The 111573-nt window shown below is 70.4% G+C and carries 112 protein-coding genes, 1 tRNA gene and 4 pseudogenes (1 of these 117 running past the window's edge); 69 read left to right on the top strand and 48 right to left on the bottom strand.

The window, feature by feature from the left end; genetic code table 11:
• Nucleotides 1-302 carry the 3' portion of a DUF599 domain-containing protein gene (locus MET2598_RS0118920; RefSeq protein ID WP_026190815.1) on the top strand. 379 nt of this gene lie to the left of the window's left edge, so the window shows 302 of its 681 coding nt (coding positions 380-681); its start codon lies off the left edge, out of view; it ends in the stop codon at nt 300-302.
• Between the two features lie 54 nt (nt 303-356).
• Here the strand turns inward: MET2598_RS0118920 and MET2598_RS0118915 are convergent, their stop codons facing one another.
• A complete protein-coding gene (locus tag MET2598_RS0118915; protein WP_018261950.1) occupies nt 357-1787 on the bottom strand; it encodes a glutamate synthase subunit beta in 1431 nt (476 codons plus the stop codon).
• A 309-nt stretch (nt 1788-2096) separates the two neighbouring features.
• Nucleotides 2097-6791 (bottom strand): glutamate synthase large subunit, encoded by a 4695-nt coding sequence (gltB, locus tag MET2598_RS0118910; RefSeq protein WP_018261949.1) that lies wholly within the window; start codon nt 6789-6791, stop codon nt 2097-2099.
• Between the two features lie 619 nt (nt 6792-7410).
• Between gltB and MET2598_RS0118905 the strand changes: the two genes are divergently transcribed.
• The 3 genes from MET2598_RS0118905 (at nt 7411) to MET2598_RS0118895 (ending at nt 11604) form a co-directional block, all read left to right on the top strand.
• Nucleotides 7411-8472: a threonine aldolase family protein gene (locus MET2598_RS0118905; protein WP_018261948.1), complete on the top strand. Its 1062-nt coding sequence runs from the start codon at nt 7411-7413 to the stop codon at nt 8470-8472.
• 150 nt (nt 8473-8622) lie between these two features.
• Nucleotides 8623-10770 carry a TonB-dependent receptor domain-containing protein gene (locus tag MET2598_RS0118900; protein ID WP_051086517.1) on the top strand — a complete coding sequence of 716 codons (2148 nt, stop codon included), beginning with the start codon at nt 8623-8625 and terminating at the stop codon, nt 10768-10770.
• Nucleotides 10771-10839: 69 nt separating this feature from the next.
• The gene (locus tag MET2598_RS0118895) at nt 10840-11604 is read left to right on the top strand and encodes a slipin family protein (protein ID WP_012331710.1); all 765 of its coding nucleotides are present in this window, start codon (nt 10840-10842) and stop codon (nt 11602-11604) included.
• Nucleotides 11605-11672: 68 nt separating this feature from the next.
• Here MET2598_RS0118895 and MET2598_RS0118890 read toward each other — a convergent pair whose 3' ends face one another.
• The 7 genes and pseudogenes from MET2598_RS0118890 to MET2598_RS36905 all read right to left on the bottom strand — a co-directional run bounded on the left by MET2598_RS0118890 (nt 11673) and on the right by MET2598_RS36905 (nt 18775).
• Complete coding sequence (locus MET2598_RS0118890) at nt 11673-12287, bottom strand: TetR/AcrR family transcriptional regulator (protein WP_012331711.1); 615 nt, start codon at nt 12285-12287, stop codon at nt 11673-11675.
• A 183-nt stretch (nt 12288-12470) separates the two neighbouring features.
• Nucleotides 12471-12698 (bottom strand): hypothetical protein, encoded by a 228-nt coding sequence (locus MET2598_RS0118885; protein WP_012331712.1) that lies wholly within the window; start codon nt 12696-12698, stop codon nt 12471-12473.
• 4 nt (nt 12699-12702) lie between these two features.
• The gene (locus MET2598_RS42220; RefSeq protein WP_012331713.1) at nt 12703-12861 is read right to left on the bottom strand and encodes a hypothetical protein; all 159 of its coding nucleotides are present in this window, start codon (nt 12859-12861) and stop codon (nt 12703-12705) included.
• An 81-nt stretch (nt 12862-12942) separates the two neighbouring features.
• Nucleotides 12943-14403 carry a methyl-accepting chemotaxis protein gene (locus MET2598_RS0118875; protein WP_026190814.1) on the bottom strand — a complete coding sequence of 487 codons (1461 nt, stop codon included), beginning with the start codon at nt 14401-14403 and terminating at the stop codon, nt 12943-12945.
• A gap of 512 nt (nt 14404-14915) precedes the next feature.
• On the bottom strand, nt 14916-16163 hold the full coding sequence (locus tag MET2598_RS0118870; RefSeq protein ID WP_012331715.1) for a DUF305 domain-containing protein: 1248 nt from the start codon (nt 16161-16163) through the stop codon (nt 14916-14918).
• Nucleotides 16164-16176: 13 nt separating this feature from the next.
• Nucleotides 16177-17064: a manganese catalase family protein gene (locus MET2598_RS0118865; RefSeq protein WP_018261945.1), complete on the bottom strand. Its 888-nt coding sequence runs from the start codon at nt 17062-17064 to the stop codon at nt 16177-16179.
• 377 nt (nt 17065-17441) lie between these two features.
• Nucleotides 17442-18775, bottom strand: a pseudogene (locus tag MET2598_RS36905) (NAD(P)/FAD-dependent oxidoreductase).
• A 266-nt stretch (nt 18776-19041) separates the two neighbouring features.
• Here MET2598_RS36905 and MET2598_RS0118855 point away from each other — a divergent pair.
• Nucleotides 19042-19404 (top strand): hypothetical protein, encoded by a 363-nt coding sequence (locus MET2598_RS0118855; RefSeq protein WP_012331717.1) that lies wholly within the window; start codon nt 19042-19044, stop codon nt 19402-19404.
• Nucleotides 19405-19551: 147 nt separating this feature from the next.
• On the opposite strand, the gene MET2598_RS0118850 is transcribed toward MET2598_RS0118855, so the two are convergent.
• On the bottom strand, nt 19552-19989 hold the full coding sequence (locus tag MET2598_RS0118850; protein WP_012331718.1) for an Lrp/AsnC family transcriptional regulator: 438 nt from the start codon (nt 19987-19989) through the stop codon (nt 19552-19554).
• A 122-nt stretch (nt 19990-20111) separates the two neighbouring features.
• Between MET2598_RS0118850 and rocF the strand changes: the two genes are divergently transcribed.
• The 4 genes from rocF to MET2598_RS0118830 all read left to right on the top strand — a co-directional run bounded on the left by rocF (nt 20112) and on the right by MET2598_RS0118830 (nt 25165).
• Nucleotides 20112-21041: an arginase gene (rocF, locus tag MET2598_RS0118845; RefSeq protein ID WP_012331719.1), complete on the top strand. Its 930-nt coding sequence runs from the start codon at nt 20112-20114 to the stop codon at nt 21039-21041.
• Nucleotide 21042: 1 nt separating this feature from the next.
• Nucleotides 21043-22089 carry an ornithine cyclodeaminase gene (locus MET2598_RS0118840; protein WP_012331720.1) on the top strand — a complete coding sequence of 349 codons (1047 nt, stop codon included), beginning with the start codon at nt 21043-21045 and terminating at the stop codon, nt 22087-22089.
• 475 nt (nt 22090-22564) lie between these two features.
• Nucleotides 22565-24274 carry a putative bifunctional diguanylate cyclase/phosphodiesterase gene (locus MET2598_RS0118835; RefSeq protein ID WP_018261941.1) on the top strand — a complete coding sequence of 570 codons (1710 nt, stop codon included), beginning with the start codon at nt 22565-22567 and terminating at the stop codon, nt 24272-24274.
• A gap of 18 nt (nt 24275-24292) precedes the next feature.
• The gene (locus tag MET2598_RS0118830; RefSeq protein ID WP_018261940.1) at nt 24293-25165 is read left to right on the top strand and encodes a BLUF domain-containing protein; all 873 of its coding nucleotides are present in this window, start codon (nt 24293-24295) and stop codon (nt 25163-25165) included.
• Between the two features lie 463 nt (nt 25166-25628).
• Here MET2598_RS0118830 and MET2598_RS0118825 read toward each other — a convergent pair whose 3' ends face one another.
• A complete protein-coding gene (locus tag MET2598_RS0118825; RefSeq protein WP_012331723.1) occupies nt 25629-26369 on the bottom strand; it encodes a sigma-70 family RNA polymerase sigma factor in 741 nt (246 codons plus the stop codon).
• 218 nt (nt 26370-26587) lie between these two features.
• On the opposite strand from MET2598_RS0118825, the gene MET2598_RS0118820 reads away from it, so the two are divergent.
• Nucleotides 26588-30085 carry a PAS domain-containing protein gene (locus MET2598_RS0118820; protein WP_018261939.1) on the top strand — a complete coding sequence of 1166 codons (3498 nt, stop codon included), beginning with the start codon at nt 26588-26590 and terminating at the stop codon, nt 30083-30085.
• On the opposite strand, the gene MET2598_RS0118815 is transcribed toward MET2598_RS0118820, so the two are convergent.
• On the bottom strand, nt 30018-30725 hold the full coding sequence (locus tag MET2598_RS0118815; protein ID WP_018261938.1) for a glutathione S-transferase family protein: 708 nt from the start codon (nt 30723-30725) through the stop codon (nt 30018-30020). The genes MET2598_RS0118820 and MET2598_RS0118815 overlap by 68 nt on opposite strands.
• Nucleotides 30726-30883: 158 nt before the next feature.
• Between MET2598_RS0118815 and MET2598_RS0118810 the strand changes: the two genes are divergently transcribed.
• Entirely contained in the window at nt 30884-31210 is a 327-nt protein-coding gene (locus MET2598_RS0118810; protein ID WP_157182211.1) for a hypothetical protein, read from the top strand.
• Here the strand turns inward: MET2598_RS0118810 and MET2598_RS0118805 are convergent.
• Together MET2598_RS0118805 and MET2598_RS0118800 are read right to left on the bottom strand one after the other, a co-directional pair.
• Nucleotides 31162-31875, bottom strand: coding sequence for a Crp/Fnr family transcriptional regulator (locus MET2598_RS0118805; RefSeq protein WP_012331727.1), 714 nt, complete (start codon nt 31873-31875; stop codon nt 31162-31164). The genes MET2598_RS0118810 and MET2598_RS0118805 overlap by 49 nt on opposite strands.
• A 58-nt stretch (nt 31876-31933) precedes the next feature.
• A complete protein-coding gene (locus MET2598_RS0118800; protein ID WP_018261936.1) occupies nt 31934-32659 on the bottom strand; it encodes a Crp/Fnr family transcriptional regulator in 726 nt (241 codons plus the stop codon).
• A 437-nt stretch (nt 32660-33096) separates the two neighbouring features.
• Between MET2598_RS0118800 and MET2598_RS0118795 the strand changes: the two genes are divergently transcribed.
• Entirely contained in the window at nt 33097-33867 is a 771-nt protein-coding gene (locus tag MET2598_RS0118795; RefSeq protein WP_018261935.1) for a Crp/Fnr family transcriptional regulator, read from the top strand.
• Nucleotides 33868-33930: 63 nt separating this feature from the next.
• Nucleotides 33931-34281 (top strand): hypothetical protein, encoded by a 351-nt coding sequence (locus MET2598_RS0118790; protein ID WP_012331730.1) that lies wholly within the window; start codon nt 33931-33933, stop codon nt 34279-34281.
• Nucleotides 34282-34342: 61 nt separating this feature from the next.
• Here the strand turns inward: MET2598_RS0118790 and MET2598_RS0118785 are convergent, their stop codons facing one another.
• Complete coding sequence (locus tag MET2598_RS0118785; protein ID WP_012331731.1) at nt 34343-35014, bottom strand: RraA family protein; 672 nt, start codon at nt 35012-35014, stop codon at nt 34343-34345.
• A gap of 233 nt (nt 35015-35247) precedes the next feature.
• On the opposite strand from MET2598_RS0118785, the gene MET2598_RS0118780 reads away from it, so the two are divergent.
• Complete coding sequence (locus MET2598_RS0118780; RefSeq protein ID WP_018261934.1) at nt 35248-36522, top strand: allantoate amidohydrolase; 1275 nt, start codon at nt 35248-35250, stop codon at nt 36520-36522.
• 50 nt (nt 36523-36572) lie between these two features.
• On the opposite strand, the gene MET2598_RS0118775 is transcribed toward MET2598_RS0118780, so the two are convergent.
• The 3 genes from MET2598_RS0118775 to oxlT all read right to left on the bottom strand — a co-directional run bounded on the left by MET2598_RS0118775 (nt 36573) and on the right by oxlT (nt 39813).
• Complete coding sequence (locus MET2598_RS0118775; protein ID WP_012331733.1) at nt 36573-37265, bottom strand: GntR family transcriptional regulator; 693 nt, start codon at nt 37263-37265, stop codon at nt 36573-36575.
• A 279-nt stretch (nt 37266-37544) separates the two neighbouring features.
• On the bottom strand, nt 37545-37703 hold the full coding sequence (locus MET2598_RS42215; protein WP_018261932.1) for a hypothetical protein: 159 nt from the start codon (nt 37701-37703) through the stop codon (nt 37545-37547).
• 835 nt (nt 37704-38538) lie between these two features.
• Nucleotides 38539-39813, bottom strand: coding sequence for an oxalate/formate MFS antiporter (oxlT, locus tag MET2598_RS0118765; RefSeq protein ID WP_012331735.1), 1275 nt, complete (start codon nt 39811-39813; stop codon nt 38539-38541).
• Nucleotides 39814-40307: 494 nt separating this feature from the next.
• Here oxlT and MET2598_RS0118760 point away from each other — a divergent pair, with 494 nt between their 5' ends.
• Nucleotides 40308-40859: a L,D-transpeptidase gene (locus tag MET2598_RS0118760; RefSeq protein WP_012331736.1), complete on the top strand. Its 552-nt coding sequence runs from the start codon at nt 40308-40310 to the stop codon at nt 40857-40859.
• Nucleotides 40860-40983: 124 nt separating this feature from the next.
• Here MET2598_RS0118760 and MET2598_RS0118755 read toward each other — a convergent pair whose 3' ends face one another.
• Nucleotides 40984-41946 (bottom strand): alpha/beta fold hydrolase, encoded by a 963-nt coding sequence (locus MET2598_RS0118755; RefSeq protein WP_018261931.1) that lies wholly within the window; start codon nt 41944-41946, stop codon nt 40984-40986.
• A gap of 384 nt (nt 41947-42330) precedes the next feature.
• Here MET2598_RS0118755 and MET2598_RS36900 point away from each other — a divergent pair, with 384 nt between their 5' ends.
• The 3 genes and pseudogenes from MET2598_RS36900 (at nt 42331) to MET2598_RS0118745 (ending at nt 46085) form a co-directional block, all read left to right on the top strand.
• On the top strand, nt 42331-45048 hold the full coding sequence (locus MET2598_RS36900) for a bifunctional diguanylate cyclase/phosphodiesterase (RefSeq protein ID WP_018261930.1): 2718 nt from the start codon (nt 42331-42333) through the stop codon (nt 45046-45048).
• Nucleotides 45049-45230: 182 nt separating this feature from the next.
• Nucleotides 45231-45425 (top strand): annotated as a pseudogene (locus MET2598_RS42210) (hypothetical protein); the annotation flags it as partial.
• Between the two features lie 96 nt (nt 45426-45521).
• Nucleotides 45522-46085, top strand: coding sequence for a cysteine hydrolase family protein (locus MET2598_RS0118745; RefSeq protein ID WP_018261928.1), 564 nt, complete (start codon nt 45522-45524; stop codon nt 46083-46085).
• A 411-nt stretch (nt 46086-46496) separates the two neighbouring features.
• On the opposite strand, the gene MET2598_RS0118735 is transcribed toward MET2598_RS0118745, so the two are convergent.
• From MET2598_RS0118735 to MET2598_RS0118720, 4 genes are all read right to left on the bottom strand, one after another.
• On the bottom strand, nt 46497-47075 hold the full coding sequence (locus tag MET2598_RS0118735) for a hypothetical protein (RefSeq protein ID WP_018261926.1): 579 nt from the start codon (nt 47073-47075) through the stop codon (nt 46497-46499).
• On the bottom strand, nt 47065-47967 hold the full coding sequence (locus tag MET2598_RS0118730; RefSeq protein ID WP_018261925.1) for a ParA family protein: 903 nt from the start codon (nt 47965-47967) through the stop codon (nt 47065-47067). Before MET2598_RS0118730 ends, MET2598_RS0118735 begins: the two co-directional genes overlap by 11 nt.
• A gap of 151 nt (nt 47968-48118) precedes the next feature.
• On the bottom strand, nt 48119-48790 hold the full coding sequence (locus tag MET2598_RS0118725) for a hypothetical protein (protein WP_026190813.1): 672 nt from the start codon (nt 48788-48790) through the stop codon (nt 48119-48121).
• A gap of 168 nt (nt 48791-48958) precedes the next feature.
• Nucleotides 48959-49591, bottom strand: a complete 633-nt coding sequence (locus tag MET2598_RS0118720; protein WP_012331744.1) for a 2OG-Fe(II) oxygenase family protein — start codon at nt 49589-49591, stop codon at nt 48959-48961.
• Nucleotides 49592-49828: 237 nt separating this feature from the next.
• Here MET2598_RS0118720 and MET2598_RS0118715 point away from each other — a divergent pair, with 237 nt between their 5' ends.
• Nucleotides 49829-51619 carry an ABC transporter ATP-binding protein/permease gene (locus tag MET2598_RS0118715; protein WP_018261924.1) on the top strand — a complete coding sequence of 597 codons (1791 nt, stop codon included), beginning with the start codon at nt 49829-49831 and terminating at the stop codon, nt 51617-51619.
• An 89-nt stretch (nt 51620-51708) separates the two neighbouring features.
• Here the strand turns inward: MET2598_RS0118715 and MET2598_RS0118710 are convergent, their stop codons facing one another.
• The 4 genes from MET2598_RS0118710 to MET2598_RS0118695 form a co-directional block, all read right to left on the bottom strand.
• Entirely contained in the window at nt 51709-52425 is a 717-nt protein-coding gene (locus MET2598_RS0118710; RefSeq protein WP_012331746.1) for an LrgB family protein, read from the bottom strand.
• A complete protein-coding gene (locus MET2598_RS0118705; RefSeq protein ID WP_012331747.1) occupies nt 52422-52793 on the bottom strand; it encodes a CidA/LrgA family protein in 372 nt (123 codons plus the stop codon). The genes MET2598_RS0118710 and MET2598_RS0118705 overlap by 4 nt, the downstream gene beginning before the upstream one ends.
• A complete protein-coding gene (locus tag MET2598_RS0118700) occupies nt 52790-53539 on the bottom strand; it encodes a glutamine amidotransferase (RefSeq protein ID WP_012331748.1) in 750 nt (249 codons plus the stop codon). Before MET2598_RS0118700 ends, MET2598_RS0118705 begins: the two co-directional genes overlap by 4 nt.
• Nucleotides 53536-54036, bottom strand: coding sequence for a tellurite resistance TerB family protein (locus MET2598_RS0118695; RefSeq protein WP_036270901.1), 501 nt, complete (start codon nt 54034-54036; stop codon nt 53536-53538). Before MET2598_RS0118695 ends, MET2598_RS0118700 begins: the two co-directional genes overlap by 4 nt.
• A gap of 175 nt (nt 54037-54211) precedes the next feature.
• Between MET2598_RS0118695 and MET2598_RS0118690 the strand changes: the two genes are divergently transcribed.
• A tRNA-Thr gene (locus MET2598_RS0118690) sits at nt 54212-54287 on the top strand.
• Nucleotides 54288-54376: 89 nt separating this feature from the next.
• Here the strand turns inward: MET2598_RS0118690 and MET2598_RS0118685 are convergent.
• The 8 genes from MET2598_RS0118685 to MET2598_RS39465 form a co-directional block, all read right to left on the bottom strand.
• Nucleotides 54377-55642: an integrase gene (locus MET2598_RS0118685; protein ID WP_018261922.1), complete on the bottom strand. Its 1266-nt coding sequence runs from the start codon at nt 55640-55642 to the stop codon at nt 54377-54379.
• Nucleotides 55635-55994, bottom strand: a complete 360-nt coding sequence (locus tag MET2598_RS0118680) for a hypothetical protein (protein WP_018261921.1) — start codon at nt 55992-55994, stop codon at nt 55635-55637. Before MET2598_RS0118680 ends, MET2598_RS0118685 begins: the two co-directional genes overlap by 8 nt.
• 12 nt (nt 55995-56006) lie before the next feature.
• Nucleotides 56007-56405 (bottom strand): transcriptional regulator, encoded by a 399-nt coding sequence (locus MET2598_RS0118675; protein ID WP_157182209.1) that lies wholly within the window; start codon nt 56403-56405, stop codon nt 56007-56009.
• Nucleotides 56406-56441: 36 nt separating this feature from the next.
• Nucleotides 56442-56990 carry a GcrA family cell cycle regulator gene (locus MET2598_RS39470; RefSeq protein WP_084673875.1) on the bottom strand — a complete coding sequence of 183 codons (549 nt, stop codon included), beginning with the start codon at nt 56988-56990 and terminating at the stop codon, nt 56442-56444.
• A gap of 1 nt (nt 56991) precedes the next feature.
• Entirely contained in the window at nt 56992-57180 is a 189-nt protein-coding gene (locus MET2598_RS0118665; protein WP_018261918.1) for a hypothetical protein, read from the bottom strand.
• Entirely contained in the window at nt 57180-57368 is a 189-nt protein-coding gene (locus MET2598_RS0118660) for a hypothetical protein (RefSeq protein ID WP_018261917.1), read from the bottom strand. The genes MET2598_RS0118665 and MET2598_RS0118660 overlap by 1 nt, the downstream gene beginning before the upstream one ends.
• A gap of 57 nt (nt 57369-57425) precedes the next feature.
• Nucleotides 57426-57590, bottom strand: a complete 165-nt coding sequence (locus MET2598_RS41330; RefSeq protein ID WP_157182208.1) for a hypothetical protein — start codon at nt 57588-57590, stop codon at nt 57426-57428.
• A 186-nt stretch (nt 57591-57776) separates the two neighbouring features.
• Complete coding sequence (locus MET2598_RS39465; protein ID WP_084673874.1) at nt 57777-58193, bottom strand: helix-turn-helix domain-containing protein; 417 nt, start codon at nt 58191-58193, stop codon at nt 57777-57779.
• A 68-nt stretch (nt 58194-58261) separates the two neighbouring features.
• On the opposite strand from MET2598_RS39465, the gene MET2598_RS0118655 reads away from it, so the two are divergent.
• The gene (locus tag MET2598_RS0118655) at nt 58262-58519 is read left to right on the top strand and encodes a helix-turn-helix transcriptional regulator (protein ID WP_018261916.1); all 258 of its coding nucleotides are present in this window, start codon (nt 58262-58264) and stop codon (nt 58517-58519) included.
• Nucleotides 58520-58923: 404 nt separating this feature from the next.
• Here the strand turns inward: MET2598_RS0118655 and MET2598_RS0118650 are convergent, their stop codons facing one another.
• On the bottom strand, nt 58924-59262 hold the full coding sequence (locus MET2598_RS0118650; RefSeq protein ID WP_018261915.1) for a hypothetical protein: 339 nt from the start codon (nt 59260-59262) through the stop codon (nt 58924-58926).
• 104 nt (nt 59263-59366) lie between these two features.
• On the opposite strand from MET2598_RS0118650, the gene MET2598_RS41325 reads away from it, so the two are divergent.
• The 13 genes and pseudogenes from MET2598_RS41325 (at nt 59367) to MET2598_RS38175 (ending at nt 71379) form a co-directional block, all read left to right on the top strand.
• Complete coding sequence (locus MET2598_RS41325; protein WP_157182206.1) at nt 59367-59738, top strand: hypothetical protein; 372 nt, start codon at nt 59367-59369, stop codon at nt 59736-59738.
• Nucleotides 59738-60331, top strand: coding sequence for a hypothetical protein (locus tag MET2598_RS38180; RefSeq protein ID WP_018261913.1), 594 nt, complete (start codon nt 59738-59740; stop codon nt 60329-60331). The genes MET2598_RS41325 and MET2598_RS38180 overlap by 1 nt, the downstream gene beginning before the upstream one ends.
• Before the next feature lie 81 nt (nt 60332-60412).
• Complete coding sequence (locus MET2598_RS0118635; RefSeq protein ID WP_018261912.1) at nt 60413-61201, top strand: ATP-binding protein; 789 nt, start codon at nt 60413-60415, stop codon at nt 61199-61201.
• Between the two features lie 31 nt (nt 61202-61232).
• On the top strand, nt 61233-61772 hold the full coding sequence (locus MET2598_RS0118630) for a DUF669 domain-containing protein (protein WP_018261911.1): 540 nt from the start codon (nt 61233-61235) through the stop codon (nt 61770-61772).
• A gap of 82 nt (nt 61773-61854) precedes the next feature.
• Complete coding sequence (locus MET2598_RS0118625; protein ID WP_018261910.1) at nt 61855-62070, top strand: hypothetical protein; 216 nt, start codon at nt 61855-61857, stop codon at nt 62068-62070.
• Entirely contained in the window at nt 62063-63037 is a 975-nt protein-coding gene (locus tag MET2598_RS0118620) for a PD-(D/E)XK nuclease family protein (RefSeq protein ID WP_018261909.1), read from the top strand. Before MET2598_RS0118625 ends, MET2598_RS0118620 begins: the two co-directional genes overlap by 8 nt.
• Complete coding sequence (locus tag MET2598_RS0118615; protein WP_018261908.1) at nt 63025-64440, top strand: helicase-related protein; 1416 nt, start codon at nt 63025-63027, stop codon at nt 64438-64440. Before MET2598_RS0118620 ends, MET2598_RS0118615 begins: the two co-directional genes overlap by 13 nt.
• On the top strand, nt 64425-65360 hold the full coding sequence (locus tag MET2598_RS0118610; RefSeq protein ID WP_330218351.1) for a DNA-methyltransferase: 936 nt from the start codon (nt 64425-64427) through the stop codon (nt 65358-65360). The genes MET2598_RS0118615 and MET2598_RS0118610 overlap by 16 nt, the downstream gene beginning before the upstream one ends.
• A gap of 5 nt (nt 65361-65365) precedes the next feature.
• Complete coding sequence (locus MET2598_RS0118605) at nt 65366-65635, top strand: hypothetical protein (protein ID WP_018261906.1); 270 nt, start codon at nt 65366-65368, stop codon at nt 65633-65635.
• Nucleotides 65636-65669: 34 nt separating this feature from the next.
• A pseudogene (locus MET2598_RS43795) lies at nt 65670-66605 on the top strand (Hint domain-containing homing endonuclease); the annotation flags it as partial.
• An 84-nt stretch (nt 66606-66689) separates the two neighbouring features.
• Nucleotides 66690-68645 carry a DEAD/DEAH box helicase family protein gene (locus MET2598_RS42890; protein WP_018261905.1) on the top strand — a complete coding sequence of 652 codons (1956 nt, stop codon included), beginning with the start codon at nt 66690-66692 and terminating at the stop codon, nt 68643-68645.
• Nucleotides 68645-69019: a DUF6511 domain-containing protein gene (locus MET2598_RS42205; protein ID WP_018261904.1), complete on the top strand. Its 375-nt coding sequence runs from the start codon at nt 68645-68647 to the stop codon at nt 69017-69019. The genes MET2598_RS42890 and MET2598_RS42205 overlap by 1 nt, the downstream gene beginning before the upstream one ends.
• A gap of 8 nt (nt 69020-69027) precedes the next feature.
• Nucleotides 69028-71379 (top strand): bifunctional DNA primase/polymerase, encoded by a 2352-nt coding sequence (locus MET2598_RS38175; RefSeq protein WP_198293024.1) that lies wholly within the window; start codon nt 69028-69030, stop codon nt 71377-71379.
• Between the two features lie 5 nt (nt 71380-71384).
• Here the strand turns inward: MET2598_RS38175 and MET2598_RS39455 are convergent, their stop codons facing one another.
• Complete coding sequence (locus tag MET2598_RS39455; RefSeq protein ID WP_157182204.1) at nt 71385-72209, bottom strand: DUF4145 domain-containing protein; 825 nt, start codon at nt 72207-72209, stop codon at nt 71385-71387.
• Nucleotides 72210-72595: 386 nt separating this feature from the next.
• On the opposite strand from MET2598_RS39455, the gene nusG reads away from it, so the two are divergent.
• Nucleotides 72596-73279, top strand: coding sequence for a transcription termination/antitermination protein NusG (gene nusG / locus MET2598_RS36870; protein WP_018261902.1), 684 nt, complete (start codon nt 72596-72598; stop codon nt 73277-73279).
• A gap of 158 nt (nt 73280-73437) precedes the next feature.
• Here the strand turns inward: nusG and MET2598_RS0118575 are convergent, their stop codons facing one another.
• Nucleotides 73438-73617, bottom strand: a complete 180-nt coding sequence (locus MET2598_RS0118575; protein WP_018261901.1) for a hypothetical protein — start codon at nt 73615-73617, stop codon at nt 73438-73440.
• A gap of 113 nt (nt 73618-73730) precedes the next feature.
• Here MET2598_RS0118575 and MET2598_RS43430 point away from each other — a divergent pair, with 113 nt between their 5' ends.
• The 14 genes from MET2598_RS43430 to MET2598_RS0118505 all read left to right on the top strand — a co-directional run bounded on the left by MET2598_RS43430 (nt 73731) and on the right by MET2598_RS0118505 (nt 84536).
• Nucleotides 73731-73859: a hypothetical protein gene (locus MET2598_RS43430; protein ID WP_018261900.1), complete on the top strand. Its 129-nt coding sequence runs from the start codon at nt 73731-73733 to the stop codon at nt 73857-73859.
• Between the two features lie 203 nt (nt 73860-74062).
• Complete coding sequence (locus tag MET2598_RS0118565) at nt 74063-74686, top strand: hypothetical protein (RefSeq protein ID WP_051086516.1); 624 nt, start codon at nt 74063-74065, stop codon at nt 74684-74686.
• Nucleotides 74634-76712: a phage terminase large subunit family protein gene (locus MET2598_RS0118560; protein WP_026190809.1), complete on the top strand. Its 2079-nt coding sequence runs from the start codon at nt 74634-74636 to the stop codon at nt 76710-76712. The genes MET2598_RS0118565 and MET2598_RS0118560 overlap by 53 nt, the downstream gene beginning before the upstream one ends.
• Nucleotides 76713-76714: 2 nt before the next feature.
• Nucleotides 76715-76969 carry a phage head-tail joining protein gene (locus MET2598_RS0118555; protein ID WP_018261897.1) on the top strand — a complete coding sequence of 85 codons (255 nt, stop codon included), beginning with the start codon at nt 76715-76717 and terminating at the stop codon, nt 76967-76969.
• A gap of 2 nt (nt 76970-76971) precedes the next feature.
• Nucleotides 76972-78588, top strand: a complete 1617-nt coding sequence (locus MET2598_RS0118550) for a phage portal protein (RefSeq protein WP_236728755.1) — start codon at nt 76972-76974, stop codon at nt 78586-78588.
• A complete protein-coding gene (locus MET2598_RS0118545; protein WP_018261895.1) occupies nt 78585-79487 on the top strand; it encodes a S49 family peptidase in 903 nt (300 codons plus the stop codon). The genes MET2598_RS0118550 and MET2598_RS0118545 overlap by 4 nt, the downstream gene beginning before the upstream one ends.
• 123 nt (nt 79488-79610) lie before the next feature.
• Complete coding sequence (locus tag MET2598_RS0118540; RefSeq protein ID WP_018261894.1) at nt 79611-80141, top strand: hypothetical protein; 531 nt, start codon at nt 79611-79613, stop codon at nt 80139-80141.
• Nucleotide 80142: 1 nt separating this feature from the next.
• Nucleotides 80143-80523, top strand: a complete 381-nt coding sequence (locus MET2598_RS0118535) for a head decoration protein (RefSeq protein ID WP_018261893.1) — start codon at nt 80143-80145, stop codon at nt 80521-80523.
• 6 nt (nt 80524-80529) lie between these two features.
• Entirely contained in the window at nt 80530-81585 is a 1056-nt protein-coding gene (locus MET2598_RS0118530; protein ID WP_018261892.1) for a major capsid protein, read from the top strand.
• 88 nt (nt 81586-81673) lie between these two features.
• A complete protein-coding gene (locus MET2598_RS0118525; RefSeq protein ID WP_018261891.1) occupies nt 81674-81967 on the top strand; it encodes a hypothetical protein in 294 nt (97 codons plus the stop codon).
• Entirely contained in the window at nt 81964-82320 is a 357-nt protein-coding gene (locus MET2598_RS0118520; protein ID WP_018261890.1) for a head-tail joining protein, read from the top strand. The genes MET2598_RS0118525 and MET2598_RS0118520 overlap by 4 nt, the downstream gene beginning before the upstream one ends.
• The gene (locus tag MET2598_RS0118515) at nt 82317-82982 is read left to right on the top strand and encodes a DUF6441 family protein (protein WP_018261889.1); all 666 of its coding nucleotides are present in this window, start codon (nt 82317-82319) and stop codon (nt 82980-82982) included. The genes MET2598_RS0118520 and MET2598_RS0118515 overlap by 4 nt, the downstream gene beginning before the upstream one ends.
• A 157-nt stretch (nt 82983-83139) precedes the next feature.
• A complete protein-coding gene (locus tag MET2598_RS0118510; RefSeq protein WP_026190806.1) occupies nt 83140-83574 on the top strand; it encodes a hypothetical protein in 435 nt (144 codons plus the stop codon).
• Between the two features lie 20 nt (nt 83575-83594).
• Nucleotides 83595-84536 carry a phage tail tube protein gene (locus tag MET2598_RS0118505; protein WP_026190805.1) on the top strand — a complete coding sequence of 314 codons (942 nt, stop codon included), beginning with the start codon at nt 83595-83597 and terminating at the stop codon, nt 84534-84536.
• 68 nt (nt 84537-84604) lie between these two features.
• Here MET2598_RS0118505 and MET2598_RS41320 read toward each other — a convergent pair whose 3' ends face one another.
• Nucleotides 84605-85006 (bottom strand): hypothetical protein, encoded by a 402-nt coding sequence (locus MET2598_RS41320; protein ID WP_157182203.1) that lies wholly within the window; start codon nt 85004-85006, stop codon nt 84605-84607.
• Between MET2598_RS41320 and MET2598_RS0118500 the strand changes: the two genes are divergently transcribed.
• The 18 genes from MET2598_RS0118500 (at nt 84999) to MET2598_RS0118415 (ending at nt 103526) form a co-directional block, all read left to right on the top strand.
• Nucleotides 84999-85415: a hypothetical protein gene (locus tag MET2598_RS0118500; protein ID WP_018261886.1), complete on the top strand. Its 417-nt coding sequence runs from the start codon at nt 84999-85001 to the stop codon at nt 85413-85415. The genes MET2598_RS41320 and MET2598_RS0118500 overlap by 8 nt on opposite strands.
• Nucleotides 85416-85480: 65 nt before the next feature.
• A complete protein-coding gene (locus tag MET2598_RS0118495; protein WP_026190804.1) occupies nt 85481-85663 on the top strand; it encodes a DUF7697 family protein in 183 nt (60 codons plus the stop codon).
• Nucleotides 85653-89612, top strand: coding sequence for a phage tail length tape measure family protein (locus MET2598_RS0118490; protein WP_018261884.1), 3960 nt, complete (start codon nt 85653-85655; stop codon nt 89610-89612). Before MET2598_RS0118495 ends, MET2598_RS0118490 begins: the two co-directional genes overlap by 11 nt.
• Nucleotides 89612-89992, top strand: coding sequence for a hypothetical protein (locus tag MET2598_RS0118485; RefSeq protein ID WP_018261883.1), 381 nt, complete (start codon nt 89612-89614; stop codon nt 89990-89992). The genes MET2598_RS0118490 and MET2598_RS0118485 overlap by 1 nt, the downstream gene beginning before the upstream one ends.
• 3 nt (nt 89993-89995) lie before the next feature.
• Nucleotides 89996-90538 carry a DUF1833 family protein gene (locus MET2598_RS0118480; RefSeq protein ID WP_018261882.1) on the top strand — a complete coding sequence of 181 codons (543 nt, stop codon included), beginning with the start codon at nt 89996-89998 and terminating at the stop codon, nt 90536-90538.
• Nucleotides 90539-90548: 10 nt separating this feature from the next.
• The gene (locus MET2598_RS0118475; RefSeq protein WP_018261881.1) at nt 90549-90848 is read left to right on the top strand and encodes a hypothetical protein; all 300 of its coding nucleotides are present in this window, start codon (nt 90549-90551) and stop codon (nt 90846-90848) included.
• Nucleotides 90815-91246, top strand: coding sequence for an NlpC/P60 family protein (locus MET2598_RS0118470; RefSeq protein ID WP_018261880.1), 432 nt, complete (start codon nt 90815-90817; stop codon nt 91244-91246). The genes MET2598_RS0118475 and MET2598_RS0118470 overlap by 34 nt, the downstream gene beginning before the upstream one ends.
• 353 nt (nt 91247-91599) lie before the next feature.
• Entirely contained in the window at nt 91600-95394 is a 3795-nt protein-coding gene (locus MET2598_RS0118465) for a host specificity factor TipJ family phage tail protein (RefSeq protein ID WP_236728754.1), read from the top strand.
• Nucleotides 95391-95621, top strand: a complete 231-nt coding sequence (locus MET2598_RS0118460) for a hypothetical protein (RefSeq protein ID WP_018261878.1) — start codon at nt 95391-95393, stop codon at nt 95619-95621. The genes MET2598_RS0118465 and MET2598_RS0118460 overlap by 4 nt, the downstream gene beginning before the upstream one ends.
• The gene (locus MET2598_RS0118455) at nt 95614-95811 is read left to right on the top strand and encodes a hypothetical protein (RefSeq protein WP_018261877.1); all 198 of its coding nucleotides are present in this window, start codon (nt 95614-95616) and stop codon (nt 95809-95811) included. The genes MET2598_RS0118460 and MET2598_RS0118455 overlap by 8 nt, the downstream gene beginning before the upstream one ends.
• A gap of 73 nt (nt 95812-95884) precedes the next feature.
• The gene (locus MET2598_RS0118450; protein WP_018261876.1) at nt 95885-98314 is read left to right on the top strand and encodes a sialate O-acetylesterase; all 2430 of its coding nucleotides are present in this window, start codon (nt 95885-95887) and stop codon (nt 98312-98314) included.
• Between the two features lie 12 nt (nt 98315-98326).
• The gene (locus tag MET2598_RS0118445; protein ID WP_018261875.1) at nt 98327-99613 is read left to right on the top strand and encodes a phage head spike fiber domain-containing protein; all 1287 of its coding nucleotides are present in this window, start codon (nt 98327-98329) and stop codon (nt 99611-99613) included.
• 10 nt (nt 99614-99623) lie between these two features.
• Complete coding sequence (locus MET2598_RS36865; protein WP_018261874.1) at nt 99624-100538, top strand: hypothetical protein; 915 nt, start codon at nt 99624-99626, stop codon at nt 100536-100538.
• A 24-nt stretch (nt 100539-100562) separates the two neighbouring features.
• Complete coding sequence (locus MET2598_RS0118435; protein WP_018261873.1) at nt 100563-101495, top strand: hypothetical protein; 933 nt, start codon at nt 100563-100565, stop codon at nt 101493-101495.
• Nucleotides 101496-101569: 74 nt separating this feature from the next.
• A complete protein-coding gene (locus MET2598_RS38170; protein WP_018261872.1) occupies nt 101570-102295 on the top strand; it encodes a hypothetical protein in 726 nt (241 codons plus the stop codon).
• A 39-nt stretch (nt 102296-102334) separates the two neighbouring features.
• The gene (locus MET2598_RS0118425; RefSeq protein ID WP_018261871.1) at nt 102335-102748 is read left to right on the top strand and encodes a hypothetical protein; all 414 of its coding nucleotides are present in this window, start codon (nt 102335-102337) and stop codon (nt 102746-102748) included.
• A 20-nt stretch (nt 102749-102768) separates the two neighbouring features.
• Nucleotides 102769-102981, top strand: coding sequence for a hypothetical protein (locus tag MET2598_RS0118420; protein WP_018261870.1), 213 nt, complete (start codon nt 102769-102771; stop codon nt 102979-102981).
• Entirely contained in the window at nt 102981-103526 is a 546-nt protein-coding gene (locus MET2598_RS0118415; protein ID WP_018261869.1) for a hypothetical protein, read from the top strand. Before MET2598_RS0118420 ends, MET2598_RS0118415 begins: the two co-directional genes overlap by 1 nt.
• Before the next feature lie 635 nt (nt 103527-104161).
• Here the strand turns inward: MET2598_RS0118415 and MET2598_RS41315 are convergent.
• The 7 genes from MET2598_RS41315 to MET2598_RS41305 form a co-directional block, all read right to left on the bottom strand.
• Entirely contained in the window at nt 104162-104863 is a 702-nt protein-coding gene (locus MET2598_RS41315) for a hypothetical protein (RefSeq protein WP_157182202.1), read from the bottom strand.
• 70 nt (nt 104864-104933) lie between these two features.
• On the bottom strand, nt 104934-105380 hold the full coding sequence (locus tag MET2598_RS36855; protein WP_236728753.1) for a hypothetical protein: 447 nt from the start codon (nt 105378-105380) through the stop codon (nt 104934-104936).
• Complete coding sequence (locus MET2598_RS41310) at nt 105380-105985, bottom strand: hypothetical protein (RefSeq protein ID WP_157182201.1); 606 nt, start codon at nt 105983-105985, stop codon at nt 105380-105382. The genes MET2598_RS36855 and MET2598_RS41310 overlap by 1 nt, the downstream gene beginning before the upstream one ends.
• A 105-nt stretch (nt 105986-106090) precedes the next feature.
• On the bottom strand, nt 106091-106321 hold the full coding sequence (locus MET2598_RS0118405; protein ID WP_018261868.1) for a hypothetical protein: 231 nt from the start codon (nt 106319-106321) through the stop codon (nt 106091-106093).
• Nucleotides 106318-106554, bottom strand: a complete 237-nt coding sequence (locus tag MET2598_RS0118400; RefSeq protein WP_018261867.1) for a hypothetical protein — start codon at nt 106552-106554, stop codon at nt 106318-106320. Before MET2598_RS0118400 ends, MET2598_RS0118405 begins: the two co-directional genes overlap by 4 nt.
• 82 nt (nt 106555-106636) lie before the next feature.
• Complete coding sequence (locus MET2598_RS0118395) at nt 106637-106894, bottom strand: hypothetical protein (RefSeq protein WP_018261866.1); 258 nt, start codon at nt 106892-106894, stop codon at nt 106637-106639.
• 52 nt (nt 106895-106946) lie between these two features.
• Nucleotides 106947-107792 carry a hypothetical protein gene (locus MET2598_RS41305; RefSeq protein WP_157182200.1) on the bottom strand — a complete coding sequence of 282 codons (846 nt, stop codon included), beginning with the start codon at nt 107790-107792 and terminating at the stop codon, nt 106947-106949.
• Between the two features lie 20 nt (nt 107793-107812).
• Between MET2598_RS41305 and MET2598_RS41300 the strand changes: the two genes are divergently transcribed.
• Entirely contained in the window at nt 107813-108031 is a 219-nt protein-coding gene (locus MET2598_RS41300; protein ID WP_157182199.1) for a hypothetical protein, read from the top strand.
• 350 nt (nt 108032-108381) lie between these two features.
• A protein-coding gene (locus tag MET2598_RS0118380) for an IS3 family transposase (protein WP_236728644.1) occupies nt 108382-109514 on the top strand; the annotation gives its coding sequence in 2 pieces (ribosomal slippage) (nt 108382-108646 and nt 108646-109514; 1134 coding nt in all).
• A gap of 585 nt (nt 109515-110099) precedes the next feature.
• Here MET2598_RS0118380 and MET2598_RS43790 read toward each other — a convergent pair.
• Nucleotides 110100-110528, bottom strand: a pseudogene (locus tag MET2598_RS43790) (integrase core domain-containing protein); the annotation flags it as partial.
• 66 nt (nt 110529-110594) lie between these two features.
• Nucleotides 110595-111573: IS256-like element ISMtsp13 family transposase (locus tag MET2598_RS36845; protein WP_036270435.1), on the bottom strand; the 979-nt coding region annotated here is incomplete at its 5' end.

Genomic DNA, 111573 nt, shown 5'->3' with positions numbered 1-111573 from the left:
CGTTCTTCAAGTTCGCCTGGGCCTACCGGCTGTTCAACTACGGGGCCATACTGATCGGCGCGGTGCCGCCGCGGGGCGGCGACCCGGACGCGATCCGCCGGGCCGTCCGACGGGTGGCGCGCATGAACGTGGTCGCGGGCAAGCACTTCAACCGGGGCATGTACGCGTTCTTCTTCGCGCTGGCCTATCTCGGCTGGTTCGTCGGCCCCTCCGTGCTGCTCATGACGACCGCGGGCGTGCTCATCGTGATGTGGCGGCGCCAGTTCAGCTCGAGCGCCCGCGATTCCCTGTCGGACGTCTGATCCGGGATCCGGTTGATCGAAGCGGATCCCGGATCGCGAGCCCGCGCCGGCGCCTCACAGCGGCAGCGTCGTCGCCCCCACCAGGGCCTCGTCGATCGCCCGCGCGGCCTGCCGGCCCTCGCGGATCGCCCAGACCACCAGCGACTGGCCGCGGCGCATGTCGCCCGCCGCCCAGACCTTCTCGTTCGAGGTCCGGTAGCTGGTCTCGTCCGCCTGCACGTTGCCGCGGCGGTCGCGCGCGACGCCGGATTCCTCCAGCAGGCCCCGCGCCACCGGACCGGCGAAGCCGATCGCCAGGAAGACGAGGTCGGCCGGGAGCAGGAACTCGGTGCCGGCGATGGGCTGGCGCTTCTCGTCGACCCGGGCGCAGACCACGCCCTTGACCCTTCCCTTCTTGCCCTCGATGCGCAGGGTCGCGGCCTGGAACTCGCGCTCGGCGCCCTCGGCCTGGCTCGACGAGACCCGCAGCTTCGTCGCCCAGTAGGGCCACACGGCGAGCTTGTCCTCCTTCTCGGGCGGGCGGGGACGGATGTCGAGCTGGGTCACCGACAGGGCGCCCTGGCGGAAGGCGGTGCCGACGCAGTCGGAGGCGGTGTCGCCGCCGCCGATCACCACCACGTTCTTGCCCGCCGCCAGGATCGGCGCCTCGGCGGCCAGCGCCTCGTCCTCGGATCCGACCCGGCGGTTCGACTGCACGAGGTAGGGCATCGCGTAGTGCACGCCCTCCAGGTCCTGACCCGGGAGCTGCGGGTTGCGCGGTTCCTCGGCCCCGCCGGCGAACAGCACCGCGTCGAACTCGTTGTGCAGGCTCGCGAAGGAGCGCGTCACGCCGACATTCACGCCGTAGTGGAACTGCACGCCCTCGGCCTCCATCTGCCGCACCCGGCGGTCGATGTGGCGCTTCTCCATCTTGAAGTCGGGGATGCCGTAGCGCAGCAGGCCGCCGGCCTTCGCCTCGCGCTCGAAGACGTGGACCTCGTGACCGACCCGGGCGAGCTGCTGGGCCGCCGCGAGGCCCGCCGGGCCCGAGCCGATGATCGCCACCCGCTTGCCCGTCCGCAGCTGCGGCGGCTCGGGCACGACCCAGCCCATGCTCCAGGCCTTGTCGGCGATCGCCTGCTCGATCGTCTTGATGGTGACCGGCTGGTCCTCAAGGTTGAGGGTGCAGGCCTCCTCGCACGGCGCCGGGCAGATGCGCCCGGTAAATTCCGGGAAGTTGTTCGTCGAGTGGAGGTTGCGCGACGCCTCCTCCCAGTCGGCGTTGTAGACGAGGTCGTTCCAGTCCGGGATCTGGTTGTGGACCGGGCAGCCCGTCGGACCGTGGCAGAACGGGATGCCGCAATCCATGCAGCGGGCCGCCTGCTTCTTCAGGTCGTGCTCGTCGAGCGGCAGGGTGAATTCGAGGAAGTGGCGCACGCGGTCGCCGGCGAGCTGGTACTTCTGCTCCTGGCGGTCGTATTCGAGGAAGCCTGTGACCTTGCCCATCGGTAAACTCGGAGGAAAGAAGGGGAGAGGGCCGCGCGGCTCAGGCGAGCGCGGCGGCCGGTGAGAATGCACTTGGCGGGCCGGGGGCCCGGACGCGACGCCCGAGCCACCCGGCCGCGCCCGGGCCGGGGCGGGGCCCGCCCGCGCGTCGCGCGGCCGGGATCTGGCCGCGGATCGGGTCGCCGAAGAGCTGCACCGAGCGCTGCACCGGATTCTTCCTCGGGAACCGGCCGGGGCCGGCAAGGGGTGGGTGCCGGCCGCGCGGCCCCGCCCGGGAGAGGGAGGCGCCGCGCGGCCGGCGGGGCCGGCCTACTCGGCGGCGATCGGCATCCGGGCCCGCTCCATCTCGCGCAGGGCGCGCCGGTACTCGACCGGCATCACCTTCACGAACTTGGTCCGGTAAGTGTCCCAGTTGTCGATGATCGCCTTGGCCCGCACCGAGCCCGTGTACTTCAGGTGGTTGTTGATCAGCCCGACGAGGCGCTCCTCGTCGTGGCCCGACATGTTGGCCAGGATGTCGATGCGCCCCTTGGTCTCCAGGTCGCCGTCCTGGTGGAAGCGGCGCATGAACTCGTCCTCCTCCTCGACCGGTTCGAGGTCGACCATCGACAGGTTGCAGCGCTTGGCGAACGTCCCGTCCTCGTCGAGGACGTAGGCGATGCCGCCCGACATCCCGGCCGCGAAGTTGCGCCCGGTCTCGCCGATCGACACGACCACGCCGCCGGTCATGTACTCGCAGCCGTGGTCGCCCATGCCCTCGACCACCGCAATGGCGCCCGAGTTGCGCACCGCGAAGCGCTCGCCGGCCGCGCCCCGGATGTAGGCCTCGCCCGCGATCGCCCCGTACAGCACGGTGTTGCCCACCATGATGGTGCGCTCGGCCGGCGCCTTGAGGCCGTCGGAGGGCCGCAGGATCAGCTTGCCGCCCGACAGGCCCTTGCCGACGTAGTCGTTTCCGTGGCCGGTCAGGATCAGCGTCACGCCGGCCGCGAGCCACGCGCCGAAGCTCTGGCCGGCGGTGCCGGTGAGCCTCACGGTGATCGTGTCGTCGGGCAGCCCCTCGTGGCCGTGCGCCTTGGCGACGAGGCCGGAGAGCATGGCGCCCGCCGCGCGGTCGGAGTTGCGGATGACGTCCTCGACCACGCTCGGCTCGCCCGTCTCGATGGCGGTCGCGAGCGCCGCGATCAGCCGGCGGTCGAGCACGTGGTCGATCGGGTGCTTCTGCGCCTCGACGTGGCGGATCGCCACGTGGTCCGGCACCTCCGGCTTGTGGAACAGCCGGGCGAAGTCGAGGCCCTTCGCCTTCCAGTGCGAGATCGCCGCGAGCTTGTCGAGGTAGTCGGAGCGCCCGATCAGCTCGTCGAGCTTGGTCACGCCCAGCGCCGCCATCAGCTCGCGCACCTCCTCGGCCACGAAGAAGAAGTAGTTGATGACGTGCTCGGGCGTGCCCTTGAAGCGCTTGCGCAGCACCGGGTCCTGGGTCGCGACGCCGACCGGGCAGGTGTTGAGGTGGCACTTGCGCATCATGATGCAGCCCGCCGCGATGAGCGGCGCGGTCGAGAAGCCGAACTGGTCGGCCCCGAGCAGCGCCGCGATCAGCACGTCGCGCCCGGTGCGGATGCCGCCATCCGCCTGCAGGGCGACGCGGCCGCGCAGATGGTTCAGCACCAGGGTCTGCTGGGTCTCGGCGAGCCCGATCTCCCAGGGGCCGCCCGCGTGCTTGATCGAGGTGAGCGGGGCCGCGCCGGTGCCGCCGTCGAAGCCCGAGATGGTGATGTGGTCGGCGCGCGCCTTGGCGACGCCGGCCGCCACCGTGCCGACCCCGACCTCGGAGACCAGCTTCACCGAGACCTCGGCGTCCGGGTTGACGTTCTTGAGGTCGAAGATGAGCTGGGCGAGGTCCTCGATCGAGTAGATGTCGTGGTGCGGCGGCGGCGAGATCAGGCCGACGCCCGGGGTCGAGTGGCGGACCTTGGCGATCTTGGCGTCGACCTTGTGGCCGGGCAGCTGGCCGCCCTCGCCGGGCTTGGCGCCCTGCGCCACCTTGATCTGCATCATGTCGGAATTGACGAGGTACTCGGTCGTCACGCCGAAGCGGCCGGAGGCCACCTGCTTGATCGCCGAGCGCCGCGAGCGGCCGTCCGGCAGCGGCCGGTAGCGCTCGCGCTCCTCGCCGCCCTCGCCCGAATTCGAGCGCCCGCCGAAGGAGTTGAGGGCGATGGCGAGGGTCTCGTGCGCCTCCTTGGAGATGGAGCCGTAGGACATCGCCCCGGTGGCGAAGCGCTTGACGATCTCGGCGGCCGGCTCGACCGCCTCGATGGCGACGGGCCTGCGCCCGATCTCGGTCGCGCTCTTGATCCGGAACAGGCCGCGCAGGGTCTTGAGGTGGTTCTCCTGCTCGTTCACCAGCCGGGCGAATTCCCGGTAGCGCTCGGGCAGGCGCAGGCGCACGGCGTGCTGGAGCGTCGCCACCGTGTCGGGCGTCCAGGTATGGGCCTCGCCGCGCAGCCGGTAGGCGTATTCCCCGCCGACGTCGAGGGCGTTGCGGTAGACCGGCGCGTCCCCGAACGCGTCCTGGTGACGACGCACCGTCTCCTCGGCCACCTCGGCCATGCCGATGCCCTCGATCGTCGTCGCGGTGCCGAAGAAGTCCCGCTCCACGAACGAGGAATTCAGGCCGACCGCGTCGAAGATCTGCGCGCCGCAATAGGACTGGTAGGTGGAGATGCCCATCTTGGACATCACCTTGAGCAGCCCCTTATCGATCGACTTGATGTAGCGGTAGACGATCTCGTCCTCGGAGAGCTCGGGCGGCAGCTCGTCCTTCATGGCGAGCAGGGTCTCGAAGGCGAGGTAGGGGTTGATCGCCTCGGCGCCGTAGCCGGCAAGGCACGCGAAGTGGTGCACCTCGCGCGGCTCGCCGGACTCGACCACGAGCCCGACCGAGGTGCGCAGGCCCTTGCGGATCAGGTAATTGTGCACCGCCGCGGTGGCCAGCAGCGCGGGGATCGGGACCCGGTCCGGCCCGGTCGCCCGATCGGAGAGCACGATGATGTTGTAGCCGCCGCGCACCGCCGCCTCGGCCCGGTCGCAGAGCCGGTCGACGGCCCCGTCCATCCCCGCCGCGCCGAGCTCGGCCGGGTAGGTGATGTCGAGGGTCTTGGTGTCGAACCGGTCCTCGAAATGGCCGATGCAGCGGATCTTCTCCAGGTCCGCATTGGTCAGGATCGGCTGGCGCACCTCCAGCCGCTTCTTGCGGGAGGTGCCCTCCAGGTCGAGGATGTTCGGCCGCGGCCCGATGAACGAGACGAGGCTCATCACGGCCTCCTCGCGGATCGGGTCGATCGGCGGGTTCGTCACCTGCGCGAAGTTCTGCTTGAAGTAGGTGTAGAGGAGCTTGGGCCTGTCGGAGAGCGCCGAGAGCGGCGTGTCCGTGCCCATCGAGCCCACCGCCTCCTGGCCGGTCACGGCCATGGGTTGCATGAGCAGCCTCAGGTCCTCCTGCGTGTAGCCGAAGGCCTGCTGCCGATCGAGCAGGGAGACGTCGGTGCGCGACTCGCGCGGCTGGACCGGGCGCAGGTCCTCCAGCACGATCTGGGTGCGCTTCAGCCAGTCCGGATAGGGATTGGCGGCGGCGAGTTCGCGCTTGATCTCCTCGTCGGAGACGATCCGGCCCTTGTCGAGGTCGATGAGCAGCATGCGGCCGGGCTGCAGGCGCCAGGATTCGACGATCTCCTCGTCGGGAATCGGCAGCACGCCCATCTCGGAGGCGAGCACGACGAGCCCGTCCTCGGTCACCACGTAGCGGGCGGGCCTGAGGCCGTTGCGGTCCAGGGTGGCGCCGATCTGGCGGCCGTCCGTGAAGCAGACCGCGGCCGGCCCGTCCCACGGCTCCATCAGCGCCGCGTGGTACTCGTAGAAGGCGCGCCGCTCCTCGCTCATCAGCGGGTTGCCGGCCCAGGCCTCCGGGATGAGCATCATCATGGCGTGGGCCAGCGAGTAGCCGCCCTGCACCAGGAATTCGAGCGCGTTGTCGAAGCAGGCGGTGTCGGACTGGCCCTCGTACGAGATCGGCCACAGCTTCGAGATGTCGTTCCCGAACAGCTCGGAATCCACGCTCGCCTGGCGCGCCGCCATCCAGTTGACGTTGCCGCGCAGCGTGTTGATCTCGCCGTTATGCGCCACCATCCGGTAGGGGTGCGACAGGCGCCAGGTCGGGAAGGTGTTGGTGGCGAAGCGCTGATGCACCAGGGCCAGGGCCGAGCTGAAGCGCTCGTCCTTCAGGTCGAGGTAGTACTGGCCGAGCTGGTGCACCAGCACCATGCCCTTGTACACGATGGTGCGCGAGGACAGCGAGACCGGGTAGAATTCCTTGAGCTTCGGGTCCTTGAGCGTGTAGACCGCGTTCGAGATGACCTTGCGGCAGAGGTAGAGCCGGCGCTCGAAGGCGTCCTGGTCGGGGCTGGAGGCCGGCCGGCCGATGAAGACCTGCCGGTGGCGCGGTTCGCTGAGCTTGACGCTCTCGCCGAGGTCGCTCGGATCGACCGGCACGTCGCGCCAGCCGAGGAGCGTCAGCCCCTCGTCGGCGATCGCCTTCTCGACGATGCCGACGACGGTGCGGAATCCCTCCTCGTCGCGCGGCATGAAGAGCTGCCCGACGCCGTAATGCCCGGCCTCCGGCAGGGCGAGGCCGAGGCGCTGGCCTTCCGCCGCGAAGAAGTCGTGCGGGAGTTGCACCAGGATGCCGCAGCCGTCGCCCATCTTCGGGTCGGCGCCGACCGCGCCCCGGTGGTCGAGGTTCTCCAGGATCTGCAGGCCGCGCTGCACGATGCTGTGGCTGCGGCGATTGTGCATGTCGGCGATGAAGCCGACGCCGCAGGCATCCTTCTCGCGCTTGGGATCGTAGAGCCCCTGCTCCGCCGGCAGGGCCGGATCGCGCACGACGAGGGCCGGTGCCGCCGGCCCGCGGGTGGGGTGCTGGGAGGGGTCCAGGCCGCTCATCATCTCGTCTCCCGTCCGCGCCCGCCTTCGCGGCGCGCCTGTCTGCCACGCCGCCGGCGGTGAGGCCGGCGCACCATTCCGGAGGCCCCTCCCGGGCGCAGGCGCCGGCGGGCGGGTTCACGCTCGGCGGGGCCTAGCATGGGCCGCCGCATCGTTCTCTTGGAGGTTCGGTCGCGTCTCGCGTCAGGGGAGCGCCCGCACCTCGCGGACGCCTCGCGGCCTCGTCAGCCGGCGCGCGTCCGCACCGCCCGCGGGGCGGTGTCTTTCGGATCTCGTTTGGTCACCGTGCAAGCCATGGACCAGCGAGCCACCAGCCAGCGCCCTTCAGGAACCCGGGCCGCGCGGCCCGCACGAAATGGGACAGCGGTACTGTCCTATTTCCGGAAGTTGCCAGATTTCCCCCGCGCCAGCAAGGGCCGTGCCCACGCCGCCGCGTCATTTTCTTGCGTTCTGCGGCCGCGCGCCGCAACGGACGTTCAATTCGCGCCCGGGCGGCGCAGTTTTTCCGCCGGGCGGCCCGGTGACGCCGGGACCGCGCATGCCCGTCATGATGGTGCCCCGGTCGCGGAGGCGGGGCCGGCGCGGCATTGTGGCGCCGGCTGATTCGGCGGGAGCGGACCTGATGAACTTCGCGAGCGACAACGTGACCGGCGCGAGCGCCCCGATCCTCGACGCGCTGGTGCGCGCGAATGCAGGGCCCATGCCGGCCTACGGCGCCGACCCGCTCACCGCCGGGCTGCGCGACCGGTTCCGCGCCCTGTTCGACCACCCGGACCTGGTGATCTTCCCGGTCGCGACCGGCACGGCCGCGAACGCGATCGCCCTCGCCGCGATGGTGCCGCCCTACGGCCTCTGCCTCTGCCACGAGGAGGCGCACGTGATGGGCGACGAGTGCGGCGCGCCGGAATTCTTCACCCACGGGGCCAAGCTCGCCGGCCTGCCCGGGACGGGCTCGAAGATCGACCCGGCCGCCCTCGAGGCCACGCTCGCGGCGATGCCGCGCCACGTCAAGCAGATGCCGGCCCGCGCCCTGACCCTGTCGCAGGCGACAGAGAGCGGGCTCGTCTACGGCCCCGACGAGGTGGCGCGCCTGTCCGGCCTCGCCCACCGGCACGGGCTGGCCGTGCACATGGACGGCGCGCGCTTCGCCAACGCGGTCGCGGCGCTCGGCTGCTCGCCCGCGGAGGTGACGTGGCGGGCGGGCGTCGACATCCTGTCCTTCGGGGCGAGCAAGAACGGGGCGCTCGCCGCCGAGGCGATCGTGGTCTTCCGTCCCGACCTCGCCGAGACCATCGAGTACCGGCGCAAGCGGGCGGGCCACCTCCTGTCGAAGGGGCGCCTGCTCGCCGCGCAGCTCCACGCCTACCTGGAGGGGGACCATTGGCTCGCCAACGCGGCGAATGCCAACCGGATGGCGGCCCGGCTCGGGCGGGGCCTCGCGGCCATCCCGGGCGTGCGCCTCGCCTGGCCGGTGGCGGCGAACGAGGTGTTCCCGATCCTGCCGGCGCATCTGGAGCGGGGGCTGAAGGAGGGCGGCGCGGTGTTCTACGGCTGGCACTCGACCAGCCTGCCGCCGGGCGAGGCCGTGCGCGAGGACGAGCGCTTCGCCCGCCTCATCACCGCCTTCTCGACGACCGAGGCCGAGGTCGACGCCTTCCTGGCCCTCGCGCGCGCGCGCGCCTGAGGCGGGGCGGGACCGCGGGCCGGAGCCGCCCCCGCCCGGGCGGGGTGTCGCCACCCGCCCAGGCGGGGTGTGTTGTAATATCGTTACGCTTCGGCGCGCCGTGTGAGCGCGGCCGCCCAGGACCTTGCGCAGGGTCAGCCCGCTCGGCCAATGAAACAGGATAACGTTTCATGGAGGCTGGCGGTGGCACACGGACGGGCAGGGCTCGCGATCCTCGGGATCCTCGCGGCGGGAGCGGCGCGGGCCGAGGAGATCCGCCTCGACGAGATCACCGTCACTTCGCCGAGCCCGATCGTGGGCCCCGCCGCGGCGCGGCCCGGCGGGGGAGGGGGGCCGGGCGTGCTCCCGGTCGTCACCGACACCTTCTCGCCCGTCACCGTGATCACCCGCGGCGCGCTCGCGAGCCGCCAGCCGCTCACCCTCGGGGACGCGCTCCTCGACCGCCCGGGCCTCTCCGCCACCACCTATGCCCCGGGCGCCGCGAGCCGGCCGATCATCCGCGGCCTCGACACGGCGCGGGTGCGCATCCAGGAGAACGGGCTCGGCGTGCAGGACGTCTCGGATCTCGGCGAGGACCACGCGGTGCCGGTCAACCCGCTCGTGGCCGAGCGCATCGAGGTGATCCGCGGCCCCGCCACCCTGCGCTACGGCAGCCAGGCGATCGGCGGCGTGGTGAGCGCCGAGACGGGCCGCATCCCCCGCCTCGCGCCGCCGAACGGCATCGCCGGCGAGGTGCTCGGCGGGTTCTCCTCGGTGGATCTCGGCCGCAACGGGGCCGCGCGCGTCGAGGCGGGCGGCGAGACCGTGGTCGTCCACGCGGACGGCTTCCGCAGCGCGCAGGACAGCTACCGCACGCCGCTCGGCCTCCAGCGCAACTCCGCCGCCGAGTCCCAGGGCGGTGCGGTGGGCATGTCCTACCTCCTCGACCGCGGCTTCGTCGGCCTCGCCTTCAGCCACTTCGACGCGCTCTACCAGATCCCGGGCGGCGACGCCGCGCGCGGCCGCACCCGCCTCGACCCGACCCAGGACAAGCTCCAGAGCCAGGGCGAGGTGCGGCCCGTCGACGGGCCGATCGAGGCGATCCGCTTCTGGCTCGGCGGCTCGATCTACCGGCACCACGAGATCGGGATCGGGGAGGACGGGATCGACGGCATCCAGTCGACCTTCAGGAACCGCGAGGCGGAGGCGCGCCTGGAGATCCAGCACGTCCCGGCGATCATGCCCTTCGGCACCCTGACGGGCGCGCTCGGCGTCCAGGCCGAGCGGCGGGTGCTCGGCACGTCGGGCGAGGCCGGCACGCTGCTCGCCCCCACCGATTCGCGCAGCAACGCCCTCTACCTGTTCGAGGAGCTGGCGCTCGGCCAGGGCACGCGCCTCCAGGCGGCCGGGCGGATCGAGGGCGCGCGCGCGACCGGCACCGCCACGCTCTTTCCCGGCGACTACCTCCCGGTCGAGGGCGAGGATCCGCTCTCCTACGGCCGCCGCCGCCGCTTCGCGCCCAAGAGCGCGAGCTTCGGCCTCCTCCAGGACCTGCCCTACGGCCTCGTGGCGAGCCTGACCGGCTCCTACGTCGAGCGGGCGCCCTCCGCCTTCGAGCTCTACTCGCGGGGGCCGCACGACGCGACCGGGACGTTCGAGATCGGCGACCCGAGCCTGCGGCTGGAGCGCGCCCGCACCGTCGAGGCGAGCCTGCGCCGCGGCATCGGCCCGCTGCGCTTCGAGGCCACCGGCTACGCGACGCGCTACACCGGCTTCGTCTACAAGCGCCTGACCGGCGCCCGCTGCGACGACGATTTCGCCAGCTGCGGGACCGGGACCGAACTCGACCAGATCGTCTACACGCAGCAGAACGCGGCCTTCCACGGCGCCGAGATCGCCGGCCAGCTCGATCTCCTGCCGGTCGGCAACGGGTTTTTCGGGCTCGACGCGCAGTACGACACCGTGCGGGCGACCTTCGACGACGGCACCAACGTGCCGCGCATCCCGCCCCACCGGGTCGGGGGCGGGCTGTTCCTGCGGACGGAGGGCTGGTTCGCGCGGGTGAACCTGCTCCACGCCTTCGCCCACACCGAGACCGCGCCCTACGAGACGCGGACCCCCGGCTACGACGACCTGCGCGCGGAGCTGAGCTACGCCAAGGCCCTCGATCCGGCGGTGGACGGGCTCTCCGAGATCCGGGTCGGGCTCGTCGGCACCAACCTCCTCGACGCGGTCATCCGCAACTCCGCCTCGTTCAAGAAGGACGAGGTCGTGCTGCCGGGCCGCGGCGTCCGCCTGTTCGTGACGGCCCGGTTCTGACGGCCCGGTTCCGAGGGCGCGCGGGCGCCGCGCGCCGTATAGGGAGGGGAACCGGCACGGAGCCCGTCGATGCCCATCGTCCTCCTGATCCTCGCCCTCCTCGCCCTCGCCGCCCTCCTGGCGAGCCTGCGCATCGCCAACCAGTACGAGCGCGCGGTCGTGTTCCGGCTCGGGCGCTTCCACGGCACCAGGGGCCCGGGCCTCTACTGGCTGATCCCCCTCGTCGAGTGGCAGAGCACCGTCGACCTGCGCGTCGTCACGGCCCCGGTCGAGCAGCAGGAGACGATCACCAAGGACAACGTGCCGATCAAGGTGAACGCCGTGATCTGGTACCGGGTGGTCGATCCCGGACGGGCGCGGCTCGAGGTGCGGGACGTCGGCACGGCGGTGATCCAGGTCGCGCTGACCACGCTGCGCATCGTGCTCGGCCAGCACACCCTGGACGACGTGCTCAAGGAGCAGGAGGGCATCTCGCGGGTGATGCAGCAGAAGATCGACGCCGTGACCGAGCCCTGGGGCGTCAAGGTCGAGCGGGTCGAGATGAAGAACGTCGAGATCCCCGAATCGATGCAGCGGGCGATGGCGCAGGAGGCCGAGGCCCTGCGCGAGAAGCGCGCCCGCCTGATCAAGGCCCAGGCCGAACTCGAGGCCGCCGAGCAACTGCGCGCCGCCTCCGAGACGATCATGCAGAACCCGGCCGGCCTCGAATTGCGGCGGATGCAGATGATCACCGAGGTCGGCGCCGAGCAGAACACGACGACGATCATCATGATGCCGTCCGAGTTCGTGAACGTCGCCGGGAAGATCGCCGAGACCCTGGCCCGCAAGGGCTGATACGCCATGGGCTTGCGTCGACCCTTCGAGCGGGTCGACGGCCCGACGCGTCGGCATCCCGGCCCGCCTCAGGTCGCCCGGATCGCCTGCATCTGGCTGACGAAGAGGCGCTGCACCGCCGCCTCGGTCAGCCCGGTCGCCCGCACGAGTTCGGGGCCCAGCAGGGTCGCGCCGAGGGCGCCCGCGAGCAGCATGAAGGTGATCGGCCCGGTGCCGCGGGCGTGCGGGTCGGTCCCCGCGGGCTCGACCGCCCGCAGGAGCCGCACCGCGCGCTCGACGGCGGAGAAGAACGGTTCGAGGGTCGCGATGTCGCCCGAGGCGGCGAGCCAGGCCACGAGGCGCCCGTAGCCGCCGCGGTTCAGCGCCTCGAAGATCTCCGCCACCACCACGTCGGGGCCGATCGCGCCCGCCCGCATCGCCTGGACGCTGGCCTCGGCCTCGCGCGCCATCGCCTCGGCCATGTCGGCCACCAGGGCGGCGTGCAGGGCCGCGCTGGTGCCGAAATGGTGCGTGATGTTGCCGTGAGTCATGCCCACGGCGGCGGCCACCCCCTGCAGGGTGAGGGCCTGCGGACCCTTGTCGAGGAGCAGCCCCCGCGCGGCCTCGAGGACGACGCGGCGCGCCTCCTCGGGCGGGCGGCGGCGGCGCTTGGGACGGGTCTCGCCCGTGTGGGTGATGGCCATGCCTTCCGTGATGCGACGCGAACGGGGACGATCCGTCGGGCAGAAAGGCACAGGCCGAGAGCCGGCACAATTGCCGGGGAGGGGCAGTCGCCGATTTTGCGGGCAAGGGCCGCCTCGGCAGCCGGGGCCGCCTCGGCAGCCGGGGCCGCCATCGCCGCCGGGCCGCGCGGCGCCCCGGGAGCTTCAGCGCGGGACCTTGGGCGCGGTCGGCTCCGGCCGGCCCGTCCGGTCCACGGTCGGCCGGCCGGGCGCCCGCTCCGGACCCGGTCCCTCGTGGGAGCGGTCGGTCTGGCTCACCGGGCTCTGGCCGGCCGGCAGGGCCTGACGGTCGTCGCGGCCGGGCGGGGCGGCGTCCCCGGCGAGGGCCGGCGCCGCGATCAGGCCGGCGAGGGCGAGCAGGGCGAGGCGCACGCGCTCACCCCTCGGCCTTGTCGCCCTGGCCCTGCTTGGCGCCGCCGCGCGGGTCGGTCGCGTCCTCGCCCCCCTCCGCGGTGCGGCCCTGGGGCGTCAGGCGCGGCCCGTCGATGGACGGGAGATCGTCGCGCTCGCGCGGGGCGTCGGGTTGGTCGGCCATGGCCTGTCTCCGGGATGCGGGTCCGGGCCAACGTGCGGGGGAGCGGGCGGTTCGCGCCGCCGTCGCGATCCCGGCGGGCGCTCAGCTCGCCGCCAGGAACTTCTCCATGCTGGCGTTGAGCCCCTCCGAGTGCCCGGTGAGGCTCGCGGCGATGCGGCGGACCTTCTCGGCGAGTTCGCCCGTCGCCGCCGCCGCCGAGGAGACGGCCGCGATGTTGCTCGACACCTCCTGGGTCGAGGCCGCCTGCTGCTCGACGGCGCTCGCCATGGCGAGCGTCAGCTTCGAGAGTTCGGCCACCGCGAGGTTGATCGTCTCCATGGCCGCCACGGCCTCGCCGGTCGCGCCCTGGATGTCGCTGATGCGCTGCGTGATCTCGCCGGTCGCCTTGCTGGTCTCGGCGGCGAGCGCCTTGACCTCGCTCGCGACCACGGCGAAGCCGCGGCCCGCGGTGCCGGCCCGGGCCGCCTCGATCGTGGCGTTGAGGGCGAGAAGGTTGGTCTGGCCCGCGATGCCGCTGATCATGCCCACCACCGAATCCACCTCGCGGGCGGTCGTGGACAGCATCCGCACCGTGGCGTCGGTCGCCTCGGCCTGCGCGGCGATCTGCCGGGCGCGCTCGGAGACGCGCCCGACCTGGCCCGAGATCTCGTGGATCGAGGCGGTCATCTCCTCCGATCCGGCCGCCACCGTGGAGGCGCGCTGGCGCGCCTCGTCGGCCGCGCGCGTCAGGCCCTCGGCCGAATCCTGCATCTCGCCGACCGCCCCGGTCACGGCCTCGACGACCTGGGCGGCGTCCTCCGCGACGGCGACCTGCGCGGTCACCACGGACCATGTCAGCATCGGTCCGAGATAGGCGCCGTCCTGCCCGGCGATGGCCGAGATCTGAACGTCCAGGGTCTCCGGCCCGAGCGTGAGCCGCGCGCGCCGCGGCAGCCCGTCCGGCCGGGCCAGCGCGTCCCTCGGCGCGCCCGGCACCCGGTAGAAGGCGTCGAGCGGGGCCCCGAGCAGGTCGCCCGCCTTGACCGTCAGGTGCCGCTCGAGATCCGCGAGCATCCGCCGCGAGGTCGCGTTCATGTAGTCGATGCGCAGGTCGTGCTGCGGGTCGGCCGTCATCACGGCGATCGGCATGCCCTCGATCATCGTCAGCAGGCGGCTGACCTCGTTCTTCTTGCGGGTGATGTCGGCCGCGAGCTTCACCACCTTGAAGGGCTTCCCGTCCGGCCCGATGATCGGATTGTAGGTCGCCTCCAGCCACACGGGCCTGCCGCCCTTGCCGACGCGCTGGAACTCGCCGGCGAAGAACTCGCCCTGGCGCAGCCGCGCCCAGAACTGCGCGTAGTCCGGGGCCGCGGCCGCCTTCTCGGCCACGAAGATGCGGTGATGCCGCCCCTTCACCTCCTCCAGGTCGTAGCCGACGACCGTGAGGAAGTTCCGGTTGGCGTGCAGGATCGTTCCGTTGAGATCGAACTCGATGAGCGCGAGCGACCTGTCGAACGCGGCGAGCGTCGCTTCGGCCATGCTGGGCCGCTGCCTCCATAGCATCGGTCTGCTCCCTGAAATCCTGGTTGGCAATGCTCACGGTGCCGGGTCGGGGCTCGGTATGGCGCCCCAATCTCTCAGTGACCCTTGGTCATCGGCAAGGCCGAAAAAGGGATTAAACTCCTCAGGAGGCGTGTCGGCCGACATGCGTCGCGCCGCGCCGCGCGCGGCGGCTCCGCGCGAATTCAGGATTGGGCAAGGCGTGCGGGCACCGGGCACGGCCCGCTGCGCCGCGCGGCCCAGCGCGCAATTCACCCTTCCTCAACCCGGGACGGCCTAGGCCGTGCGGCGAGCGGACGCGGCCGGGAGGGCGCGCCCGCGGCGGCGGAGCCCGGATCCGGCCCCGGCGCGGGGTTTCCGGGGCCCGCCATGCAGGATCTCCCGCTCCCGTCCTTGATCTGGATCAGGACCGGTCCCTGTGGACGGGACGGGGCGCGACCGGTCCGCCGCGGCGGCCCCACCCCGGAGGGCTTAGGCATCGCGGGGCGGGCGAGGGCGCGGCGGGGAGGCCGGGCTCACGGATCCTGCGGGAGGACCGCGCGGGGGAGTTCGGCCCGCTGCGGCGCGCCGGGGGCGGGGTCCTGATCGCCGTCGGCCGGCGCCGCGCCGAGGCGCGCCACGAGGTTCCCGATCGCCGCCGCCGTGGCGGCGAGCCCCTCGCGGCCCCGCATCAGCTCGATCTCGCCGCGCTGGTTGTGCCGGATCGCCTGCGCCATCAGCCGCACGCGCAGGTCGCCCGCGCCGCGCAGGGCCGCGTCCGCCATCGCGATGGCGCCCCGGTGATGGGCCGTCATCAGGCGCACGAAGGCGGCGTCGAAGGCGTCGGGCGCCGCCCGGGCCAGGCCGTCGATCTCGGCCTCGCCGAGCATGCCCGGCATGGCGGCCCGCTCCCGCGGCCCGCAGACGGCGAGCGGGGAATCGAACCAGCTGCGCCACCACTGGTCGAGGATCGCGACCTCGCCCGCCTGCGCGGCCGCGATCAGCCGGGCGAGGGCGCGCAGGTGCGGGTCCCGCGCCCGCTCGGCGGCGAGCCGCGCCAGGACGATCCCCTGCGCGTGATGGCTCGCCATGCGCCGCATGAAGGCTTGGTCGCCCGCGCGGTCGCGTCCCGCCCAGGGCCATTCGCGGCCCTGGGCGCCGAGGGCGGCGAGGACCGAGAGGGCGAGCGCGAACCCGCCCGCGAGCCAGGCCCAGAGCCCGGCGGCGCGGGCGTTCGGCGAGGGACGCCGCGCCAGCCGGTCGCGCAGCCATGGGAAGAGCGGGTAGCAGAGCGCCGAGGTGACGTGGACGAGGAAGCCGATCCAGTAGGGCTGCTCCAGGGTGAAGATCGGCTGCCGGAAGGGGATCGCCGGCACCAGGAGGAGCCACTCGCTCGCCGAAGTGAGGAGCGCCCAGGGCAGGGCGAGGGCCAGCAGGACGCCCGGGCGCAGGCCCGCCGTCCAGCGCCCCAGGAGGCCGAAGAACACCACCGCCCAGGACAGATCCGCCCATTGGTGGAACAGGATGCCGCCCAGGATGGCGGGCCAGCCGGGATCCGCCTGCAGGGCCGGATCCCGGAACGGGATCGCCGCCACCACCATCCAGTCGACGGCGGCGTCGCGGCCGATCCGGGCCGCGGCGAGCTGGCTCACCAGCGTCGAGAAGGTGCTGCTGACGAGCCCGAGCAGGCAGGCGGCCCGCCAGTCGAGGCCGGCGGGGGCGCGGAGCGGGGCGCCCCGCGAGGGGAGCGCCCCGGATTCGGGTGCGGCCACGGGCCCGGCCATGCCGGCGGATCCGTCAGATCTTGCCGTGGGTGACCGGCGGCTCGGTCATCTGCTCCTTCTGGGCGCCCGAATCCGGTCGGGCCGGGCCGAGCACCGGCTCCTCCCCGAGCGGCTCGAAGGCCTTGAAGGTGAACTGGCCGCGGCCGTCCATCGAGGGTCCCTCGCAGTAGCGGCCGGGCGGCACCGGCGTGCCGTTTCGGTCGGTGCCCACGAACATGTAGCTGAATTCCTGCGCCTCCTTCGACTGATCGAAGCTGTTGGGCACCGGCAGCGACTCGCGCAGGCCGCCGAGATCCTCGATCACCGCGAGCCATTGCTGCTGGTGCATGGTGTCGCGGGCGCTGAGGAAGCGCAGCATGTCCTGCATGCCGGGATCGTGGGCGGCGTTGAACAGGCGCACCGCCAGGGTGCGGCCGGTCGCCTCGGCGGTCACGTTGGCGAACATGTCGCCGACGAGGTTGCCGCTGGCGTAGACGTGCGAGCAGTCGAAGGGCAGGCCGTCGCCGTTCTCGGGCAGGGCCGCCATGCCGCTCGACAGGATGTGGCGGTGGAGCATGCCCTCGGCCACGTGCCGCGGGCGCTCGCCGCCCATCACGGCGCCGACGATCGGGTTCGCCTGCGCGGTCGTCTCCTGCAGGGTCGCGGGCGCGTTCTCCAGGTTCAGCGCCACCGCGGTCGCCAGCATCTCGATGTGGCTGATCTCCTCCGTCGCCGTGTGCAGGAGCGCGTCGCGATACGTGTTGCCCGGGCCACGCGCGCCCCAGGCCTGGAAGAAGTACTGCAGGCAGACGCGGATCTCACCTTCGACCCCGCCGATCGCCTGCTGCAGCTGGCGGGCGAAGATCGGATCGGGCTTCTCGGCCCGGACCGGATATTGGAGGCGCTGGTCGTGGCAGTACATCAGGCACTCCTGATCGGGCGGACCGGGCGCGCTCCCGACCTCATCGAGAGACTCAGCCTGAGTATGGCGCCCTGCGGCTCAACGCGGCCTGCGCGGCCGGGTTCACGCTGCGTCGCCGGTAAAAGGTTGATTTCCGTGCCGACATCTCGCGGTCAAGCCGAGGATTGATTTTACATAAGAAGGATTCAGATCTGAAATGCGTCGACTTCGCGCCAGAATTCACATAAGTGAACCCGGCCTCTCTGCTCGCATGCGCGGTCCAAAAGAACGCCCCGCCGGCCGGGCCGGGGGGCGTGGAGGCGACTCGCAGGAGGGTCCGATGAAGGGTCAGCCTTCGTGGGGCCAACCCGCCGCCGGCGGGCGTTGTTCCGGCCGGTTCAGGCCCGCTGGTGGCGGGCGGCGCGGGCCTCGTCGCGCGCCGAGATCAGGCGAGCGCCGCGCTGGTAGGTGACGCAGGCCCACAGCCAGCGCAGCGTCACGACGAGGCGGTTCTGGAAGCCGACCAGCAGTCGACGTGGGCGATGCCCCAGACCAGCCAGGCCGGGAAGCCCCTGAGCTTGACGCTGTCCCACTGCACGACGGCGCTGTTGCGCCCGATCACCGCGAGGTCGCCGCGCGAGCGGAAGCGGAACGGGGCGGGACGCTGCCCGGAGAGGAGGCGGGCGCGCAGGGCCTTGCCGAGGTAGCGGCCCTGCTGGTGGGCGACCTGGGCGAGGCCCGGCAGGGGCGAGCCGTCCTGCGCCCGGGCGAGGGCGACGTCGCCGAGCGCGCAGACGTCGGGCGCGCCCGCGACGGCGAGGTCGGGGCCGACCGGGACGTGGCCGGCGCGGTCGGTCTCGACGCCGAGCCACGCCCCCGCCGGGGAGGCGCGCACGCCCGCCCCCCAGACCATCACCGCCGGGATGTGCCGGCCCGCCGCCGTCATCCCGGTCTCGTCCATGGCCTCGACCGGGGAGCCGGTCAGCACGGTGACGCCGAGGCGCTCCAGCGCCCGGGTCGCGTAGGCCGAGAGGTCCTCCGGGAAGGTGCCGAGGATGCGCGGGGCGGCCTCGATCAGCAGGATGCGGGCCTTCGTCGGATCGACGGCGCGGAAGTCGCGGGCGAGGGCTTGGTGCAACAGGCCCGCGATGGCGCCGGCCATCTCGCCCCCGGTCGGGCCGCCGCCGATCACCACGAAGGTGGTCAGGCGCTCTCGCGTCGCCGGGTCGGGCGCGCGCTCGGCCTGCGCGAAGGCGAGCAGGACCCGGGCGCGGATCGCCCGCGCGTCGTCGAGGGTCTTGAGGCCGGGGGCGAGGCGCTCCCACTCGGCGTGGCCGAAATAGCTGTGGGTCGCGCCGGTCGCCAGCACCAGGGTGTCGTAGGGGATCGCGCCCCCGTCCTGCAGCCGCACCTCCCTGGCGGCCCGGTCGACGCCGCTCACCTCGCCGAGCAGCACCCGGACGTTGCGGTGGCGGCTGAGGATGCGCCGGATCGGCTCGGCCACCTCGCCGGGCGACAGGACGGCGGTCGCCACCTGCTAGAGGAGGGGCTGGAACAGGTGGTGGTTGCGCCGGTCGACGAGCGTCACCCGGATGCCCGCGGCGCCGCCGAGTTCCTGCGCCACCGCGAGGCCGCCGCCGACGATCACGACGTGGTGCTCGGCGCCCTCCGCCGGAACGGGTGCTCCGGATGCGGCAGCCTCGGGTTCGGCCGGGCGTGCGCGATCTGCCATGCTGTCCTTTGGGTGGCTGCTTGCAGGGGGCTGCTTGCGGGGGGCTGCTTGCGGGGGACTGCTCGCGGGTGGCTGCTCGCGTCCGGACCGGACCGGCGGGGGCTCGCGCCCCCGGGGACCATCGGGCTCAACCGGACATGCCAGGCGGGGTGCCGGGCCCCGACCGGGGACGATCTGCCCCGGAACGGACCTCCGGCCCGCCGGTTGGTCCGAGGCACCCGGCCGCGACGGCCGGCGGTGCGGCACGAGCCGGCGCGAGGCGGAGCATGGCCGAGACACGGACGGACCTTCCCCCCACCCACACGATCAAGCCGATCGACCCGCCGCCCGCCTCCGGCGCCACCACCGCCCAGCTCAAGGCCGACATCGACAGCGGGCGCACGGGCGACAAGACCGAGGTGTTCGATCCGGGCCTGTCGCCGCTCGGCACCGACGACGAGGCCGCGGGCCACCCGCCTTCCGCCGAGCGGGTGGCGCAGGCGCGCCGCAGCGAGGGGGCCGGGCGCTTCGAGGGCGGGGCCGAGAAGCCGTCCTACGCCCATCACCGCCAGAACAAGGCGCTGCCCTTCTTCATCGCCTTCATCGTGCTGGTCGCGCTGATCTTCGCCTCGGTGATGTGGTTCAAGTAGCGGGCCTCCCGGCCCGTCGCGCCGGAGGGTCCCCGCGCGCGGCCTCAATCCGACGGTCACGTCGGATGACCGTTGGTTCCGTTCCGATTCGTGAGGGTCGACGGTCCGATGCGTCGGCATCCTGGGCCGTATCCTGGGCCGTCGGCATCACAGCCGCGCCCGCGTGCTGCGCGGGGTGGCGAGCAGCAGGTGGGTCTCGGAGGCGGTGACGCCCGGGATCAGGCGCACCCGGCGCAGGATCGCGTCGAGGTCGGTCAGGCTCCCGGCCAGGATCTCCGCCACGATGTCCCAGCGCCCGTTGGTGGTGTGCACGGCGCCGACCTCCGGGAATCCGGTGAGCGCCCCGATGACCTCGTCCGCCTTGCGGCCCTCGACCTCGATCAGGGTCAGCGCGCGCACGGAGGGCGCCGTCGCGTCCGCCCGCAGCACCACCGTGTAGCCGACGATCTCCCCCTCGCGCTCCAGCCGGGCGATGCGCGCCCGCACGGTCGCCCGCGACACGCCGAGATCACCCGCGAGATCGGAGATGCTGCGCCGCCCGTCATGGCGCAGGATGGTGATCAGGCGGCGGTCGAGGTCGTCCACGGCGCCTCCGGTTCGGGCGGCCACGCTTGCCGAAATGGTAGGAAGCGGCCGCCGATCTGCCAATCCGGGTCGTTCAAACCGCCGCGGCCGCCGCCTAGATTCGGTGTGCGAGGAGGTCGGGGATGCGCGGATCGCGATGCGTGCTGGTGGGGGTTCCGGTTCAGGCGGGGGCCGGCCGCCGGGGCTGCGACATGGGCCCGAGCGCCTACCGGGCCGCCGGGATCGCCGAGGCGGTGAGCGACCTCGGCTTCGCCGTGGTCGATGCGGGCAACCTCGCGGCGCCGCCCTGGCCGGCGCAGGTCCACCCGAACCCCGCCATCCGCCAATTGCCCGAGGTGGCGGGCTGGACCGCGACCCTCGCCGAGGCCGCCGAGCAACTCGCCGCCGAGAGCCTGCCGCTCTTCCTCGGCGGCGACCACAGCCTCTCGGCCGGCACCATCGCGGGCATGAGCCGGCGCGCCAGGACCGAGGGGCGGCCTCTCTTCGTGCTCTGGCTCGATTCGCACCCGGACTTCCACACCCTCGACACGACGCGCAGCGGCAACCTGCACGGGGTGCCGATGGCCTACGTCACCGGGCGGCCGGGCTTCGCCGGCTACTTCCCGCCCCTCGAGGCGCCCCTCGATCCGCGCCGGGTCTGCATGATCGGCCTGCGCAGCGTCGATCCCGACGAGCGCACGGCGCTGCGCGAGGCGGGCGTGACGGTGCACGACATGCGTACCATCGACGAGGAGGGCATCGCGCGCCCCCTCGCGTCCTTCCTCGACCAGGTCGCGGCGGCGGAGGGGCTGCTGCATGTCAGCCTCGACGTCGACTTCCTCGATCCCGGCATCGCGCCGGGGGTCGGCACCACCGTGCCGGGGGGCACCACCTTCCGCGAGGCGCATCTCGTGATGGAGATGCTGCACGACAGCGGCCTCGTGCGCGCCCTCGACCTCGTGGAGCTCAACCCCTTCCTCGACGAGCGCGGGCGCACCGCGCTCCTGATGGTCGACCTCGCCGCGAGCCTGCTCGGCCGGCGCGTCCTCGACCGTCCGACCCGGAGCTACTGAGATGCGGGCCCTCAACACCGTGCCCTTCGTCAGCGTCGAGAACATGATGCGCCTCGTCCTGGCGATCGGCGTCGAGCGCGTCCTGACCGACCTCGCCGCCTGCATCGAGGCCGATTTCCGGCGCTGGGACTCCTTCGACAAGACGCCGCGGGTCGCCGCGCACAGCGTCGACGGCGTCATCGAGCTGATGCCGACGAGCGACGGCACCTCCTACGGGTTCAAGTACGTCAACGGCCATCCGAAGAACCTGCGCAGCGGCCGCCAGACCGTGGCGGCCTTCGGCGTGCTGGCGGATGTGAGCCACGGCTACCCGGTGCTGCTCACCGAGATGACGATCCTGACGGCGCTGCGCACCGCCGCGACCTCGGCGGTGGCGGCCAGGGTCCTGGCGCCGCCGGGGGCCCGCACCATGGCGCTGATCGGCAACGGCGCCCAGGCCGAGTTCCAGGCCATGGCCTTCAAGGCGCTGCTCGGGATCGACCGCCTGCGCCTCTACGACATCGACCCGGCCGCGACGGCCAAGTGCCTGCGCAACCTCGCCGGGCTCGGCTTCGACCTCCAGCCCTGCACCAGCGTGGCGGCGGCGGTCGAGGGGGCCGAGATCGTCACCACGGCGACGGCCGACAAGCAGAACGCCACGATCCTGACCGACAACCTCGTCGGTCCGGGCATCCACATCAACGGCGTCGGCGGCGACTGCCCGGGCAAGACCGAACTGCATCCGGACGTGCTGCGGCGGGCCGAGATCACGGTCGAGTACGCGCCCCAGACCCGGATCGAGGGCGAGATCCAGCAATTGCCCCCGGACCACCCGGTGACGGAACTCTGGCAGGTCCTCGCCGGCCGGGCGCCGGGCCGGCGCGACGCGCGCGCCGTGACGCTGTTCGATTCGGTCGGTTTCGCGATCGAGGATTTCTCCGCCCTGCGCTACGTGCGGGAGGCGCTGGCGATCCACCCGTTCTTCACCGAGCTCGACCTCGTCGCCGACCCGGACGAGCCCCGCGACCTCTTCGGCATGCTGCTGAGGGCGCGGGCGCGGGCGGCGTGACGGGGCCGCTCCCCGGTCCCGCCGCGAGCCGGCCGCCAGGGCGACGGACGGCTGCGCGAACGGCATCGGACCACGAGAGGCGGCGTGGCCCGGGTCATCGATTTGGCCCGCCGAAGGTGGTCGTCCCGGGCCTCCCGGCACTCTGCGGGGCCGGATCCAGCTGCACCGCCCGCCGCGGCGGCGCCAAGATGCGCGCCGCGAAGTACGCAGGTCAAGTCCGGTTAACTCAAGGTCATGCGCGGACGCCGATCGCGCGCCGTTGCGGCGCGGCGCCGCGACGGCTGCTCCAGGCAGAAGATCTTCCGCAGCGGAATCCGGAGAGACCGGTCATTCACGCGTGTTGCCGGCGCGTGTCCCCGCCGGAGAGGCCCGGGACCGGGCCGTTTGATCAATCTTTCCTTAGGAATCCAGTCTTACTCCTGCCGAGTACTGCACGCTGGCCGCGGGGCAGGCTGCGATCCGGGGGCGGTCCGTCATGGCGTTGGGTGCGCATCGCGTCGAGAACACCCTCCGGGGCCCGACCGATCCGGAGCCCGCTTCCCCGCTGCCGCGGGCGCTGCTCCTGCGCTGCCTCGACGGCCTGCGCCACGGGCTGCTGATCCTGGACGAGGCGGGGCGCGTCGCGCTCTGCACCGAGCCGGCCCGGGCGCTGCTCGCCGCGCTCGCGCCGGACCTCGCCGAGCCGCTCTCCCCGCGGCGCCTGATCGCGGCCCTGCGCGGGGCGGGCGCCCTCGCCAGGGCCGACATCCTGCGGGCGGCGCGGCGCCTGCGCGAGGAGGGCGCCGTCTCCCTCGACCTCTGCCACCGCGACCGCACCGTGCAGGTCTCCCTGAGCCGCGTCCCCGGCACCGGAATGGTCGCCACCCTGGAGGATATCAGCGCGCGGCGCGCCGCAGAGGCGAGCGCGGCCGAGACGGCGCGGCTCGATCCCCTGACCCGGCTCCCCAACCGCCTGCTCCTGCGCGAGCGCCTCGGCGCGGCCCTCGACCGGCTCGCGCGGCGCGGCGAGGGCTGCGCGCTCCTGCTCGTCGACCTCGACCGTTTCAAGCCGGTCAACGACACGCTCGGCCACCCGGTCGGCGACGCGCTGCTCGAGAAGGTCGCCGACCGGCTGCGCGCGACGGTGCGGGCCGAGGACACGGTGGCCCGCATCGGCGGGGACGAGTTCGTGGTCCTGCAATCGGCCGTGCGGGACGCCGCCGACACCACCGCGCTCGCCCAGCGCCTCGTCGACCTGATCGGCCGGGCCTACATGATCGAGGGCCACCTCGTCAGCATCGGGGCGAGCCTCGGCATCGCGCTCGCCCCGCAGGACGGGACCGATCCCGACCGCCTCCTCAAGAGCGCCGACCTCGCCCTCTACCGCGCCAAGCGCGACGGGCGCGCCACCTTCCGGTTCTTCGAGCCGACCATGGACGCGCAGATGCAGGCGCGCCGCCAGCTCGAGCTCGACATGCGCCAAGCGCTCGCCCGGCGCGAATTCGAGATCCACTACCAGCCCCAGCTCAACCTGCTGGAGGAGCGCCTCACCGGCTGCGAGGCGCTGCTGCGCTGGCGCCACCCCGTCCGCGGCATGGTCTCGCCCGCCGAGTTCATCCCGCTGGCCGAGGAGATCGGCCTGATCGTGCCGATCGGCGACTGGGTGATCCGCCAAGCCTGCCACGACGCCGTGCGCTGGCCCCGGCCGATCACGGTCGCGGTCAACGTCTCGCCCGCGCAGTTCAAGGGCGACCGCCTCGTCGACACCGTGGTCTCGGCCCTGGCGCGCTCGGGGCTGCCCGCCCCGCGCCTGGAGATCGAGATCACCGAGGGGCTTCTCCTGCAGGACGACGCCCAGACCCTGCGCACCCTGCACCGCCTGCGCGACCTCGGCGTGCGCGTCTCGATGGACGATTTCGGCACCGGCTACTCCTCGCTGAGCTACCTGCGCGCCTTCCCGTTCGACAAGATCAAGATCGACCGCTCCTTCGTCCGCGACATGGCCCAGAAGCCCGACGGCGACGCGGTCATCCGGGCGATCGCCGGGCTCGGGCGCAGCCTCGGCATGACCACCGTGGCGGAGGGCGTCGAGACGCCCGAGCAGATGCGCCGCATCCGGGCGGAGGGCTGCACCGACGTGCAGGGCTACCTCGTGAGCCGCCCGATCCCCGCCGACGACCTCCTGGCCCTGCTCGCCCGCTCCTGATCCCCCACGGAGGCCCCGATGCAAGACCTCTACCGCCTCGTCTACGCGAGCCGGAACCTGCTGAAGCCCGACGAGGCGGAGGCGGCCATCGTGCAGATCCTGGCGGCCTCCCGCCGCAACAACGAGGCCGCCGGGGTCACGGGCGCGCTGATGTTCAACGCCGGCGCCTTCGCGCAGGTGCTGGAGGGCCCCCGCAGGAGCGTCGAGGCCACCTTCGAGCGCATCCAGCGCGACCTGCGCCACAGCGACGTCACGGTCCTGCAATGCGGCCCGGTGGAGGCGCGCGGCTTCGCCAACTGGGCCATGGCCTTCGTGGGCCAGTCCGGTCGCGGCCGGTCGCTGTGGAGCGGCATCGCGGCCGAGAGCGGGTTCGATCCGGAGCGCCTCGACGGCGATGCCGTCCTCGCCATGCTGCACGGCCTCGTGCTGGAGGAGGAGGACGTCTCCGACGCCCCGAGCCTGCTGCCCGGCGCCCCGGCGGCGGACGGCCCCCCGCCCGCCTTCGATCCCGACCGGCTGCGGGCGGAACTCGCGGCCCTGCAGCCGGCCGGGGCCGCGCCCGCCGGCGCGGCGCCCGCGCCCGATGCCGGGCGGCAGCTTCCGGAGGCCCGGGACCGGCCGGCGGTCGGGGAGCTGCCGGCGGCAGAGGGAGCCCTCGCCGTCCTGCGCGAGGCCCTGGCCGAGGAGCGCGCCCGCACCACGTCCCTGCGCGGCGACCTCGACGACCTGCGCGTCGCGCTCGCGCTGGTCCGGGACGAGGTCAAGGCCCTGCGGCGCGACCGGGACCGCTGGGCGGAGCGCGCGCGCCTCCTCGCGGCGGCCCTTCATCAGGAGGCCGAGGCGGTCGCGCCGGGGCCGGATCCGGCGCGAACCGGCCGAAAGGCCGCCTGACCGGGCCCGATTGAGCACAAAAGTGCCACCAACGGGAGCGTGCCGCACAATTGTGCTTGTGGGGGCCGACGCCTCCGGCTAAGACCCTCGGACCCAAGGCAGAAAAAAAGGCCGCCCTCGCGAGCGGCCCGAAGTCTAGGGAGGAAACGCCCCAAGAGGGCAATCGCCGCCGCGACGCCATCGCGGCGGCGACGTCGTTTTGTCCCACGCTGCACCGCACAACGCAACCGAGCTTGGCGGGGGACTGCCATGCTCGCCCGGCATGGAACGTTGCGGGAGCGGCGCCCAGGCGCGCCGCGCGAGGGGTTTTGCGACGGCGCGTGCGCCCGCGGCCACGAAAGCGAGACCGGTCCGCTCGCCCTTCATGAAGGGACAGGGTCCGCCGATCTGCGCGCGGCAGCGCGCAGACGAGGCAGGCCACGGGGTCGAGCGCGATCAGGACGGGGTCCCGGGCGCGCCGCGCTCAGCCGCGCGGCATCCCCCGGTTCGTCATGGCGGATTGGATCATCGCGTCCGCCTGCAACTCCCGGCCCGTATAGCCGAGCAGGGCGGCGAGCCGCGACCGGGCGCGGTTCACGCGGCTCTTGATGGTGCCGACCGCGACCCCCATCATGGCGGCGACCTGCTCGTAGGTCAGTTCCTGCACGCCCACCAGCACCAGCGTCTCGCGCATGTCGGGCGGCAGCCGCGACAGCGCCTCCTGCACCTCCACGAGGCTCACCCCGTGGTCCTGGCGCGGCGCCACCGCCAGCATCGCGGCGTACTGTCCCTCGTCGTCCTCCACCTCGCGCGAGCGCTTGCGCCGCAGCGAGTAGAAGTGGTTGCGCATGATGGTGAACAGCCACGCGTCGAGGTTGGTGCCCGGCGTGAAGCGCTCGCGGTTCTGCCAGCCGCGCAGGACGGTCTCCTGCACGAGGTCGTCGGCCTCGGCGGTCCGCCCCGCCATGCTGATCGCGAAGGCGCGCAGCGAGGGCAGCGCCTTCATCAGGCCGGCATGGAAGGCGCGCAGATCGGCGTCGGACTGCGCGTCGAGCGCCTTGGTGAGTTGGTCGAGAAGCGCCTGCAGCGAGGACGACAGCTCCGCCGTCTGGTGAGCCCCGTAGAGCTCCCGCAGCGCGTGACCGAGATGGTCGCGCACCGGCTCGGGCAGGAGCACGCTGTCGGTCGCCGCCGGGACCGCCGGGGCATCGGGGGACAAGAGCACTGGGCCTCCAAATACTAGACAGGAGTATTACTGGAAGTCCAGCTATGGCGAGCCGGGGCGGCGTCAAGCGGTCGGGCGGCCCGGACCGCGCCGCGGCATCCCGTGCCGCAGGCCGGCGCCGCCGGGCTGCGGGCGTCCACGCGGATTGACACGGCTCCCGCCGGCGACATCTTCGCGGTGACGCCGCGCGCGCCCCCCGAGAGAGGAGGACAGCCGCCGTGACCGTCGAGACGCGGCCGAAGGAGGTCATCGGGATCGCCGGAGGCGGCGCGCTCGGCGCGCTCGTCCGTGCCCACGACTGGGCGGCCACTCCCCTCGGGCCGATCGGGTCCTGGCCCGGCAGCCTGCGCACCGCCGTCGGCATCGTGCTGCTCTCCCCCGTGCCGATGGTGCTGCTCTGGGGCGAGGACGGCGTCATGATCTACAACGACGCCTACGCGGTCCTCGCCGCCGGCCGCCACCCGGCCCTGCTCGGCAGCCGGGTGCGGGAGGGGTGGCCGGAGGTCGCGGCCTTCAACGACCACGTCATGCGGGTGGTGCTCGCGGGCGGGACGCTCGCCTACAAGGACCAGGAACTCGTCCTCCACCGCAGCGGCCGGCCCGAGCAGGTCTGGATGAACCTCGACTATTCCCCGGTGCCCGACGAGGGCTGCCGTCCCGCCGGGGTGCTGGCGGTGGTGGTCGAGACCACGGCCCGCGTCCTGGCCGAGCGCCGGCTCGTCGCCGAGGCGAAGCGGCAGCGCCGGATCCTGGAGCAGGCGCCGCGCTTCATCTGCATCCTGCGCGGCCCCGACCACGTGATCGAGTTCGCCAACGCCGCCTTCCGCGCGCTGTCCGGCGCGCGGGAGGTCCTCGGCCGCAGCCTGCGCGCGGCCGTCCCGGACCTCGCCGGGCCGGGCGTCTTGGAGCGCCTCGACCAGGTCCGCGCCACGGGCGAGCGCCGCGCCGCCCGGGCCGCGCGCGTGCGCCTGCGGCCCGGGCCGGAGGGGCCCGCGCGCGATCTGCGCCTCGATCTCGTCTACGCGCCGGTGACGGACGAGGAGGGCCGGGTGGTCGGCGTGCTCTGCGAGGGCACCGACGTCACCGAGCGCCACCGGGCCCAGGTCGCCCTGAGGCGGCGCTCCCGTCAGCTGCAGCAGCTCGCCGAGGCGGCCCTCGGGGTGGCGCGGGCGCCGGCCCTCGCCGCAACCCTCGACGCGATCACCCGGGCGGCGCGCCGGATCATCGGCGCCCGCCAGGCGGTGACGAGCCTCACGGGCGGGGAGGAGCGGAGCCGGGCGGTGAGCGCGCTCTCCCCGGACCGGCGCTGCGCCGCCCGGGGCCGCGACCTGCCGGCCCCTGACGGGACCGGCATCGACGCGATGGTCTGCGAGCAGAACCGCCCGGCGCGGATGTCCCAGGCGGAGCTCGAAGCCCATCCGCGCCGGCGCGGCGTCGGCGCCCAGGCCTGCGCCCCTCCGCCGATGCGCGGCTGGCTCGCCGCGCCGCTCATCGGCCGCGATGGGCGCAACCTCGGCCTGATCCAGCTCTCCGACCGGGTGGACGGCGGCGAGTTCGACGCCACCGACGAGGCGATGCTGGTCCAGCTCGCCCAGATCGCCTCCGCCTCGGTGGAGCGGATGCTGGCCGAGGCGGCCCTGCGCCGCAGCGAGGCGGCGCTCGGCGAGACCGTCTCGACGCTGGACGCGCTCCTCGCCCACGCCCCGATCGGCTTCGCCTTCTTCGATCCGCAGCACCGCTACGTGCGCCTCAACGCGGTCCTGGCCGAGATCAACGGCCTCCCCGTCGCGGCCCATCTCGGGCGCAGCATCGAGGAGGTGCTGCCGGTGAACGCGGTCACGGTCGGGCCCGCCCTCGACGAGGTCGTCGCCACCGGCCGCTCCCTCGACACGCTGGAGGTCGACGGGGAGACGCCGGCCCGGCCCGGGGAGCTCCGCTCCTGGCTCACCAGCTTCTTCCCGGTCTTCGGCCCGGACGGGGCGGTGGCCTATGTGGGCGTCACGGTGATCGACATCACCGAGCGGCGGCGCGCCGAGGCCGCCGTGCGGGACCTCGCCGAGAGCCTGGAGCGGCGCGTCCAGGAGCGCACCGCCGCCCTGGCCGAGAGCGAGCGCCGCTTCCGCGCCATCTTCGACACCACCTTCCAGCTCACCGGTCTCGCCGCCCTCGACGGCACCATCCTGGTGGTGAACCGCGCGGCCCTGGAGGCGGCGGGCGTCGCGCTGGCCGAGGTCGTCGGCGTGAAGATGTGGGACTCGCCCTGGTGGCGGGACCTGCCCGAGGAGGCCGCGCGGCTGCGGGAGGGCATCGCCCGCGTCGCGCGCGGCGCCTTCGTGCGCTACGAATCCCGCCATCGCCTGCCGATCGGCCTGCGCAGCTTCGACTTCTCGATGAAGCCCGTCCTCGACGAGGCGGGCCGACCGATCTTCCTGGTGGCCGAGGGCCGCGACGTCACCGACCAGCGCCGGGCCGAGGAGGCGCTGCGCCAGGCGCAGAAGATGGAGGCGGTGGGCCAGCTCACCGGCGGCCTCGCCCACGACTTCAACAACCTGCTCACCGGCATCTCCGGCTCGCTCGAATTGCTGCAGTCGCGCCTGGCGCAGGGGCGGGTGTCGGAGACCGGCCGCTACATCGACGCGGCGCAGGGGGCGGCCAAGCGGGCGGCGGCGCTGACCCACCGCCTCCTCGCCTTCTCGCGCCGCCAGACCCTCGACCCCAGGCCCACCGACGTCAACCTCCTGATCGCCGGCATGGAGGAGCTGATCCGGCGCACCATCGGCCCGGCGGTCAGCCTGTCGGTGGAGCCCGACCGCGCCCCCTGGACCATCCTGGTCGACCCGGGCCAGCTCGAGAACGCGCTGCTCAACCTGTGCATCAATGCCCGGGACGCGATGCCGGAGGGCGGGCGCATCGTCATCGCGACCGCCAAGCGCGAGCTCGGCCCGGGCGCGGGCGACCTGCCGCCCGGCGCCTACGTGACGCTCACGGTGACGGATACGGGCGCCGGCATGAGCCCGGAGGTGCTGGCGCGGGCCTTCGACCCGTTCTTCACCACGAAGCCCCTCGGCCAGGGCACCGGCCTCGGCCTGTCGATGATCTACGGCTTCGTGCGCCAGTCGGGCGGCCAGGTGCGCATCGACTCGGCGCAGGGGCGGGGCACCGCGGTCGCCCTCCTGTTTCCCCGCCATCACGGGCCGGCGCGGGCGCCCGAGGAGGTCCCGGACCGCGCGGCGCCGCCGCGGGCCCGGGACGGGGAGACGGTGCTCGTCGTCGACGACGAGGCGAGCGTGCGCCTGCTCGTCGCCGAAGTGCTGCAGGATCTCGGCTACCGGGCGCTCGAGGCGAGGGACGGGGCGGCCGGGCTCGCGCAGCTCCGGGCGGAGGGCCGGATCGACCTCCTCGTCACCGATGTGGGCCTGCCGGGCGGCATGAACGGCCGCCAGCTCGCCGATGCCGGCCGGGTGCTGCGGCCGGACCTGAAGGTCCTGTTCATCACCGGCTACGCGGAGACGACGGTGGTCGGCGCGGGCGACCTGCAACCCGGCATGGAGGTGCTCACCAAGCCCTTCGTGCTGGAGGAGCTGGCGCGGCGCATCCGCGGGATGATCGCGGGCGCCCCCGGCGCGGGACCGGGGGCGCCCGCCGCGCTCAGCCCGCCGGCTGCGCCAGGAAGCGGAACATGTGGCGGCGCGCCTCCTCGTCCATCTCGGCCTTGAAGGCGTGCTTGTCCTTGAGGGCGAGCGCGGCCTGCGCGGCCGGGCGGGCGGAGATCCCGTCGACGAGCCGCTTCAGGTGGGGGAACCCGGCCCAGGCCGAGTCGTCCGCGAGTCCGGCCCCGAGCACGAAGGGCACCATCCGGGCCCAGCCCCAGACCGCCATGTCGACGATGGTGTAGGTCTCGCCGAGCACGAAGGGCCGGTCCTTCAGCTGGGCGTCGAGGATCCCGTAATGGCGGCGCGCCTCGTAGACGTAGCGCGCCCGCGCGTAATCGTCCGGCGCCGGGGCGAAGTGCCGGAAATGCACCGCCTGGCCCGAATAGGGGCCGATCCCGGTCGCCACGAACATCAGCCAGGAGAGGAGGTCGGCGCGGGCGGCCGGATTCTGCTCGGGCAGGAAGCGCCCGGTCTTCTCGGCGAGGTAGAGCAGGATCGCGTTCGAATCGAACACCCGCACCCCGGCCTCCTCGTCGAGGATGACCGGCACCTTGCTGTTGGGGTTCAGGGCCGTGAAGGCGGGATCGTGCTGCTCGCCCCGGCGGGTGTCGACCGGCCGCGCCGCGTAGGGCAGGCCCATCTCCTCCAGGCAGAGGGCGACCTTCATCGGGTTGGGCGAGAGATTGTAGAAGAAGGTGATCACTCGGCATCTCCTCGCGTGCGGCACCCTTCCGGTGCGCGGCGGGCGTGACATGGCACGGCCCCGCGCCGCCCTGAAGGGGCCACGGGGCTTTTCTCCCGCGGGATGCGCCGGGTGGCCGGGACGGGTGGCCGCCCGGCCGCAATCGGCAGGTGCGGGTGATGCTCGGCGCCGCGGGAGGCCCGCCCTCCTCGGGCTCGGGCGGCTCCTTCGGGGCGGCGCGTGCGGGCGCGGCCCTCTCCGTCGCCTGCGAGGCGCCGCGGCGCGAGCGCCTGGCGGGGACCGGGCTCGATCCGGAGAAGGCCGTCCTCGCGCGGGGCCGCGTCACGTCCGGCGGCCCTCAGGAGAGCCCGCGCCCTGACCCGCTCACCCTCGACACGCTGCGGCCCGGGCTCGGCGAGCCCGAGGCCGCGCCCGAGCCCGATCCGCCCCGACGCCGTCACGCCGCCTCGATCAGGCGGTCGTGCTCGGCCTCCGCCACGCCGTAGCCGTCCTCCGCCGCCGCGATCAGGCGCGGCCGGTCGAGGATCGTGATGCGCCCGCGCCGGGCGCGGATGAGCCCCCGTCCCTCCAGGCCCTGCAGGGCGAGGGTCACGCTGGTGCGCTGCACGCCCAGCATCATCGCCAGGAACTCGTGCGTGAGGACGAGTTCGTCGCCCTCGCTGCGGTCGCGGCACATCAGCAGCCAGCGGGCGAGGCGCGCCTCGATCTGGTGGGAGGCGTTGACGAAGGCGGTCTGGGCGGTCTGCGTCATCTGCACCTGCACGCTGCGCAGCAGCAGCAGGCGCAGGGACGGGCTGGACCCGACCGCGTCGAGCAGCCGCTCGGTCGGGATGCGCAGCATCGTGCCCTCGCCCTGGACGATGTGCTCGTAGGGGCCGCGATCGCTGCCGAGGAGCACGGGCGCGGCCCCCACGAGGCCCTCGCGGCCGATCACGCCGATCTCGCCCCGGCCGCGCGGGCCGACCGCCGTCATCGAGCTGAAGCCGGTCTCCGGGAAGTACAGCGCCTCGATCGGCGTGCCGGCCTGCATCAGAACCTGCCGCAGACCGGTCCGCACCGGCCGGAGGTGCGGCGCCACGCGGGCGAAATCGTCGGGTGCGAGCCGTCGGAGCAGGCGGTTGCGCAGCTCCTCTTGCGGGATCTCCGGCATCTCAAGCCCTCCCCGGCCCGGCCGGGATGCCCACGCCCCGGCCCGAGCGCCGCCTCCGTCACGCCCCGCGGCGTCCGCTCCCCGCGAACAGGCGTGCAGACTCGGCCTCCGGAATCCCGTAGGCGCCCCCGGCCAGATCCTCAAGGGCCCCGCGTCCCAGCACGGTGATCCGCCCGCGCCGGGCCCGGATCAGGTGGTGGCCCTCCAGGGATTGCAGCGCCAGCGTCACGCTGGTGCGCTGCACGCCCAGCATCAGCGCGAGCAGCTCGTGCGTGATCGGAAACTCGTCGCCGTCCGTGCGATCGTGGCACATCAGCAGCCAGCGGGCGAGGCGCGCCTCGATCTGGTAGGTGGCGTTGACGAAGGCGGTCTGCGCCGTCTGGACCAGCAGCACCTGCACGAAGCGCAGGAACAGCAGCCGCATCGCGCGGCTGCCCTCGGCCGCCTCGACGAGGCGGCCGGCCTCGATCGCCAGCGCCTCGCCGGGACCCTGGACGTAGTGCTCGTGGGGGGTGCTCTCGGCCCCGAGCAGCACCGGGGATGCCCCGACCAGGCCCTCGGACCCGATCAGGCCGACCTCGGTCCGGCTCCGTCCGGCGGTCACCACCGATACGAAGCCGCTCTCGGGAAAGTAGAGGCGCCGCACCGGCTCGTTCGGCGCGATCAGCACCTCCCGCATCCGGGTCTCGATCGGGTGGAGGTGGGGCTGCAGGGCGGCGAAATCGGCGGGGGAGAGCTGCCTGATGAGCGTGTTGCGAAGGGCAGTTTGCTGCAGCGAAGCCACGACTCGTTCCAACGCGGGCGGAAGCGCGGGTCGCGTTCCGTCTGCCCCTCGATCTCACCTGTCGAGGGGTAATCACCGCCTTATCGCCACGCCCATCGACGAAGGCAATTTTCGCTACTCTTCTGTGTGGTATCCGACAATTCCGTCTTTGTCGGGTATCATACCAAATCAGAGGTGTATCGTTTCCGGCATTGACGACGCTAAGCAGTTTTCGCCAGCTACGCGATGGCGGATCAACCGGCCGTCGCAGGATGCGGTCGGGACCAGTACTGCCTGGGTGTCGCGCGTAGTGTTGACGAGGACGACTTGCTGGCTGGGATGAATCGGTTCGGTATGGGGTGCGTAGCGTCGGGTGCGCGGGGATGCTGCGCGCCGCCTGTCCGGAGATCGCCGAGCGGAGGGCTGCGCCCGGGCTCGGCGCGCGCGGAGGCTCCCGCGTGCCGCGCGTGAGCGGTGACGAGGCGGGCGCCGCTGTCGGGGGCGAGCGGAACGGACACAGCGTCCTCGCCCGCCGGCTCTCCGCGCACAGGCCGCTGTCGGAGGCCGAGATCGGCGTCGTCAACCGCCTGAGCATGGCCTCGCGACCGGTCGGCCCGCGCACCGACCTCGTCCGCGAGGGGGAGGATCCGGGTGGGGCCTACGCGATCCTGGCCGGCGCCGCCTGCTGCTACAAGCTGCGCACGATCGGGACGCGCCACATCGTCGGTTACCTGCTCCCCGGCGACATCGCGGATGCGGACGCGGTCACGGTGCGCCGGGCCGACGCCTCGCTCGCCACCCTGTCGGCCTGCACGGTCGCCTTCCTGCCGCGCGCCCTCCTGGCCGAGATCCGGGCGGCGCATCCGGGCATCGCCTCGGCGCTGCGCGCCGCCAAGCTCGTGGAGGCGGCGATCCTGCGGACCTGGCTCGCCAATCTCGGCTGCCGCTCGGCCCTGGAGCGCACCGCGCACCTCTTCTGCGAGCTCCGGGCGCGGCTGCAGGTGGTGGGGCTCGCCGGCGACGCGGCCTACGATCTGCCGATGACGCAGATCGACCTCTCGCTCACCCTCGGCATGTCGACGGTGCACATGAACCGCACGCTGCACGAGCTGCGCCGCCAGGAGGCCGCCGACCTGCGCGGGCGCACCCTCCACATCCTCGACCGGGACCGGCTGGAGGGGATCGCCGAGTTCGACCCGAGCTATCTCAGGCCGGTCCTGATGCCCTGAGCCGCCCCTCGGCGCCGGCCCCCGCCGCGATAGATGACGCCGAGGAGCGCGCGGGAGGGGCGGATGGGGATCGGACGCGGGCGGGTGGGGCTGCTGGTCACCGCGGCGGGGATTTGCCTCGCACCCTGCCTCGCTCAGGAGCAGGGCGCGCGCCGCTACCTGCAGGCGGGCACCGGCGAGACCCTGCGCTTCGGCGCCGGCCGGGCCGTGACGACCTCGGCGCTCGGCGAGATGTCGGCGCAGGCCTGCACCTCGCCCCAGGCCAACCTGTGCCTGTCGGGGGCGACGGCGGTCTGCAGCTTCCGGATGGTCCTGCCGGGCGGTCCGGCCGGCGGCGTCGCCCTCGACCTCCTGGCCGGCAACCCGCCCGAGGCGTGCCGCCGCCTTGCCGGCCGCTACGAGGCGGCGCCCTGAGCCCCTTCGCCGAGGCGCTCACCGCTCCGGCCATGAGCCGAGAGCGGGGCGCCGAGACCGCTCAGCCGCCCGGGCGCGGCGCGGCGAGGCCGAACGTCTCGCGCAGCGAGAGGCCGGAGGAGAGGCTCGCCTCCCAGCCGGCCTCGCGGGCGAGCTTGGCCTCCGCGTCGCCGATGCGGGATACGGCGAGGTCGGGCGAGAGCACGACGAGCCCATCATCGTCGCCGATCACGAGGTCGCCCGGCGCCACCCGCGCTCCCCCGACCACGGCCGGGGCGTTGACCGCGCCCCGCTCCGCCCCGGTCGGCCCGCGCGGCGTGACGAAGCGGGTGAAGACCGGGAGGTCGCCCCAGCCCGCCAGGAGGGCCACGTCGCGCACCGCGCCGTCGCAGACGAGCCCCACCCCGCCCCGCCGCCGCACCTGCCCGCCGACGATCTCGCCGATCATCGCCGTCCGCGCGTCGCCGCCCGCGGCGATCACCAGCACGTCGCCGGGCCCGATGAGGTCCACGGCGTGCAGCACCGCGCCGAAATCCGGCGGCTCGCACAGGGCCGTGACCGCGCGGCCGAACAGGCGCGGCTGGCGCCCGGCCGGGCAGAGCGGGCGGATCGCCGGGTCGATCTGGCCGTCCGCCGCGAGATCGACCGCGACGGCGACCGGCACGGCGCGCCAGCGGGCGATCACCTCGGCCGGCAGCGCGCCGGCCGGGGCGGCGTGAAGGGTCACGGGCATGGCTGCGTCCTCCTCCGCTGGCGGCCCGCCCGCCTCTCGCCGGGCGCGAACCGGGCCGCCTCTCCCAAGGGATGGCACGGCGCGGGCGGGATGTCTCGCCCCCCAGCCGGGTCTCCCGGCGCGGGGGTGGTTTTCCCCGCGGCGCGATCGCGCTACTCCCGGGAGCCCGGCGGGGCGCCCTGGCGCCGGATTTGCAGCCGCTGCCCTTTGGACCCGATGAACCGTACGAGCGCATGACCGAAGATCTCCGCAACCAGGATCTCCGCAACCAGGATCTCCGCCTGGGCGCCCGCGTGATGGCGCTGATCGACGACCTCGCCCGCCACACCGACGAGCCCGGGCGGCTGACGCGGCTCTACCTCTCGCCCGCCCACCGCGCCGCCGCCGAGACGGTCGCCGGCTGGATGGGTCGGGCGGGCTTCGCCGCCCGCATCGACGCTGCGGGCAGCGTGGTCGCCCGCCGGGAGGGCGCGGCGCCCGGCCTGCCGGCCCTGATCCTCGGCTCGCACATCGACAGCGTGGTCGATGCCGGGCGCTACGACGGCAATCTCGGGGTGATCTGCGGCCTCGTCGCCGCCGAGGAGATCCTGGCCCGCGGCGCGCCGCTGCCCTTCGCCCTCGAACTCGTCGCCTTCGGGGACGAGGAGAACGTGCGCTTCCCCACCAGCCTCTCGACCTCGAAGGCGCTCGCGGGCCGCTACCGGCCCGACTGGCTCGACGGCCGCGACAAGGACGGCACCCGCCTGCGCGACGCGCTCGTCGCCTTCGGGGGTGACCCGGAGGGCATCCCCGCCCTCGCGCGCGACCCGGCCACGGTGGCGGGCTTCCTGGAGGTCCACATCGAGCAGGGGCCCGCCCTCGAGGCCGCGGGGCAGCCGGTCGGGATCGTCTCGGCCATCGCCGGCATCACCCGGGCGCGCTGCGCCGTGACGGGCGAGGCGAACCACGCCGGCACGGTGCCGATGGGGATGCGCCGGGACGCGCTCGCGGGCGCCGCCGAAATGGTCCTCGCCGTCGAGCGGCTGGGCGCCGCGATGCCGGGCGCGGTGGCGACGGTGGGCGCCCTCGACGTCGCGCCGGGCGCCGTCAACGTGATCGCGGGCCGGGTGGACTTCACCCTCGACCTGCGCGCCCCCGACGACGCGGTGCGCGCCCGGCTCGTCGCCGAGGTCGAGGCGGCCTGCCGGGAGATCGCCGAGCGCCGCGGCCTCGGCTTCGCCGCCGAGACCTTCATGGACAATCCGGCGGTCGCCCTCGATGCCGGCCTGCAGGCGGCCCTCGAGGCGGCGGCCCGGCGTCACGGCTTCGCGCCGCCGCGCTTGCCCTCCGGCGCCACCCACGACGCCGCCGCGCTGGCGGCCATCGCGCCCGCCGCGATGCTGTTCGTGCGCTGCCGCGCCGGCATCAGCCACAACCCCGCCGAATCGATCACCGTCGCGGACGCGGATGCGGCGACCCGGGTGCTGATCGACGCGGTGCTCGGGCTGGCGGAGAAGGCCGGGGCCTGACCCGGCCTTCCCCTTCGGCGGGGGGCCTCGGCGCCCGACCCGCCGGCCGCTCAGTCGAGGAAGTCGCCGTAGCGGTCGACGTGCTCGGCGAGGCCGAGGGCGTGGTCGCGCACGAGGCGCTCGGCCAGGGCGGCGTCGCGCGCCTCCAGCGCCTCGATGATGCGCAGGTGGTCCTGGATCGAGGTCTTGGCGCGGTCGCCCTGCGTCAGGGCGATGTTGCGCACCGCCCGCACGTGGATGAGGAGGTTGCTGGCGAGGCTCTCGATCACCTCGCAGCGGCCGAGCGAGATGATGGTCTGGTGGAAGCGGATATTGGCGTCGGAATACTCGGCGAGGTGCTCGGCCGGCGCGTCCTGGAAGAATTCCGGGAAGCCGGTCCGCAGCGACCGCAGATCCGCGTCCGAGGCGCGGGAGCAGGCGAGCCGCGCCGCCATGCTCTCCAGGCCCGCCCAGGCGTGGATCATCCCGATGATCTCCTTCTTCGTCTTCCTGACGATGAAGACGCCGCGGCGGGGCTCCGAGCGGACGAAGCCCTCCTGCTCCAGCACCGTGAGGGCCTCGCGCACCGGCGTGCGGCTCACCCCGAGATCCTGCGACAGCTTGCGCTCGTCGAGCCGGATCTCCTCGCCGCTGTTATAGATGTCCATGTTGGTGATCGCCGATTTCAGCGCCTCGTACGCCAGGGTGCGCAGGCTCGAATTCGTGACGATCGGTTTAACCGCGAAATTCTTGTCGCTTGCCATCGGCTGCACCTGACGCTTCCCGCGGCCGGCGCCCCGTGTCCCCGGCCCCTCCGCCCCGCCCCGGTTCCGGGACGACGCGAATCCTCATAAAGCAGGCATGCGTGGCATGCCAGCGAGACGATGCCCTCGTGTCGCCGGCGATGCAAGAGGGCGGGGCACGTTGCCACAACCGATAGTATCAGATGTCGGGCAGCGGCGCCTACATCTTGGGATGGTCACGGTGCGACTTGGGTTGCGACCTGGACCAAGGGGGTGACTTGGACTTTCGTCCGGCCCCGCTCAGGCGATGCCGACGTAGCGGCCGTTCGCGGGGACGGCGGGGCGCTCGGCCGTGCCGGTGCGGCCGGGGCCGGGCGTCAGCCGGTCGGCGAGCTTCACGACGAGGATCCCGTGCAGGCCGATCAGGGCGGCGAGGAAGGCGGTGGCGGAGACGATCATCGCAATGGCCTCGGTTATGGTGCGCCGCGATAAGTGCCATGCTGCGGCGCAACTTGGTATACCAGACACCACAACCGAGGCATTCCGCGGGTGCATGGGTGGCGTGGAACCTGCGACGAAGCGCCATTCCGCGGCGGGAGTGATCGGGTTCTGCGGCGGGGTGCTGCGCGGGCGGGACCGGCCTCGGCGCGGGGGCTGATCCGGGATCCGCTTGATCCAAGCGGATCCCGGATCACACGCCTGCGCGGCGCCTGAGCGAAGCCCAGATCCGCCATCCCGAAGGGATCAAGCGGATCACCAGCCCGCGCGGCGCCTGAGCGAAGCCCACATCCGCCATCCCGAAGGGATCAAGCGGATTTGGGATAATTCGTCATCCCGGCGATCGGCCCGGTGTCGCGAACGCGCCGCGGGTCCGAGGTCGCGTCGGCATCGGACCGGCCTCTGTCCCGCCGCACCGACAACCGAGCGGGACGGCCATGCCGCCCCCGTCCAGAGCGAGAGGAGGGGGGTTGGATGCCGCACGCGGTGAGAGACGTCCGTCGAGGGACCGCGGGACACCGTCTCGCTCGCCCGGGCGCGCACGGCCGGGCCCTCGGGCGGGGGCCTCGCCAGGGCAGCTTCCTGCCGCGGCGGCCCGCTCGGCCCGAGGGAGCGGCCCGCCGCCGGCCTGGTCGCGCGGGAGGACGGTTCCCCCGCGTCGCCTGCTCCGCGGGGGCGGGGCCGGGGGCCGTCGCCGAACCGTCGGCCGGGCCCCGGGGAACGATCGCTGCGGACGCGAAAACGGCGCCGGGGGTGCCGGCGCCGTCGGTGGGGTGGTGCGGGGCCGGGGCCGGCGTCAGGCGGCCGGGGCCGGCGTCAGCACGGCGGCGGACTTGGTGTAGGCCGCCCGCATGGGCTTGAGCACCAGGACTGCCATCAGCGCCGCCACGATGTTGAGCGCGGCCGCGGCGATGAAGACCGCGTGCCAGCTGCCGGTCCAGGTCGTGAGCAGGCTGGTATAGGGCACGATCAGGGCCGCGGTGCCCTTGGCGGTGTAGAGCAGGCCCGCGTTGGTCGCCGCGTACTTGGTGCCGAACGTGTCGCCGCAGGTGGCCGGGAACAGCGAGTAGATCTCGCCCCAGGCGAAGAACACGAGGCCCGTCAGGATCACGAAGGCGACCGGGTCGCTGCCGAACACGCTGAGCGCGTAGATGCCGAGGCCCTCGATGGCGAAGGACAGGAACATCGTGTTCTCGCGGCCGATATGGTCGGAGACCCAGCCGAAGAAGGGCCGCGTCACGCCGTTCAGCACCCGGTCGAGGGTGGCCGCGAAGGTCAGCGCCGGCAGCGTCACGCCGAGCAGGCTCACCGGCACGTCGGCGATCTTGAAGTCCTTGGCGATCGGGCCGAGCTGGGCCGTCGCCATCAGGCCGCCCGCCGCCATCATCACGAACATGGCGTACATCACCCAGAAGATCGGGGTGCGCACCATCTCGCCGGGCGTGTAGTCGCGCCGGCTCTGGCTGACCCGGGCCACCTCCGGCACCTCGCCCTTGCGGGGCGCGACCAGGAAGAGGGCGAGCAGGCAGACGACGAGGCCCTGGCCGATGCCGAAGTAGAAGAAGGCGGACTCGTAGCCCTGCGTCTTGATCATCCACTGGATCGGCACGACGGTCAGGGCAGAGCCCGCGCCGAAGCCCATCGCGGTGATGCCGGCCGCGAGGCCGCGGCGGTCCGGGAACCACTTCAGCGAGTTGCCCACGCAGGTGCCGTAGACGGCGCCCGCCCCGGTGCCGCCGATCGCGGCCGCGATGTACAGGACGGTGAGGGACGTCGCGTAGGAGTTGATCACCCAGGCGATGGCGCAGAGCACGCCGCCGATCAGCGTGACGATCCGCGGGCCGTACTTGTCGACGAACCAGCCCTCGATCGGCACCAGCCACGTCTCGGTGACGACGAACAGCGTGAAGGCGACCTGGATCGCCGCGCGCTCCCAGCCGTGCCGCTCCTGCATCGGATTGACGAAGAAGGTCCAGCCGTACTGCATGTTGGCGATCATGCACATGCAGATCACCCCGAAGGCGAGCTGCAGCCAGCGCCCCCCTCTGGCGTTCTCCTGTGTCCCTGACATCGGCGTCTCTCCTGGTCGTGTTGGTTAAGAGGTCTTCGCGCGCCGCCGCGACTCTGCGTTCGCTGGCCGGCGCCAACCCGGTGCGCGGCGCCGGTCCCCGGTCGCCTCGCCTCTCCGTCCTAGGTCGACGGTATACCAGATGAGTGTGGTCCGAGGTCGAGGCCGCTGTCAATCGGTCGCATCAAGACCAAGGATGAATCCACGGACTCGATCCGCGTTCCCGCGCCCGCCGGAGCAGTCATGCAACGTGTTCAACTGAACGAACGTTCGCTTTCATGCTGCATTGCACGCGTACTCCGCTCCGTTCCACCGCCGGGGATTGGTGCAGCCCGGCGCGACATGGCCGGGAGTCTCATCACAGGCGGCCGGCCGCAACAAGGCCGGACAATGGTCCCGGGCGGCCGCTGCCGGCTTGACCTGAGGCCCGGGGAGCGGGAACCTCGGCCGTGTCCGGCCGTCTTCCCGGTGAGCGACGCGGCGAGGGGAGGGGCGGAATGGTCCGGATCGGTGTCATCGGGGCGGTGCTCCTCGGCCTCGGCCTCGGCCCCGCCCGGGCCGACCTGCTGGTCGCGGTCGACAAGGCGGCCCAGCGCATGACGGTCACGGTGGACGGGCAGGAGCGCTACACTTGGCCGGTCTCGACCGGCGCCGCGGGCTACGCGACGCCCTCGGGCTCCTTCGCCCCCTCCCGCCTCGCGCGCGAGCACTACTCGCGGGAGTGGGACGACGCGCCGATGCCCTTCTCGGTCTTCTTCACCGATGCGGGCCACGCGATCCACGGCAGCCGCGCCGTCGGCCGCCTCGGCAGCCCGGCCTCCCACGGCTGCATCCGGCTCAGCCCCGGCCACGCCCGGATCCTGTTCGGCCTCGTCCAGGCCCAGGGGCTCGGGCGCACCCGCATCGAGGTGAGCGGCACGGAGGCGATCGCGTCGGGCGGGGATGCGAGCCCGGCCGCCCCCCTCGATTACCGGCGCCTCACCAGCTTCAACCCGCTCGTCTCCGGGATCATCGCGGGCGAGCCGGGGGCGAAGCCGCGGGCGCCGTGAGCCGGCGGCCCCGCGCCGCTCGGCCGCGCCGGCGGCCGGAGCGTTCGTCCGAAACCCGGATCGTCCGCCATCCGACGGATTGCTTCGCCATCTCCCATTTCGGCCATGCGGATGTCGGCTTCGCTCACGCGCCGCGCGGGCTCGTGACGCTGTCCGGGCGTGATCCTCCGGACAGCGCATCAGCCCCCATCCGCCCGCCGAAGAACCGCGCGATCGCCTCGGCGGCGAGGTCGGGAGCCTCGACGTGCACGAAGTGGCCCGCCTCCTCGGCGCGGCCCGCCTCCAGGTCCGAGAAGGTCTCCCCGAGGGCGTCCATCCACTCGACCCGGATGATCGGGTCGCGGGCGCCCCAGAGCACCCGGGTCGGCACCGGGATCGGCGGCAGGCGCGGCGCCTCGCCGGCGATCACCTGCTGGCGCCCCGGCGCGGCCGAGAGGTACCAGTCGAACCCGCCCTGGAGATTTCCCGGCCGCATGAAATTGTCGATGAAGCGCTCCATCATCGGCGCGAAGGCCTCCGGGTCGGCGCTCCAGTGGCGCAGGAAATGCCCGATATAGGCGGCGCAGGATTCGCGCGAGGCGCCCACCAGCGCGGCCGCGAAGGGCTGCTGGTGGAAGTACTGGTACCAGGTCTCCTTGAGGTGGGCGGCGGCGGCCCAGCGCGGCCCGATGCCGGTAGTGGGGCAGTTGAAGAAGAACAGGCCCGCGAGCCGCTCGGGGTGGCGCCGGGCGAAGTCCTGCATCACGTAGGCCCCGACATCGTGCCCGACGAGCCCGACCCGGGCGAGCCCGAGCGCGTCGAGCAGGGCGAGGAGGTCGGCCGCGTGCGCCTGCGCATCCACGGTCGGGTCGGGCGGGGCCGCGGGATCGCGGCCGGTCTCGCCGAAGCCGCGCAGGTCCGGCGCGATCAGGCTGAAGCGGTCGGAGAGCCGGGCCATCAGCGGCTCGAAACTCGCCCAGAATTCGGGCCAGCCGTGCAGCAGGACGAGGGGAGGGCCCTCGCCCGCCCGCGCCACGTGCTGGCGCAGGCCGGGCAGGTCGAGGATCTCGTGGCGGATCTCCGCCGCCCGCGGCGCCGATGCGCCCATCGCTCGGGTCATGGGGTCTCCTCCGGGGCCGGGGAGCGGTCCGCCGGGCCCCGGACCGCCCAGCGTTACCACGCGGGGCGGCCGCCGTCCCGGTCCGGCCCGCCATCTGCCCTTATGCCAGTCTTTCTCGGATCACTTTAATGATCAGGCAGAGTCCTGATCCTATGAAGGCTGCCATGACGCGCGTCCGAACGGCCAGGATCTCCGCTGAATCTCAGGTGCTCATGCGTTCGACATAGGCCGTATGCACGTCGAGAGAGCGCCGCCCTAACTCGAACAGCACGGTTAACGCCGTGCTCCGGCTTGCGCAGAATTGTCGAATGTTCGGCTCTCGGGGGTGCCAGGTCGCCGCCGCCGAAGCCCCACTGACGCCCGGGAACGACGATGGATCGCGTGGCTCTCTCCTGGCTCAAGCGCGGCACGACGGCCCTCTGCGCGGCCCTGCGCTGGCGGCCGGTCTGGGTTCTGGCGGGTGCCGGGGCGCTGCTGGCCGTGCTGATCGCCTCCGCCGCGCTGCTGCTCGTCCGCGACCTGCACGCGCGGGCGGTGGAGGACGCCCAGCAGAGCCTCGCCGGCCTGTCGATCAGCCTCGGCGAGCAGGCCGACCGGGCCCTGCAGGCGATCGAGCTCGTGCAGCAGGGCATCATCGAGGAGATCCGCGCCAACGACGTGGTCACCGAGGAGGAGTACGTCGCGCAGGTCTCCTCGCGGGCGATGCACGACCTGCTGCGCGCCCGGATCGCCGCGCTGCCGCAGGTGAACGCCATCACGCTGATCGACGAGACCGGCAAGCTGCGCAACTTCTCGCGCTACTGGCCGATCCCCGACGTCACCATCTCCGACCGGGATTATTTCAAGGCCCTGGTGGCGGACCCCGCTTTGCAGCGCTTCATCAGCAAGCCGGTGCAGAACCGGGGCGACGGCGCCTGGACGATCTACATCGCCCGCAAGGTCTCGGGCTCGGACGGCCGCTTCCTCGGCCTCGTCCTCGGGGCGGTCGAGCTGCAGTATTTCGAGCGCCTCTACCGCCAGACCGCCCCGGCCCCCGACTACGTGCTGTCGATGTTCCGCCAGGACGGCGTGCTGCTGGTGCGCCACCCGGCCCGGGAGGGCACGATCGGCCGCAGCTTCGGCAATGCCGGCGCGGCGCTGATCGCGGCGCTGGGCTCGCGCAGCGGCGTGATCCGCAACGTGAGCCCGATCGACGGCCAGGACCGTCTCATCGCCGTGCGCGGCCTCGCCAATTACCCGGTGCTCCTCAGCATCAGCCGCACGGCCGAGGCCTGCCTCGCGGCCTGGAGCCGGCAGGCCGGGGCGCTCGGGGCCGCGGCCCTGGGCCTCGATCTCGGCCTCCTCGGGCTCGTCGTCCTGGGCGCGCGGCAGATCCGGGGCCGGGAGCGGCTGGCCGAGGCCGAGGCGGCCCGCGCCGCCGCGGAGGAGCGCGCGCGCGGCGAGTGCGACCTGCGCACCCAGTACGCCCGCTTCGGCATCGCCCTCGACAGCATGACCCAGGGCCTCTGCCTGTTCGACAGGGACGACCGGCTGATCCTGATGAACGCGCGCTTCGCCGCCATGCACGGCGTGCCGGCCGACCTCGCCCGGCCGGGGACGCCGCTCGCCGACCTCCTCGCCCGCCTCGCGGCGGACGGCACCGAGGGCGCGCTGCGGCGCCGGCCCGAGGGGGCGGACGACCCGGTCGCCTTCACGGTGGACCTCGCGGATGGGCGGGCGATCAGCGTCGTGCAGGCGGCGATCCCGGCCGGCGGCTTCGTCTGCACCCACGAGGACGTGACCGAGCGGCGCCGCAGCGAGGAGCAGATCGCCTATCTGGCGCGCCACGACGCGCTCACCGGCCTGCCCAACCGCATCCCCCTGCGGGAATGGATGGAGGAGGTCTTCGCGAGGCGGCCCTACGGGGATGTCGGGGCGGTGCTCTGCCTCGACCTCGACGGGTTCAAGGTCGTCAACGACAGCCTCGGCCACCCCGCCGGAGACGAGCTCCTGCGCCTCGTCGCCCGGCGGCTGCGGGGGGTGGTGAGCGCGACCGACCGCGTGGCGCGGCTCGGCGGCGACGAATTCGCCATCGTGCAGGTGGGGGCCGAGCAGCCCCGGCAGGCCGCCCTGCTCGCCGAGCGCGTCGTCGCGGTCCTGCAGCAGCCCTTCGAGATCCAGGGCCAGCAGGTGGTGATCGGCGCCAGCCTCGGCGTCGCCACCGCGCTCAGCGCCGACCCCACCCCCGACGCGCTCCTGCGCAGCGCCGACATCGCCCTCTACCAGGCCAAGGCCGCCGGCCGGGGCACGTGGCGGTTCTTCGATGCGGAGATGGACCTCGAGATCCAGCGCCGCCGCCGCCTCGCCGCCGACCTGCGCCGCGCCCTCGACGAGGGGCAGTTCGAGGTGCACTACCAGCCGCTCGTCGAGGCGCGCAGCCGCGCGCTGCGCGGCTTCGAGGCGCTGCTGCGCTGGCGCCACCCGGAGCACGGCAGCGTCAGCCCCGCCGTGTTCATCCCGCTCGCGGAGGAGACCGGCCTGATCCGGCCCCTCGGCGCCTGGGTGCTCGCCCAGGCCTGCGCCGAGGCCGCGAGCTGGCCCGAACCCCTCAAGATCGCCGTCAACCTCTCGCCCGTGCAGTTCGTGCAGGGCGACCTCGTCGCGGAGGTGCGGCGGGTCCTGGCCGAGACCGGCCTCGGCCCGGGCCGGCTCGAACTGGAGATCACCGAATCCGTGCTCCTGCAGGACAACGAGGCCACGCTCGCCGTGCTGCACGAGCTGCGGACGCTCGGCGCCCTGATCTCGATGGACGATTTCGGCACCGGCTACTCGAGCCTGAGCTACCTGCGCAGCTTCCCCTTCGACAAGATCAAGATCGACCAATCCTTCGTGCGCAACCTCGCCCGCGAGACCGACAGCGTCGAGATCGTGCGGGCCGTGATCGGGCTCGGCCGCGCCCTCGGCATGGGCGTGCTGGCGGAGGGCGTGGAGACCACCGAGCAGCTCGACATCCTGCGCCAGGAGGGCTGCGACGAGCTGCAGGGCTACCTGTTCAGCCGGCCCCGGCCGGTCACCGAGATCCGCAGCCTCTTCAACGCGAAGGCGGCCTGAGCGGTCGCGCCCGCCTCGCCCGCGACCTGCGCGACCGGGATCCCCAGCACGGCGGCGCCGCCGGGCCGATGCGCCCGGTCGTCGAGGCGCACGCGACCGCCAGCGACGACGAGATCCGCGCGCTCGCCCGCTCCACCGCGAGCCTCTACGGGCCCCCGCAGGGCCAGCGAGCGGAGCCGCCCGACCGGCCGGGCGCGCCCTTTCTCGGCACCGGCGAGGCCGCACAGGGCCCGACCGCCGCGGCGCTCGGCAACGCGATCCGTCAGGCGACGGGGCGGCGGCTGACCGACCTGCCGTTTCGGCCCGCGCGGATCAAGGCGGCGCGTGAGCGAAGCCCGAATCCGCCATCCCGAAGGGATCGACCGGATGTGGGATGAGGCCGGGCCCTGCCCGGCGCGGACCTGGCGCGCGGGGGCGTTCGCGCGTAGGGCCGGGTCGGGGGTGGATCCCCCTGACCCGCGAGGCGCCCCCCGATGCCGTCGGACTCCCCCGTCCTGATCCCGATCGACATGCAGCGCGCCTTCGACGCGCCGCCCTGGCCGCGCCGCTGGAACGCCGACCTCGACCGCAACGGCCGCCAACTCCTCGCCGCGTGGCGGCGCGCCGGGTTGCCGATCATCCACGTGCGCCACGATTCGGTCGAGCCGGGTTCCACCCTGCGGCCCGGCCTGGCCGGTCACGCCTTCCGCGACGGATTCGCGCCCCTCGACGGGGAGCCGGTCGTGGCCAAGAGCGTGAACTCCGCCTTCATCGGGACCGACCTCGACTTGCGGCTGCGCCGCCTCGGTGCGCCACCCCTGGTGGTCTTCGGCATCGCCACCGACATGTGCGTGTCGACCACGGTGCGGACGGGCGCCAATCTGGGTTGGGCCATCACGCTCGTCGCTGATGCCTGCGACTGCTTCGACCTCCCGGACATCGCGGGCGGCGTGATCCGGGCCGAGCAGGTCCAGGCCGTGCACCGGGCGACCCTGGCCTACGAATTCTGCCGGGTCGTCTCGACGCGGGAGGCCGTCTCCGCCCTCACCGGCGCCTGAGCTGCCCGCCGGCTCCCCGGCCGTGAGGATGGGCGCGCGAGCCTCTCGCGCCGGCGGGGGCCGCGGCGCCTCACCCGCGCGGGATCGGCCGGCCGCGGCAGGCGGCCTTGCGGCCGGCCTTGCCGAGAGACTTGGTGCCCGTCGGTGGGATTCCGGTCGGGGTCGGCGCCCCGACGCTGCCCTGCGCCCAACACGCGGTGGCGGAGACCGCCCACAGGGCCCCCATTGCCGCGCTCCCCATTGCCGCGCTCCCCATTGCCGCGTTCCCCATTGCCGCGTTCCCCATTGCCGCGTTCCCCATTGCCGCGTTCCCTTGGCGTCCCCTCCGGCGCCGGGCACCGGCCCGACGGCCGCGCGCCGCCCTCCCGACCTCGGCCGCAGCACGTCGGGCGCCAGATGCTCGGCCCCGTCCTACGACGCGGGGGAACGGCGGCGGCGGGGCGGCACCGCCGCCATCGCGGCGGAGTCGAGGGCGTGTCCGGCGGGCGGGCGCGGCGTGGCGGGCTCCGGCGCGGGGGGCGAGGCATCCCGGGCGGGGCCGGCCGATGCCCTGGCCGGCGCCCTGGCGGGCCGCTTGGCAATGGTCTTGGCCGGCGCCTTCGCAGCGTCCTTGGCCGCGTCCTTGGCCGCGTCCTTGGCCGCAACCTTGACCGGCTTCGCCTCGGGCGCGGCGCCGCCCGCGAGCGCCAGGAGGCGCCGGCGGAGCTCGACCGCGCCGCCGGCCTTGAGCGCCGCGCCGTGCTTGTCGAAGCGGGTGACGAGGGTCTTGACCTCGGCATCGGTGAGGCCGTCGACCAGGAGGGCGAGGGGCTGCGGGCCGAGCGCCGCCTGCACCCGGCGAAGGCCGTCGACCGTCATGTCCTTGGCCTTGAGCTGCCTGACCACCAGGGCCTGGGCCGCCTTGGCGACGTCGTGCCGGATCGCCGGGAAGGCCTGCGGCGTCTCGGCGATCGCGCACAGGATCGCGAGCCCGTCGATCTCAAGCGCCATGCAGCACCTCCTTCACCTCGGTCATCAGGGGCGCGATCGTGCCGCCGATCAAGTCGTGATAAGTGTCGTGATACTTGTTGCGGTAGGTCGTGTACTGCCGCGTGAGGGCGTTGGCGAGCGCGGCGGATTGCGGAACGCGGGTGGCGAACAGGCGGAAGACCGGGTTCTCGGCCGTCGCCCCCTCGGTCAGGGAGCGCAGGGTCGTCTGGTGCTGCTTCACGTTCTGCTGCAGGCGCGTGACCAGGACGTGCGGAAGGCGCCGGGGGGTCAGCATGCTCTCCGGGCCGCCCGGCGTCCCCCAGATCATCCGGTAGAAGCCCTTGAGCCCGTAGGTCGACAGGAAGTCGGGAATGCAGGCGACGATCACGAGGTCGGAGGCGCGGATCGCCACCTCGGTCATCGGTGAGATGCCGGGCGCGCAGTCGAACAGCACGTAGTCGTAGCGGTCGCGCAGCGGGGCGAAATCCTCGTGGAACAGCTTCCACAGGTGGCTCTCGATCGCGTGCATCGAGAACTTGCGGGTGGTGAGCGCGTAGATGATCTCGCGCTCGACGATGCGCAGGTCCGGCCCCGAGGGGAGCAGCGAGACGGCGAGGGGCTCGCCCAGATGGGTCGTGGTGCTGATGGCGGCGCGGACGAAGTCGGGCAGCACCGCCCGGTCGCGGTCGACGATGCGCAGGCCGAGATAATGGTCGAGGGTGCGGCCCTCCCGGATCAGGTCGGCCAGGATCTCGTCGCCCGCGAAGCAGATCGAGGCCGAGGCCTGCGGGTCGAGATCGACCACGAGCACGCTGGCCCCGCTCGCCGCGAGGGCGTCGGCGAGCATGACGACGGTCGTGGTCTTGCCGACGCCGCCCTTCATGTTGGCGACGGCGACCAGCTTGCCGCTCATCGGCGCCGTCCCGGCACCCCCCGCACGGCGGGGCGGGGCGCGAGGGGGTGAGGGGAGGGGGCTGCGCGGTCCATGCGGGGCTCGTCGGTCGCCCCGTTCCACCACCGCGGGGCGAAGCCCGTCAAGGCCGGACGGCGGCCGTCCCGCCCCGTCACGCCCGCGAGCAGCGCACGTAGACCGAGGCGCCGCGCTCGCTCGACCACGTGAGGCGGTTGCCGTCGACCGACAGGCGCACGTGCGAGGTCCAGCGCTGGCGCGCGTTGCGGCAGCTCGCCGCCATCGTCCAGGAATTGCCGGCCCGCTTCATGTCGCGGAAGACGCAGGAGGTCTTGCCCGCCCGCGCGCCGTCGTCGCGGATCACCGCCGGCAGGTAGCCGAGGCGGCGGGCCTGCCGCATCGAGCAGGCCGCCGCGGTGGGTCCCCAGACGCCCACGTAGGTGGCGTCCGGCTTCGGCGTCTCCTCCCCCTCGTCCTCGTCCGCGCGGGGCGGGGGCGCCGCCGCGGCGGCGGTCTCCCGCGAGGGCAGCGGGATCACCCGGGCCGGCCGGGCGGCGGGCGCCTCGGCGGGGGGCGCCGGGGGCGGGGCGGCGGAGGTGGTCGCCGGGGGTGCGGGCGGCGGCGCCTCGCGGGGCGGCTCCTTCCAGGGCCGCCGGAATTGCGGCACCGTGGAGCGGTAGGGCTTCGACAGGACCGGCTCCTCGGCGACCGGGCCCTCGAGGTCGGATTGCGCCGCGGCCCGGCCGCCCGCACCCGCCACCCACGCCCCCGCGAGGGCCGCGAGTGCCGCCGCCGCCGCCCACCCGCTGCGCTGCCCCCTGGTCACGCCCCGCCCCCTTCCCGAACCCCGCCCGATTCCCCGGACGCGGCATCCCCGGACAATGTCCCTTGAGTCGCGCGCGGCGCGAATCCTGCCAGTTGTCGCGGCGTGCTTGTCGCGGTGCGGCCGTCGCGGCGCGTCCCCGGTGGACGCGGCGCCCCGGCCCCGGGCGGGTCAGCGCCCGAAGATGCCCTTCAGGAACTGGGCCGTGCGGTTGCGCTTCCTCTTGCGCTCCAGCTCGGCGGCGTCGCGCACCCAGGCGACCTGCACCACCCGCCGCTCGCCCTCGAAGGGGTGGTGGCCGTGCCAGGAATTGTCGGCGCGCAGGAAGGCGAAGAGCGTGCCCATCGTGGGCGGCACCTCGACGGCGTAGGGCTCGAACTTCTGCCCGTCGTAGAGCACCCGCAGCCGCCCGCCCGCCGGCGCCTCCCAGGCGTCGTTCATGTAGACGAGGAGCGTCATCACCTTGGAGGGGCCGTCGGTGTGGATCGCCCCGTATTTCGGCTGCGAGCGCTTCATGATCGTGGTGAGGCGCGGGCAGGCGACGAGGTCGAGGCCGAACTTCTCGCTCATCACGGCCGAGAATTCGTCGCTCTCCAGCTCCTCGATCAGGTCCTTGAAGCGCCCCTTGAGCTGCACCTCGTCGACCGTGAGGTAGCCGGGCTTGGCGATGTCGGGGAAATCCCGCCGCAGCTCCTCGACCGCCTCGGGCCGCAGGACGCCCTGGCCGAGGATGTAGGAGTAGGGCTCGCGCGCGAGCGGGGCGGCGCGCACGGCGTCGACGTTCAGGATCGAAAGGCCCGGCATGGTGTCCGTGTGGTCCAGGGATGGGGCGCGGCGGTCCCGCCGGAACCGCCACCCGGCGTTCTTCTCCCGCGATTGCGGCGAGGCCGGGGCATCCTGGCCGCGGCCAGGATGCCCCGGCCTCGCCGCGATCCCGCGCGGGCGGGCCGGCGGATCGGTCGCGGGCCCCCCCCTTGCGGCGCGGCGGCCCGGGCGACATGAACACCAGGCGCGCGCCGCCGCGCCGCCCGGGAGACACGCATGCACGGACTCAAGCAGGGCCTCCTGCAGATCTGGCGTCTCGCTTACCCATATTTCGTCACGCGCGAGGAGACGCAGATCCGCATCTGGCCATTCGGAACCTTCCGGGTGCAGGAGCGGTGGGTCGCCGTCACCATGGCCGCCCTGGTGATCGGGATCGAGTTCGCCCAGGTCGCGATCAACGTGCGACTCTCCTATTTCAACCGCGACTGGTTCAACGCGATCCAGAACAAGGACGCGGTGGCGTTCTGGGCGCTGCTGTTCTCGGTGTTCTGCTTCTGGGCCGCGATCTACGTGGCCAGCGCGATCATCCAGTACGTGATCCAGTCGTTCCTGCGGATCCGCTGGCGGGCCTGGATGACGCGCCACTACGTCGACCGCTGGCTCGGCCACAACGTCCACTACCGGATGGGTTTCGCCGGCGCCCGGGCCGACAACCCCGACCAGCGCATCGCGGACGACATCGACCAGTTCACCCAGACGACGCAGACGATCACCATCAGCTTCCTGTCGGCGGTGTCGAACCTGGTCTCGTTCTCGGTGATCCTGTGGACCATCTCGGCGGCCTTCAAGGTGCCGGGGACGGAGTGGCACGTGCCCGGCTTCCTGGTCTGGGGTGCGCTGATCTATTCGGGCCTGGTGACGTGGCTGACCCACCGGATCGGCCGGCCGCTGATCGCGCTGAATTTCGAGCAGCAGCGCCGCGAGGCGGATTTCCGCTTCTCCCTGGCCCGGCTGCGCGAGTACGGCGAGCAGGTGGCGCTCCTGTCGGGCGGGCCGGCCGAGCGGGCCTCCCTGCGCGACCGCTTCGGCGCCCTCATCGCCAACTTCTACGCCATCGTCGACCGCCGCAAGAAGCTCTCGGCCTTCACGGTCAGCTACCAGCAGGTCAACGTCGTCATTCCCTACATACTGGTCGCGCCCTACTACTTCACCGGGCAGATCCCGCTCGGCATGATGACGCAGACGGCCGGCGCCTTCGCGCGGGTCGAGAACACGATGTCGTTCTTCATCACGTTCTACGTCACGCTGGCCGACTACAAGGCCCAGGTCGACCGTCTCACGAGCTTCGACGCGGCGATGGACCGGGCGCTGGCCCTGCAGGCGGAGAGCCGGCTCGCGGTGGCGCCGGGCGCGGGCGACGCCCTGGAGGTGCGCGGCCTCTCCCTCGGCCTGCCGGACGGGCGGCGCATCGCCTCCGTCCCGGACCTCGCCCTGCGGGCGGGCGAGACGGTGCTGCTCACCGGTCCGTCGGGGTCGGGCAAGTCGACCCTGTTCCGGGCGCTCGCGGGCATCTGGCCCTTCGGGGAGGGGACGGTGCGCACGCCCGCGGGCGCGAGCCTGATGCTGCTGCCCCAGCGCCCCTACCTGCCGATGGGGACATTGCGGCAGGCCACCACCTACCCGGACGCCACGGAGCGCCACGGCGACGCGGCGATCCGCGCGGCCCTGGAGGCGGCGCGGCTCCCGCACCTCGTCGCGCGCCTCGACGAGGAGGCGCCCTGGGCCCAGACCCTGTCGCTCGGCGAGCAGCAGCGGCTCGCCATCGCCCGGGCGCTGCTCGCCCGGCCCGACTGGCTCTTCCTCGACGAGGCGACGGCGGCCCTCGACGAGCCGACCGAGGCCGCGCTCTACCGGATGCTGCGCCAGGAACTCCCGGGCACGACCCTGGTGTCGATCGGCCACCGCTCCACCCTCGAAGCCTTCCACCAGCGGCGCCTCGCCATGACGGCGCGGGAGGACGGCGTCTTCGAGCCGCGCGGCCTGCGCGAGGTGATGGCGGCCCAGTAGGAGCGGCCCCCCCCCGTGCGGGCCCGCCCCGCGCGGGCCCGCTCGGCCGCGCAGGGGCATGCCGGCCCCACAGGGGGCCCGGCCGGATGTCATTGCATCAGCGAGAGCGCCATCGGCACGATCACGGCGGTGAGCAGGGCGTTGAGCCCCATGGCGATCCCCGCGAAGGTGCCGGCGACATCGCTGACCTGGAAGGCCCGGGCGGTGCCGATGCCGTGGGCGGCGAGCCCCGCCGCGAAGCCGCGCGCGCGCCAATCGGTGAGGCCGAGCCGGTCGAACACGGGCGTGACCAGCACCGCCCCGATGATGCCCGTGAGGATGACGAGCACGGCCGTGAGGGTCGGGTCGCCGCCGAGGGCCTGGGTGATGCCCATGGCGACGCTCGCGGTGACGGATTTGGGGGCGAGCGACAGCAGCACGTCGTCCGGCACCTTGAGCAGCCGGGCGATGGCGAGGGCGGTGGAGACGGCGACGAGGGAGCCGATCGCCAGGGCCGCCAGCATCGGCCCCAGCGCCCGCAGCACCGTCGCCCGGTGCTCGTAGAGCGGGATGGCGAGGGCGACGGTGGCGGGCCCGAGCAGGAAGTGCACGAACTGCGCCCCCTCGAAGTAGACCGGGTAGGGCGTGCCGGTGGCGAAGAGCACGAGCCCGATCATCCAGATCGCGTGCAGCACCGGGTTGGCGAGGGGATGGCGGTTCGTCGCGAGCGAGACCCGGTCCGCCACCACGTAGGCGACCAGGGTGACGGTGAGCCAGAGCAGCGGGGAATGGGCGAGGAAGACCCAGAGGGCGAAATCCTGGCTCATCGGCCGACTCTTCGCGAGATCCAGGCGAAGGTCACGGCGGTCGCGACGAGCGCCGCGAGGGTCGAGACCACCAGGGTGACCGCGAGGGCGGGACCCTGCGCCCGCAGCACGTCGAGCCGCCCGACCACGCCGACCCCCGCCGGCACGAACAGCAGGGACAGGTTGCCGAGGAGGCCCTTGCTGGTGCTCTCGAGGGTGCCGTCGACGAGGGGCTTGGGCAGACCGCCGGGATGGCGGTCGCGCAGGGCCATCGCCCCGAGCAGGAGCGCCATGCCGATCACCGGCCCCGGGAGCGGGAGGGCGAGGCCGCGCGCCAGGATCTCGCCGAAGAGCTGGCAGAGCAGGAGAAGACTGAGGCTGACGATCATGCGGACGAGGCTCCGTTGCCGAGCGCAAGCCAATGGTCCAGGAAGCAGTCGAGCCAGCGGGCCACCTGGGGATCGTGCATGTAGCGGCCCTCGATCTGGCGGACGCGATCCTGGGCGCCGGGCAGGGCGAGGCGCTCGGCGGCCCGCACGGTCCAGCGGCAGAGCATGGCGTGGGTGACCTCCGGGTGGAATTGCAGCCCGAAGGCCGCCGGCCCGACCCGGATCGCCTGGGTGGGGAAGTCGTCCCCGGTCGCCAGCATCTCGGCNCCCGCCGGGCAGGTGAAGCCCTCGCGGTGCCAGTGATAGACGTGGGAGGGCCACGCCTGCCCGATCTCCCGCGCGAAGCCGCGCCCGGCCTCGGTCGGGACGAGCGGGTAGTAGCCGATCTCGGCCCGGCCCTCCGGGTGGGCTTGGACGCTGGCGCCGCAGCACTTCGCCAGCATCTGCGCGCCGAGGCAGAGGCCCAGATACGGCTTCCGCTCGGCGAGCGGCACGGCGATCCAGTCGATCTCGCGGCGCAGGAACGCGTCGGGGTCGTTGGCGCTCATCGGGCCGCCGAAGATCACCGCGCCGGCATGCGCGGCGAGGGTGGGGGGCAGCGGATCGCCGTAGCGCGGCCGGCGGACGTCGAGGGGATGGCCGCGCTCCTGCAGGAGGCGCCCGACCCGCCCGGGGGTCGAGAGTTCCTGGTGCAGGACGATCAGGACCGGTTTCCTGTCCGGCGCGCGACCGGGCGCAGCGCTCACGCGCCGGCCCCGGGCGGCGCGCCGGTCCGGCCGGCCGGGAGGGCGGCCAGGGCGACCGCGCGGGCGCCCGCGATGGCCGCCTCGTCGAAGCCGAGGAGCTGGCCGAGGCGCCAGACGAGGTCGTCCTCGAATTCGTGCACCTGCCCGTCGGCCGCGGCGACCGCCCAGGCCATGCCGAGAAGGTTGCGCCGCTCCGTCTCGGACGCGTCGCGCCCGGTCATCGCGACGAGGTCGGCGAAGTCGCGGGTCTCGTCGTCCACGTCGATCGCCCGCGCGATCAGCGCCTCGGCCTCCTGCTGGCTCCCGGCGAAGCGGCCGACCAGCAGCCGGGCGAGGCGGTCGCGCTCGACGGCCGCGAGCGTTCCGTCGACCCGCGCCACGTGGACGAGCAGGGCCGCCGCGGCGAGGTGCTCCTCGCTCACCGCCGCGCCGTCCTGGGGCTTGGGCGCCCCGAACATGTCGGCGGCGTAGGCGAGGAGGCGGGGCATTAGGGGCATCGGCGTGCGGCGCGGCAAGGGGTGGCCCCTCCGTGAAGCATTCCCCATGCCGCGGCGCAAGACCCGCGGGCGGCTCCGGGCCGAGACCTCGTCTGCCGTCACCCGGCTTGCCAAGCCCGACGCACCCGCGTATGAGGTCGCCCTGCCGGCGGCGGATCTCTCGCCCGCCTGCCTCGCCGCAATAGCTCAGCTGGTAGAGCATCTCATTCGTAATGAGAGGGTCGGGGGTTCGAATCCCTCTTGCGGCACCACTAACCTTCTGATCTTGCTGTAAAATCTAGAAATTTGGAGCGCTCGACTGGCGTTCCGGTTGCCAAATTTGCACCCCCGGTTGCCAAACTCACCTCGCTTCGCCCGGCTTGATGCCGGAGCCGAACAGGTTCCGGCGGGCCTCCGTCCACCCCTCTTCCAGCTTCCTCATGGCGTTCGCGGCGAGGCGCCGCTTGTTCACGTCGCGCCCGTAGTGCCGCACCATCTGCTCGCTCATCTCGACGATCGCGGACACCTCGGCCTCCGTGCAGCCGGTCTCCAGGAGCATGTTCACGGCGTTCTTGCGCAGGCCGTGGAACACGATCCCGGCGTCGCGCAGCCGCGCCATGGCCGCCCTCTTGGCGGATGAGTCCGTCGACCGCTGGCCCTTCGCGTTGATGCCGGTGAAGTCGCGCTGCCAGGCCGTGCGATAGGCCGCGACCGTCCACGGCTCGCCGTCCTCGCGAAGGTGCAGCGCCGGGTGGTCGACGTGCGTCCGGCTCAGGATTTCCCGGTACTCGGAGTGAATCGGCACGTAGACCTGCGCCCCGGTCTTGCGCGCGATCATCTCGATGGCGTTGGCGCCCGCTGCCGGGCGGCGCATCGGCACGACGTCGATTGAGCGCTGGCCGGTGTAGACCGCCGAGAAGACCGGCAGGTGCAGCCCCGGACGCGCGTGCTCGAAGAATACCTCGAAGGCCCAGTCCGGCCACGGCTTGTGCGGATCGGCCTCGTGGTCGACCTTCTCGGTGGCCTCGACGACGTTGGTCGCGCAGAAGCCCCGTGGGACGCCGAACGCCACCAGGACGGAGAGGACGGCCCGGAAGTAGATCGCCGACGTGGGTGTCGCCTGCAGGCTGTCGATCGCGGCCTGGGCATCCACGGTGGTCAGGTCCGCCACGGGATCGCCGCCCCACCGCTCGCGAATCGTGCGCAGGTGTTTGGCGTACGCGGCCCTCGTTTTCTCCGCGAGCTTCCGGTAGGCGGCGTGCGCCTCGTACTGGTCGATGAGCGCCCCGAAGGTCTTGCGCTCGGCGGCGTCACCGCGCGCCTCTCGCGCGGCCGCGGCATCGAGCGCTGCCCAGAAGGCCTCCACGCCGCCCTCGGCCCGCGGATCCGGCAGCGGGTAGCGGCGATGCGTCGGCGCGACCCACACCCAGCTCCAGCCCGCGTCGGTGCGCTGCGCGTCGAGCTCCGCGTACTGCCGGCAGCGGAGCCAGAACTCGGGTGACTGCGGGCCGAAGGGGAGGGGCAGGCGCGGCCACTCGCGGGGCGTCGAGCGGTAGCGCTCGTAGTAGTAGAACACGCGCCCGGACGGCTTCGTGCGCACCTTCACGTAGCGGGGCAGGTCAACCATGCCGGCTGCGTTTCTCGGCCTCGACAAACCGCTCCCCCAGACTCCTCTTCGGCGGGGAGATCTCGGGCTGAGTCGGGGCGAGGGTCAATTCGGGGTAGAGGTCGGGGCGCTGGCGCTTGCGCCAGCGGTCGATCGCCTCGAGGTCGTACATGCCCGTGGTCTCGTCGGGCGCCGGGAAGCCGCGGGCGTAGAGGCGCGGGGCAGCTTCGCGGAACTGTGCTGGCGTGAGGCAGAGCTTACGCGCCACCTTCTCGATGGGCGCGTAGTCCGGGTCGACGCGGAAGCGAACAGGCGGCGGCGTAGGCGGTGCCGCGCGGCGACCGTTGAGCAGCTCGTGCGGCGTGGGGCGCATCCGTGGCACCGGTCAGGTCCTCCGCCGCTGCACCAGCCGCACCGCCCGCAGGTACGGCCGGCTCGCCAGCACCGCCTCCGGTGCGCGCCACGACGCCCGCCCGGCCCGCTCCGCGCGGTCCTCCTGGCGGTAGAGGTGGGCGAGGCGGTTGAGGCAGGAGAGGAGATTGAGGGCGCGGGCGAGCGGCCGCTGGAAGCGGAACGCCATCCACAGGTCGTAAATCTCGGCGCCGCGCTGCAAGCGGCGGTTGTTCCAGTCGTTCCGACACCCGGTCGAACAGAAGCTCGAATGGCGCGAGATGGTCTCGTAGGCCACGCCGCACTCCAGGCAAGTCCGCCCGTCCCGGAGCGAGGCCGTTTCTCCGTCCTGCGCCTGCTGAGCGAGCGCACTTAAACGCATCGGGGCGTTCATGGTGAGATCCCGCCGCCGGCGAGCGCCGCCGGCACGTCATCGAGCGAGATGCAGATGTCGGTCACGAGATGCAGGTGCACGGAGAGGTCGATCAGGTTGGAACGCATCGAACTTCCTCTGCATCTCCCGTAGCCTCAGCTTCTCGGCCCGTTCTCGCGGGTCCACGAAGGCGCGGCGGCAGTGCTCCGCGCAGTACGACTTGCCGTCCGCGCAGATCTCGCCGCAGAACCGGTGCTGGTCCGGCCGCACCTTGTCGGCCGTCACCGGCCAGCGGCATCCGAGCGGCGGGATCTCACCCAGGCGGTACGGCCGCGCCGGCTCTGGTGAGGAGACCGGCGCCTCCGCCATTGGTACGGGCGGGGTAAGTGACGGTCGCTGCTCCGCCCTGGCGGTCGAGACCTCGGCGCGCTGACCCATCAGGCCCAGGCGCCGCACCTGCCCGAGGACGGCCGCACGCGTGCGTCGCGTGCCAAACTGGATGGTGAGCGCGGTGGCGATGTCGCCTCCGCTCATGCCGTCGCGCCACAGCTTGGCGAGGCGCTTCAGCACTGGCCCGGACCAGCGGGGCGCTGCCTCGGCCGCCATCTCACGCGGCCTCGACCAGGCCGAGCGCCTGCAGCGCGTAGGCCAGTGCGACGACGATGGTCGCGGCTGCGAATGCCCAGCGCAGGGCGATCAGGATGGCGGACGAGGAGGGCGCGACGTCGGGATCAACTACCATCCCGACCTGGCGGCTCTTGGCGCGCCACGCCTCGTCAGTGCGGTGATGCAGCATCACAGCACCGCCAGCAGGATGAACGCCGTGACGGCCGAGCCCGAGATCGCCGACAGGACGTAGCCTAGCAGGATCGCGGAGGTCCCGGGCGCCTCGCCCACATCGTCGTCCTCCCGCGGCAGGATCAGAAAGCCGTCGTCCGTGGTCCGCGAGTTCAGGCGAGAGGCGGAAAGAGGGGCAGTGCGCATTGGGGTGCTCCATCGCGAGGGGCGATGGGTATAATGCATCACATGCATGAAAGGTCGTCAATCGAGAAAATGCGTCTCATGCACATTTTCGCCGAACGCGTTGTCCACAGCTGTCCACAGCCCGCCGAACGTCGGCAGAAATTTCCGTTGCTCGCCGGGAATGTTCTTGCTTTGTTCACGATTGTTGACCCCGAGTCCCCGCAACGGGAACGCCCATGCCAACGTTGACACGGTTCGTGGTGCAGAGTTACCGCCTGAATTCAAACGGGGAATTTGTGGCCGACGATCCGTTGCACTTCCACTGCCCCCGTGAAGCAAAAGCACGAATGGAATATTTGGCGCCACGCAGGGACGGCGTTGTCGCATACAGATGGGCTGGTGACATGAGAACTGGCGAAACCGGGAAGATCAACCTGCTTTCGCGGGCCGGTTCTTTGCCGAAATACGCTGCGATTGCGCTTGGGATTGAGGAGCACGCGGCGTAGGCGTCTGAGGCCCATTCTCGGACGAAGTGACGAGCGCCTTGGCCACTTTCACAATCTGCTCGCGCTCTGCCGGCTTGGCCTGTTCCCAGATCGACCAAATCCCTTCCGGGTCGCTTGGGTCTCGGATGAGAAGATCAGAGATTTCGCAGTTATAAAATTCAGCGAGCATCTCAAGCAGGTCTTGCGAGTAGGGGACTTCACCCTTCTCGATACGACCCAGATTGGGCCCCGTCATGCCAACTTCGGCCCCGACCTGGGCCAACGAGTAGCCTCGATGCTTCCGCCACTGGCGAAGGAAAATCGGGCGACGCTCGCGCTTGGGCTTAGGAACGGGAGGCATGCGCTAGTGTCGCCATTGGCCCGGCGAAGGCTACGCTTGGCGATGCACATTCGTGCTTGACATGCACTATGTATGTCATGCACATTCCCGGCATGAAGCTCTCAGACTGGCTCAAAGCGAACGGTAAGTCCGCGGCGTGGCTGGCAAGCCAGGTCGGGCGAGACCCCTCGTTCATTACCCGCGTCAAGAACGGTGACGCGATGCCGTCGATCGCCGTCGCGGCCGAGATCCAGCGGATTACGAACGGCGCGGTCACGGCCGTCGATTTCGTGCCCGCTACGGCCGCGATCACGTCATGTGCCGCCGAAGCGGGGGCCGCCGCATGACAACGACCACAACCATTCAGATCCGTCGGTCCAGCAATCCTGGCCCAGCCGACGGAGCGCCCGGGTCGGCCCGTCGCCCTACCCAGTGCGGACCCGGGCGCGCAGCGGTGCCCGGCGAGCTTCCTGACCTGTCGCTCGCCGGGCACCCGAACACCGCCGTCCACTCGCGCCAACCCTCGGCGACCGGCCATTATGCATCCGCCCTTCCGGAAACTGCACTATCGGATCACGGCGGACGGTCGCCGCCAGTTCCTGACGCACGACGGGTGGGTGACGCTTCTTCGGCTCAGGACCTGACGCCGACGGCGCTCGACACGCTCGTCGCCCGGCTGCACGCCGCGGCCTCGCATGCCGGGCAGGTCGCGCGCGGAACCGAGATCCTCGCCGCCCGGCTACAGGTCAGCCTACCGCCGAACCAGTCCTGCCACGGCATCGACGATGCCGTACAGCACCATCAGGAACTTGCGCAGGTGTTGGCGGACGCTCTGGCAGTCATCGTTCGCTGCGCCGCGCAGCCTGACTTCCTCGACATCCTCGCCGCGTTGGAGCGCGGCGACCAAGTGTTCGTTGAAGCGGACGCGAGTGACGCGTCCGCGCCGTACATCGCCGTCGACCTTCGGCCTGCCAGGGCCGTTGTCGTTGGCGATCCTGCCCACGCGACCTGCCCGGCTGCCACGCCCTGGTCGCGCGTCCTCGACCTCGTCCGTTCGGGACACCGCAAGTCCTCCGGCCCTGCTCATCATGTGGTCCCTCCCGACACCCAGGGAAATGACCACAGGAGCGACCCAAGGTGTCGGGATTCTCACCCAAGCTCTCGGGAGGATCTCCCGAGGCCCCGGAGGATAGCATGAGCGCCCAGGCCGAGGCGCGGCAGCTCGTCGAGCTGATCGCCGGCCCGGTACGGCTCGGCGAGAACGTGAAAGCCGCGCTCGCGCGGGTCGCGCAGCTGACCGGGCTCGGCGATCGGCGAGTGCGCGGGATATGGAACGGAGAGGCGCGGCGGATCGAGGCCGCGGAGATGGACCGCCTCCGACAGGTAGCCATCGATGCCCGCATCCAAGAGGACGCTGCCCGTGCGTACCGTGCCCACCTCGCCCGTCTCGAAGCCTGCCGGCAGGCCGTTCGCGTACCGCCCGCGAACGTGGCTGGCGACGCTGATCATGGCGGCCTCGGGCTGGCTCGCACTGAAGATCGCTCCCTGGATCGGGGAGCTGTCTGATGGCGCGGGAGATCCTCCTCTACGGGATTGATCCCGGCCTCACCGGGGCGATCGCGCTGCTCGGCCTACGCGAGGGCTTCTTCTCGCTGTCCGTCTGGGACATGCCCCAGGTGCACAAGACCGTCGACGCTGCCGCGCTCGCCGGCATCATCAAGGACGGCCCGCGCCCGGACGGGATTGTGCTCGAGGAGGTGGGTCCGATGCCGCGCGACGGCGTGCGGCAGGCCTTCAGTTTCGGCCAATCCTACGCCACGGCGCGCACCGTCGCCCTGCTGTTGGAAGTGCCGCTGCACCTCGTGAAACCGCAAGCCTGGAAGGGCCACTTCCGCCTGCGCGGCGGGGAGGACGGGAAGGAGGCCGGCCGCGCGCTCGCGCTGCGCCGCTTCCCCCAGGCCGCGAAGAGCTTCGCGCGCAAGAAAGATCACAACCGGGCCGAGGCCGCCCTGCTCGCGCTCTACGGCGCCGAGCGGCTCCTGCCCGCGGGCTCGCTCTTCGATCCGGACCGGGTCGGGGGCGTGGCGACGGCCGGGGGCGTGGCGGCCCCCGGCCAACCCCTCACCGCTTCACCGAGGGCGACCGGAGTGCCGGACTGACCTCCGGCTCAGGTCCGCAATGCCTGGTCTCCGCTCCGGTCGCCCCGGATTTTCCTGGAGCAGGCGCAGACAGAGGACGTCATGGCGATCAGCCTCAAGACACTGCGCAGGCGCACCAACGAGAGCGCCCCGCGCATCCTGATCTACGGCCCGGAGGGTATCGGCAAGACCTCGCTCGCCGCCGAGTTCCCGGAGGCGGTGTTCATCCAGGTCGAGGACGGCACGCCGTCCGGCGTCTCCATCGACAGCTTCGGGGTGCTCACCTCGTTCGAGCAGGTCATGGAGGCCATCGCCGCACTCTACCAGGAGGAGCACGGCTTCCGCACCGTCGTGGTCGACGGCCTGGACCGCCTGGAGCCGCTCGTCTGGGGGCGGGTGTGCGAGCTGCACCAGTGGCGCTCGATCGAGGCGCCCGGTTACGGCAAGGGCTACAAGGAGGCGGACTACCTCTGGCGCGATTTCCTCGACGGGCTCAACGCCCTGCGCACCGACCACGGCATGACGGTCGTGCTGCTCGCGCACTCGGCGATCGACCGCTTCGACGATCCGCAGACCGCCAGCTACTCGCGTTACGACCTGCGCCTGCACCAGCGGGCGAGCGGCATCGTCAAGGACGAGGTCGATGCCATCCTGCTCGTGAAGCAGGACGCCTCCATCAAGTCCGAGGACCAGGGCTTCGGGAAGAAGCGGGCCCAGGCCGACGGCGGCGGGCAGCGCTGGATCTACACCGAGGGCCGGCCGGCTTTCGTCGCCAAGAACCGGTTCGGCATGCCCGAGAAGATCATGTTCCAGCCGGGCAGGGGCTACGCCGAACTCGCCAAATACCTGCCGGGTGCGGCCGAGCAGGCGCCGGCCGCCGACGCGGCCTGATCATCCCCGTTCGCAGAAGGAGACACGCGAGATGGCCAATCTTGGCGAGAGCATCGACGTCGACAACATCGTTCCGGAGCGCGGGGACTTCGAGCCCCTCCCGGCCGGCGAGTACATGGTGCAGATCACGGACAGCGACGTGGTCGAGGCTAAGACCGGCAACGGCCTGATCCTGAAGCTCACCTTCGAGGTGATGGACGGGGCGAACGCCAACCGTAAGCTCTGGCTCAACCTGAACTACAAGAACGCCAATGCGACGGCGCAGCGCATCGCCCACGAGCAGATCAAGCAGATCTGCGACGCGGCCGGCCACGCGGGCCACCTCACCGACAGCGAGGTGCTTCACTACAAGCCGATGCGGGTGCGCGTGACCGTGAAGAACGACCCCGGATACGGCCCGCGGAACGAGCTGAAGAAGTTCGGCGCGCTCGCCGGCGGTGCGCCGCCGCCCGGCAAGGCCCCGCCCCAGGCCAACACCTCGACGGCGAGGCAGACCCAGAACGGCGACGCCGCGGCGACGCAGCGCCCCGCCGGCAACGGTGGCCGGCCCTGGGGCAATCGCGCGGCCTGACGAAGCCGGAGCGGCCGGCGCTCGGAAGGGAAGCCAGGAGCCGGCCGCTCCTCCCGCATCGCTGACGACACGGAGACGCACGATGGTGAGCATCGAGCGCGGGGCGGAGCTTTGCCCGCGGCCCGCGGGACTGCAACCCTGCCGCTTCTGCGGCTCGACGGCCGCGGTGGTGGAGATCTACGGCGACCGGCCCGCGTCGGTACGCCGCCTGTGCTGCGGCTTCGAGGGCGGGCGGGAGTGGCTCGCGGCACCCTGCGCGAACGACGCCGTGGCGGCGGAGGCACGCCGTCATGGCTGAGCTGCCTCCCGTCGAATCGCCGACCGTGTCGGCCGTCTACGGCGCTCTGGTGCACGCGCGTCGCGACGAGGATCGCGGCTACCTCGGGATGTCGCAGTTCGGCACCGAGTGCGACCGCGCGCTCTGGTACGGCTGGCGCAAGGCCTACGACCCCGAAGCGCTCGACGGTCGGCGCATCCGGCTGTTCGAGACCGGGCACCTGGAGGAGTCGCGCCTCATCGCCGACCTGGAGCGGGCCGGCATGATCGTCTCCGCCAACGACTGGCGCACCGGCCGGCAGTTCGCGGTGTGGTCGCTCGGCGGCCACCTGCGCGGGCACCTGGACGGCAAGGTCGAGCGGGTTCCGGACGCGCCGAGAACGACGCACGTCCTGGAGTGCAAGACTCACAACGACAAGAGTTTCCGCGAGCTGCTGAAGGACGGTGTGGCGAAGTCGAAGCCCGGCCACTTCGCCCAGATGCAGTTCTACATGCACTTCACGAGCCTGACCCGCGCCCTCTACGTGGCGGTGAACAAGAACGACGATCAGCTCTACGCGGAGCGAGTCCGCTACGACGCCGCGGCCGCCCTGCAGCTCGTCGCCCGGGCGGAGCGGATCGTCCGCGCCGAGCGCCCGCCCGCGAAGCTGCACGCGGACCCGAGCGCGAGGGAGGCTTACGCCTGCGGCTGGTGCCCGGCCCGCAAGGTCTGCCACGAGGGCGCCTGGGCCCGGGTGAACTGCCGGACCTGCCTGCACGCGACGCCCGTTGTGGACGAGGGCGACGCCGGACGCTGGCACTGCGCTCGCTACGACCTGAACCTGACGCCGGATGAGCAGCGCCGCGGCTGCCCCTCGCACCGCTACGTGCCGGACCTCGTGCCCGGCGAGCAGCTCGACGTGGACGAGGAGGGGGAGACGATCTCCTACCGCCTCGCGGACGGCAGCCTCTGGACCGACGGCGCCGGCGCCGCGGGATGGCGCCCGTGAGCCTCGACAGCTACCGCGCCCTAGTGGCCGCCAAGCACGTCGCGGCGCCGCCCTGCGGCTTCCCGGACGTCGGCGACCGTGACCTGCTGCCCGGCCTGATCGACCACCAGCGGCACTGCCTGGAGTTCGCCCTGCGCGTCGGGCGGACGGCGCAGTTCCTGGACACGGGCCTCGGCAAGACGGCGCTGGCGCTCGCCTGGGGCGATGCGGTGGCCCGCCGGACCAACCGGCCGGTGCTGATGCTGGCCCCGCTCGCGGTCGCGTCGCAGCACGCGGCGGAGGCGCGGCGCGTCGGGGTGGACGCGCGGCTCTCCCGGTTCGGCACCGCGCCCGAGCGCGCCTGCGTGGCAATCACGAACTACGAGCGCCTGGAGCGCTTCGACCCGGCGGACTACGCCGCCGTCATCCTCGACGAGAGCAGCATTCTCAAGAGCTTCACCGGGGCGACGAAGCGCAAGCTCGTCGAGGCCTTCGCGGGCACGCCCTACCGGCTCGCCTGCACCGCCACGCCGGCCCCGAACGACCACACCGAGCTTGGCCAGCACAGCGAATTCCTGGGCGTGATGCGCCCGCCGGAGATGCTGTCCCGCTGGTTCATCGCGGAGCAAGCAAACGCTGGCCGCTATCGGCTGAAGAAGCCCGCGATGCGCCCATTCTGGGACTGGGTAGCGAGCTGGGCCCGCTGCGTCTCCCGGCCGTCCGACCTCGGATTCCCGGATGACGGCTTCGCCATGCCCGAGCTGGTGGTGCGGCGCCACGTCGTGCAGGCCGACCGCGCCCGCGACGCGGGCGCGGAGAAGGACGGCCAGGGGCGGCTGTTTCGGATCCCGAAAGCCTCGGCGACCTCCATTCACCAGGAGAAGCGCCTCACGAAGGATGAGCGGGCGGGTCGCGTCGCCGAGCTGGTGCGCGCCGAGCCGGGCGAGGCCTGGCTCCTCTGGGTTGAGACGGACTATGATGCCGACGCCCTGCGCGAGGTGCTGCCCGAGGCCGTCGAGGTCCGGGGCTCGCACCACATCGACGTCAAGGAGGAGCGGCTGGCGGCATTCTCCGCCGGTCAGATCCGCGTCCTGATCACCAAGCCGAGCATCGCCGGATTCGGGCTGAACTGGCAGCACTGCGCCCGCATGGCCTTCATGGGCCTCTCGTTCTCCTACGAGAGCTTTTACCAGGCGGTGCGCCGCTGCTGGCGCTTCCGGCAGACCCGGGACGTGCACGCGCATGTGGTCTGCGCCGACACCGAGGCCTCGATTTGGGACGTGGTGAACCGGAAATCCGGCGACCACTCCCGCATGAAGGCCGAGATGGCCGCCGCCATGGCGCGGGCGGCCCGCCAGCACCGCATCCTCGAAACCTACGATCCTCAGCAGGGAGCGCGGTTACCCGCGTGGATGATGCCGTGACCGCAAACGTCTTCGCCTCTCACATCGGCCAGCGCTTCGCCGCTTACAACTGCGACACGGTGGAATTTACGGCAGAAATGCCGGATAACAGTATTGATTTTTCCGTTTATAGTCCTCCGTTTAGTTCATTATATATTTATTCCGAGAGCGAGCGCGACATGGGCAATGTCGGCTCGGACGACGAGTTTCAGGCCTGCTACCGGCATCTCGTGCGCGAGCTGTTCCGGGTCACCAAGCCTGGGCGGCTGACCGCGATCCACGTCAAGGATCTGGTCTACTACTCCAACGCCTCCGAGAAGGGCGACCGCGGCATCCGCGACTTCACCGGCGCCTGCATCCGCACCCACGTCGAGGAGGGCTGGACCTTTCATCGCCGCATCACGATCGACCGCTGCCCGGTCCGGGAGATGCAGAAGACGAAGTCGGACCGGCTCCTCTACAAGAACTTCCGCACCGACGCGGCGCGCACCGGCGGCGGCCTGCCCGAGTACATCGTGGTGTTCCGCAAGTGGGCCGACGGCATGGATGCCGTGCCGCCGGTGCTCCACGATCCCGAGCGGCACCCGCTGGAGAGCTGGCAGGACCTGGCCCAGCCGATCTGGATGACCTCGGGCATCTGGCACGACACCGACGAGACCGACGTGCTGAACGTCAGGCTCGCGCGGGACGACGCGGCCGAGAAGCATCTCTGCCCGATGCCGCTCGACCTCACCGAGCGGCTGGTCCGCCAGTACACGAACCCGGGCGAGACGGTCTACTCGCCGTTCATGGGCATCGGCTCGGAGGGCTACCAGTCCCTCCTGCAGGGCCGCAGGTTCGTCGGCACGGAGCTGAAGGCGTCCTACTACGCCCAAGCCGTGAAGTACCTGGGCGAGGCCGAGCGCCAGGGCGCGCGGGCCGACTTGTTCGCGGCGGAGTAGCGGCCGTGCCGAACTTCCGCTCCATGCCGGTCTTCCGGCCCGGCATCGTCGGCACCTTCACGCGCGGGACGGACGCGGTGCTGCTGTCGGGCGTGCTCGCCAAGGTGCTGGAGGCCTATCCGGTCCGGCTCGCGCTCGGCGACCCGTTCAACCGCGCGCGCCGGGCGAGCGCGCTGAGCCTCCTGGAGAACCTGCCGCCGCGCACGCAGGAGCGGATCGCGGCGGCCTACGAGGCCAAGCGCGGCGAGGAGCTGAACCGTGACGCCCGGGACTGACAACCTCTTCGAGCGCCGGCCGGCCGGCACCGCGATGCAGTCGCGCATCTACCAGGTGCGGACGGTGCAGGCCCTGCTGGACTACTGGCGGGCCGGCGGCGGCAACCCTCTCGTCGACCTCGCCACCGGCTGCCATGCCCGCGGCACGCTGATCATGATGGCTGATGGCGGCCTGAAGCCCGTCGAGGATATCGCTCAAGGCGACCTCCTGATGGGGCCTGACAGCCGTCCTCGCCGCGTTCTGCGGCTCTGTCGCGGGCGCGAGGAGATGTACCGGATCACCCCGATCAAGGGAGAGCCCTTCATCGTCAATGCCAGTCACATTCTTCCTCTGTGCAGGACAGGCTGCGCTCCCGAGACAGGAACAGCAAATATTACGGTGAGATCGTGGATTGCTACAAACAATAACTTCAAGCATCTTTACAAATTACGTCGATCTGCGGTGGATTTTCCGTCTCGTCCTGATCCATCAATTCCCGCATGGGTTGTTGGCGTACTGCTCGGCGATGGTTCCCTGATCAACGGAGTGTCGCTTACGAGTCCTGATCCAGAAGTCTTAGACGGTATCTGTGATCACATGGAGACCATTGGTTTGCGCGTCAGAGTCGCGAGAAAAGCCAATAACAAGGCATGGGATGTTCACTTTGCGGACGATGCCGCCAATCGAATGAATCCGAACAGGATGATGGCGCAACTCTCTGCGATCGGGATTGCTCGCGTGGGCGCAGCTGACAAACACATACCTGATGAATACAAACTCGGATCCCGCGAAGTGCGGCTTGGAGTGCTCGCTGGCCTTCTAGACACTGATGGTCATTATGACAAATCGGGAACGTTCGATTACATCTCCAAATCAGAACATTTAGCGTCAGATGTCGCCTTTGTAGCGCGCAGTCTCGGATTTTACGCAAAGTCCGTGGCTTGCACAAAAACCTGCCAAACCGGTGGAGGTGGAACTTACTGGCGGGTGTGCATTTCCGGAGACCTCAATCGAATACCAACGCGCGTCAAGCGCAAACAGGCGTCACCGCGGCTACAGAAGAAAAATGTTCTGATGACCGGTTTTACCGCGGAGCCCATCGGAGAAGATGAGTTCTTCGGTTTCGAACTTGATCAAGATCACCTCTATCTCACCTCTGATTTCGTAGTTCACCACAACACCGGCAAGTCGGTCTGCATCGCCCAGGTCATCGACCTCGTGCTCACCGAGTGGCCCGACATGCGGGTGCTGGTGCTGGTGCACGTGAAGGAGCTGGTGGCGCAGAACGTGAAGGCGCTGCTGCGCCTGCGCCCGGGCGCGCCGATCGGCATCAACTCGGCGGGCCTGGGCCGGCGCGACCAGCACGCCCAGGTGCTGTTCGCCAACGTCCAGTCCGTCTACCGGCACGACGCCTACTCGCTCGGGACGCGCGACCTAGTGCTGATCGACGAGGCCCATCTCGTGCCGAAGTCCGGCGACGGCATGTACCGGACCCTCATCGAGAAGCTGCGCCACCGCGTGCCGGACCTGCGGGTGGCCGGCTTCACCGCCACGCCCTACCGGCTCGACAGCGGGCGCCTTGACCAGGGGCCGGACCGGCTTTTCGACCGCATCGTCTACACCTACGGCATCGGCGACGCGGTGCGGGACGGCTGGCTCGCGCCCCTGGTGTCCAAGGCGACGCTCACCGGCTTCGACCTCTCCGGCGTCGCGCGGCGCGGCGGCGAGTTCGTGGAGGGCCAGCTGCAGGAGGCCGTCGACAGGGACAACGTCACCGAGGCCGCCTGCGACGAGATCGTGGCGCTTGGCCAGGACCGGCAGTCCTGGCTCGCCTTCTGCGCCGGGGTGGAGCACGCGCTGAACGTCCGCAACGCGCTGCGCCGCCGGGGCGTCGCGGCCGAGATGGTGACCGGCGAGACGCCGCCGGCCGAGCGCGACCGGCTGGTCGCGCGGTTCCGCGAGGGACGCATCCGCTGCCTGACCAACGCCATGGTGCTCACCACCGGCTTCGACGCCCCCGGGGTGGACCTCATCGCCATGCTGCGCCCGACCCTGTCGACGGGCCTCTACGTCCAGATCTGCGGGCGCGGCACCCGGCCGGTCTACCCGGACGGCTTCGACCCGAACAACGCCACCGCCGACGAGCGCCGGCAGGCCATCGCCGAGAGCGAGAAGCCGAACTGCCTGGTGCTCGACTTCGCGCAGAATGTGCTGCGGCACGGGCCGGTCGACGCGCTGACGCCGCCCGATGCCGCCCCGGGCGCCCCGAGGGGCGGGGCCGACGCCGTCGTGAAGCCCGAGACGATCCGGGCCAAGGTCTGCCCGAACTGCTCCACCCTGGTCGGCCTCGACGAGTACGCCTGCTCCGCGCCGGGCTGCGGATTCGAGTGGGAGCGCCCGCGGCCGCAGCACGACGCGGTGGCGGACGCCGAGCGCCCGATCATGCAGGGCGCGCCGCCCCCGCCCCCGGACCCGTGGGTGCCCGTCACCGGCATGAGCGCGGCTCGGCACGTGAAGCGCTTCGACCCGGACGCGCCGCCGACCGTGCGGGTGGAGTACGAGTGCGGCTTCGTCGGCCACAGCGAGTGGGTGTGCTTCGAGCACGGTGGCGTGGCGCGGGCCAAGGCCGAGAAATGGTGGCGCGACATGCGTGGCCGCCAGCCCGTGCCGGCGACGGTGGACGAGGCCCTGGAGCGCATCCTGGACGGGGAGATCGCCCGGCCGAGCCACGTCGTGGTGAGGAAGGACGGCAAGTTCAGCCAGGTCGCGAGCCGCCGCTTCGCGCCCGCCGAGCTGGAGCGCGTGCGCGCCTACGCGCCCCGGCCCGTCACGGAGCGCGAGGATGCGCGGTGGTGGCAGGTGCTCGGCACGGCGCCCTGCGCCGACGAGGACGAGGTGAAGGCCGCCTTCCGGCGCCTCGCCCGGGAGCACCATCCGGACGCGGGCGGCTCGCACGCGGCGATGAGCAACATCAACCGCGCCTACGTCGAGGGTCTGCGGGCGGCGGCCGCCGCGGAGATGCCGTTCTGATGGGAGGGGCAGCCGCCGTGGCGCGGATCAAGGGAGACCGGGAGCCCGTCCTCTGCGGGGTGTGCCGGCGCCGGGCCTACGGCTACGGCGTCGCCCCCGCGCAGAGCAAACCCGTGATGTGGCTATGCGACAGCCCGGAGTGCTGGGCGCTCGGGCAGGGAGTCTACACCATGCCAACGGCGGAACTCGACGAGTTCGAGAAGGCGGCCCGGGACGCGGCCGGGGAGCGCGCGGGCGCCTACCTCGACAGCATCGGCAAGACCGACCTCGCCCAGCTCACGGGGGAGGAGTGGCGGCTGTTCCTGCACCAGGTCATCGTCGGCTTCGAGGACGAGTTGCGCGCGATCTTCCGCAAGTCGCTGGCCCCATTCTGAGCATGATCATGGCTAGCGTTCCGGGTGCGTACGGTCAGGTCGGTGCCCGCCTCGTCGAGCGCGGCTACGCGGCGATCCCCATCATCCCGGGCACCAAGCGGCCCGGGCTGCCGCTCGCCGACGGCTCCTGGATCGGCATGGACGACTGGCAGGCGCGGTTCCGCCATCGCCTGCCCGTGGACGTGGAGATCGACCGCTGGTCGGACAGCGACGCGGGCGTGGGCATCGCGCTCGGGCCGCCCTCGGGCGGGGTGGTGAGCGCCGACATCGACACGGACGATCCGGAGATCCGCGCCGCCATCCTGGGCGTGCTGCCGGCGACCACGGTGGGCAAGGCCGGGCAGAAGGGCGAGACGCTGTTCTACCGTGGCAGCGCCAAGTTCCCCTCGCGGGCCTTCAACGTCCCCGGCCCGGGCGGCAAGCCAGTGCGGGTCCTGGACCTGCTCGGCCAGGGGAAGCAGACCGTCCTTCCCCCGACCGTGCACCCCGACACGGGCGAGCCGTACCGCTGGACGCGGTTGCAATCGCTCGACAGCGTCGCGCCCGACGACCTGCCCTGGATCGACGACGACGTCGCGGAGCGCATCGCCGAGGCCCTGCGGCCCTTCGGCTACCAGGCGGAGCCGGAGCGCCCGCCGCGCCGCGAGGTCTCCGCCGGCGAGGAGGCGCCGCACCGCGCTCTCAACAACCGCGCCATGGCGGACCTCGGCGCCTGGGTGCCGCAGCTCGGCCTCTACAAGCTCCGGCGCATGCTCGGCGGCTACCGGGCGGTGGCCACGTGGCGGCCCTCGCACCGCGGCCGGCCGCTCGAGCAGCGCTCCACCAACCTCAAGATCCACCCGGAGGGTATCCGGGACTTCCACGACGGCGACCGCGCCTACACGCCCCTCGACCTCGTGATGGCGGCGCGCGGCCTCGCGCTGGACGAGGCCTTCGAGTGGCTCGGCCGGCACGTCGGGTTCGGCGAGGGCCTGACCATCGACCTGCAGCCCCGGCGCGTCGAGCTGCGCGAGGGCGTGGTGATCGACGCCGAGACCGGCGAGGTGCTGGAGGCGCCCGCGAGCGGCGACACCCGCGACTTCCCGGACGAGGACCTGCAGGTGCCCGGGCTGGTGGGCGAGATCGCGGACTGGATCATGGCGAGCTCGCCGAAGCCCATCCGCTTGTTCGCGGTGGCGGCCGCGCTGGTGACGGTCGGCACGCTGATCGGCCGCCGGGTCTATTGCGGCACGCCGCGCTCGGGCGCGCACCTCTACGTGATGACGATCGCCGGCACCGGTGCGGGCAAGGAGCGGCCGCAGGAGGCGGTGCGCCAGATCCTGGACGCGGTGTCGAGCCACCGGATGCACACGGCGGCCGCCTCCTCTGCCTCGTCGCTGGCCATGCGGCTCGCCGAGCGGCCCGTGCAGGTGCAGATCGTGGACGAGGTGGACAAAATCTTGCGGCGGGTCGGGCACCGAATGGCTAACGCCCAAGAGGCTGAAATGCTGCAGGACTACTGCACCCTGTGGGGCAGGGGCATGGGGACGTTCATCCCCAATTCCACCACGACGCGCGGTGACATCCTGATCCAGCGGCCGTGCCTGTCGCTCTACGGCGCCACCACCTTTACGTCGTTCTACGAGCAGATGCGCTCGAAGCTCGTGAGCAACGGCTTCCTCAACCGCTTCCTGGTGCTGCCCCGGTTCGAGCGGGTGGGCGTGCAGGCGAAGGTCGCGCCGGAGGAGGTGGTGCCGGAGGGCATCGTGGCGGCCGCGAAGCGGCTGTTCGAGTTCCAGGACGCGCCCCCGCCCGGCGGCGATCCGCGCCGGCACCTTGGGGCCACCGCGACGCTGATGGATCCGGCCCGGCCTCCGCCGCTCGTGGTGGTGGAGATGTCGGCCGAGGCGCAGGCGATCTACGACGAGTGCCGCGCCCGCGATGAGAACATGCTGTGCCGGGCCGACGAGGATCCGCTGTACGAGGCCTGGAGCCGCGGCGCGGAGCTGACGAAGCGCGTGGCACTCGTTGTCGCCTGCGGGCGCTTCGCCGAGGCCGGGCTCGAGGGCGTGATCGTCGAGGAGGGCGATATGGCCTTCGCCCGCCGGCTGGTGGATTGGTCGTTCAGCCTGTTCGTCACGGGCCTTCGCGAGAACATGGCCGAGAACGAGCATCAGGCTGGAATGAAAGCCGTGTTGGCCTTCATCCGGGCGGCGGGCCAGCCGGTGACCCGTTCTGATGTATACCGCCGGGTCGACGGACGTATGGATGCCCGGCAACTCGATGGGGTGATGAGGTACCTCTTGACCAGTGGTCAGATAGAAGAATTGGTTGAAAAGACAAAAGGCAGGCCAAAAACCTTCTACCGCACAGCTGATTAGTTGCATTACGGCCTGGATGCGGGGTGAGGTGGCTGCGCCAAATCGGCAGCGGTGAGTTCTTTGGCTTGCGCGTTGTTTCTAACTTTTTGCGAGCGGGGAGGGACTAGGGATTTTATATTTTGGGCGACGTCGTTGAGTTTCCTTCTATCTGAAGGTTCGACGAATGCATGATAAATAAAATGCTCAAGAATTTCCATCATCGCATTAAGTTCGTCCAATCTTGGTCGCCAGCCTCGGTGAGCTGAGGCACTGCCAGCATCTATAAAAGCTTCAATCCTGGCTCTATCCGATGGCCCGATATGTTTTTTTTCTACAAGTTCATCTATCTTTTCTTTGAAATTCAAACTGCTATCAATATCAAGCATTTTGGATGCAACGTCGAATACTGTTCTCATTCCAATGGCAGCTAACATTCTGAGTTCATTATTGAGTGCTCCATAAACTTCAACTAAAGCAGCTTCTAATTCGGACGGGTCTTCGACGGGTATCCGTCTGCTATCAAACCATTCAGGGTATTTTCTTGATGCAACTGCTGGCCAGTAAACATTATGCTCAACTAGTTCGATCTCGTCGTGATCTCCTCTTATATAATCTTCAGAATTCGCATTTGTAATCATAAAAAATGTATAATCGCAACCCATGCATTGTAATATTTGATGGTGTGAATAGAAATATATGCCATCGTACTCACTATGATGGCTGAATTTGCCCCTGATCCAGCAGTTTCTAACTCCTCCGCATGAGCTGCATTCAGCTTTCCTCGTTTCTGAAATTTTTATTTTTTGTTCTTGTCCGCCTGTCATTTGATGTTGCTTTCGTTTTGCGACCATTATGCATTTTTTGCATGGCCAGCTTGGGGTGCGCATACCTCGCCGAGTGAGCAGATTATTACCGCCATGACCGGCCCCCACAAACCTTTTTACGGCGGTGCGGAAAGGGGCTGGGCGGCTTATTGCACCAACCGCAAAAAGTCAGGATGGGTAGAAAGTTTGGGACCTAACTCTTTATAAAGAAGAGAAAAAATCTTTTTACTCTTCTTCCTTGTATTCCATTCCTGTCCCTATCTCAGACCCTGAATCAGGGTCTCTCTCCAGGAATCGGCTTTTTACCCCGGCAGAATGGGCATCAGAGGGATTGACGCTGATTTCTCAATATGATGAGCGCGCCACGCCCTTACCCGGTCCGGATCTCCCGCCACGGAGATCTGCGACCCCACATGAGCCGCACCGCCAAGTCGAAGAAGCAGCGCCTGCGCGAGAAGCGCCGCCGCCAGTCCGCGAAATTCGCCGCCAGGGCCCAGCAGGCCGGCTCGGCGCCCGAGAGGGCCGAGAAGCGCCGCAAGGTCGCCCAGGGGGGCGGGAGCGCCCGCGGCGAGCCCCTGCGGGTGGACGAGGGGCGCACGTGGCACCTCGTCACCACGGCGCCTTGCCAGATGGCTCCCGCGCTCGACCGGCTGAGGGAGCAGGGCATCCCGACCGTGGTGCCCCGCGTCGAGGCGGTCGGCCACCGGGAAGGGCGCCCCTACACCCGCCGCCTCGCGATGTTCCACCGCGCCGTGTTCGTGGGCGTGGCCGAGGAGGGCGAGCTGCGGGACAAGGTTCTGGCCACGCGCGGGGTCGGGCGCGTGCTGCGCAACCCGGCCAGGGAGGACATGGCCCCCATGACGATCGGGGGCGGCGAGATGGCCGCCTTCGTGGCCCGCATCGGCCTCACGGAGGAGCGCGCGCCGGCCGGATTCGCCGAGGGCGACGAGGTGGTGATCGCGACGGGCCCGTTCGCGAGCTTCCCGGCGCTGGTCGAGGAGGTGCTGCCTCACGGCCGGCTTAAGGTCGCGGTGCGGATCTTCGGCAGGGCGACGCCCCTCGAGTGCGGCCTTGCCGACGTCAGGCCGGCCGGATAGATTGCGCGCCATCGGGATCGAAGTCCGGCGCTTGTCTCCCCCTCACGGGGTCGATGTTGAGCCCCGGGGGAGACGGGACAGCCGTTCTCCGCGGTGTGGAGGCTTGTGGCCTCCGCTTGCCTTCTCCCGAACCTCGTCGATCTCTCCGAGGTGGGGGCTCAGTTGAGCCCCATCCCCCACATCTCCGCCGGCACCACCACGATCACGTTCTCCCGCAGGAGGCCGTTGAGCTGCTCCGCCTTCCGGGTGGCCAGTGTCTCGCTCATCGGCTTGCCGTGCGGCCTGTTGGTCCTGGTGTTGTGGAGGAAGTGGGTCCGGGCGGCGTTGGTCTTGGTCATCCGTGTCTCTCCTCTGCCTATATCTCTGTTTTACCTATCATTACTTACGATGTCAACAGCATAAGACAGAACAGGCAAGGATATTTGCCAGATTTGCCGTAGGACGGAGAGTGATGATGTCCGGATACACGGGCGGAACCGGCTTCGGCCGAGTGCTCCTCATGGTCGTCGGTGGCCTCACTGCCTGGTTCGCGCTCCTGATCGGCGTGCTGCAAGTCCTGACTGCCTTGGCAGGTCAGTGAGCGAGGGCGCCATGGCCGACATCCGCAGCACGTCCGTCGACCGGCGTGAGGGGCGCACCCTCCCCGCCGCCTGATCGTCACCGTGTCTGACGCGGGGTCAGGGCCCCTGGAGGGTCCGGATGGATACGGGTGGTCGGGGCCCCGGTTTTTCCTAGCGCTGGGCCGCCGGAACCCGGTAACCGGCCCCTTCGGTAACGTGATTCATGGAAGCCTCCGGCCCCCGCCAATACCTCAGTCAGGCCGCTTTCGCGCGGCACCGTGGCGTCTCACGCAAGGCGGTAACCGACTGGAAGCACAAGGGCTTGCTGTCGCTCAACGAGGACGGTTTGGTCGACGTCGAAGCCACCGAATGGAATCTTGACCAGCGCCCGGCCAAATACAGGGGCGGCGTTACGCACCGACCGGTGCGCGCCATGCTGGGCAGCGAGCGCCCGGCGCGCGGGCCGAAGCCGGCCGGCAAGCCGGAGAGGGAGCAGCCCAAGATCGTGATCGAGGTCGGGGAAGGAGGCGAGGCCGAGATCGACCTCGACGCCGCCGACCTCCCTCTCGCCGACGCGATCCGGCGGAAGGAGAACTTCCTCGGCCTGCAGCGCAAGCAGGCCGTCGAGAAGGAGGATCGCAGGCTGGTCGATCGCGCGGCGGCCGAGCGGCTGTTCTTCGAGGTCGCCCGGGACCTGCGCGACGCCTGGGCATCCTGGCCGGCCCGGGTCGCCATCGTGATGGCCGACGAGCTGCAGGTCGACCCGCGGGCCCTGACGACGATCCTGACCAACCATGTCCACCAGCACCTCGCCGAACTCGGCGAGCCCTCCGCGACACTCGGCTGACACCGCGAGCCTCCTGCGGGCGTGGCGCCGGGGTCTGACCCCGCCTCCGAGCCTCAACGTGGTCGAGTGGGCGGAGACGTACCGCCGCCTGAGCAAGGAGAGCTCGAACGGCGGCCGCTTCATCACCGCCCGGGTCGAGGTGGCCCGCGGGCCGATGCTCTCGGCGACCGAGCCTGGCGTGTCGGTGATCACCCTGATGGCCTGCACGCAGCTGCTGAAGACGACGGTGATCGAGAACATCCTCGGCCGCTTCATGCACCTTGATCCCTGCCCCACCCTGGTGGTGCAGCCGAAGGACGACGCGGCCGAGACCTTCTCCAAGGACCGGCTCGCGCCGATGATCCGGGACACCCCGGCACTGCGCGAGGTGTTCGGGGAGGCGAAGTCGCGGGACGCCGGCGACACTCTCACCCACAAGCAGTTCCCCGGCGGGCACATCACGCTGGTGGGGGCGAACAGCCCCACCAACCTCGCGATGCGGCCCATCCGGCTGCTGTGCTGCGACGAGATCGACAAGTACCCGCTCTCGGCGGGAGGGGAGGGGCCGCCGATCGACCTCGCCGAGGAGCGCCAGGCCGAGTTCAAGGCGAACAGTCTCTCGGTGCGGGCCTGCTCCCCGACCGTGGCGGGCCGTTCGGCGATCGAGTCCTCCTACGAGGAGAGCGACCAGCGCAAGGCCTTCGTGGCCTGCCCGCACTGCCGGGGCTGGCACCCGCTGGAGTGGGAGCAGGTCCGCTTCGACAAGGACGAGGACGGCCGGATCCGGCCCGAGACGGCCCGCTACGAGTGCGCCGAGTGCGAGCGGCCCTGGTCGGAGGCGCAGCGCCTCGTCGCGCTGCGCAGGATCGAGTGGCGGCAGACCAGGGCCTTCACCTGTTGCGGCGAGCGGCAGGTGCCGGAGACGTGGGAGGAGGAGCGGCACGGCGTGCGGCGGGCGCTCTGTCGATGCTGCGGGGCGCGGGCGGTGCCGAACGACCACGCCGGGTTCCAGGTCTCGAAGCTCTACGCCCCCAAGCAGATGGTGCGGGAGACGGTGGCGAAGTTCGCGCGGGCGCTGCGCCGGGGTCCGGAGGCCCTGCGCACCTTCTTCAACACCCAGCTCGCCCGGACCTGGAAGGAGGGCGCGGACGCCCCCGAGTGGCAGGACGTCTACGCGCGGCGGGACGCGTACCTGTCCGGCACGGTGTCGCGAGCGGCGCTGATCCTCTTCGCCGGGGTGGACGTCCAGAAGGATCGGCTGGAGGTCGGGATCTGGGCCTTCGGCCGGAACCGGGAGCGCTGGCTGGTGGAGCACCGGGTGCTGCCCGGCGCGACCAACCGCCCGGAGGTGTGGGCGGAGCTGGAGGCCATGTTCGACGAGACGTGGCAGCACGAGAGCGGGGCCGAGATGGCGGTGCGGGACTGGGGCATCGACTCCAGCGGCTTCACCGCCGAAGTCTACGCCTTCGTGCGGCGGCAGGCCGGGCGGCCGGTCCACGCCGTGGACGGGCAGGACAGCTACGCCGGCGCCTTCCTGGGCGTGGGCGCCAAGGACAGCACGGCGGCCGGGAAGAAGCTGCGGCGCGGGCTGAAGACGGTCCGGATCGGGGTCTCGTTCGTCAAGCAGGAGCTGATGGGCTGCCTCGCCCTGCAGCGCCCTCCGGAGGGCCGGCCGTTCCCGGCCGGGTTCGTGCACCTGCCCCGGGACGTCACCGAGGACCAGGTCAAGCAGCTCACCGCCGAGGAGCTGGTCACGCACGTCGCGCGCGGCCGCACGCGCCGGGAATGGGTGCCGATCGGCGGGCGCCGCAACGAGGTGCTGGACTGCGCGAACTACGCCCGCGGGCTGGCCGCGATGCGGGGGTGGGACCGCTGGCGGGAGGTGCACTGGCGCGAGCTGGAGGCCGCGCTCGGGATCGACCGCGAGCGCCCCGCGCCGGACGAGGTCGCCGTACCTCCGGAGGTGGCGGCGCGCTCGCTCGCCGCCCGCAATCAGCAGCGCCGCGCCGTGCGGCGCAGCCGGGTCAACAACCGGCCGATGAGGTAGAGATGGCCGACACGCCCGAACAGAAGCTCGCCGCGATGCGGGTCCAGCTCGCGAAGCTGGATCGCGCCATGGCGAGCGGCGTCCTCACGGTCGAGCAGGCCGACAATGCCGGACGCACCACCTACCGGAGCTACGCCGAGATGCGGCTGGCCCGGGCGGACCTCGTGCGTCGAATCAACGACTTCGCCGGGGCGCTCTACGGCGGCGCTCCGCGGCGCACCCGGCAGGTGGTGATGACGGGCCGCAGCGGGTGGTGAGCGTGGCGCAGGCGCAGCCGGTCCGGTTCAGGATCAAGGGCACCAACCAGTACGTCACGCCGGTCGCCCTGGATCTCGACGGCGGGCCGGCCAGCGACGTGCCTGAGGCGCCCGCCTACGACGTTGCAGGCGGCCGCGGGCGGCGCTCGCGGTCCTGGCGCGTCGGCAGCTACGGCCCGAACAGCGCCATCACCTACGCGCTCGACGAGCTGCGCCGGAAGAGCCGCGACCAGGGCCGCCGCAACCCGTACGCGGGCGCCGCGGTCGACCGGCTGGTCAGCAACATCGTCGGCACCGGCATCGTGCCGCGCTCCATGGCGGCGCGCCCGACGGACGGCCTGGGCGCCGAGGAAGCGAAGCGGGTCAAGGACGAGGACGCGGCCTTCCGGGCCCGTACCCAGGCCCTGTGGCTGGAGTGGACGGACGTGGCCGACAGCATCGGCGCGCACGACTTCTATGGCCTCCAGGCCATCGCCGTGCGCGGCATGGTGGAGGGTGGCGAGACCTTCACGCGCCTGCGCACCCGGCTTCCCTCGGACGGCCTGCCGGTGCCGCTGCAGCTGCAGGTGCTGGAGGGCGACCACTGCCCGCACCTCAGGACCGATCTGACCGGCAACATCCGGCAGGGCATCCGCTACAACCCTATCGGGCGCCGGCAGAGCTACTTCCTGTACCGGGAGCACCCGGGCGATGGCGCGACCTTGTCGGCCGGACTGGACCTCGCCGAGGTGCCGGCGACGGACGTCTGCCACCTCTACAGGGCGATGCGCCCCGGGCAAGACCGCGGGGAGCCGTGGCTCGCCCGGGCGCTGCGCACCCTCTACGACCTCGACGGCTACCTCGACGCCGAGCTGGTGCGGAAGAAGAACGCCGCGCGCCTCGTCGGCTTCATCAAGCGCGTCGTGGAGGAGGGCGACGGCCCGCTCGGCTCCGGGCCGGGCGGCTCCGGCCCGCTCGGCACCGACGGCCCGGACGACGAGGGCGCGGCGACGCTGGAGTTCGAGCCGGGCACCCTTCAGGTGCTCGCGGACGGCGAGGACATCGAGTTCTCCAACCCCAAGGACGTCGGCCCGAACTTCGAGATGTTCGTGCGGGAGGCCAAGCGGAGCGTCGCCGCGGCATGCGGCCTGCTCTACGAGATCCTGAGCGGGGACTACAGCACCCTGAACGACCGGACGCTCCGCGCCGCGCTCAACGACTTCCGCCGGGCCGTCGAGGGCTGGCAGCACCACCAGGTCGTGTTCCAGTTCTGTCGGCCGGTGTGGGTTCGCTGGATGGATCTGGCGGTGCTCTCGGGCGCGCTGAAGATCCCGCAGGGCATGCCGCGCTCGGTCGCCTACTCGGCGAAGTGGATCCCGCAGGCGTGGCCCTACATCCACCCGGTGCAGGACGTCCAGGGCAAGTCCATGGAGGTTCAGGCCGGGTTCTCCAGCCGGTCGCAGAAGGTCGCGGAGGCCGGTTACGACTCCGAGACGATCGACGGCGAGAACAAGGCCGACAACGAGCGGGCCGATTCGCTCAACCTCGCCTACACCAGCGACGGCCGGCGCGCCGTGAAGCCCGCGCCCGGCGATGCCGCGGCGGATGACCCGCCCTCCCCACCGGAAGTTCAGCCATGACGAGCGCCCTGCACGCTCTCACCGCCGAGCCGTGGGCGATCCGCCCGGACTACCTGCACTTCATGGCGAGCCTCGCGAGCCTGGATCGCCCTGGGCGCGCCGAGCGCCGCGCCGCCGAGGGCGAGGACTGGTTCCGGCTGGACCTGCAGGCGGCGGCCGGTCCGACCGCCCAGCGCCTGGAGGGCGCGCGCTACGCCATGCTCACCCGCGAGGGGGTGGCGATCATCCCCGTCATCGGCCCCATCTTTCCCCGGGCCAATATGATGACCGAGATGTCCGGCACCGGCACCTCGGCGTCGATGCTCGCCCGTGACCTGGCGCTCGCCCGCGACAGCGCCGACGTCGGCGCCGTCATGCTGCTCGTGGATTCGCCCGGCGGCTCACCCACCGGCATCAACGCCCTCGCGGACCAGCTCTACGCGATGCGCGGGCGCAAGCGCGTGGTGGCGCACGTGAGCGGCTCGGCCGCCTCGGCCGCCTACTGGATCGCGTCCTCGGCCGGCGAGGTGGTCACCGAGAAGACGGGCATGCTCGGCTCCATCGGCGTGGTGGCGGCCATCTCGAAGCAGGTCGAGCCCGACGCGACCGGCAGTCTGTCCATCGAGATCGTCTCGTCGAACGCCCCGAACAAGCGCCCCGACCCGCAGACCGAGGACGGTGCCGGCCAGGTCCGGACGCTCCTCGACGCGATCGAGATGCAGTTCATCGCCGACGTGGCCCGCGGTCGTAAGACGACGCCCGCGCGAGTGCGCAGCGACTTCGGTTCGGGCGGCATGAAGGTGGGTGCGGACGCCGTCGCGGCCGGCATGGCCGACCGCGTTCAGACCTACGACACCGCCCTCAGAGACTTGTCCCGGACCGCGGCCAACGAGCGGGCCGCCCGGGCCGCGCGGCGGTAGCCGCCACACCCGATCCCGGCACTGCCGGGGATCACGGCGCTTCGGCGCATCGCACCCAGGAGAGAATGAATGCCTCGCGACCTCGCGAGCCTTCGACGCGATCGCGCGAGGGCATCCGACCGCATGACCGAACTGACCGCCGCGGCCCGCGGCCGGTCGATGACCGACGATGAGCAGCGCGATTTCGACGCCGCGGCCTCCCAGGTGGTCGACCTGGACCGGCAGATCTCCGCGGCCGAGAGCGATCTGGAGCGGACCGCCTCCACCTCCATCAGCCGCGCCGACGCGTCGGAGATCGCCAAGCTCTGCGCCGAAGGCGGCGTGCCGACCATGGCCGCCGCTCTGCTCACCGAGGGCGTCACCGTCGCACAGGCGCGCGAGCGCGTCGGCGCGGCCGGCCAGATCCGCGACCTCGTCGCGCTCGCGCGCCGCAAGGATCCGAGCCTGCCGGAGGACCTCGCCGCCACCATGGTGACCGAGGGCAAGACCGTGGAGCAGGCGCGAGCCGCGCTCTTCGACAAGCTCGTGGCCGCCGAGGAGAAGACCGCAATCCGCTCGCACCCGCCGGCCCTTGAGGGGAACGCCGGCGTCACCGCCTCCGCCAGCAGCATGGAGCGCGAGCTGCGCCGGGCTGGCCTGAAGAAGGACGCCTGACATGCCGCTGCTTGAAACCGCTCCCGTCGCCTCGGACTGGCTGAAGGCCGAGGACGGCTCCTACCGTAGCCGCGACACCGCCGTCATCGCTTCCGGCTCGGGCAAGCTCGCCTCCGGCACGGTGCTGGCGAAGCTCACCGCCTCCGGCAAGTACGTGCCGGCCGCCGCCTCCGGCAGCGATGGCTCGCAGACTGCCGTCGCGGTGCTGCTCTTCCCGGTCGACGCGACCAGCGCCGACGCGAAGGCGGTCGTCCTTTCCCGCGACGCCGTCGTGAGCCATGCCGGGCTCATCTACGGCTCCACCATCAACGATGCCACCAAGCGCGCAGCGGCCGACGGCCAGCTCGGTGCGGCGGGCATCATCGTTCGCCAGGGGGCCTGATCCGCGATGCCCGAGATCCTCGATATCTTCAACCAGGACGCTTTCAGCGCCGCTGCGCTGACTGGCGCCATTACGTTGGTCCCGAACAGCTACGGCCGCATCAACGCGCTCGGGCTGTTCACCGCCGAGCCGATCGCGACCACTTCGGTGATCGTCGTCATTGAGGACGGCGTGCTCAACCTGCTGCCGACCCGCCCCCGCGGCGCGCCGGCTTCCCTCGGCACCCGCGGCAAGCAGCGCCCGAAGTCCTTCCCGGTGCCGCACATCCCACACGAGGACAGCGTGCTGGCGACGGACGTCCAGAATATGCTGGCGCTCTCCCCCGCGGGGGGGGGCGGCCTGGAGACCGTGCTCGGCTTCGTGAGCCGCAAGCTGATCACGATGCGCCGCAAGCATGCGATCACCCTCGAGAACCTCCGTATGGGGGCGCTCAAGGGCGTGATCACCGACTACGACGGTTCGACCATTCTCGACCTCTTCGCCACCTTCGGGGTCACCCAGAAAGTGGTGGACTTCGCGCTCGGCACCACCTCCACCGATGTGCTCGGCAAGTGCATGGAAGTGGCCGGCTACATGGAGGACAATCTTTCCGGCGAGACGATGACGGGCGTGCACGCGCTTTGTTCTCCGGAGTGGTTTGCGGCCTTCATCAAGCACGCCAACGTCAAAGAAGCCTACAAGTACTACCAGTCAGGGCCGCAGATCCTGCGCGAGGACGTGCGAAAGGGTTTTACGTTCGGTGGTATCACTTTCGAAGAATACCGCGGAGCTGCCTCTTACCTCCAGGAGGACGGCACTCGCACTGCGCCGCAGCGATTCATCCCGGCCGGCGACGTGCGGTTTTTCCCGCTCGGTACCGCCGACACCTTCGTGAACTACTGGGCACCGCCCGACTTCTGGTCGCTTGTCAATCAAGCACCGGCGATCGGCGACGCTGAGGTTTTTGTGGCGCCGCTCGAGCCGAAGAAGTTCGGCAAGGGCATGGATATCCATACGGAGTCCAACCCGCTCCCGCTCGTGAAGCGTCCCCAGCTCCTCGTGCGCGGCACGACCTCGAACTGATCGGGGCTGCCCGCCGGCGCTCCGCCGGCTGGCTCAATCCAGCAGCCTGGCGCCCCGCGGCGAGGCGTCGAACCGAGGGAGAGTACAAATGCGCGTGCGCGAGAAGGGCAAGGACGAGATCGTGCATATGGGCTGGGACGAGGCGCAGGTCGCGCTCCAGGCTGGTACGCACGAGGTCGCCGAGGGCTCGGAATTCGAAGTCGAGCCTGAAAGCGGGCGAGGTGACCAATCCGAAGATCAGGGTGGCCATCCGCCGTCCGATGACGGCCTCGACGCCAAGACGAAGCCCGAGCTGGAGGCACTCGCGACCGAGCGCGGCGTCGACATCTCGGCCGCCAAGACGAAGGCCGACCTGCTCGCCGCGCTGCGCGCTCCCCGATGAACGCCTTCGACCTCGGCGTCGACTCCATGTTCGATGACCCGAACATGGGCGAGGACGCGTTCTGGCGCGCGGGCGGCGCCGAGACCGGACTGCCCGTCCGCATCATGCGGTTGTCGCCCGAGGCCATCGTCGGCACGGGCGACAACCGCTTCGACCTCAACGCCATGCTGATCTCGGTACGGCTGTCCGAGGTGCCCGAGCCGGCCCATCACGACCTGGTCGACATCCTCGACGATGACGGCGAGATCGCGCAGACGGTCGTGGTCACGGGCTTCGCGCGGATCGACGTGCGGCGGCTGGTGCGGACCTGCGAAGTGTCGCCCCTGGCGCCCGACGACGAGGACGCGCCGTGAGGTTCTCCGCGTCGGCCCCGGACGTCCGCAAGGCCCTCTCCGGCAGCGAGGTGCAGATCGCCCGCTCGGTCACCGCCGGCATGCGGCAGGTGGCGGACGGGCTGAAGGAGGACCTTCGCGACGACGTGCGCAAGGCCGGCTTCGGCCAGCGGCTCGCCAACACGTGGCGCGGCCGGACCTTCCCAACCTCGGGCGAGAGCGTCGACGCGGCGGCCTACGTCAGCAGCAACGCGCCCAAGCTCATCGACGCCTTCGACCGGGGCGTCACCATCTCGGCGAAGGGCGGCAAGTACCTCGCGATCCCCACGGCCGACGCGGGGGTGCGGCAGGTCTCCGCCCGCCGCGCCAAGGGCTCCACCGGCAGCGGCCTGACCCCGGCCGCGTGGGAGCGGGAGACGGGCGTGAAGCTGCGCTTCGTTCCGACCCGTACCGGCGGCGTGCTGGTGGCCGACGCCTACTACCGGCGCCAGGCCGCGCGCTTCCAGCGCCGGAAGTCGTTCAAGGCGATCCGCGAGGCGGGGCCGGCCTCTGACCGCTCCTTCGTGGTGATTTTCGTCCTCGTGCGGCAGGCGAAGCTGCGCAAGCGGCTCGACATCGACGCCGTCGCCCATGCCTGGGCCGAGAAGGTGCCCGGCGCGATCGCCGCGAACTGGCAGGCCTGAGCGCCGCGCGAGTCCTCCGCGCCATGATTTGGCTCGGCATTATCTACCTCATCTGCTTCGCGGTCGTGCTCGTATTATGCAGGCGGGCGCCGGAACTGCCCTGGCGCGACTGACTGTTCCGCACCTCAGCACGCTCAAAGTCTGAAAGTGATCTCGCATGCCGAGCACGCGTGAGCGCGTTATTCAGGGAGTGGTCGACCTGCTGAAGGCGGCCCTGCCGCAGGCCGCGCACTACCGGAACGAGGTTAAGCAGCAGGCCATCCCGGCCGGTGGCTTCGTGAACGTGGATGACGGCGACCCGGGTGACCCCGAGGTTACGCTCAATCCGACCACCTACATCTACGAGCACGAGATCCCGGTCGAGGTCGCGGTGAACAAGTCTCGCACCGCCACCGCCGAGGCGCGGCTGGACACCATGCTGCAGGCGATCGGCGCCGCCGTTGCGGCCGACCGGACCCTGGGCGGGCGGTGCGACTACCTGATGGTGTCGGCCGCCGCCACCGAGCCGCTGACCGCGGAGGGCGCCCCCGTCTCCCGGTCCGCCCTGATCGGCATCACGGCCGTCTACGGCACCACCGACCCCCTGAATTAATCACCTCACAGGAGAGAACCATGGCGCGTGCGCGTGGAGCCAACGCCATCATGGCGGCTGCCTTCGAGACCACCTACGGCACGCCGCCCGGCAGCGGCTATCGCAAGCTACCGTTCGTCTCGTCGAATCTCGGCGAGGAGCAGGGTCTGCTGGCGAGCGATCTGCTCGGCTACGGTCGTGAGCCCCTGCCGCCGGCAAAGGACGTCATCAACAACGACGGCGACGTGGTCGTGCCGGTCGATCTGCGTAATTTCGGCAATTGGCTGAAGCTCCTCATGGGTCAACCGACCTCCAGTGTCGGCGCCGGCGGCACCACGCACGAGTTCGTGTCGGGTGCGGTCACGCTGCCGTCGATGACGGTGGAGGTGGGCCTGCCGGAGGTACCGAGCTACGGCCAGAACTTCGGGGTTCGCGGCAACACCATGCGGGTGCAGATGCAGCGCTCCGGGCTGCTCACCGCGACCCTGGGCCTGATCGCGCAGGGGGAGAACAAGCTGGGCGCGTCGGCTGCCGGCACTCTCGCCGAGGCGACCATCGAGCGATTCAGCCCGTTCCAGGGCGCGATCACGCGCGGGGGCGTGGCGCTCGGGTCAGTCGTCTCGGCCGACTTCACCTACTCGAACAACCTGGAGAAGGTGGAGGTCATCCGCGGGGACGGTCGGATCGAGGATTCCGACCCCGGCATGGTCGCGATGACCGGCAGCCTCGCCGTCCGCTTCGCCAACACCACTCTGCTCGACCAGGCCACGGCCGGCACGCCGGTCGAGCTCACGTTCGGGTGGGTGACGGACGCCGCGCGCTCGCTGGTGTTCACCGCGCACTCCGTCTTCCTGCCCAAGGCCAAGACGCCCGTAACCGGGCCGAGTGGTGTGCAGGCCACCTTCAATTGGCAGGCCGCCAAGGACCCGACCGTGGGTCGCACGGTCACCGCCACTCTCGTCAACAACGTGCCGAATTATTGACGACGTCGATACCCGGGCGGAGCGCGACCCGCTCCGCCCGGGCTGATGGGAAGGTGCTGAAGTCGGCCCTATGGCAAGTTGTCACCGATTACATCATCTATGCCGAGTTTGCGCAGTCTCGTACGCTGCTCCGGGCACCATAATGCTGCTCCTTTCTGTTTAACTTCCTGCTGGAATTTCAGCATCGCTCCGGTCAGCGCTGAGCTAAAGTTTTCCCTTCCAAATCTTTCGATGCCGTCCGCAGCAATTTGCCCGCCAAGTTCGCGTGCTCTCGCCTTGTCCACAAAATAAAACGGAGAACAAAATGCTGCAATTGACCCGAACCTGCCTGAAGCAAGGGCAGTTCTATAGAGTCTGCCTTCTGGCGCTCCCAATGCTATATTTGGATAAATAAGTGCTAGGAAAACTGCATAAACAGTGCGTGAATTGCACTGTTTTCCGAGCGCTGAATGGAGAGATTTGGTGATCAAGCTTGCCCCCATTTCGGAATCCTACTGGTTAGACCTACTGCCAGGTGTGCGTGTTCGGGTGAAGCCGGCCTCGGTGGCGATGATGCTCGCCGCCCGCGAGGCGGTCGGCAAGGTCGTTCGCGGTGACGATCAGGAGGACCTGGAACTTCGCACCAACATCGCGCTCGTGGGCGAGCTTGCCCGGCGCGCGATCGTCGAGTGGGAGGGGGTCGGGGACGCCGACGGGGTGCCGATCGCGGTGACGTTGGAGAACGTCGATCTCCTGATGGGCGAATGGGTCGCCTTCGACCGATTCGACACCCTCTACGTCACTCCGGCGTTGACGAGGGGCGCGGAAAAAAACGGATCGTCGAACTCGCCTCCTGGCACTTCGGCGGAGGCGACGAGTACTGCGACGCCTGCGGCGTAGACTGCCCCGAGTGCCCCTACACTCTGCATGCGCCCGAGACCGATGAGGGCGTGGTGGCCTGGGCGGTGATTCAGCGCTGCGGCGGCCAGGTGCGCGTCGGCTGGGGCGGCGCCTACGCCCTGGATTTCGGGGCCGTCCTGCTGATGGCCGAGGCGATGGGCGGCGCCTCCCCCCTTCTGGCCGACGTGCTGCCCAGGATCGAGCCCATCATCATCCAAGCTTGCCGGAAGGACGACGATGCCGAGTAGCGTCGCGATCCGCCTCGCCGTCGAGGGCGGGGCCGAGGTCAAGCGCGTCTTCGACGATGCCGGGCGCGCGGGCCAGCAGGCCTTCCAGGGCGTGTCCGCGGCGGCCGATGTTGCCGGCGCCTCCGTCGACCGCCAGACCGCGCGCTATCAGCGCCTGGCCGAAGCCGCCCGGCAGGCCGAAGCGCAGTCCCGCGCGCAGGCGAACGTCAACGCGCTGCTCGGTGTCGGAACCGGCTCGGGGGCCTCGGCCCGGGATAGCGCGTCCGTGTTCGAGTTGCAGGCCCGCGCGGCCGAGGAGGCGACGCGCCGAGCCGAGGCGCTGTCGCGTGAAGTGGCGACGCTGCAGAGCCGCTTCGACCCGATGGCGGCCGCAGGCGCCCGGTATTCGGCCGCGTTGGCGGATATTGCCCGGGCGGAGGACGTCGGCGCCATCTCGGCCGCGCGGGCGGCGGCCGCGCGCCTAGCCGCGGTGCGCTCGTTCGAGGACAGCACCCAGCGCCTGGAGCGCGCCGGTCTCGCCCAGAAGGCCAGCGCCCAAGCGTTGGTCAACGGCCAGCTGATCGTGCCAAACCGAGGCGCGGACGTTGCCGCCTACGGCGAAGGACTCGATCGGCTCCGGGCGAAGTACTCGCCCCTGTTCGCCGCGCAGCGCGAATACCTCGGGCAGCTCGCTGAGATCCGGCAGGCGGTGCGGAACGGTGCCCTGACCCAGGCAGAGGGCGCCCGGGCGGTTCAGAGCACCAAGGATATTTTCGCTCGACAGGTCACTGATCTGCGGGCCAAGGGCGCCGGCCGGCTGACCGGCAGCCAGGCGCAGAACCTGCTCTATCAGGGTACCGACATCATCGCCTCTGCCGCGAGCGGTATGAGCCCGATGACCATCCTGCTGCAGCAGGGCGGCCAGATCGCGCAGACCTTCGCCGGCCCGGGTGGCGCGAGCGTCAAGGGCGCCATCACGCAGGCGACCGAGGCCGCGACGGGCTTCGCGGCCCGCATCGGCGTGGTCGGCGGGGTGATCGGCGTCTCGACGGTGGCGCTGTTCGCCGGCGCCGCCGCCCTGCTGTCCTATCAGGCCCGCCTGAGGGAGGTGGACCGGCTGCTCTCCGGTGTCGGCCGGGCCTCGGGCGCGAGCGCCCAGCAGGTGAATGCCGCGGCCGTCGCGATCGCGGCCTCCGGCGACGTTTCGGCGCGCGAGGCGCGCACGATCGCGGCGACCTTCGCCTCCACGGGACGGATCGGCGCTGACCTGTTCGTTCAGCTCGGGCGCTCCGCCAAGGACTTCGCGGCCACAACGGGACAGGAGGTCCCGGACGCCACGAAGGAGCTGGCGCAGGCCTTCGCGGACCCGGCCAAGGGCGCGCAGACGCTCAACGATCGGCTCGGCTTCCTGAATGCCAGCACCGAGCGGACCATCAGGAACCTCCAGGAGCAGGGTGACCGGACCGGCGCGCAGCGGGTGCTGTTCGAGGCTTACGCGGCCAGTCTGTCCCGCGCCGCGGATCTGACCACCGCCCTGGGCGACAAGACCAGCGCCTTCGGGCGCATCTTCTCCAACGTCTTCGATTGGCTGGGAGAGCGCGTCTCGGACGCCTTCGGCGGGGCGACCGTCGACCGGCAGCTGGAACTGCTCGAGGAGCGCCTGCGGGCCATCGCCGCCGCTCGCAGCGGCGTCTACGGCTACCTTCCGGGCAGCGGGTCCGCCTTCGCCAGCGAGGCGCAGGATGTCCAGGCCCGGATCAACCAGCTTCGTCAGCAGCAGGCTACCCAGGACCAGCAGCGCCAGCGCGCGCAGGCGGCGCAGAACAACCGCGACGTCATGGGACTGGTTGACCAGCTCAATCCGGCGGCCAGGGAGGTGGATCAGCTGCGCAACCGCGTGGAGCTGCTGCGCAAGGCGATCTCGGACCGGGTCACGTTCGGGTTCGACCCGCAGCAGATGGGGCAGGTTCAGGCGGCGTTCGAGCGCCTGCAGAACCTCGCCCGATCGGCGCGCGAGGACATCGAGCGGTACGGCAGCACGAGCGCCGCCACGGCACTCAGGGCGGCGCAGAATGCGAATCAGAACGTCGGCCTCAATCCGGTCAACCGAGCACTTACCGAGCGGCAGCAGCAGCTTGAGCGCGACTTGCGCGACAAGAATTTGAACAATCTCACGAGCCGAGAGGAGATCAACCGTCAGATCAACGAGCGCGCGGGCAACGACAACCTGGACGCGCAGGACCGGGCCTCACTTGAGCGAGAGCGCGCGGCGAGGCTCGCGAACATCGCTGAGCGCGAGGCCCTGATCGAAACATCTCGGATCGACACGGACCGGATCAGGAAGGATGCCGAGGAGGTCGCCAAGCGGTCCGGCTCCGCGACGACGCAGCTGTTCGCGCAGGCCATGATCGGCGCGGAGAGCGGAGGGAGCCTCACCGTCAAAAATCCGGTGTCCTCCGCGACCGGGCTCGGGCAGTTCATCGCGAAGACATGGCTGGAGCTGTTCACGCAGACCTTTCCCGAGCGGGCCTCGGGGATGAACCGGGACCAGATCCTCGCCCAGCGCACCAACCGGGACGACCAGCTGGCGCTGATCGACGTGTACTCTCGGCAGAACGCCCGGAAGCTGGAGACGGCCGGCTTCGAGACCTCACTGCGCAACCAGTACGCCATGTGGGTCGCGGGCCCGACCGGCGGCATGAACCTGCTCAAGGCTGACCCGAGCGCGCCGGTATCGGGCATCCTCGACCCCGAGCAAATCTCGAAAAACCAGCGGCTGTTCGGCGGGGGCAAGAACGCGGGTCAGGCGCTCGATGCGCTCGACGAGGCCATCAACCGGCGGCTGCCGAATTCCCGCGCGACGGAGCGCCAGACCGACATTCTGCGCTCCACGATCACCCTCACCGACCAGGTCGCCGAGGCCGAGGCTCGGCGCCAGAAGATCCAGGACCTCCTCAACGAGGCCGTCGAGCGCGGGAGCGAAGTGGGTCGGCAGTTTACCACCGCCCAGGAACTGGAAGCGGCCAGTGGCGACAAGCTCTCCGACACGGTTCGCACCCAGCGCAAGGTGATCCTCGACCTCGCAGACTCCTACGCCAAGGCGTCCGCCGAGCAGGAAAAATCGAAGCTGTTCAAGGACGCCATGTTCGAGCGGTCCCAGATTGGGCGAACCTCGGACGAGCAGCAGATCGCGTCGCGCCTGCGCGGAACCGGCGAGTCGCTCACCGGCGCCTCCGCCGAGGCGCTTCGCCTGAACCAGACCCTGTCCCAGACCAAGGACATCTCGAAGGAGGCCTTCACGGGCTTCGTGTCCGACATCATGCGCGGCACCTCGGCGCTGGGTGCGCTGCAGAACATGCTGTCGCGGGTGGCAGACAAGCTCCTCAACTCGTTCGCCGACAGGGCGTTCTCCGGGATCCTGAGTGGCTTCACCGGCGGTGGCCTGCCGACGATGGCGCAGGGCGGCATCGGGCCGGATCTGCCGGGCGCGTCCAGCGGCGGCTTCATGGGGGCGATCCGGTCGCTCTTGCCCTTCGATCGCGGTGGCTACACCGGTCCGGGCAATCGCCTGGAGGTGGCCGGCCTCGTTCACCGTGGCGAGGTGGTGTGGTCCCAGGACGACGTTCGCCGGGCCGGCGGCGCGTCCATCGTCGAAGCTCTGCGGATCGGCTCGCGCGGCTACGCCGAAGGGGGCTACGTGCGGGCCCTCGACGACCGCGACCGCGGCTATCTCGTGCCCGCCGCCGTGGCGCGCTCGGCCGGCCGGCAGGCAGGGCAGGGCGGTGTGCCCTCGGTCCAGGTGAACGTGCACAATGCGCCGGCCGACCACACGGCGACCGCGACGGTCACGCAGACCCCGCAGGGTCCGAGCATCGACGTGCAGCTGGAGAAGGTGGTCGGCGGCATGATCGCTGACGGCCGGTTCGACGGTCTCCTGCGCAGGCGCTTCGGCATGAGGGCGACGGGCTGATGGCTGCATCCTGGCCGGCTGGCCTGCCCTACTTCGTTGCTCGACAGGCCTACGGTGTGCAGGCACTCGGGCAGCAGCCCCTCTCGTCGCAGGTGCAGTCCGGCAAGATCCGGATGCGCCCGCAATTCACCCTGCGGATCAGCCGGTTGTCCTACGGTTGGATCCTCACGGCCCCGAACCTCTCCGTCTTTCATGAGTTCGTCGCCGACATGTTGGGTGAGGGAACGGGCGAGTTCACCATCCCACTCTGGATCGAAACCGCGGGAACTTATCAGTCTCGCATGGTGCAGATCGTGGGTGCCTCCAGCGGCATCGCCGAGAAAAAGGTTGGGCTGGAGCGCACCTTGGTCACCTGCCAGTTGGACGTCCGGAACCTCTGACCCGTGCCGATCACCTCGAACCGCGCGTGGGAGGAGGCCGCGGCCACCGTGGACGCGCACCAGCGGATCCTCCCCACGCTGGAATTCCTGCACTCGACCTTCGTCGAGAACGGCGCGCCGGCCCCGATCCGGGCCGTTCAGAATACGGAGGACATGGCATTCACGCTTGAGGCCGAGGCGCCGCTGAACTCCGGCGAGACGGTCACCTTCAAGGGCATCCCCTTCGGCGTCGAGTATCCCCGGATCGACAAGTTGGGCGTCGAGGCCCCGATCTGGCTCGACAACGTGAACCGCGAGGTAGGGCGCTTCCTTGAGCCGGCCGCCCGGCTCAACGAACCGGTGGTCTGCATCTTCCGCGGCTACCTGCTGTCGGATCCCACCACGGTCGGGCACGGTCCCTTCCGGCTCCAATTGCGGAGCGTCAGGCGCAGGGGCGCGCGCCTCGAAGGTTCGCTCGTCATCAGCGACCCGACGAAGCTGCGCGTCATGCGCGAGATCTACGATCAGATTAGGTTTCCGGCGCTCATGGTGGTGGCGGGAGCGTAAGGAGCAAGTCATGACCCAGCAGGAAATCGACTCGATCGCCCGGAAATACTGCAAGCTGCTCGGGCTCGACCCGGACAAGGAAATCGTCGGCAACGATCCGCAATGCCCGGAGGGGACGCGCGTCGCCCCGATGTGGTGGTGGCAGGTCAGCCGGGTGAAGCAGGCCCTCGCGCTCCGCCTCGCGATCGATAGCGTGCTGCCTGCCAGCGTGACGCTCGCCCCCGGCACCGTGGGCCGCGAGCACCTCGCCCCCGACCTCGCACAGCCCGTCACCGCATGCACGACCGCCTCGCCCTCCTCGACGCACTGATCGGCCGGCCCTATCGCGTCGGGGCGACCGGCCCGGACGCGTTCGACTGCTACGGGCTCGCCCGGCACGTCCAGGCCACCGTGTACGGGACCGAGATGCCGGCGCTGGCCTACACGGCCGCCACCACCCGCGAGCAGGCCGAGGCCATGCTGGCGCACCCGGAGCGGGCCCGCTGGACCGAGGTCTCGGACGCGCAGGCCCGGGACGGCGACCTCGTCCTGATGGGGAACGTGATCCGCCGCGACTTCCACCTCGGGACCTTCGTGGTGCCCGTGACGGCCGGCGTGATCCTCCACGTCGACCAGGGCCGCGGGGTCGTCGCCGACGACCTCCCGGCGCTCCGGAGCATCGGCTTCGTCTACACCCGCCTCTTCCGCCGCACCGCTGAGCCATGCTGAACCACGCCGCCGTCCACCGCCTCGACCAGGACGATGACGCGCGCCGCGGCCCGCCGCCGGCGGCCGTGCGGGTGCGGCGCGTGCTGCAGCTGATCGACGCCGAGGTGGGAGGAGACGGCGCTGACGCCCAGGTGCTGCCGATGGCCGAGGCGGACGCCGTGATGGGCGAGACCGTCGCGGCCTACCTCGACCGGGTGGCCTGGCGCTTCGAACTTCCGACGGTCTGCCGCATCAACGGCGCCTACTACGGCCGTGACGAGTGGGCGAGCACGGCGATCGCGCTCAACGACAACGTCGAGTTCGTCTCGCGCCCGCTCGGCGGCGGCTCGGGCGGGTCCTCGGGCAAGAGCATCATGGCGATCGTCGGCATGATCGCCCTGACGGCGCTTGCGCCGTACGCCGTGGCCGCGGTGGGGATCCCCGCACTCGGAATGGCGGCCGGATCGCTAACCGCGCTCGGGAGCCTCGCGTCGGCCGCTATCGTCGGAGCGGGCGCCTTCCTGATCAGCCATTTCCTCCAGCCGAAGGCCGGTGGGAAGTCACAGGCCGATCCGCTCTACAACTTCAGCCTCCAGGGCAATCAGGCCCGGCCGATGCAGCCGATCCCGGTCCTCAACGGACGGGTGCGGTTCGCGCCGGAATACGCCGCGCCGACCTACAGCGAATACAGCGGCGATCAGATGATCGACTACGCGCTGTTCGGGTTGACGTGCGGGGAAATGGACGTCGAGGAGATCCAGATCGGGGACACGTCGATCTGGACCGCGGCCGGCGGCTACAATGCCGATTATCCCGGCATCGAGATCCAGATCGTGCCGCCGGGCCAGCAGGTCACGCTCTACCCGGTCAACGTCGTGTCGGCCGGCGAGCTGCAGGGCGCTGAGCTGACCACGACCTACACGCCGGGCATCATCGTCAACGCCGCGGGCACGCTGGCGCGCGAGCTGATCTTCGACTTCATGTGGGGGAACGGCGCGTACCGGACCGGCGACAAGGGCCAGACGCTCGCCGCGTCGACGCAAATCGAGATCCGGATCCGCGCGGTGGACGATGCCGGCGCGCCGACCGGCCCGTGGCAGGAGGTGTGGAGCAAGATCTACACCCAGGCCAAGCAGACCCAGATCCGCGTCACCGAGCGCTTCCCCGTGCCGGGCGCGCGCTACGAGGTCTCGGTCAAGCGGGTGAACCCGCCGCTCACCGACACCAGCCGCGGCCAGGACGCCGTGGCTTGGACGGCTGCGCGCGCGTCGATCGACGGCCCGAACAGCTTTCCCCGCCTCACCACGCTTGCGGTCAAGGGCACCGGCAACAAGCAGAACTCGGGCGTCTCGGGCGGGCAGCTGCGCGTCATCGGCACGCGGCGCCTCCCCGTCTGGGATCTCCAGGCGCAGCAGTTCATCACCAAGCCCACCCGCTCGATCGCGTGGGCGGCGCTCGACTGGTGGCGCAACAGCGACTATTCGGCCGGGTTGTCCGTGTCGAATGTCGATCTCGCGGCGTTCATTGCGTACGACCAGCTGTGGTCGTCGCTCGGCCACACGTTCGATTTCCGGTTCACGGAAGTTCAGACGCTGGACGAGGTTCTCGAAACCATTCTCAAGGCTGGGCGCGCCTTCCCGGCGCCGGTGGGCGACAAGTTGACGATTACTCGCGATCAGCCCCGCGGCCTCGCGCGTATGCTGTTCACGGACAACGATATTGTCGCCGGCTCGCTGGAGATCGACTACGCGCTGGCCGACGAGGCGTGGGCAGACGGCATCGTCGGCGAGTACGTCGATCAGTCCACCTGGAGGCTCGCCGAGGTGTCGTCGGCCCCGGACGGGGTGGTGCTGACGAACCCCGCGCGCGTGCAGCTGCAGGGCGTCGTCGGCCGCACGCAGGCGACCGGTATGGTCCGGATGATGGCGGCCGAGAGCCAATACCGGCGCGTCACCGTCTCGTGGACGGCCCGGATGGAGGGGCGCCTGCTCAAGCGGGGCGACCTCGTCAGGATCTCGACGGAGGAGCCCGAAACCTGGGGGGCGAGCCACGAGATCATCTCGGTCGCCAACTCGGGCTTCAACCTGACCCTCGACCCCGTGCCCGACTGGAATCAGGCCGGCACGAACTGGATCGAGATCAGGATGCGGGACGGCCGGCCGTTCGGGCCGGTGCGGGTCACTCGCGGCCGCGTGGACGCCGAGGCGATCGTCAACGCCAACGATGCCGCCAGCGCGGCCTCCGCGGCCAGCGGCGCCTACGGCTACCCGGTGAGCCTCGCGGACGCGGTCGCCCGGTCCTCGACCCAGGAGGCGCCGTGGGTGGCGTTCAGCCCGGGGCAGCAGCGGTCGTATCCGGTGCTCATCACCGAGGGCACCCCGGACCAGGACGGCGAGCACATTGCGCTCAAGGGCGTGCTGGACGCGCCCGAGGTCTACACGACCACCGAGAGCGGCGTGCCCCCGCTGCTCCAAATTCCCGACCTGTTCAGCAGCGCGCTGCCGACGATCCTCGGCCTGTACGCGATGATCACCCAGCAGCAGGCGCACCTCGTGCTGTCGGCCGGCTGGCAGCCCGCGCGCAACGCCGTCTACTACGAATGCACGCTCAGCTACGACGGCGGCGCCACGTGGGCGGCGATCATGCGGACCGATTCCTCGACCTTCGAGGCCGTGGTCGGCGCGAGCCCCAACATGCGCTTCCGGGTGCGCGGCGTGACGCCGAACGGCGTGCCGGGCGGCTGGAGCGTGGTCGAAGTCACCGCGCCGGATCTGGAGATCGACGGCGACCTGTTCGCGGACCTCTCCATCCGCATCGAGAAGATGTCGGAGCAGCTGCAGCGCGACATCAATTCGATCAACGACCTCGGGCGCGGGCTGCTCGCCCTCGACACCGACACCGGCAACGTCGCCATTGACCTCGCGCACGACACCATCCGCGGCGGCCTCCGGCAGCTGGCCGCGGCTACCGAGCGCCTGGCCGCGGCCGCCGCGACCCAGACCACGAACGACTACGAGCAGCGTCGGCTGATCAAGGTTGGCAACAGCGCCAACTTCGCCGCCATCGAGCGGGAGGAGATCGCGCGCACGTCCGCCGACGAGTCCCTGGCCTCGGTCCAGACCGCGCTCGCCGCCCGGCTCACCCTGGACGAGGGCAGCATTGTCGGCAACGCCACGGCGATCCAGGGCCTGTCCTCGCGCGTCACGAGCGCCGAGGGGACGATCACCGCCCAGGCGCTCTCGATCACCGCCCTCAGCTCGCGCATCGACAGCACCGACCTGTCCCTGTCCGGGCAGGCCACGGCCATCCAGGGCCTCACCACCCGGGTGACCCTGAATGAGCAGGGGATCTCGTCCGTCTCCCAGCAGGTGACCGCGCTGCAGAGCACGATCGCGGACGCGCAGGGCAACATCACCGCCAACGCCCAGGCGATCAACACGCTCACCGCCCAGACGGCGAACATCAACGGCACGCTGAGCGCCCAGGCCACGCAGCTGAACGTGCTCAGCACGACGCTCGGCGGCCACACCGCGACCCTGACGGAATACGGGGCCTCGATCGACGGTGTGCGGGCGCAGTACGGCGTGACGCTCGACCTCGACGGGCAGACCGGCGGCTTCGTGCTCTCGGGCGCGCGCCGGCTGGACGGCTCGGCGGCGTTCACCTTCGGCATCCGCGGCGACCTGTTCGTGGACGGCACGATCACGGGCCGCGCCCTGGCCGCCCAGGATCTGATCGTGGCCTCCGCCCAGATCGGCCACCTCGTGGTTGGCACGGGCAACCTCGCGAACCGCTCGGTGACCCAGACCGCGTTCTCGACCACGGTCGCCGCCTCGACCGACGCGGTTATCCAGACCCGGGTCGACAACGCCCAAGTCGTCATCGACGCCTTCTTCGGCGGGTCGGGCGGCACGCGCTTCCGGTACGGGTTCGCCAACCCCGGCAACCTGAACGTCTACCGCAATGGCGTCCTGATCGGGCAGATCCCGACCCAGGTGTCGTATTTCTGGAGCCAGAGCATCACGGACAACTACGTCTACTTCCTCGCCACGCCGCTCCCGCTGCAGGACATCCCCGGCCCGGCCGGGATCTATACCTACACCGTGCAGAACGACAACACGGGCGGGATCGGCGGCGTGTCCATCCGCGTGACGGAGCTGACAAGATGAGCTTTGGCCCCCCGGAGCGGGACGCCCCTCAACTGTTCGTACGGTACGACGAGGCCGGGAACATCACGGGCAAGGGCGTCATGAGCGCCGCCCTGATCGAGGCCGAGCGCCAGGCGCGGGGCGGGATCATCGCCGCCGACGGCCACTGGCTCACCCACTACGTCGACCTCACCACCGATCCCCCGCAGGTGCGGGAGAAGCCGAGCCAAGGAGCGAGCAATGGCTAAGATCAAGGTGACCCTCGTCCAGGACGCCACCAACCGCGTTGTCGCGGTGCGCGTGGGCGAGGCCGAGATCGCGGTGATGCACGCCGGCCCGGCCGTCGGCGCGGGCACCATGAACCTCGCCCTGGTGATCGAGAACGTCGACATCGCCTACGCCCAGGTCGATGCGCCGAAGGCCGTCCCGGCCGAGTAATCGCGAGAGGCGGCGCGACGCCGCCTCCGCCCAGGCCGTCGAGATCATCGTCTCCGGAAGTTGAGACCCCCACATGGCTGAACCTGCTAACTCGGTCGCGGTCGCGGCCGGGTCCCTCGTCGTGACCGGCACGCTGACGTCGTTCGTGGCGGCCCAGAACGACCTGTTCGTGGCGGGCGGCGCCGTTGGCCTGATCGCCAGCCGGGAAAGCACCACGCACCTGACGCTGGCGCAGCCGTGGCGCGGGCCGAGCCTGTCGGGCGAGGTGGCGTGGGGCATCCTCTCGCTCGGCGAATACTGGCGGTCGGCGATCACGATCAGCCAGAAGATGCAGGCGCTCGTGTCCCTCTGGGAGGGCACCGGGCTGCTACACTGGAATGCGTCCGGCACGCTGGCCGAGCGCGACGGCTACAACAACCAGCCGGCCGGCTTCATCTATCTCGCGACCAGCCCGCTGCCCTGGCGCCTGTACGTGAAGCAGGCCAACACGAACTCGGCGGCCGACTGGAGCCCCGGGCAGGCGATCGGCGAGACCGGTCAGGCAGTCTGGGACGACGCCCTCACGCAGGAGCGCAACGAGCGCTCGGCCGCGGACGCGGGCCTGGACGCGCGCCTCGACGTGCTGGAGAGCGGGGCGGGCTCGATCGCCGGGATCCGTGTCGACCTGGACGCGGAGGTCGCCAGGGCGACCGCGAAGGACAGCACCCACGACAGCCTGCTCACGGGTCTGCGCACGGACCTGACGGCCGAGACCACGACCCGGGCGGCCTCGGACAGCACCCTCGACGGGCGCATCACGACCGAGGTGGCGGCCCGCGCGGCCGGCGACGCCACGCTCGACGCGAAGATCACGACCGAGGCCTCGACCCGCTCGACCGCGGATGTCGCGCTCGGCGCGCGCATCGACATCGAGACCTCGGCCCGCACGTCGGCCGACGCCGCGCTGGGCGGCCGGATCGACACGGAGATCTCGGACCGGGCGGCCGCGGACGCGGTCGTGAAGAAGGCCGCGGACCTGCTCACGGAGAGCACCGCCCAGGCGTTCGACGCGGTCGACGCCGACATCGCGGACACCGCCGCCGCCCTGCAGGTGGACACCGCGGAGCGGGACGACGATCACGCGGCCGGGCTGCTGCGCGAGATCGTGCTCGACCATATCCGGCCGCCGGCACTGCAATACGCCTACCTCGGGCAGCAGGACGGCTCGGCGGACATCACCAAGGTGGTCGCGCTGCCGCACGCCCGGCGCGTGCTCACGATCTACCCGATCATGGGGCAGTCGCTCGCGGAGGCCTCCACCTCCGGCCCGACGCTCTGGAACGCGATCTCGCTGCCCTACCCGCACCGGGCGCTGATGCCCGACACGGCGCTCCACCCGGACTACGCCGCCACCGCCATGGTGCCGCTGGTCGAGCAGCAGAGCCCGAACCGCCCCTACGAGAGCATGGCGTCCGGGTTCGCCAATCACCTGCTGCGCGACATCGACGCCATCCTGCCGGGCACGGACTGCCAGATCGGCGTCTTCATCACGGCGCTGGGCGGCCGGAACTACTCGGCGCTCAAGCGGGGCTCGCCGACGTGGCTGCGCTACCTCGCCACCCTGGAGGGGCTGGTCCGCTGGGCCCTGTCGCAGGGCTACGACGAGGTGGTGGTCCCGGGCATCCTCTGGGTGCAGGGCGAGGCCGAGGGCCTGGGCCCCGGGCGCGACCGCTACCGCGCAATGCTCTGGCAGCTGCAACGCGACCTCCAGGCCGACACGCAGCGCGTCACCGGGCAGCGCGAGCCGGTGATGCTGTTCCTGTCCCAGACCAACGAGGTCGAGAGCTACAGCTACCCGCAGAGCGGCGTGCGCGTGCAGGAGGAGCAGCTGCAGGCCGCGGCGTGGCACCCCTACGTGCGGCTCGTCGGGCCGATCTATCAGTTCCCGCAGTCGGCCGACAAAGTCCACAAGACCGGCACCGGCGCGAACTACATGGGCCAGATGTTCGCCCGCGCGGTGCTGGCGGAGATCTACGGCGCCGGGTGGCGCCCGCTTGAGATCCTCGACGCCTACGTCACCCCCGGGGCCGGCGGCGCGCTCAACCGCATCCTGCTGCCCTGCCACGTCCCGGTCGAGCCGCTCGTGCTCGACGTGTCGGGGACCACGATCTCGCTGACCGGCATGGGCTCGACGCTCGGCTTCAACGCCTACGCGCCGGACGCGACCGCGGTCACGATCTCGTCCGTGTCGGTCGCCCAGGCCTCCACGGACAACAACTACCGCCCGACCATCCAAATCGACTTCGCCGCGGCGTTCACGGTGCCCTGGATCCGGCTCAACTACGCCTGCAACCGCGATCCCTCGGCGAGCTACGACGACGGCCCGATCCTGGGCGCGCGCGGCTGCGTCCGCGACAGCGCGCGGCACCTCAACCTCTACAACGGGTCATCGCACCACAACTGGCTGCCGCAGTCATCGCGCCGCGTCGTCTGCAACCCGGCCCCGGCCGGCACCTTCGGCTAACCCGAGGACACCATGGCACTTGCTCTCCCGAGGCTCGGGTTCGCCTCGCCCGCTGGCGCGACCCTGGACCTCGACTTCCGCCGCCGCCGGGCCAGCATCGCCGCCGCGTCAGGGGCGCTCGCGCGCACGCCGCTCGACGCCGCCGGGCTCACGATGGGGCGCGCGACGAACGGGTACTCGCCCGGGCCGACCGGCATCCTGCGGCAGGCGACGAGCAACACCCTCCGCTTCGTCAACCATCCCCGCACGGGCGCGCCCCTCGGCTACCTGTCCGAGCAGGCGGTGTTCAACCAGTTCCTGCAGTCGGGCGATCTCTCGACCGCGGCCTGGGGGCGCAACGGCGTCAACCCGGTCCTCAACGCCCGCAGCAACGTGTTCGGCCAGCGCGCCGCCGCGCTGATCCTCGACACGACGGGCAGCCCGGGATCCCTGCAGCAGAACTGGCTCTCGATGCCGACGAGCGGGGGCTACTGCATCTCGGTGTACGCGGCCCCCTACGACGGGCGCGTGCTCACCGTGACGGGCTTCCTGACCGGGTCCGGCGCGCCCTACCGCTACTGCACCTTTGACCTCCTGACCGGCACCGTGCTCAGCAAGTCCGGCACGGACCTCGTACCGTTCTGCCTGCCCGGACCCGCCGGATACTGGCTGTGCGGGCACTACGCCTACAACACCAGCGGGTCGAACGGCATCGGGGTGATGTTCGAGCGCAACGCCTCGGGCACCGGCCTTTCGGCGGGCACGGGCATCTACCTCGATGCGCCGATGCTCACGATGCTGCCGCAGCCGACCTCCTACATCCCGACCGGCGCGGCGGCGGGCCTGCGCGACGCCGACAGCCTGACGCTGCCGATCGGCGCGTGGTTCACGGCCGGGAGCGGGACGATCATCTGGGAGGGCACGCTCGACGGGACGGCGGGCGAGATCCAGACCTTGCTCAGGATCACCGGACCGAACCCGATCACCGTGCAGAAGCGGTTCCACTCGACGCTCGGCACCTACATCACGGCGGACGACGGCAAGGGGCACGAGTGCCAGCTGTTCGGCGTCGCGCCGTTCTCGGCCGTCCGCCTCGCATTCTCCTACGGCGGCGCCGGGATGATCGGCGTCAAGAGCGGCGGCGGCCGCAACTACCTCGGCGGCGACGCGGTCACGGCGGCGTTCACGCTGCCCGGCGGCGCGGCCAACCTGGAAATCGCGCACGCTGGCGGCTCGCAGCAGCTGAACGGGGTCACGGGGCGGCTGGCCTACTCGCCCCTCACCCTCGACGCCGCCGGCCTGACCCGCCTCGTCGCCTAACGGACACCCCATGACCCGCATCCTCGCGGCGCTCGCGCTCGCGCTCTCCCTGCTCGCCCCCTCGCTGGCCCTCGGCCAGGGCGCGGACCTCGGCACGTCGGCCACCTCCGGGGCCGCCCCGTCCTCGCTGCGGCCCGGACAGGTGGTGGTCAACCGAGCCGACCGTGTCCTGTACTACTCGCGGTCGGACGGGACGGTCGGAGCCGCCCCCCTCGATGGCGGGGCGAGCTTCCGCAACCGGGTCACCAACGGCGCCTTCACGATCAACCAGCGCGCGGTGACCGGCACCGTGACCCTGGCGGCCGGCGCCTACGGCCACGACCGCTGGAAGGCGGGGACCGGCGGCGCGACCTACACGTTCTCGACCGCGGCCAACGGCGACGTCACGCTGACGATCACCGCCGGCACGCTCCTCCAGATCATCACGGCCGACATGGTGCACGCTGGCGGCTCCTACCGGCTGTCCTGGAGCGGCACCGCCCAGGGCCGGGTCCACCAGGGCACCCCGGGTGCCTACGCCGCTGGTCCGATCACCGCCACCCTGTCGGCGGGCATCAACACGACCGTCGAGTTCGGGACCGGCACGCTCTCGCTCGTGCAACTGGAGCCGGGCACGGTCGTGACCGCCTTCGAGCGCCGAGGCGACGAGCAGCAGCGCTGCGACCGCTTCCTCCAGTTCCACTCGCTCACCGCGCGCTGGACCTCGTTCGCGGCCTCGCAGTCGATGGAGGTGCACGTCACCCACCGCGTGCCGATGCGCGCGATCCCGACCCCGACGCTGGTCGCGGCCGGCGGCCGATCGAACGTGTCGGGCGTCTCGGTCATCGCCTTCGACCAGTATAGCAGCCGCTTCCAGATCAACTCGTCGTCCGGCGCGGACACTTACGCCATCGGCGACAAGTGGCTGCTGTCGGCCGAGCCCTGATCCCCCAATCCCGAGGATTTTCCCATGCCCGCAAGCCTCGACCGGCAGGCGTTCTTCGCGGCCGTCCGCAAGGCGCCCTTCGGCGGCTCGCTCACGCCTTCGCAGGCCGAGGGGATCGGCGTCGTGCTGGACCTCGCGCCGGCCGAGATGCTGACCTCGGCGCTCGCCTACTGCTTCGCGACGGCCTTCCACGAGACCGGCCGCAAGATGCAGCCGACCGCGGAGAACCTGAACTACTCCTCGGCGGCGCGCATCCGCGCTGTGTGGCCGAGCCGCTTCCCGACGCTCGCCAGCGCCGAGCCCTACGTGCGCAACCCGCGCGCCCTGGCGAACAAGGTCTACGGCGGGCGCCTGGGCAACACCGGGCCCGACGACGGCTGGACCTACCGCGGCATGGGGCTGGTCCAGGCCACCGGCAAGGACAACGCCCGCCGCTGCACCACGCGCCTGCGGGCGCTCGGCTACATCAGGCCGGGCGACGACCTCGTGGCCACGCCCGAGATGATGCTCACCGAGCCGACCGCGGCGGCCATGCTGTTCGTCGGCCTCACGGACGGCTGGTACACGGGGAAGAAGCTGTCCGACTTCTTCGGTCCGCCCGGATCCGGCCGGGAGAACCCGATCGCCGCGCGCGCGATGGTGAACCCGGACGGCAACGGGCCGCTGATCGCGACCTACCACAGCGCCTTCAAGGCGGCGCTCGTCGCGGCCGGCCACAATCCCGGACCGCCTGGGTCGGTCATCGTCGCCACCGCCCCGCCGGCCGTCGCCGCGCAGGTCACGTCCGGCGCGCCGATCCCGCCCGTGCCGGTCAACACCGGCGCGCCGGACATCAAGCCGGTGGTCGAGGCCGCGGCCCGCGCCGCCGAGGCCGCCTACCCACCGCCGGTCGCGGGCCCGGCGAAGACCGGCGCGCTGGTCGCGTGGCTCAAGAGCTGGTTCGGCAAGGCCGCCTAACCCAACCATCCGGAAATTCCGGACAGTTCACCCGCGCCGGCCGTGCCCGCCGCGCACCACATCGAGAGAATTCCATGACCCGCATGCTCCCGCTCGCGGCGCTCGCGCTCGCCTGCCTCGCCGCTCCCGCCCTCGCGGCCGCCGTTCCACCCGAGACCTGCGCCGACTGCCCGCTGCGGGGCGGCAACCCCGCTCATGGCCTCGGCTTCGGTCTCGTGCTCCTGGCCGGCGTCGCGCTGGCCGTGGGCGCGGGTGTGGCGCTCGTGCAGCGCTTGCCGATCGCCGGCGTTGCCGTGCTGATGCTGCTCGCCCTGGCGGGCTCAGCCTTCGCCGCCGAGGTCGCGACCGCCGGCACCACCGCCGTGATCATTCCCTGGGGCGATTACATCGTGGCCGCGGCGCAGATGCTGACCAGCATCCTGGTGCCGTTCCTGACCGCGCTCATCATGGGCGTGGTCGCGAAGCTGTTCCCGATCGCCCGCATGTTCATCACCGAGGCGCTGGTCGAGCGGACGCTGCAGAAGTGGTTCGACTATGGGGTCAACGCGACCCGCGGCGCGACGAAGGACGCCACGGTCTCGGTCCCGGTCGGCTCCGCCATCGTCGCGAGCGCCCTGCAGCGCGGCGTGGTTCGGGCGGACGCCTCGACGGTGAGCAAGTGGGTCATGGACAAGGCCGGCGGCCCCGTCGAGGTCGCCCATAAGCTGTTCCGGATGCTGAAGCTGGAGGAGGGGGGCACGGCAGCGGCTGTCGTGGAGCCGGCGCTCGACGCTCTGTCCGGCGTGGTGGTGAAGCGTTGAGCCGAGCGGGCATGGCCGATGCCTGTGGGAGACCCATCTGTGCTGGATAGCGCACTGTCGAAGATCCTTGAGCAGGGCGTCACCGGCGCCCTGCTGGTGATCCTCCTCCTCGCGATCGGGTATCTCCAGCGTAAGCGCGACAGCGACGCTGAGGCCCGGCTGAAGGAGGCCCGCGAGACACTGGTCACGGCGGCCGAGACGAACCGTGTGCTCTCGGGGATCAAGGACACCCTGGGGGGCGTGGCGCAAAGCCTGAACTTCCTCACCGTGACCGTGCAAACGATCGACGGCAACGCCCGGAGCGCGCTGGCCTCACAGACCGACCGGGACCAGCGCGTCGAGCGGATGATCGAGGCCAATGGCGATGTAATCCGCGACATTCAGGCGGCGGCTGAAAGAAACAAGGGCCTGATCGAACGGGCCGTCTCGGCGTTGGAAGGCAGGGGGCGCTAACCTTGGGAGCGTTCTCCGCCATGTGGAACTACATTACCGGCCGGACGGCCGAGCGGGAAGCCCAGCAGGCCTTGGTCAGCGCGGCTCTGCGAGCGGAGCGTGCCGAGACCGTGCGCCAGATCCACGACATTGAGGTTCAGGCCGAGCAGATCGCCGGGGCCGATACGCTGATGATGCGCCATCTGGCACGGGCCGTCGAAGTCGCGGGCAGGGGTAGGAAGGTCGGCAAGTAATGCAGTTTTTCCGATACCGGGCCCTGATCGTGATATTCGTGATCGTGGCACTCTACGTGGTTGTGGTTCGCATCACGCCAATCAGGCCAAGGGGCGAGGGGCTGAGGGCCATCTTCCTGATCCTATCGGGCTGGGGCATGTTTGCCTACTGGCGGCCGTTCAGGAAGGCAATGTTGACCGAGGGATGGCCAAGCGGCCCTTACCTCTACGCGGTCATGATTTTCCTGTTCTGCGCGGGCATCAACATCAACTGCGCCACCGCCCTGCTGTGGCGGCTCTCGGGTCAGCCCGCCCACCTCGTCAACAACCCAATCTACGACTTCTGGGTCGTGCTCGGGATCATCGCGGTTGCCATCGCCGTAACTGTGCCCGACCTCTTCGGCCCCGACGTGCCGCCCCGCGACAAGCTGCAGCTCGGCACGGTGTGGCTGATCATGTTCGTCATGGTGTCCTACCTCGTGCTGGTGCGGCCCGACCTCGGGGACTTCGCCGACGCGCTCCGCCCGCTCACGGACCGCGGATACGAGTACGAGGACCCAAAGTAGCCTGCCACGCCTTCGCCCCTGACGAGCCCGCCCGGCATCCCGAGGCGGGCTTTTTCGTCTCCCAGGCGCAGCCCCTCAAGCATTACGTCGGTGGGGGTTCGGCGATCGCCTCAAGCAGGAGCAGGACAGCTCCGATCCGTTGGCCTACAGGTCCTACCCAAGGCCACTGACACTGCGCAGCTTGAGAAGTTCAAGCAAGCCGCCCGCGAACTCGGGACGGACCACGACCCGGAGTACTTCAAGCAGGTGGTGAGGCGAATCGAAGGCGTTTCATGCACCACATAGGAAGTCTGATGGGGTGTCGAGCGGCGTTAATCCAAAGCACGGGGGCGAGGGTGGCGGGGATTAAAGGCGCGGCGGCGCGCAATCTCTTCTCTCTTACGAACGTGCCGCGTTTTTTGAGCGCGCTTCGACTTGAGATTTATCGATCCCGTTTCCGATGGGGATTTACTCTCGGCTGGTCGAGTGCTTGGCTGCTGTGCGCGTGCATCGTTTTTATCCTTCGTGCTTTCTCGTAATATAAATTTAATATTGGAAACCTCTACAAGAATAAATTTGAGTGTCTCATCTGTATTGGGGCTCTCTTTCTGAAGCCTGAGACCTTCCCTCGCAATATCGGTCTGTTCTCTGGAAAGCTAGGTTTGCTCGCGGGCCAGATCGCGGGCCTCCAGCGTGGCCGTGGTTCCAATATGTGTATAGATGAGCGCCGCCAATCCAATAGCGAAGGTTAAAAATTCGATTGCGCTGCCACCGAATCCGACCACTTTCTTGGCAATCGAACCGATCCGTGGGTCGACATAAGCAAGTTTTTCCACGGCCTGCTGTGGCGTTATTCTGTTGGCAGAAACATCTTCTGCAATACGCGCAAGTGCCGCGACCATCGCATAAGTAATATCTGGCGCTTCTAAGATCTTTACGGCATCTGAGGTCAAATCAAATAAGCCGTCTGCGACCTTTGCGCCGTATTTCTTGCACTCGGGACAGCTTTCTTCATTGTCTCTAGAGAAGAAGCGTGGCGTTGCAATATCGTAGTTTCTGGACGGAAATACTGCTTTGCAGTTAGGACATTGAGCGGGGAGTGGCGGCCCATTGCGGGTCCACCCGACGGTTGTCTTCCGCGTTACTTCGGTTCCCAGCTTCGGGTCGTTGGTAATGCGAGTGCCTTCAACACGTGCGTATCCATCTCCGGATATATCAAATGGTCGGACAACGTTATCGAAGGCGAGTCGATTAGCGGTAAATTCCGAGTTATGTGCCGATATTCCTACATCAAAGCCGCTGATTCGAACGTCTCTGAGGGTTACGCCCCGACTATTCTCAAGCCTGATCGCCGGCACTTTGTCCTCTCCCGCAGGCTTTCTAGCAGCTGCAGGTTAGCCGGAACGGCCCGCTCCGCAAGCTAAGCCATCACCATTCGGTTGTGCAAAATGGCTCGCGCCATAGTTGCGCGTCCCGGATGCGGGTTTGCAAGGTACATAATCGCATTTTCATTTCAGCCCTCATCCACCCGCGTATCGTCGGTCCCAGCGACGCGATGGCTCGCCGGCAGCGTCCCGGCCGAACCCACCCCCAACCCGTGCGCTTCCGGAGCCGCGCGTAGATCCCGACCACGTCCCGCATGGCGCCGACCTGCTTGGACCCGCAGGCCGAGCAGCGCAGGTGCAGGGCGATGTCGGGGAAGGGGAGGCCGGGCGGGAAGCGGTCGGTGCTGATCGTCGCCTCGTGGCCGCAGTCGGTCGCGTTGCAGTGGACCAAGGCCGTGCGGTCGTCCTCGGCGCGCAGCTCCGCGAGGGTCGGGGGCGGGATCCCGCGGCCCTGCTCATCGTAGGCGCGGCGGGGGTTGCGGCATATCATTAGGTTCTATCGCTCGCCGCTGAAATCTGTCGCATCTGTCGTTTCTCGCACAATTGCGCTGCAAGACCATCGTCAACACCGGGGAGAATTCTCTGAATGTCGCCCGGTTTGACATCGGACATATCCGGATGGATAGCGCGTATTTTGATGATTGCTTTATCGTCGATACTTGGTAATTTTCGATAAAGATCGAGGGCATCTGCATAATTTTTCGCACAAGGTTCGGTGACTAGGTATGAAAATATTTTGTCTCGATAGTCGCCTGACTGATAGATAGGACCGTAAATACTAAAATTGACTGCAGCACCCTCCTCAAGCATATTCGCCTTCTTATCCCGTCTAACATACAGCAGATGCACAATCTCATGGGCAAGCTGACAAAGCCCCTGGGGTTCGTCGTTCAAAACACGGTAATTTAGTGCGATCGCTACTTCATTCGGATCCCGATCAAAAAATCTTATATGCGGTCCATTATTCTCAAGTATCACTCTGGAAAATTGGTACCCATCCAAATCAGACTTGGGACCATATAGCTCCTGAACTTTTTTATAGAGATGATCAAACTGAGATAATATCCTTGCAAAAACGGGGTTTTCTGCACTCATTGCATGCCTCAGTGCTAACTGAACATCCAAAACACCGCGCCGCGGTACCGCCCCGGCTTGCGCTTCCAAGAGGTCCAGAGGTCGGGTCGCGGGTGCGGCGGGTGATCAGTGGCTATCGACCGCGGCCTGCGCCCGGCGCCGCCACGCCTTCGGTGGTGGGGCCTCAGCGTGCGCCTGGCCCAGCGTTTCCAGCCACGCCGCAACGCTCGCCGGGATCTCTGCCTCGCCGCTCGCCCAGCGCCGGACGAGGCGGTCGTCGCACTCCAGGGTCTCGGCCAGCCCGCGCTGAGACCAACGCAGGAGGCCGAGACACTCGCGGAAACGGTCGGGCGTCACGGACCGATCAGCTTGATGAAGGCGGCACCGGCGCCGAACAGCGCCGCGCCCGCCGCCATGCTGGACATCACGATTTGCCAGGGAGCGAGCATGCGATCGCGCTCCAGCTTCGAAGCCTCGGCGATCAGCTTGCGCTGCTCGGCGGCGAACTTCTGGGTCTCCTCCTGGGAGCGGAGGATGCGAGCGACCTGCTCGGCGATATCAAGAGAGGCGGGGGCGGAAGAGTTGGCCATCGGGGTTCATCCCTCAATCCGGCCGGGGCATCGCCCTCAGTCATGTCCGCAATGTGCGGACTCTCTCGTTGGGTGTCAAGGCTCATGCTGGGCGCGCCAGCAGGATGGCCGTCCGAACGGCCATCTGCTTCTGCGCCTTGGCCGCCTCGGCCCGGGCCAGCACCTCACGCGCGTATGGGTTCGCCAGGACCACCGCGGCGAGGTCGAGCGCCACGCCCTTCGCGATCAGGCGCATGCCGGGCGTGGGATCGTCCAGGTACTCACGGACGGCCGCGTCGAGCTGCTCGTCAGTGACGTGCTTGAGCTTGTACAGCTCGCCGATGGTGGGGGTATCAGCCACGTACGAGCTCTCAGGTTATGTTGCTATACGTGGACGCATTGACGGTTGCTATCTAAACGCTGCCGGCGGCCGCAACGGCTGCTTTTCGCGCTTCCATCGCCTCTCTCCTTGTTATTAGATGTTTTTCTAATTTATTCATTGAATTTACTACGCGTGATAATTCTGTGTGGAGTGTTTTTTCCCTCCATCTCGCATCAAATATTTCGTAATCCTTGAAGACTTTTATTACGTCCTCCGGGTACTGTTTTACTCTCGGGTCCATATGGGTGTGTTTGCCTTGGTGTAGATTTCTGATCAGATGACATAGCTCCATCAATAGGTCTTGAGCATGCTGTAATTTGCCAAGTTCTATGGCGTCCATAATAAATCTCGACAAGATAAGGAGAGAGGCCCGCGCCTGAACGGATGAATGTTCGTCCAGTCTTGGAATATTATTGATATTACCAAATCGTGACCAGACGCAATCCATAGGATGCATAACTGGTATCGTAATTTGACGATCAGTTGCCCAATCTCGACCGGTCAGCCGAACGCGCCTTTTAACCAGTTGCTGCCGATCTACACCTGCAACCTGATTCATAAAGTCGATAACGATTGACCTGTCCATAAGTACAGCCACCACGCTGGCTGCGCTTGGGGTAAAATCGTCTATTGTCGCTTTTCGAGCCTTTGCATTGAGCTCACTTACAAGCCGCTTAACGGCAGCCTCGTTGCGAAAAAAATCCAGATCTTTGCTGGTCAGCGGCCCGCGCGAAAATAGATCCGGTATATGTGGCCTATAATGCTCGGCCCATATACTTATAGCTTGGCCGCCAATAACAATAGCATCGTCCTGTTCTACTATTGACAGTAGACGCAGGACGATCTCAGCCGGCAGATGGTCAGAAGTTGACCCCAACTAGAATTTTAGGTTGCTTGGTGGATTTCCTGATCACCGATTGCTGTGATCCGAAAACTAGGCAGGTCAAGTGCGCCAAAAAAGTGATTCTCGGCCTGAAGCTCGGCGGCGCTCACCTCGCCGGAAGCAAGTCGAGCGGCATCAATGTCGCGCGCGCGCTGTTTCTCTTCAGCGCGCTCACGGCCAATCAGTCGGAGCAGTTCGCGTTCCATCCGAGTGGTCCCTCGCCCACACCCTGAGGCTACCTCCGAACCCTTACGAATTGCAAACGGTTCCGGCGCTCTCAGGGTGCGAAGGTGGTGTGTGTGTGTCCTACAACCCGCGCCTTACCCTTTCACCGACGGCGGCGCTAGAGGGTGCGTAGGCACACACATCGAATTGCCTACGCCAATCTCCGTCTTCGTTACCGGCGCCGGTAACGTCGCTCTCACCGCCCGAACTCCCACACCGCCACGCCCCGGCTCCTCGCCACTCGGCGCTCCGGTTCAGGGAGATGAGGGTAGAGAGGTGGCTCGGAGGATCTGCACAGCGGGGCTGAGTGGAGTTTCTGCCTGACGGCGGCCAGGATGGCCGCGGATCAGGAGCGACGATGAGCAAGCGACAGCGCCGGAACCACGCCCCGGCCTTCAAGGCCAAGGTGGCTCTGGCCGCCCTGCGGGGTGAGAAGACGCTGGCCGAACTGGCCCAGCAGTTCGATGTCCACCCCAACCAGATCACGGCTTGGAAGGCCCAGCTTCTCGAAGGGGCTGCCGGGGTGTTCGGAGCCGCGTCCCGGTCGGAGAGCACACCGGCCATCGACGTGAAGACGCTGCACGCCAAGATCGGCGAGTTGACGCTGACCAACGATTTTTTGTCCGGCGCGCTCGGCAAAGCCGGTCTGCTGAGCGCAAAGCGATGATCGATCGCGGGCATGATCTCCCGATCGCCAAACAGGCCAAGGCGCTCGGGATCAGCCGGGGCAGCGTCTACTACCTGTCGCGCCCAGTCCCGGCTGCCGATCTCGGCGTGATGCGGCGGATGGACGAGTTGCATCTCGAACTTCCCTTCGCGGGAAGCCGGATGCTGCGCGACCTTCTGAACAAAGAGGGCATCGCGATCGGCCGCTGTCATGTCGCGACGCTGATGAAGCGCCTGAGCATCGACGCACTCTACCGCAAGCCGAGCACCTCGAAGCCTGCGCCGGGGCACAAGGTCTACCCGTATCTCTTGCGCGGGTTGACGATCGACCGACCCAATCAAATCTGGGCCATGGACATCACCTACGTTCCGATGGCGCGTGGGTTCGTCTACTTGGCGGCCGTGATTGATTGGTACAGCCGCCGGGTCCTGTCCTGGCGGCTGTCGATCACCATGGAGGCCGACGTCTGCGTCGAAGCTTTGGAGGAAGCGCTCGCCCGGCACGGCAGGCCAGAGATCTTCAATACGGACCAGGGCTCGCAGTTCACCAGCCACGCCTTCACCCGCGTGTTGCGGGAGGCGGGGATCGCCATCAGCATGGACGGCAGAGGCGCGTGGCGCGACAACGTCTTCGTCGAACGGCTGTGGCGGTCGGTCAAGTACGAGGAGATCTACTTGCGGGCTTACGACACCGTCAGCACGGCGCGCGCTTCGATCGGTCGGTACCTCGTCTTCTACAACGGACGAAGGCCCCATTCGAGCCTTGACCGGCGCACCCCCGACCAAGCCTACTTCGACAGGCGGCCGCATCCCGCGGCCGCCTGAACCCGGCAGGATATCCACTTATCCAAGCCCACGTCGCTGTTCAGACAAACCGAGCCACCTCTTAGCGGTCCACCAGGGCCGCGGCCTCGACCCGCCCGACGACGATGTCCAGTAGCCCGCCCGGCCCGCCGTGTCCGCTGCAGCGGGCTTTTCCATGCCGGCAGTGTTCACGCGTGGTCCGCTCGGCGGTTGCCAAACCATCAGTGCGCGCGGCGTGAAAGCCCCGATTGCGCTCTCTCGGTTTGGCAACCGCTCCATTGATGATGTTCGAGATTTAGTGCGAAACAACATCTTCGTAATGAGAGGGTCGGGGGTTCGAATCCCTCTTGCGGCACCAGCTTTCCCATTTCAGCAGAAGCATTTACGCTTGGCAAGCGGATCCGATTAGGATCCGCTTTCAGGTTCGTGTGAACCCATTGTGGGCTGCTGAACCCGCAGTCGGCCGACCTCCAGCGCCCGAGAGGCGCGCTGCAGGTGATTCGGCGATAGCTTCGCGTAGACCCGTTGCGTGATCGCATCGTCGCTATGGCCCAGGTAGGTGGCGATCTCGGTCATGGTCGCGCCATCCTCCGCCATCCAGACGGTGTCTGGATGCGAGACCTCCTTGGCGCCGGCAACAACCTTGAGCGCTGCGGGGAGTGCGTCCGGATCAGGCGGCCTAGTGACGGGCTTGGCCAACTCCGGCTTCGCCTTCAGCCGCTCGCGCAGGACCCTGTCCGGTGAGCGCCCCTTCAGGACACGCTGACGGCGACCGTTGTAGGCCAGGTTGAAGCCGGCCAGCACTGTTTCAAGATCCTGATGGCTGTAGAGCGTGATACCCAGCACTTCACGCTGCACACGCCCGTTGAAGCGCTCCACCATCCCGTTCGTGCGCGGCGTATAGGGCCGCGTGGTGCGATGCGCGATCGTGTGCTGCCGGCAGGCTGCCTCGAAATCATCCGCGGTGAAGCAGGAGCCGCGATCCGTCAGCAGGTGCGTGACCCGGAAAGGTAAGGCCGCGAGCGCCTCCTCCAGGTCGTGTCCCCAGGCGTGGTGTAGCTGCGGCGTGGCCACCACGGTCACCGGGCGGGGCCGGGACGATCAGGCTGCCAGGGTGGGCAGGCTGACAAGAGGATCATCGCTGATCGGGGCGATGCTTTCCAGGGTCAGGTAGCGGGCGCGCTGGACGGCCCACTCGTCGTTCTGTTCGAGCAGGAGCGCGCCGACCAAGCGGNNNATGGCCGCCTCATTGGGGAAGATGCCGACCACCTCGGTGCGCCGCTTGATCTCGCCGTTGAGGCGCTCCAGCGGGTTCGTGCTGTGAAGCTTGACCCGGTGGGCGGCCGGGAAGCCCATGTAGGCCAGCACGTCGGGTTCCGCCTCATCCATCAGGGCTGCGAGCTTGGGCACCTTGGGTCGGAGTTGGTCGGCCACGCGTCGCCATTGCTGACGGGCGGCCTCGGCGTCGTCCTGGGCGAAGGCGGTGGCGATGAAGGCCGACACGACGCGCCGCCCGCTGCGGCCAGCGTGGGCGAGCACGGTCCTCATGAAGTGGACGCGGCACCGCTGCCAAGTCGCGTTCATCACCTTGGCGACCGACGCCTTGAGGCCCGTGTGGGCGTCCGAGATCACCAGCTTCACGCCGCGCAGGCCGCGGCGCGCCAGCTTGCGCAGGAACCCGGTCCAGAACGTCTCGGCCTCGGAGGGGCCAATGTCCATGCCGAGCACTTCCCGCCGGCCGTCGCTGTTCACGCCCACCGCCACGATCACGGCGACGGAGACGATGCGCCCGGCTTGGCGCACCTTCACGGAGGTCGCATCGATCCAGAGATAGGGCCACTCCCCCTCGAGCGGCCGGTCGAGGAACGCGCCCACGCGCTCGTCGATCTCCTGGCAGAGCCGGCTGACCTGGCTCTTGGACACGCCCGTGCCGCCCATGGCTTGGACGAGGTCATCCACCGAGCGGGTCGAGATGCCCTGGATGTAGGCCTCCTGGATCACCGCCGTGAGTGCCTTCTCGGCCATCCGGCGCGGCTCCAGGAAAGCCGGGAAGTACGAGCCCTTGCGCAGCTTGGGGATG

The sequence above is a fragment of the Methylobacterium sp. WSM2598 genome, from assembly GCF_000379105.1.
Taxonomy (GTDB): domain Bacteria; phylum Pseudomonadota; class Alphaproteobacteria; order Rhizobiales; family Beijerinckiaceae; genus Methylobacterium.
The sequence above is the reverse complement of the archived record's forward strand: the minus strand, read 5'-3'. Positions and strand labels throughout refer to the sequence as shown.

Coding starts and splice junctions, on each gene's coding strand:
- MET2598_RS0118915 (WP_018261950.1), bottom strand. CDS start 1,787: ATGGGCAAGGTCACAGGCTTCCTCGAATACGACCGCCAGGAGCAGAAG.
- gltB (WP_018261949.1), bottom strand. CDS start 6,791: ATGATGAGCGGCCTGGACCCCTCCCAGCACCCCACCCGCGGGCCGGCG.
- MET2598_RS0118905 (WP_018261948.1), top strand. CDS start 7,411: ATGAACTTCGCGAGCGACAACGTGACCGGCGCGAGCGCCCCGATCCTC.
- MET2598_RS0118900 (WP_051086517.1), top strand. CDS start 8,623: ATGAAACAGGATAACGTTTCATGGAGGCTGGCGGTGGCACACGGACGG.
- MET2598_RS0118895 (WP_012331710.1), top strand. CDS start 10,840: ATGCCCATCGTCCTCCTGATCCTCGCCCTCCTCGCCCTCGCCGCCCTC.
- MET2598_RS0118890 (WP_012331711.1), bottom strand. CDS start 12,287: ATGGCCATCACCCACACGGGCGAGACCCGTCCCAAGCGCCGCCGCCGC.
- MET2598_RS42220 (WP_012331713.1), bottom strand. CDS start 12,861: ATGGCCGACCAACCCGACGCCCCGCGCGAGCGCGACGATCTCCCGTCC.
- MET2598_RS0118875 (WP_026190814.1), bottom strand. CDS start 14,403: ATGCTATGGAGGCAGCGGCCCAGCATGGCCGAAGCGACGCTCGCCGCG.
- MET2598_RS0118870 (WP_012331715.1), bottom strand. CDS start 16,163: ATGGCCGGGCCCGTGGCCGCACCCGAATCCGGGGCGCTCCCCTCGCGG.
- MET2598_RS0118865 (WP_018261945.1), bottom strand. CDS start 17,064: ATGTACTGCCACGACCAGCGCCTCCAATATCCGGTCCGGGCCGAGAAG.
- MET2598_RS0118855 (WP_012331717.1), top strand. CDS start 19,042: ATGGCCGAGACACGGACGGACCTTCCCCCCACCCACACGATCAAGCCG.
- rocF (WP_012331719.1), top strand. CDS start 20,112: ATGCGCGGATCGCGATGCGTGCTGGTGGGGGTTCCGGTTCAGGCGGGG.
- MET2598_RS0118840 (WP_012331720.1), top strand. CDS start 21,043: ATGCGGGCCCTCAACACCGTGCCCTTCGTCAGCGTCGAGAACATGATG.
- MET2598_RS0118835 (WP_018261941.1), top strand. CDS start 22,565: ATGGCGTTGGGTGCGCATCGCGTCGAGAACACCCTCCGGGGCCCGACC.
- MET2598_RS0118830 (WP_018261940.1), top strand. CDS start 24,293: ATGCAAGACCTCTACCGCCTCGTCTACGCGAGCCGGAACCTGCTGAAG.
- MET2598_RS0118810 (WP_157182211.1), top strand. CDS start 30,884: ATGCTCGGCGCCGCGGGAGGCCCGCCCTCCTCGGGCTCGGGCGGCTCC.
- MET2598_RS0118805 (WP_012331727.1), bottom strand. CDS start 31,875: ATGCCGGAGATCCCGCAAGAGGAGCTGCGCAACCGCCTGCTCCGACGG.
- MET2598_RS0118790 (WP_012331730.1), top strand. CDS start 33,931: ATGGGGATCGGACGCGGGCGGGTGGGGCTGCTGGTCACCGCGGCGGGG.
- MET2598_RS0118785 (WP_012331731.1), bottom strand. CDS start 35,014: ATGCCCGTGACCCTTCACGCCGCCCCGGCCGGCGCGCTGCCGGCCGAG.
- MET2598_RS0118780 (WP_018261934.1), top strand. CDS start 35,248: ATGACCGAAGATCTCCGCAACCAGGATCTCCGCAACCAGGATCTCCGC.
- MET2598_RS0118775 (WP_012331733.1), bottom strand. CDS start 37,265: ATGGCAAGCGACAAGAATTTCGCGGTTAAACCGATCGTCACGAATTCG.
- MET2598_RS42215 (WP_018261932.1), bottom strand. CDS start 37,703: ATGATCGTCTCCGCCACCGCCTTCCTCGCCGCCCTGATCGGCCTGCAC.
- oxlT (WP_012331735.1), bottom strand. CDS start 39,813: ATGTCAGGGACACAGGAGAACGCCAGAGGGGGGCGCTGGCTGCAGCTC.
- MET2598_RS0118760 (WP_012331736.1), top strand. CDS start 40,308: ATGGTCCGGATCGGTGTCATCGGGGCGGTGCTCCTCGGCCTCGGCCTC.
- MET2598_RS0118755 (WP_018261931.1), bottom strand. CDS start 41,946: ATGGGCGCATCGGCGCCGCGGGCGGCGGAGATCCGCCACGAGATCCTC.
- MET2598_RS36900 (WP_018261930.1), top strand. CDS start 42,331: ATGGATCGCGTGGCTCTCTCCTGGCTCAAGCGCGGCACGACGGCCCTC.
- MET2598_RS0118745 (WP_018261928.1), top strand. CDS start 45,522: ATGCCGTCGGACTCCCCCGTCCTGATCCCGATCGACATGCAGCGCGCC.
- MET2598_RS0118735 (WP_018261926.1), bottom strand. CDS start 47,075: ATGGCGCTTGAGATCGACGGGCTCGCGATCCTGTGCGCGATCGCCGAG.
- MET2598_RS0118730 (WP_018261925.1), bottom strand. CDS start 47,967: ATGAGCGGCAAGCTGGTCGCCGTCGCCAACATGAAGGGCGGCGTCGGC.
- MET2598_RS0118720 (WP_012331744.1), bottom strand. CDS start 49,591: ATGCCGGGCCTTTCGATCCTGAACGTCGACGCCGTGCGCGCCGCCCCG.
- MET2598_RS0118715 (WP_018261924.1), top strand. CDS start 49,829: ATGCACGGACTCAAGCAGGGCCTCCTGCAGATCTGGCGTCTCGCTTAC.
- MET2598_RS0118710 (WP_012331746.1), bottom strand. CDS start 52,425: ATGAGCCAGGATTTCGCCCTCTGGGTCTTCCTCGCCCATTCCCCGCTG.
- MET2598_RS0118705 (WP_012331747.1), bottom strand. CDS start 52,793: ATGATCGTCAGCCTCAGTCTTCTCCTGCTCTGCCAGCTCTTCGGCGAG.
- MET2598_RS0118695 (WP_036270901.1), bottom strand. CDS start 54,036: ATGCCCCTAATGCCCCGCCTCCTCGCCTACGCCGCCGACATGTTCGGG.
- MET2598_RS0118685 (WP_018261922.1), bottom strand. CDS start 55,642: ATGGTTGACCTGCCCCGCTACGTGAAGGTGCGCACGAAGCCGTCCGGG.
- MET2598_RS0118680 (WP_018261921.1), bottom strand. CDS start 55,994: ATGCGCCCCACGCCGCACGAGCTGCTCAACGGTCGCCGCGCGGCACCG.
- MET2598_RS0118675 (WP_157182209.1), bottom strand. CDS start 56,405: ATGAACGCCCCGATGCGTTTAAGTGCGCTCGCTCAGCAGGCGCAGGAC.
- MET2598_RS39470 (WP_084673875.1), bottom strand. CDS start 56,990: ATGGCGGCCGAGGCAGCGCCCCGCTGGTCCGGGCCAGTGCTGAAGCGC.
- MET2598_RS0118665 (WP_018261918.1), bottom strand. CDS start 57,180: ATGCTGCATCACCGCACTGACGAGGCGTGGCGCGCCAAGAGCCGCCAG.
- MET2598_RS0118660 (WP_018261917.1), bottom strand. CDS start 57,368: ATGCGCACTGCCCCTCTTTCCGCCTCTCGCCTGAACTCGCGGACCACG.
- MET2598_RS39465 (WP_084673874.1), bottom strand. CDS start 58,193: ATGCCTCCCGTTCCTAAGCCCAAGCGCGAGCGTCGCCCGATTTTCCTT.
- MET2598_RS0118655 (WP_018261916.1), top strand. CDS start 58,262: ATGTATGTCATGCACATTCCCGGCATGAAGCTCTCAGACTGGCTCAAA.
- MET2598_RS0118650 (WP_018261915.1), bottom strand. CDS start 59,262: ATGATGAGCAGGGCCGGAGGACTTGCGGTGTCCCGAACGGACGAGGTC.
- MET2598_RS41325 (WP_157182206.1), top strand. CDS start 59,367: ATGAGCGCCCAGGCCGAGGCGCGGCAGCTCGTCGAGCTGATCGCCGGC.
- MET2598_RS38180 (WP_018261913.1), top strand. CDS start 59,738: ATGGCGCGGGAGATCCTCCTCTACGGGATTGATCCCGGCCTCACCGGG.
- MET2598_RS0118635 (WP_018261912.1), top strand. CDS start 60,413: ATGGCGATCAGCCTCAAGACACTGCGCAGGCGCACCAACGAGAGCGCC.
- MET2598_RS0118630 (WP_018261911.1), top strand. CDS start 61,233: ATGGCCAATCTTGGCGAGAGCATCGACGTCGACAACATCGTTCCGGAG.
- MET2598_RS0118625 (WP_018261910.1), top strand. CDS start 61,855: ATGGTGAGCATCGAGCGCGGGGCGGAGCTTTGCCCGCGGCCCGCGGGA.
- MET2598_RS0118620 (WP_018261909.1), top strand. CDS start 62,063: ATGGCTGAGCTGCCTCCCGTCGAATCGCCGACCGTGTCGGCCGTCTAC.
- MET2598_RS0118615 (WP_018261908.1), top strand. CDS start 63,025: ATGGCGCCCGTGAGCCTCGACAGCTACCGCGCCCTAGTGGCCGCCAAG.
- MET2598_RS42890 (WP_018261905.1), top strand. CDS start 66,690: ATGACCGGTTTTACCGCGGAGCCCATCGGAGAAGATGAGTTCTTCGGT.
- MET2598_RS42205 (WP_018261904.1), top strand. CDS start 68,645: ATGGGAGGGGCAGCCGCCGTGGCGCGGATCAAGGGAGACCGGGAGCCC.
- MET2598_RS38175 (WP_198293024.1), top strand. CDS start 69,028: ATGGCTAGCGTTCCGGGTGCGTACGGTCAGGTCGGTGCCCGCCTCGTC.
- MET2598_RS39455 (WP_157182204.1), bottom strand. CDS start 72,209: ATGGTCGCAAAACGAAAGCAACATCAAATGACAGGCGGACAAGAACAA.
- nusG (WP_018261902.1), top strand. CDS start 72,596: ATGAGCCGCACCGCCAAGTCGAAGAAGCAGCGCCTGCGCGAGAAGCGC.
- MET2598_RS0118575 (WP_018261901.1), bottom strand. CDS start 73,617: ATGACCAAGACCAACGCCGCCCGGACCCACTTCCTCCACAACACCAGG.
- MET2598_RS43430 (WP_018261900.1), top strand. CDS start 73,731: ATGATGTCCGGATACACGGGCGGAACCGGCTTCGGCCGAGTGCTCCTC.
- MET2598_RS0118565 (WP_051086516.1), top strand. CDS start 74,063: ATGGAAGCCTCCGGCCCCCGCCAATACCTCAGTCAGGCCGCTTTCGCG.
- MET2598_RS0118560 (WP_026190809.1), top strand. CDS start 74,634: ATGTCCACCAGCACCTCGCCGAACTCGGCGAGCCCTCCGCGACACTCG.
- MET2598_RS0118555 (WP_018261897.1), top strand. CDS start 76,715: ATGGCCGACACGCCCGAACAGAAGCTCGCCGCGATGCGGGTCCAGCTC.
- MET2598_RS0118545 (WP_018261895.1), top strand. CDS start 78,585: ATGACGAGCGCCCTGCACGCTCTCACCGCCGAGCCGTGGGCGATCCGC.
- MET2598_RS0118540 (WP_018261894.1), top strand. CDS start 79,611: ATGACCGAACTGACCGCCGCGGCCCGCGGCCGGTCGATGACCGACGAT.
- MET2598_RS0118535 (WP_018261893.1), top strand. CDS start 80,143: ATGCCGCTGCTTGAAACCGCTCCCGTCGCCTCGGACTGGCTGAAGGCC.
- MET2598_RS0118530 (WP_018261892.1), top strand. CDS start 80,530: ATGCCCGAGATCCTCGATATCTTCAACCAGGACGCTTTCAGCGCCGCT.
- MET2598_RS0118525 (WP_018261891.1), top strand. CDS start 81,674: ATGCGCGTGCGCGAGAAGGGCAAGGACGAGATCGTGCATATGGGCTGG.
- MET2598_RS0118520 (WP_018261890.1), top strand. CDS start 81,964: ATGAACGCCTTCGACCTCGGCGTCGACTCCATGTTCGATGACCCGAAC.
- MET2598_RS0118510 (WP_026190806.1), top strand. CDS start 83,140: ATGCCGAGCACGCGTGAGCGCGTTATTCAGGGAGTGGTCGACCTGCTG.
- MET2598_RS0118505 (WP_026190805.1), top strand. CDS start 83,595: ATGGCGCGTGCGCGTGGAGCCAACGCCATCATGGCGGCTGCCTTCGAG.
- MET2598_RS0118490 (WP_018261884.1), top strand. CDS start 85,653: ATGCCGAGTAGCGTCGCGATCCGCCTCGCCGTCGAGGGCGGGGCCGAG.
- MET2598_RS0118485 (WP_018261883.1), top strand. CDS start 89,612: ATGGCTGCATCCTGGCCGGCTGGCCTGCCCTACTTCGTTGCTCGACAG.
- MET2598_RS0118475 (WP_018261881.1), top strand. CDS start 90,549: ATGACCCAGCAGGAAATCGACTCGATCGCCCGGAAATACTGCAAGCTG.
- MET2598_RS0118470 (WP_018261880.1), top strand. CDS start 90,815: ATGCACGACCGCCTCGCCCTCCTCGACGCACTGATCGGCCGGCCCTAT.
- MET2598_RS0118465 (WP_236728754.1), top strand. CDS start 91,600: ATGGCGATCGTCGGCATGATCGCCCTGACGGCGCTTGCGCCGTACGCC.
- MET2598_RS0118460 (WP_018261878.1), top strand. CDS start 95,391: ATGAGCTTTGGCCCCCCGGAGCGGGACGCCCCTCAACTGTTCGTACGG.
- MET2598_RS0118455 (WP_018261877.1), top strand. CDS start 95,614: ATGGCTAAGATCAAGGTGACCCTCGTCCAGGACGCCACCAACCGCGTT.
- MET2598_RS0118450 (WP_018261876.1), top strand. CDS start 95,885: ATGGCTGAACCTGCTAACTCGGTCGCGGTCGCGGCCGGGTCCCTCGTC.
- MET2598_RS0118445 (WP_018261875.1), top strand. CDS start 98,327: ATGGCACTTGCTCTCCCGAGGCTCGGGTTCGCCTCGCCCGCTGGCGCG.
- MET2598_RS36865 (WP_018261874.1), top strand. CDS start 99,624: ATGACCCGCATCCTCGCGGCGCTCGCGCTCGCGCTCTCCCTGCTCGCC.
- MET2598_RS0118435 (WP_018261873.1), top strand. CDS start 100,563: ATGCCCGCAAGCCTCGACCGGCAGGCGTTCTTCGCGGCCGTCCGCAAG.
- MET2598_RS38170 (WP_018261872.1), top strand. CDS start 101,570: ATGACCCGCATGCTCCCGCTCGCGGCGCTCGCGCTCGCCTGCCTCGCC.
- MET2598_RS0118420 (WP_018261870.1), top strand. CDS start 102,769: ATGTGGAACTACATTACCGGCCGGACGGCCGAGCGGGAAGCCCAGCAG.
- MET2598_RS0118415 (WP_018261869.1), top strand. CDS start 102,981: ATGCAGTTTTTCCGATACCGGGCCCTGATCGTGATATTCGTGATCGTG.
- MET2598_RS36855 (WP_236728753.1), bottom strand. CDS start 105,380: ATGATATGCCGCAACCCCCGCCGCGCCTACGATGAGCAGGGCCGCGGG.
- MET2598_RS41310 (WP_157182201.1), bottom strand. CDS start 105,985: ATGAGTGCAGAAAACCCCGTTTTTGCAAGGATATTATCTCAGTTTGAT.
- MET2598_RS0118400 (WP_018261867.1), bottom strand. CDS start 106,554: ATGGCCAACTCTTCCGCCCCCGCCTCTCTTGATATCGCCGAGCAGGTC.